Genomic DNA, 112,237 nt, shown 5'->3' with positions numbered 1-112,237 from the left:
GGATTCGGCGACACGGTGGACTTCGACCACATCAAGCGGCACTACTACCAGGTGCACACCGAGGTGAATCCCAAGCGCCTCGTCCCCCTCGGCCCCGACCTCTCCGGCTGGTCGACCCCGCACGGACGGGAGGAGCTGGGCGGGCGCCCGTTCGGCGACGGCACCCCGCCCGGTCCGGTGCCGCCCGGTGAGGCGGTCCCGGAGGCCGGCCGCGCCCGCTGAGGGCTTCCGTAGCGGAAATCAGGGCCGGCGGGCGAGCGCCGCGGCGGTGTCCGCCGCGGTCAGCCCGAAGACGAGCGCGGTGGCGATACCGCCCGCGTAGGCGCGGTGCCACAGGCCGCCGATGTCGGACCCGGCGGCGAGGAGTCCTGCCAGCGGCTCCCCGTTCTCCGCCAGGACCCGGGCCCGGTCGTCGATGCGCACGCCGTGGAACGGGAAGGTGATGGCCGGCGCCGTCTCGATGACGTAGTACGGCGGTTCGTCCAGCGGCAGCGGGTCCAGCTCCCGGCCGGGTGCCGTGGCGAGTCCCGCCGCGACGCGTTCGTTGAACCGCCGGACGCCGTCGCGGATGGAGTCGCCCCGGTACCCCCACTCCTCGGGCAGGCAGGCCAGTTCGTCGAGGTCTTCGGCCAGCCCCGCGCGGCCGCCGCGCTTGCTCGCCAGCGCGAACTTGTCCACGGCGACCGCGCCGTCGACGTAGGAGCCGACGATCCAGTCGCGGAATACCCGGGCATCGGCGACGAGCAGACCACGGCTCTCCGGCTGGTCCAGCAGTGCCATGGCGGTGAGGTGGTCGCCCAGCGTCTCATCCACGAAGCGCTCGTTGCGCAGGTTGAACAGGAGCGCGTGCTCGCTGTAGTACAGCGACAGGTCGACGAAGTCCACCGGATCGGCGAAGGGTGTGCCGCTCGGCACGAGGTGGCCGTAGAAGCCCGCGTCCGCATGGCCGGTGGCCGCGCCGATGCCGGTGGCCAGACGGTAGCCACCGCCCTGGTTGCCGGGGTGGGAACGGAGCTGCATGCGGTCGGCGTGGGGATGCACATGGGCGGTGCGGAGTGCGGGGTCGCCCTGGAATCCCCCGGTCGCCAGGAGCGTGGCGCGGGCGCCGACCTCCCTGCCCGTCCCGTCGGGTGACCTCAGCCGGGCTCCCACGATGGCGTCGTGCTCGGTCAGCAGGTGTTCGGTGTGGGTGGCGAGCAGTATCCGACCACCGCCGTCGAGGATGAGCCGGCGGCAGGTGTCGAGGTAGTGGTTGGTGTCGAACCGGTGTCCGCGGCCGAAGCTGAGGATGCGCTGGGCGTCCCCCACCTCCACCCCCACGGAGCGGATCCAGGAAACACCCTCGGCGAACCGGTCCACGAGGGCGCGCTTCAGCGCGCGGTCTCCTCGTGGATTGTGCCGGTCCATGATCTCGTGACTCGGGGCGGTCCACGCGTAACCGGCGAAACGAGCGGAGCCGCCGACGTCCGCGCTCGTGTCCACGACCATCACGGACAGTCCGCTGCGGACGGCACGGGCACCGGCGGTCAGGCCCGCCATGCCCGCCCCGATGATGAGCAGATCGACGGCTTCCGTGTCCACGCGCCTCTCCTCCGGTCGGGGTCATTCAGTAAAACCGAATCCAGTTCACATCACAAGGGGGTTCGTCAACCCTGCCCGGACCTTGTCGGGGCCGTGACCGGCACGGTAAGAGAGGTGAAGTCAATTCAACAGGTAGGTCAATTCCACAGGCATTGCGGGAGGTTGTCGTGAACCATGAAGGGCCGCACACAGGACGGTTCGAGGGCAAGGTCGCCATGGTGACGGGTGCCGGCTCGGGCATGGGGGCCGCGGTCGCCCGTCGGCTGGCCGCCGAAGGGGCCCGGGCCGTGGTCCTGGCCGACGTCGACGGCGCGAGCGCGGCGGCCGTCGCGAAGGACGTGCAGGCCGGCCGGGCGGTCGCGGTCGACGTGGCGGACGCCGCGGCGGTCGATCGCGCCGTCGAGGAGGTGCTGCGGCGGCACGGCGGGCTCGATCTCCTGGTGCACGCGGCGGGGGTCGACGATCCGTGGGCCAAGCAGCGCATCGCGGACGCCGTCGTGGAGGGGCGCGTGCCCGAGGTGACCGACGCGCTCGACGACGAGGTCTGGCGGCGCGTCATGCGGATCAACCTCGATGGCACCTTCCATGTGCTGCGCGCCTCGGTACGGGCCATGCGGCCGGCGAAGGCGGGCGCCATCGTCGTGATCGGCTCGTCGTCGGCCTTCGACGCCCCGGTCGGCTACCCCCACTACGCCGCGTCCAAGGCAGGGGTGCACGCCCTGTGTCAGGCCGTGGCCAAGGAGGTCATCCCCTCGGGTATCCGGGTGAACGTGGTCGCGCCGGGGCCGACCGAGACGGGGATGGCTGCGCGCACGCCGGAGGTGCTGCGCACGGGGTTCGCCGATCCGCGGGTGCGTCCGTACGCGACCCCCGAGGAGATCGCCGACATCGCCTTGTTCCTGGCCAGCGACGCCGCGGCGAACCTGATCGGCGCGGTGCTGCTCGCCAACGGCGGCAGGTTCACCGTCTGAAACCTGCATCCTGAATCCAGTTCAGGCCGCTGCTCGCCGCGCCCGCTGTCGCCTCCGGATCCATCCGAGAAATCCCCTCCCGAGGCTAGCTGTACTGAGTTCAGTTCTGTAGCGTCCCGGGCGTCGGCAAGGAACGGGATTCGTTTCCGTTCGGAAGGAGAGCCGGATTCATGAGCACCACTGAGCAGCCCGCCCCGCCGGGGGCGGAGTCGTCCTCCTACGCTCCCCGCACGGTGCGCCGTGCGATGCTCGCCGGAAGCATCGGCACCCTCATCGAATACTACGATTTCAGCGTTTACGGATATCTCGCCGTGGTGATCGCCCCGCAGTTCTTCCCGGGCGACGATCCGGCGGCCTCGGTGCTGGCGGCGCTCGCGGTGCTGGCCACGGGCCTGGTGGTGCGGCCGCTCGGCGGTATCTTCTTCGGACGCCTCGGCGACCGGTGGGGCCGCCGCAAGGCCCTGGTTTCCTCCGTGCTGTGCATGGGGGTGGCCAGCAGCGTCACGGGATTGCTGCCGACCTACGACCAGATCGGTGTCCTCGCCGCGGTGCTGCTGTTCATCACCCGGCTGATGCAGGGCATCTCCTCGGGCGGCGAGTCGGTCGGCGCCTACACCTACATCTACGAGTCGGCGCCACCACGGCGCAGGGCGTTCCTCGGCGCCGTCACGCCCATCGGGTCCAATCTCGGCTTCATGTTCGCGGCCGCCACGGCCGGGGCGATCTCCGCGCTCACCACCACCGACCAGATGGCCGCCTGGGGGTGGCGGCTGCCGTTCCTGATGGCCGTCCCCCTCACCCTTATCTGCCTGTGGGCCCGGCTGCGGATCGAGGACACCCCGGAATTCGAGGAGGCGGCGCGCCGCGCCGACATCCCCACCGCGCCGGTCCGGGAGGTGCTGTCCACCCACCGCACCGCGCTGCTGCAGTCCATCGGCCTGGCCATGGCCCAGGGTGGCGCCATCTTCCTCGGGCTGACGTACATCGGCATCTACCTGACCTCGAACCTGGGATACGACCCCACGCTGGTGTTCTGGCTGACCGCCGGGGTCGTGCTCATCACCGTGCTGCTCATGGTGCCGGCCGGGTGGCTCGCCGCCCGGTTCGGCTGCCGTCGCGTCCTGCTGGCCGGACTGCTGGGCTTCCTGGTGACGGCCTACCCCGCGATGATGCTCATGGGGCGGCACAGCCTGGCCATGGCGGGCCTGGCCTATCTGCTGTTCATGCTGAGCAGCGCGTTCGTGCAGGTCCCGGCGGCCAGCCTGTGGCCGCGTCTGTTCGAACGCCGGGTCCGGTACACCGGTATGGCGATCGGGTACAACATCGGCACCGTCCTCGCGGGCGGTACGGCTCCCTACATCGCGGCCTTCCTGGTCCAGCGGACGGGGGACCTGCTCTCCCCGGCGTTCTTCGTGATGGCGGTCTGCCTGATCGGGCTCGCCGCTCTCTTCACCGTCCGCAAGGACGTGTAGACGCGTGGACGGCGGCGGTCGCCGGTCAGGCTTCGTCCCCCGTGTGGGCGTGGCCGACATGGCCGATGGTCTGGCCGCCGTCGACGGGGAACTCCCCGCCCGTGGTGTAGGAGGCGTCGTCGCTCGCGAGGAAGAGCACCATGCGGGTGACCTCGTCGGGCTCACCGATGCGGGGCACGGGCTGCTGGGCGAACAGCTCGGGCGAGGCGCTCTCGCCCATGGGCGTGCGGATGACGCCCGGGTGGACGGAGTTGACGCGTACCCCCGAGCCCGCCATGTCCAGCGCGGCGGCCTTGGTCATCCCTCGTACCCCCCACTTGCTCGCCACATAGCCGATGCCGTCGGCGAAGCCCATGAGACCGGCGGCCGAGGAGATGTTCACGACCGCACCGCGGCCACGGGCGCGCATGCCGGGCAGGACGGTGTGCATGCCGAGGAAGGCGCCCACCAGATTGACGTCGAGGATCCGCCGGAAGTGCTCGGGCGACTGCTCCTCCACGCCGCCGAAGTGGATGATCCCGGCGTTGTTGACGAGGACGTCCACGGGGCCGAGGGTGTCCTCGACCGTGCGGACGACGGATCGCCACCCCACCTCGTCGGTGACGTCGAGGTGGCAGTACCGCGCGTGGGGGAGTTCGCCCGCCAGGGCCTCGCCCTCGTCGTCCAGCAGGTCACAGACGGCGACCCGGGCCCCTTCCGCGGCCAGCCCGCGGACATGTGCGGCGCCCATGCCCCGGGCCCCGCCGGTGACGATCGCGACCTTTCCCTCGAAGCGCATACGGGCTCCCCTTCCGTGTCCATTACGCATCCATGAATTCCCCGGACAAGAGCGATCAGGCGGCCTGGGCACGTGATCAGTCGGGCACCAGTACGGCCCGGCCCCGCACCCGGCCCCGCCGGAGCCGGTCGAGCGCCTCCGGCGCGGCGGACAGTGGGAACCGCTCCGTCTCGACCCGCAGCGCTCCCGAACGCGCCAGCGCGACCACCTCGGCGAGCTGGGGGCGGGGGCCCCAGAAGGGCAGCGAGAGCCTGAACCCGGGCGGGTGCGCGCCCGGCTTGGAGACCGTCAGGCTGCCGCCTCCGCTGCCGACGAGCGCGAGTTCACCACCGGGCCGCAGGATGCCGGTGGCCAGTTCCAGCGTTTCCGCGGTGCCGACGAAGTCGAGCACCGCATCCGCTCCCGCGCCGCCGCCATGCGTCCTCAGTACCCGGGCGGTGTCCGCCCGCATCAGGGTGCCGAAGTCCGCGCCGGAGCGGTCCGCGAGGGCCAGGGCGTCCTCCCGGACATCGACCGCCAGCACCCGGCTCGCCGTGGTCGCGCGGAGGATCCGCACCGCCAGGTGGCCGAGCCCGCCAATGCCGATGACGACGGTGGTGGTGCCCTCTCCGAGCGTGTGCCGGAGTCCGGCCACGGCGTGGTACGAGGTCAGACCGGCGTCGGAGAGCGGGGCCGCCTGTTCGGCCGTCAGATCGCCGACCGGCACCAGATGGCGGGCGGACGGGACGAGTGCGTACGCGGCCATTCCGCCGTCCCGGCCCAGGCCCGCGCCGTGCCAGCGGAGAGTGGCACGCCGGTCGCAGTAGTTGTCCCAGCCCGCGGCGCAACGGCCGCAGGTGCCGCACCCCCATGGCCCGTAGAGCACCACGCGCTCGCCCACCCGCACGCCCTCGGCGCCGGGCCCCAGGGCCGCGACCAGTCCGGCGACCTCATGGCCGAGCGTGAACGGCAGCCGGTAGGGGAGCGCCCCCGCGGCCGCGTCGATGACGTGCAGATCGGAGTGGCACAGCCCGGTGGCCTCGACCCGCAGCAGGACCTCCGCGCCGTGGGGCACGGGCCGCTCGATGTCGACCAATGCCGGGGGCTCGCCCCACGTGGTCAGCCGCAGTGCCCTCATCGTCACCGTCCCAGGTCTTGTCGGGCCGCGGCCGCCACGGTAACAGAGGTGAAGTAAGTTCAATAGGTGGCCCGAGGCCGTTGCCGGGTCGTGCCGAGGTCTTGCCGGGTCGGGGCTCCCTGTCTACGGTCGTGAATTGAGTTCAATTCTCAGATTCGATCCCGTCGTACGAGCACGGTGGAGCCCCCATGAACCCTCACCACCCCGAGATCGCCCCCCAGCTGCTCTCCGAAACGGACGAACAGCGGCAACTGCGTACCGTCCTGCGGGACCTCTGCGCCGAGGCGAGCGGTCCGGAGGACGTCCGTAAACATCTGGCCACACCGCGCGGATACGACGAAGCCCTATGGGCCCGGCTCGCGGGCGAGATCGGCGTCCATGGGCTGGCCGTCCCGGAGGAGTACGGCGGGTCGGGCTTCACGTTCGCCGAGCTGGCCGTCGTCCTGGAGGAAACCGGGCGGGCCCTGTGCTGCGCGCCGCTGCTGCCCACGGTGGTCCTGGCCGCGCACGCCCTGCTGCACAGCGGTGACCGCGCGGCATGCGAGCGCTATCTGCCCCCGATCGCCGACGGCACGCTCACCGCGACCGTGGCCGGGTTCGGCGACGACACGCCCGCGGTCACCGCCGAGCGGGGGAGCGCCGGATGGGTGCTGCGCGGGCGGGCTGACTTCGTGCTCGACGGCGCCGGCGCGGATCTGCTCCTGGTGCGGGCCGGGACCCCCGGCGGACCCCGGCTGTTCGCCTGTGAACCGGACCCTGGCACCTGCCGGCGGACGCCGCGCCGCGTCCTGGACGAGACGCGCCGCCAGGCGCTGCTGGAGTTCCGGGGCGCGCCCGCCACCTCCGTGGGCACGACGGAGGTCACCGAGGCCGCGGTCGCGGCGACTCTGGACACCGGACGGGCCGCGCTTGCGGCCGAACAGGTCGGCGGCAGCGCGCACGCGCTGGGCGCCACGGTCGAATTCGCCGCCCAGCGCCACCAGTTCGGACGGCCCATCGGCTCCTTCCAGGCCGTCAAGCACCGGCTGGCCGATGTGCTGGTCGCGCTGGAGGCGGCGCGCTCGGCATCCGCGTACGCCACGGCCTGCGCCGCCGTCGCCCCGCCGCAGCTGCCGGTGGCCGCGTGTGCCGCCGCCGTGGTCTGCTCCGAGACCTTCCGCCTGGCCACGGCCGAGTACGTCCAGCTGCACGGCGGCATCGGCTTCACCTGGGAGCACCCTGCCCATCTGTATGTGCGCCGCGCCCGCAGCGGCGAGGCGCTGTTCGGTACGGCGGACCGGCACCGGACCCGGCTCGCCGGACTGGCTGTTGAATCACGTTCGAGTTGATCGCCGCTTGCCCGTCTCGATCAAGGGGTTGACAGGGCGGCTTCTTGCTCCCAGAGTTGTAGTGAATTCAGTTCAGTTTAGAGGGGTGAGGGTATGACCGTGGAAGACGAGATCCAGTTCGAGCGTGACGGCCACGTCGCCCGGGTGTGGCTCAACCGCCCGTGGAAGAAGAACTGCGTCACCGTGCCGATCCTGGAACGGCTCGACGAGATCATCACCGAGGTCGACGAGGACCCCGAGCTGCGGGTCCTGGTGGTCCGCGGACGTGGCGGCACCTTCTGCTCGGGCTTCGACCTGGACAGCCTGAAGGCCGAGTACGTCGGCAAGTCCAACGCGATCGACGTGGCGGTGAAGTCCGCGAAGGTGTGCGATCGCCTCTACTCGATGAAGACCCCCTCGGTCGCGGTCCTGGAGGGCCATGTCACCGCCGGCGGCTTCGAGATCATGATCTCCTGCGACTTCGCCATCGCCGCGGACGACGCCAAAATCGGGGACTTCCACATCCGCCGCGCGCTGTTCGGCGGAGCCGGCCCGATCTACCGGGTGCCGCGCATGATCGGCATCCGCAAGACCAAGGAGCTGATGCTCACCGGCAAGCTCCTCTCCGGCGTCGAGGCCACCGAGTTCGGGCTCATCAACAAGTCCGCCCCGGCCGAGGAGCTGGACGCGACGGTCGAGGACTTCATCGGGGACCTCGCCGACAAGAGCCCCTTCATGATGTGGCTCACGAAGATGACGATCGACCGCAGCCTGGACGCCGACACCCAGTCGCTGATGGTGATGGAGCATCTCGCCGTGGGCGTGGCGCTCAACTCCGAGGACGCCAACGAGGGCGTGTCGGCGTTCCTGGAGAAGCGCGAGCCCAAGTGGCAGGGGCGCTGATCCGGATGGCCACGGATCCGCGGAGCCCGGACGCCGGGCTCCAGGGCTCGCGCTGCTCCGGCTGCGCGGTGACGGTCTATCCCGCGGAGGACGCGTGCCCGCGCTGCGGGGGCTCCGCCGACCCGGCGGCCCTCCAGGGCACGGGCACGCTGTGGACCTGGACGGTGCAGCGGTACGCCCCCAAGTCGCCGCCCTATCAGGCCCCGTCCGGTGGCTTCGCGCCGTTCGCGCTCGGCTACGTCGAGCTGGCGGAGGGCGTGCGGGTGGCCGCCGTCCTCGACCTCGACGACGTCGATGACCTCGACGTCCTCCGCATCGGCATGCCCCTCACCCTGACCGCGGGCCCCGGTGTCCCGCGGGCCAGGCCCACCGTCCGTGGCGAGGAGGGAACGTGAGCGGTGACGTTCTGATCTGCGGCGCCGGGCGCACCCCCTTCGGCCGGTCCGAGGCGACCGGCCGGCAGCTGGCCGTCGGCGCCGTGAACGCCGCGCTGGCGGACGCCGGAATCGCGTGGTCGCGTGTGCGGGCCGCGTTCGGCGGCAGCGACAGCGCGGGCCTCGCCGACACCCTGGTGTCCCAGCTCGGCCTGACCGGACTGCCGTTCATCAACGTCAAGAACGGCTGCGCCACCGGCGGCAGCGCGCTGATCTCCGCCGTGAACGCGATCCGCTCCGGCATGGCGGATGTCGTCCTGGCCGTCGGTTTCGACAAGCATCCGCGCGGCGCCTTCGACCCGAGGCCCGAGGACTGGGGCCTGGGAGCGGAATACGGCAGCGACGGGCTGATGGTGACCACCCAGTTCTTCGGTATGAAGATCCAGCGCTATATGCACGACCACGGGATCACCCCGAGGACCCTCGCCCTGGTCGCCGAGAAGGCGTACCGCAACGGTGCCCTGACTCCCGAGGCATGGCGTCGCAAGCCGCTGTCCGCCGAGGAGATCCTCGGCTCCGGCATGGTCAGCGACCCCCTCACCCGCTACATGTTCTGTTCCCCCGGAGCGGGCGCGGCCGCGCTGGTGCTGTGCTCCCCGGAGGCCGCCCGCACCATGGACGGCTCGCCGGTCACCCTGCGCTCGGCGGCCGTGCGCACCCGGCGCTTCGGCTCGTTCGAAGTGTTCAGCCCGTGGATCCCCGCGGGCGAGCTGACCAGCGTCAGCCGCGATGCCTCGGCCGCCGCCTTCGAGGAGGCGGGGCTCGGCCCCCGCGACGTCGACGTCTGCCAGCTCCAGGACACCGAGAGCGGTGCTGAGGTCATGCACATGGCCGAGTGCGGTTTCTGCGCGGACGGCGAGCAGGAGCGGCTGGTCGCCTCCGGTGCCACCGGCATCGGCGGGGCGCTGCCGGTCAACACCGACGGCGGCTGCATCGCCAACGGCGAACCCATCGGAGCCTCGGGACTGCGCCAGGTCTACGAGATCGTCCAGCAGCTGCGCGGACGAGCCGGAGAGCGCCAGGTCCCGGACGACCCCCGCGTCGGCTTCACCCATGTGTACGGCGCCCCCGGCGTCAGCGCCTGCACGGTGCTGTCCCGCTGAACGTCCCGCCGATCGGAGGTGGAGAAGGAAGTGGCACAAGAGATGAGCGGCATCCCGGAACCCGAGGAGTTCCGCACCGGGGCCCGGCAGTGGCTCCGCACGGTCGCCCGGCCCCGCGCCGCCGACGGGGAGTGGGGCAGCGGCTCCGACTCCGTCGCCGTGTTCGAGAACTGGACCGAGGAGCAGGAGCGCGAGCACACCGCCCGCGTCCAGGAGTGGGAGCGCATCCGCTACGACCAGGGGTGGTCCGCGCTCACCTGGGAGGAGTCATACGGGGGCCGGGGCCTGCCCGCGTACTACGAGCAGCTCTACCGCGCCGAGGAAGCCGCCTTCGACGTGCCCCAGCGCCCCGAGATCTTCCCGGTGACGCAGGCGCTCGTCGCCCCCGCGATCGCCATCTGGGGCACCGAGGAGCAGAAGCGGCGCTGGCTGCGACCGATGCTGCGCACCGACGAACTGGCCTGCCAGCTGTTCTCGGAGACCGAGGCCGGATCCGACCTCGCCGCGGTGCGCACCAGGGCGGTGCGCGACGGCGATGATTGGGTGCTGACCGGGCACAAGGTGTGGACCTCCGGAGCCCGCGTCGCCACCTGGGGCGTCGCGGTGTGCCGCACCGATCCGGAGGTGCGTAAACACGCCGGTATCACCGTCTTCCTGGTGCGCATGGACGCGCCCGGCGTCACGGTGCGGCCCATCCGGCAGATGACCGGTGGCTCCAGCTTCAACGAGGTCTACCTCGACGGGGTGACCGTGCCCGACACCGACCGGCTCGGCCCGGTCGGCGAGGGCTGGCGGGTCACGCTCAGCGTGCTGGCCGCCGAGCGGCTCGACTCCGGCAGCCTCGGCCTCGACAACGCCGACCGGGCGCTGGACCTCGCCGCGCACCTGCCCCGCCCCCTCACCGGCGGCGAACAGCAGCGGGCCGCCGACCTCCACATCCGCACCCTGGTCCAGCGGCTCATCGGACTGCGGGTGACCGCCGCCCTCGTCGCCGGCCGCGAACCCGGCGCGGAGGCCTCGGTCGGCAAGCTGTACGCCACGGAGACCATGCGCCGCACCAGCGACCTGGTGTCCGAACTGCTGGGACCGAGCCTCGTGGCGGACACCGGGGAGTGGGGCACGTACGCCTGGACGGAACATCTGCTCGGCGCCCCCGGCTACAGCATCGCGGGCGGCACCGACGAGATCCAGCGCACCATCCTCGCCGAACGCGTCCTCGGCCTGCCCAAGGAGCCCGCCCGATGAGCACAGCCACGAAAGGGCCGGAGCTGGCCGCCCGGGTCCGCGACCGGCTCGCCCGCCACCACCCGGGCGCGGCGATCGGCGAGCTGACCGTACTGCCGGGCGGCCACTCGGGGCTGACCTACTCGGTCACCGCGGGGGAGGCCCGGTACGTCGTCAAGGCGGTGCCGCCCGGGCAGCGGCCCGTCGGACGCAACGACGTCCTGCGCCAGGCCCGGGTGCTGGGCGCGCTGGCCGGGTCGACGGTGCCGGTGCCGGGCGTCGTGGCGGTCGATGACACCGAACCCGCCTGGTTCGCCATGGACTTCGCGGCCGGGGAGGCCGTCGAGCCGGTCCTCGACGAGCACGAGGTGCCCGCCGCGACCGCCCGCGCCCGGATGCTGGAGATCGCCTCCGTCCTGCGGCGGCTGCACACCACCGATATCGAAGCGCCCGGGCTCGGCGCCCCCGCCCCCCTCGACGCCACCGGCGAGCTGGAGCGCTGGAGCCGCACCCTGCACGCCGTCCCCGCCGAACTGCGGCCCGGCGGGAGGGAGCTGCTGGCACGCCTCGCCGACGACGTGCCGCCCTCCCTCCCGCCGGTGCTGCTGCACGGCGACTTCCGGCTCGGCAATGTGCTGTGCGTGGACGAACGCGCCGTGGCCGTCGTGGACTGGGAGATCTGGAGCGTCGGCGACCCGCGGATCGACCTCGGCTGGTTCCTGCTCTTCGCCGACCACCGCAACTTCCCCCGGCTGGGGCGCCCGGTGCCCGGCCTGCCCGGCGAGACCGACCTCCTGGACACCTACCGCGACGGCCGGCCCGCCCTGCCCGCGATGGACTGGTTCCGGGCGCTCGGACGCATGAAAATGGCCGCGATCATGGGCCACAATCTGCGCCGCCACCGCGAGGGCAAGCACCACGACCCGGACCAGGAGCGCTTGCCGCCCACCATCGCCGCGATGATCCGCACGGCTCGCGACATCCTCGGCTGATCCGGCCGGCCACCCGAACAGGAGCAATCGTGGACTTCGGATTCTCGCCCCGCGCGAGTGAACTCCAGGACCGCATAGGCAGGTTCATGGAGCAGCATGTCCTTCCCGCGGAAGCGGTCTACGACCGGCAGCTGGCCGAAGCGGACGACCCGCACGCGCTGCCGCCGGTCATGGCCGAGCTGAAGGAAAAGGCCCGCGCCGAGGGCCTGTGGAATCTCTTCATGGCACACGGCGACTGGGGCGCGGGCCTCAGCAACCTCGACTACGCGCCGCTCGCCGAGCTGGCCGGCCGCTCCATCATCGGCCCCGAGGTGTTCAACTGCTCGGCGCCCGACACCGGCAACATGGAACTCCTCGCCCTCTACGGCACCCCCGAGCAGCAGGACCGCTGGCTGCGCCCGCTGCTCGACGCCGAGATCCGCTCGTGCTTCGCCATGACCGAACCGGAAGTGGCCAGCTCCGACGCCCGCAACATCCGCACCCGCATCACGCGCGACGGCGACAGTTATGTCGTCAACGGCCGCAAGTGGTACACCTCCGGGATCCTCGACCCCGACTGCAAGCTGATCATCCTGATGGGCAAGACGGATCCGCAGGCGCCCACCTACCGGCAGCAGAGCATGCTGCTCATCCCCCGGGACACCCCGGGCGTCACGGTCCTGCGCGACCTGCCGATGTTCGGCTACACCGACCGGCTCGGACACGGCGATGTGCTCTTCGAGGACGTCCGCGTACCGGTGGCGAACATCCTCGGCGGCGAGGGCGAGGGCTTCGCGCTCGCCCAGGGACGGCTCGGCCCGGGGCGGATGCACTACGCGATGCGCGCCGTGGGATTCGCCGAGCGCGCCCTGCAGCTGATGTGCGAGCGCGTCACCGCACGCACCGCCTTCGGCGGGCCCCTCGCCGACCGGGGCGTGGTCCGGGAGTGGATCGCCCGCAGCCGCATCGAAATCGAGCAGCTGCGTCTCCTCGTCCTCAAATCGGCCTGGCTGATGGACACCGTCGGCAACGCCGCCGCCCGTATGGAGGTGGCCGCCATCAAGGTCGCGGCGCTGGAGGTGGCCCACAAGGTGGTCGACCGCGCGGTGCAGGCGCACGGCGCGGCGGGCGTCAGCGACGACACCGTACTGGCCCGGCTGTACGCCATCACCCGGGCGCTGCGCATCGCCGACGGCCCCGATGAAGTGCATCTGCGGACGGTGGCCCGCCAGGAACTCGCGCACTACAAGAAGCAGACCGACCGGACGACGGGGGCAGCGTGAGCGACAACAGGCTCGACGGCAAGGTGGCCGTCATCACCGGCGGATCCCGTGGCATCGGCCTCGGCATCGCCACCGCCTACCGCGCGGCCGGAGCACACGTGGTGATCGCGGCCCGCAAAGCGGCCGGACTCGCCGGGGCACGCGAGGAACTGCTGCGCGTGAAGGGCGACGGCGAGATCCACACCGTGGTCGCCAACGCCGGTGAACCCGAGCAGGCGGAAGGGTGCGTCGAGGAGACCATGTCCCGCTTCGGCCGCCTCGACATCCTGGTCAACAACGCGGCCACCAACCCGTACCACGGCGATCTGCTCGACCTGGACCTGCCGCGCGCGGAGAAGACCGTCCGCGTCAACCAGTACGGCATGATCGCCTGGACCCGGTACGCCTGGCGGGCCTGGATGGCCGAGCACGGGGGAGCGGTGGTCAACATCTCCTCCGTCGGCGGGCTCGTCGTCGATCCCCACATCGGCTACTACAACGCCACCAAGGCCGCCATGCTGCACATGACCCGGCAGCTCGCCTACGAACTCGGGCCGCGCGCCCGCGTCAACGCCATCGCCCCCGGACTGATCAAGACCGAGCTGGCGCGGGCGGTGTGGGAGGTCCGCGAGCCGATCCTCACCGCCAAACTGCCGCTGCGGCGCCTCGGCACGGTGGATGACGTGGCCAACGCGGCACTGTTCCTGGCCTCCGACGCCTCCTCCTGGATGACCGGCCAGACCCTGGTGCTCGACGGCGGCGCGACCGCCCTGCCGATCGGGGTGGACGGATGAACGCGCCGCGACCCGCAGCGGAGCTGTTCTCCCTCCAGGGCAGGACGGCCCTGGTCACCGGCGCCTCCGCCGGACTCGGCGCACGCTTCGCCGCCGTCCTCGCGCAGGCGGGCGCCACCGTGTTCGCCGCCGCCCGGCGCCTGGACCGGCTGAAGGAACTCGCCGACTCCGATCCGCGCATCCACCCCGTCGCCTGCGACGTCTCACAGGAGGCGGACCGTACGCGGCTGGTCGAGACCGCGCGCGCCGCCACCGGACACGTCGACATCCTGGTCAACAACGCCGCCACCTCCGGCGAGACCCGCGCCGAGGACGAATCCCCGAGCGCCTTCGCCGACGTCCTCGGCGTCAACCTCACCGCCCCCTTCCACCTGGCACGTCTCGTGGCCGAGGCCCCCACCGGGGAAGGCGCGCCGGGCCGGACCGTCATCAACGTCTCCTCCATCCTCGGCCTGGTGACCGCCGCCCCGCTCGGCGGCGCGAGCTACTCCGCGTCCAAGGCCGGACTGATCGGGCTGACCCGCGAACTTGCCGGACAGTGGGGCCCGGGCGGAACCCGCGTCAACGCGCTCGCCCCCGGCTGGTTCCGCACCGAGATGACCGCGGACCTCTTCGGCGACGAGCGCTCCAGCCGCTGGGTCGAGCGCAACACCCTGCTGCGGCGCGGCGGCGACAGCCAGGAACTCGACGGCGCGCTGCTGTTCCTCGCCTCGGACGCCTCCTCGTACTGCACCGGGCAGATCCTGACCGTCGACGGCGGATGGACCGCGCGATGACGGTCGCCATCGACATCGACGACGGTCTGGCCCGCATCACCCTGCGCCGCGGCGAGGCGGGCAACGCCATCGACCTGGACACGGCACGCGGACTGCGGGACGCGGCACGGACCTGCGCCGCGGAGGGCGTACGGGCCGTGCTGCTGACCGGTGAGGGGAAGTCCTTCTGCGTCGGCGGCGACCTCAGGGAGTTCTCCCGGCTCTCCGGCGCGGCACTGGAGAAGCACCTCACCGCGGTGACCGACGCGCTCCACGACGCGCTGCGCACGTTCGCGGCGGGCGACGCGCCCGTGGTGGCCGCCGTGCACGGAGCCGTCGCGGGAGCGGGGCTCGGCCTGGCCGCGTCCGCCGATGTGACCCTCGCCGCCGACACCGCCTCCTTCACCGCCGCCTACACCGGCATCGGCTACTCGCCCGACGCCGGGGTCAGCTGGTTCCTGCCCCGCCTCATCGGCCCCAAGCGCGCCCTTGACCTGCTGCTGACCAACCGCCGCGTCACGGCGGCCGAAGCCGCGGACATCGGACTGGTGAGCCGGGTCGTCACCCCCGCCCAGCTGGCCACGGAGGCGGCGCACACGGCCGAGGCGCTGCGCCGCGGGCCCACCGCCGCCTTCGGCGCCACCCGCCGTCTCGTCGCCGGCGGGCTGACCACCGACCTCGGCCCGCACCTGGACCGGGAGGCCCGCACGATCGCCGCCGCGGCCGCCTCCGACACCGGCCGGGAGGGCGTCGCCGCCTTCCTGGGCAAGCGGCCGCCCGACTTCACCCGCGCCGCCCCCAGCACCTGAGCCCCCAACCCATGGAGCCCGCCATGTCCGAAGCGTTCATCGTCGGAGCCGTCCGCACCCCCGTCGGCCGCCGCAAGGGCGCGCTCAGCGGGGTGCATCCCGCCGACCTCGGCGCTCATGTCCTGCGCGCCCTGCTGGAACGCACCGGCGCCGACCCGGGCGCCGTCGACGACGTGTACTTCGGGTGCGTCGGCCAGATCGGCGCCCAGACCGGCAACGTCGCCCGTACCGCCTGGCTGTCCGCGGGACTGCCGCAGCACGTGCCCGGCACCACCATCGACCGCCAGTGCGGTTCCTCCCAGCAGGCCGTGCACTTCGCGGCTCAGGCGGTCGGCTCCGGCGCCGCCGACCTGGTGGTCGCCGGCGGGGTGGAGGTGATGAGCCTGGTTCCCATCGCCAGCCCCATGTACGTCGGGGAGCAGGCCGGCCTCGGCAGCCCGTTCGCGGGCGACGGCTGGCGCGAACGCTTCGGCGACCAGGAGGTCTCACAGTTCCGCGGGGCCGAACTGATCGCCGAGAAGTGGGGCATCTCCCGCACGGACATGGAGGAGTACGCGCTCACGAGCCACCAGCGGGCCGTCGCCGCCCAGGCCGACGGCGTCTTCGACGACGAGATCACCCCGGCCTTCGGCCTCACCGCCGACGAGGGCCCGCGTGCCGACACCACCCTTGCGAAGATGGCGGGGCTGAAGCCACTCGCCGAGGACGGCCGCCTGACCGCCGCTGTTTCCAGCCAGATCTCCGACGGCGCCGCCGCCCTGCTGATCGCCTCGCAGGACGCGGTGCGCCGCCATGGTCTGACCCCGCTCGCCCGCGTGCACACCATGGCCGTCGTCGGCTCCGATCCGATCCACATGCTGACCGGCCCGATCCCCGCCACCGAGAAGGTTCTGGACCGGGCCGGGCTGCCGCTCGGCGCGATCGATCTGGTCGAGATCAACGAGGCCTTCGCCTCCGTCGTCCTGGCCTGGCAGAAGGAGGTCGGCGCCGCCCCGGAGCGGGTCAACGCCTTCGGCGGTGCGATCGCGCTCGGCCATCCGCTCGGCGCCACCGGGGCCCGGCTCATGACGACGCTCGTCCACCAGCTGCGCAGGACCCAGGGACGCTATGGCCTGCAGACGATGTGCGAGGGCGGCGGCATGGCGAACGCGACCGTGCTGGAGCGCCTTTGACGCACGCCGGGCCGAGGAGGGCCGGATCGGCCCGAGTCGATTGGCAACTGAGTTCAGCTTGGGGCTACTCTCGGGTACCGACGGGGTGGACGGCGGCCAGGAGACGGGGTCATGGCGACAAGGGTTGAACCGGAAGCGGGACCGAGGTCCAAGCGCGCCGCCATTCTGGCGGCCGCCGTCGACTGCTTCGGCGAGACGGGCTTCGAGGCCACCAAGTGGTCCACCGTGGCCGAGCGGGTCGGCATCGGGCAGACGGCGCTGTACCACTACTTCGAGTCCAAGACCCACTGTCTGCTCACCATCATGCGGCTGGAGCTCCAGCGGTCCCACGACAAGTTCACGGAGGCGACCGCGGGCGTCACGGACCCGGTCGAGGCCCTCCGGGCGGCCGTACGCGCGGCGTACGAGGTCTCCGACCACGAGGTTCTGCAGATGCGCATCCTGCACAACCACATGGACCTGCTCTCCGGCCCGCGCAAGTCCAAGCGGGAGGAGGCCGAGCGCGTCGAGGCCCGGCAGCTGGTCCAGCTCGTCGAGCGGGACTGGACGAACCTGCTGGTGCGGGGCATGTCCCAGGGCGTGTTCCCGCTGCGGGACGCACAGCTGCTGGGCGCGGGCGTGCTCGGCCTGATCGTCAGCGTCTGGCGCTGGTACCGGCCCTCGGGTCCCACCCCGCTGTCGGAGATCAGCGAGCTGATCGAGGGCGCCTGTGTGCGGATGGTCGCCACGTGACGCGCTGAGCGACCCTGCCGCTCCGGCCCCCGGTGGACCCCCGCCGGGGGCTTTCCCATGCCCGCCGCCGGTGCTCGCCGCCGGCGGCCGCCGCCCATGCCCGCCGTCCGTGCCGTGTCCGCGCCGAAGGCGCAGGATGGTCTCGCACGGACTCTTGTCAGCCGTGTTTCGGCGGGCTTACGATTCAAACTGAATTGAACTTGACTCAATTTGATCAGACCTTCGATGAGCGCCCGCCGACCGAAAGGGCCCCTCATGGTGTTGCGCACGTATCTGGCCGGCATGGACAGCAGGCATCCGGAACAGACGCTCGACCTGCTGGAACCCGATTTCCGGTTCCTCATCGCCCTGCCGGGCAAGGAGATCACCGGCACATCCAAGGAAGACTTCGCCGCGTACATCGCCGGCCGCAACCCCGTGGACCGGACCCATGAGGTCCTGCGCCACAGCCGGGACGGCGACCTGGAGACCGTGTACGGAGTGGTGACCGAGGGCGGCCGGTACACCGGCTCCTTCCACTCGGGCGCGGTGATCACGCCGGGTGGGCTCATAGCCCGTTACCAGGCCTTCTTCACCACCTCCTTCCAGCTGGTCGACTGGGGCCGGGCATGACGGACACCCCGGACGCGGCACCCTTCCTCACCGCGTGGTTCGCCATCCTCGACGGGGACGAACCCTCCAAGATCCTGGACCTGATCAGCGACGACTTCTCCCTGTCCATCCTGTTCTCCACCGGCGGCGGCGACGCCACCGACTTCGCGGGGGGCCGCGCCGCCCTGGTCGGCTACCTCGAACAGCGCGAGAAGGGCACCCGCACCCACCACCGGCTGGCCGCCACCACGCTCGGCCGGGACGAGTTCTTCCTGGGCGAGGTGCGGCGCGCGGGCGTCCCCGAGGCGAGCTTCGTCGCCGCCGGGCGGGTGAACCGCGACGGGCGGCTGCAGCGCCTGCTGATCGGGCGCTCGTCCGAGATCCGCTTCACCTGACCGAATGATCGGGCGCTCGTCCGCGATCCGCTTCACCTGACCGAAGTCCGTCCGACCCACCGACCCCGTGCGGAGGACCCGTCATGTACAACCTCGTCCTGCTGGCAGCCCGTCCCCCGGAGTGGACACACGAGCGGTTCATCACGTGGTGGCGCGGCGACCACGCCGAGCTGACCTGCCGCCTGCCCGGACTGCGCAGCTGGCGGCACACCGAGATCGACGCCGCCCTGGAGCCGCGCTCCGAAGGCTGGGACGGCATCTCCGTCCTCGGCTTCGACTCCCCCGAGGACGTGAAGGCGGCGCTCGCGAGCCCCGAGTGGGCCGCCGCCGTCGCCCAGGTGGGCGACATGAAGGGCCGCCGCATCGCGGTCATGGGGCACGAGGCGGAGATGTTCGCCGCCTGAAGGATCCGGCCCGACCAGACGGAGTTCGGCACAGCGCAGCGAGGGACACAATGCGACAGGTAGTGCGGGAGTTCCAACGGCAGGCCGCCGAGGCCGACTTCACCGCCGTCATCGACGACACGGGCAGCCATACGGCCCGGCAGCTCCTGGAGGAGGCCACACGGCTGGCCCGAGCACTGTCGGCGGGCACAGCCGACGGAGCCGTCGGCACCGTCATGATCCAGGCGGACAACTCATGGCGCACGGTCGCCGCCACCCTCGCCGCGGGCCTCAGCGGCGGGGACGGCGGGGTCATCGCGCTGGTCAACCGGCACACCACCCGGGCCGAATTCGCCACCGCCTGGGAGGACATCCGCCCGGACGCCGTCGTCGCCGAGCCCTCGGCGATCGACGAATGGGAGGTGCCCGAACGGCTGCCGGGCCCGGCGCGAACCGTGCTCGACGGCTGGACGTGCCTGGCCACACCGCACCAGCGCGAGGTGTCCCGGTGGTCGGGCGGCGTCCTGATCGGCCTGACCTCCGGATCGACCGGGCGGCCCAAAGGCGTCGTACAGTCAGAACAGGCCCTGCGCTACGCCGCCACGACCACCATCGCCGTCAACGGCCTGTCGCCGGGCGACGCCGTCGCCGCGATCGTGCCGCTGTCGTCGACGGCCGCGTACTGCTTCGGCGTCTACCTCGCCCTCCTGCTGCGCGGGCCACTCGTCCTGACGGGGAAGTGGGACAGGGCCCTCGCGATGCGGCGGATGGCCGACACCGGCGTCCGCTGGACCATGTGCGTACCGACCATGGCGTTGCAGATGGGCGAAGAGGCGGCCGGCTCCGGCATACTCCGGGGCGTCCGGTCGATCACGGTCGGCGGCGGGCCCATGGACCGCGCGGCCCTGGCCCGGGCCGAACGGTCCCTGGGCACCCGGATCCTGCGCGTCTTCGGCATGTCCGAATGCCTCGGCCACACCTCGCCGAGCCCCGAGGACCCCGAGGAGATCCGGCTCGGCAGAGACGGCCGCCCCTTCCCGGGTACGGACGTGCGCGCGCTCACCCCCGACGGTCAGGCGGCGGGCCCCGGTGTGACCGGCCGGGCGCAGGTGCGCGGCCCCTCCCTCTTCCTCGGCTACGCCGGAGACGGCCGGGCCGTCCCCCCCGCGCTGACGGAGGACGGCTATCTGCCCACCGGCGATCTGCTGATCGTCCACGAGGACGGCACCCTCACCATCATGGGCCGCGAGAAGGACATCATCATCCGGGGCGGCCGCAACATCGACATCACCGAGATCGAGCGCGCGGTCGCCGGACACCCGCGGGTGGCCCGGGCGTGTGTGGTGCCGGTCCCCGACGACATCCTCGGCGAACGCGTGGCGCTGCTCGTCGTCACCACGGACGCCCGGCCCCTCGACCTGGCCGAGGTGACCGGCCACCTGGACAACATCGGACTGTCCAAGACCAAGTGGCCCGAATACGTGTACGGTACCGACGAGTTGCCCCAGACGAAGGTCGGCAAGCTCGACCGGGGTGGGGCCCGGGACCTGGCCGCCAGAATGCGTGCCCGCGAGGCCGACCGGCCCTGACGAGGCCACGTACGCACGCGCGAGCGCGTGTCACCGAGGCGCGCCATCCGGCGTGATCAAGGCAGTACACCGAGGAGGACCATGACAGCGCGGTTCGATCAGGGCCCGTGGGCGGCGGCCGGAGTCCAGACCGTACAGCCCGGGGTGCACCGCGTACCCCTGCCGCTGCCCAACGACGGCCTGCACGCCGTGAACGTCTACCTCCTGGAGGACCTGGACGACGACGGCGGCCTCGTCATGATCGACGGAGGGTGGGCGATCCCCGAGGCGCGCAAGACGCTCGAGGAGGCGCTGGCCGTCATCGGCCGCGACCCCGGCGACATCAGCCACATCCTGGTCACCCACATCCACCGCGACCACTACACCCACGCCGTGGAGCTGCGCAGGCTGCTGGGCTCACGCGTCTACCTCGGCGCGGGGGAGCGCCCGGGGCTGGAGATGCTCGACCGGCTGCGCAGCGACCAGCCCGTCGGCTCGCTGCGCACCCTGCGCGCGGCGGGGGCCGGGGAACTCGCCGACCGCATCGAGGCGATGGACCACGGCGGCTACGACCCGAGCGTGTGGGAGGCCCCCGACCGCTGGCTCGGCGCCGAAACCCTCCGCTTCGGCGACCGCGAGCTGCGGGTCGTCCCCACTCCCGGGCACACCAAGGGCCATGTGGTCTTCCTGGACGAGCAGCGCGGCCTGCTGTTCTCCGGGGACCATGTCCTGCCGCACATCACCCCCTCCATCGGCTTCGAACTGGCCGAACCCGGCGGCCGTCCGCTCGCCGACTACCTGGACTCGCTGCGGCTGATGACCCGCTACGCCGACGCCCGCCTGCTGCCCGCGCACGGGCCGGTCACCGACAGCGCCCACACCCGGGTCGGCGAACTGCTCGGCCACCACGACGACCGGCTGGCCGGGAGCCTGACCGCGCTGGGCGAGGACACGCTCGACGCCCACGCGGTGGCGCGGCGGCTCACCTGGACGCGCCGGGCCGTGCCGTTCGGGAGCCTGAACGCCTTCAACCAGATGCTCGCGATCAATGAGACCGCCGCGCACCTGGATGTCCTCGTGCTCCGCGAACAGGTGGCGGTGGCGTTCGCCGACGGCGTGAACCAGTACACGCGCGTGCGGTGATGAGCCCTGCTCAGTGGGTGCGCAGGCCTTCCTTCACCGTGTCGAAGACGGGACGGTAGGTGTCCCACTTCTCGTCGGGCGCCGAGAGGTAGACGTCGTACTCCTTGTCGCCCTCCCGTCCGAAGCCGAGGTCGATGGCGCGGAACGTGCGCACTCTGCCGGCGAACGTGCACTCCCAGATCGCCGCGGGCTGCCCCCGGAAGGTGGTGCGGTCCAGGCGCAGTCGCTGGTACACGTCGTAGTTCTTCTTCGTGTTCGCCTCGATGTCCCGGAAGTGCGCCACGGGCGTCGGACCGGCGGGGTCCACCATGCCGATGGTGATCTCGACCAGGCCGGAAGGGTCGATGTACTTGGCTCCTTCGCTCGTCCGGTCGCTCAGCTTCCATCCGTTCGGTACGGGGAAGGAGACGCCGAGCTTCTTCTCCTCGACCAGGTGGTAGCCGTGGGGCACGGGCGGGGGAGTGGCGGCGGGGGCCTTCGCCTTGCCGCCGTCCTGCTGCCCGCCGCCGTCCGGCCACACGTGGATGGCGCCGGGCACGGCCACGGTGGCGAGCGCCGCGACCGTGGCGCCCCACATGACTCGACGGCGCTTATGACGGCCGCCGCCGGTCGGCTCGGGCGCGGCCACGGTCCCGGACGGTGGCGGGGTGGCGGCCGCGGTGTGGCTCGCGGCCGCGTCCGGGGCGTCCTGCCGCGTCGCCGTCAGCTCCTCCGCCGCCAGGGCCCGCAGCCGCCGCTCCGTCTCCTCCGCCGACGGCCGCTCGCCGGGCTCCCTGGCCAGCAGCGCCTCGATCAGCGGCGCCAGCGGCCCGGCCTGCCGCAGGGGCGGCAGCGGGTCGACGGCGATGGCGTAGCCCGTCTCGATCGCCGTATCCCGCCGGAAGGGTGTCTGTCCTTCCACCGCCTGGTAGAGCGTCGCGCCCAGCGCCCACAGGTCCGAAACGGGCCCGGGCTTGCGGCCCCTGATCCGCTCCGGCGCCATGTACTCGATGGAGCCGATCATCTCGCCGGTCCGGGTCAGCGTCGACGTTCCGCTGGTCACCGCGATGCCGAAGTCGGTGAGGACGATCCTGTCGTCGGCGTCGCCGAGCAGCACATTGCCGGGCTTGACGTCACGGTGCAGCACCCCGGCCGCGTGCGCGGCCCGGAGCGCGGCGACCATGCCCCGGCCGATCCGCGCCGCCTCCTGGGGCGGGACGGTGCCGCGCTCCTTGAGCAACGCGCCGAGGGTGGTGGACGGCACGTACTCCATGACGATGCACGGCTGCCCCTCCTCGTCGTCCACGACGTCATGGACGACGACCACGTTCGGGTGCGTGATGCGGGCGGCGCTGCGCGCCTCGCGGCGGGCGCGCTCGTACAGCGTGGAGATCTCGTCGTCGCAGAGGTGGTGCGGGGCGTGCAGCCGCTTGAGCGCCACCTGGCGGCCCAGCACATCGTCCTCGGCCCGCCACACCGTGCCCATGCCGCCGCTGCCGATCCGCTCGGTCAGCCGGTACCGCCCCGCGACCAGCCGCCCCTTGTCCGACACCGCATCCCTCTTCGTTCTGCCCCGCCCGTGCCCGATGTGCCCCGACACGATAACCGGCGCGAGTGCGCACGCCCTCCACGGCCCTCCCCGCGTGGCGGGTACTGTCCCGCACATGGCGATGATGACTCCGGCGGACGGCCAGTGGCTTGACCGCGCACTGCAGTTCGCTGGGCTGACCTGGACGTACCCGGCCTACGAGGACCTTTTCGTACGCAATGGCTGGCATCTGTCCGGACGCGACGGCGAGCCCGTCATCCTGGAGATGGAGACATGGCCACCGCCCGGCGAGGAACGGGACGAGGGCTGGCACCTGTGGATCGGCAACCACCCCGGCTGCGAGGAGGAAGGGACGGAGGTGGCGTGTGCCCACCCCGGATGCCGGGAGGACCGTGGGGTGCTGATGCCCCTGGCCTACGGCGCGTTCGAGGTGACCGAACCGAGCGGGGAGCCGCTGCCCCCGGAGGAGGTCTGGGAGTTCGACGCCTTCACCGGCTGGCGGTGGCAGCCGGACGCCACCGAGGATGACTGGGCGTCCGCGTACCGGGCGGCCGAGGAAGCGCTGCGCGCGCGGCTGGGCGAGCCGGTGCCGCGGCCGCCGGACGGGGAGCTGGAGGCCGAGCGGGGTGTCGTGTGGGAGTACGGCGATTCCTCGGTGACCCTCTTCGAAGGCGCCGAGCTGCTGCATGACGGCCAGTACGACTGGATCTGCGTCGAGGTGCGCCCCCGGGACACGCCATGAGCCGGGGGCGCCGAAGGGTTCCGTCTCCGCAGGTGGTGCCTCAGCAGGTGGTGTTGGTCCGGGTCAGCAGTCCAAGGCGCCAGGGAAGCTGGGAGTAGTCGCCGCTCGCCGAGGGGTTCATGCCCTGGTAGAGGAATTGGAGACGGCAGGGGTTGATGGTCATGGTCTGGTCGTTTCCGGTCCGGATGAGTTCGCCGTGGCTGATGTCGCGCGTCCAGGCGCCGGCGGGGAAGGCAACGTTGTTGCTGCGTGCGAAGGGGTTGGACTCGGTGGCGGCCAGCGGCTGCCACTGGCCGGTGAGGCCCTGGGCGGTGAAGGAGCGGTAGTAGCGCCTGCCGTCGCTGCCGATGGCCTCCATCATCAGCAGATAGGTTCCGGTCCCCTGCACCCGGTAGACTGCCCCGCCCTCGAACAGGGCGAACTTGGAATCCTGGAGGACGAGTTGGGTGTTGCGGAAACCGCCCGGGAACTCCCCGACGCTGGTCTCCGAGCGGAACACATGGCCGTTGTCATCCGCTGAGAACAGATAGCACATGGCGCTGTCGCAGATGACCCAGTAGTCCAGCGTGCCCGAGCCCGCCGCGTTGTCGAAGGTCCTGGGCGCCGACCAGCTCCGGGGGTTGCCGGGGTCGGTGCTGGTGGAGTAGGACGGCGGGCCGGTCTGGTACACGAGGTACCACAGGCGCTTGGGCGCGAAGTAGAAGACCTGGGGCGCCGCCGCGTACCGGTTGCCGATGTCGGGGTTGGTGTCCAGATACGTCAGCGGCGCCGAACCCGCCTGCGACCAGTCGGTGAAGCTGGTGTAGGCCATGCTCCAGGCGCCCTGGGTGTTGGCGGTCGTCATGAAGACATGCCACTTACCGCCCGCCTGCACCACGGTCGGGTCCTTGACCGAGACGACGGGATGGGCGGCGTCGGGTTTGGGCGCGATCAGCGGTCCGCTGGAGGACCACTGGAAGCTGCCCGGCAGCTGTCCGGAGGACGTTTCGCCTGCCCGGGCGTTCGTGGCAACGTCGTTCGGGGTCAGCGCGGAGGACGGCTCGGCGGGGATGGCGAACAGCGACATCGCCAGACCCAGCAGGAGCACCGCGGCCGCGTGAAAGGCGCGCGGGCGGTGGTGTCGTCCTGGAAGCATGAGGGGCTCCAAGGGGCGTCGGGGCCCGCCGCACGAACACCTGGTGCGCCCTGACGGATCCGGAACGGTGGCGCGTGGGGAGGGCCTTACCGGAACGGATGGTGCGGGTGCGTGTGCTGTCGTGCCCGGTTCGCGTACGGCTCGGTGTGCGGCACACCAACCGGTCCGGCCCCGCCCGGTTCGGAATGTCGAACGCCGGTCGGGCTCTCGGATGACATGGATGATAGGGGGCTCACGAAGCGCGTCAATACCTCGCGCATCCACCGGCGGCCGGAACCGCGCGCCGGTGGATTGCGCTCTGTCGGGGTGGGGCCGGGTCGGGCAGGCTGGCTCTGCCGGGCCTGTGGGGACCGGCCGGGGACGGACGAAGGGGCGTGGGCGCGTGAGAGGGCAAGCCGTCGAGGACGTGCGCAGATCCGGCGCCGCCGACGAGAACGGCCGCTGATGGCGGGCGGCGAGCGGGGCGGCCTGTGGGGCCGGCTGGTGGACGCGTTACGCGGGCACGAGCACGGACGCCCCATGGAGGAGGGCGAGGTCTGGACGTATACCCCGCCCGGCGCCCCGGCCGGTTGCCGGCAACTGCGGGTGTGCAGAGTGCCGGACGGGGACGACTTCGCCCGGCTCACCTGGCAGGCGTGCGACGAGTGCCGGAGGGGCCTGGTCCGGAAGATCCGGGTCGACGACCGATGGCAGCGCCGGGGCTACGGGAGCCGCATGATGATGCGGGCCCTGCGCGACTGCGAGACATACACCTGGACGACCACCAAGCAGTCGGAGTTCGGCGAGAGCTTCTTCGCGGCGCTCGCGGCCGCCACCGGCGTCGAGTTCAGCCCCGAATCCCGGGCCTGCGATCATATGCGGGCCGCGCGGGGCGCCGCCCGCGGCGAGTCCAGGAGGGAGCCCCCACAGCCGTACGACAGCCCTGGTGAGCCCCGTTGGACTCACCAGGACGGGCTGGGCTGAGCCGCCGGCCGGGCTACCGTCCGCCCGCGCCTTCGACCACCACATCGCTCGCCGGGCGCCGGACGACGACGCGCCGGGGCTTTCGGGGTGCCGCCCCCTCGGCGTCGGGCGGATGAGGTGGGTGAGGTGGGTGAGGCGGATGAGAGGGGACCAGGCTTCTCAGTGCCTGGGAGGGCTCGAGCCCCAGCTCCTCGAGCAGCACCCGGCGGCACTGCTCGAATTGCCGCAGCGCCGCGCCTCGGTTGCCGGCGGCGAGATGCGCGGTGATCAGCACGCGATGCGCGCTCTCCCGCAGGGGTTCCGCGCGGACCGCGGCGAGCCCGGAAGCGACGGCCTCACCGTGGCGGCCCGCCGCCGTCAGCCGCTCGGTCATCGCCTCCAGGGCGTACAGCCGCAGTTCGTGGTACTGCTCCTGCTCGACCAGCACCCACTCGTTCTCCGACCACTCGGGCAACAGATCGGACGAGAGGTCCGCCCGCGTCTGGGCGGTGAGGATGTCGTCGCACGGGCGTTCCATGTCGAGCAGCTGGTGCGCGCGGATGGCCGCCGCGTGGATGTCCACGTCGATGTGCCGGGCGATCGCCAGTTCCTGCGTGGACGCGTCGATGACCTGATGTCCCGGTCGGGTGGCGCGCCACAAAGACGATCTGAGGTTGGCGTTGGCGCGGGACGCCGTAACGTCGGGCCACAGCATTCCGGCCACATACGTTCGGGTGCGCGGCATGTCCTGCAGGGCGAGGAACGCGAGGAGACGCTGGGCGCTGCAAGAAAGGGGAACGCGTTTGTGATCGACCGATAGTGCGAAGCTTTTGAGCAGCCTCAACGTTATGACGTGGCCTTCTGCGCTCATCGGCCCCCCGGGCGATATTGGCTGCAGTGAATGATCCCCTACCGGCAATCGGGATGCCGCCCAGCTATGTTACGAGCAATTCATGATCGTGTGCCCGGCCCTTCGGGTACAGAACGTTATATGGCCGGGCATCACCGGGACGTCGCGGAAACGTCACCCGTCGGGATCGGGTACGGGATCGAGTAACTGATCGAGCCAGGCGCGCACCGCGATCAGCACATCGTCGACCGCGCTCACCGCGGTCGGAGGCGCCTGCTGCCGGCCGCCCGACCGCACAATGCGCGCCCGGAAGCCGTCAGGCCTTCCCTCTTCCACCCACACTCGGAGGATCAGGACGCCGGCCTGCTCTGAGTGGTTTTCCATGGAAGGAAAATATGCCTTATCCGTGTCACCCCGGCGTTGTCGGCGCGTGACCGCCGACGTCATCGCCGTGCGGCGGAAACGGGCCGGTGACGCTCGTGTGATGGGCGAATCGCGATTGGGCCACGCCGGGCCCGGCATCCTCACGGTGCACGCTTTCGGGCGCGGAGCGCGGGGAGGATTCACATGGGCGACTTCGGCGTCATCGCCGACGTCTCGACGGTCATCGTGGAGACCCTGACCCAGTCCTTGCGTGGGCTCAGCCAGGTGGAACCGCCGATCGCGGAACTCAATGACCTCTCCGAGACGGTGCAGACACCACCGCCGAAACTCACCGTGTTCCTTTACGAGATCGCCGAGGACCCGACGTCGCGCAACCGGCCGCCGGTGCGCTCCCAGCCACCCGACCCGCCGTTCACCCGCAAGCCGCCGATGGCTCTGCTGCTGCGGTATCTGGTCACCCCCTGGGGCGGCGACCAGGAGACCCAGCACCGGATGCTCGGCCGCGCGATGCAGACGTTCTACGACGACGCGATCCTGGACGGCGCACAGCTGTCCGGCAGCCTGGCGGCGAGCACCGACTCGCTGCACCTCAGCCTGACCCCGCTCACCCTGGACCAGAAGTCCTGGGTCTGGTATGCGATCCAGAAGCCGTACCGGCTGTCGCTGAACTACGAGGTCCGCGTCGTCAACCTGGACTCCGCCACCGAGACGGCGGCCCGCCCGGTGCACAGCCGGGTCATCAACGGGGCGGCGACATGAGCCGTTTCCTGCCGCTGGAGCGCTCGGCGCTCCACAGCCCCGCCTGGTTCATCCCGTTCGACGACTACGCCCGGCGGGTGCGCGGCGCCGGGGTGACGGTCCAGCTGGACCGGTTCGAGGACGGCGCCTGGCTGCCGCTGGACGACGCGGCGGTGCGCACGCCCAGCGCGGCCTTCGCCTATCCGGGTCTCGGCCGGTGCGGCGAGCCGTGGACGGCCCGGCCGCGGCGCCACCGGGCCCGGTTCGCGGCCGCCGGCTACCAGCCGCTGTACCCGGCCGACGACCAGCCGTTCTCGGCCGGTCTGGTGGGCGTCGAGTTCCTGGTGCACCCGTACGACGACACCCATCCGCCGGCGGTGGTGACCGAACCGCGGCTGGTCCGGCTGCTGCCGGGCGTCTCCTTCCCGTATCCGCCGGGTGTGCGCACGGTGCACGGCGCCGTGGTCGACGCGGTCACCGCCGAGCCGATCGCCAATGTGCTGGTGGAGGCCCAGGGGCGGACCAGCCGGGACCTGACGCCATGGCACGAGCGCACCCTGTCCGACGCCACGGGGGCCTTCCGGCTGGCCCTGCGATGGGAGGGCGAGAAGGCGGGCGAGCGCGCCGTCGAGGAGACCTTCCGCCTGCGGGCCACCGAGCGGCCGGGCAGGACCGGATCGCTGGTCGTGCGGCTGCCGCAGGACGCCGAGCGCCGGCACGTCATAGAGATCCGCGAGAGTTAAGGAGCCGTCCATGGCGGAGTATCTGAGCCCCGGGGTCTACATCGAGGAGGTCGATGCGGGCCCACGGCCGATCGCGGGGGTGAGTACCAGTACGGCCGGAATGGCCGGCGTCACCGTATGCGGCCCGTACACCGGCAAGCCCAAACTGGTCACCAACTTCCTCGAATTCCAGAACACGTTCGGCGGATTCGTCCCCGAACCCGACCCCCTCATCCGGGACACCTGGGCGGGCGATCCCGCCGAGGGCGGCCGCTGGTGGCTGTTCCCGCTGGCGGTCAAGGGCTTCTTCGACAACGGCGGCCAGCGCCTGTACATCAAGCGGGTCGCCAGCAAGCAGGCGACACCGGCCTCGGGCGTCCTGGGCCACGGCCTGGTGAGCCCGGTCGCCGGGGACGCCGCCAAGGGCGCGACCCGCCTGGAACTCGGCCACCTGATCGGGTTCAAAGGCGTCGGACAGCAGATCCAGATCTTCCGCGGCGACGACCAGCAGTCGATCCACACGGCCGGTGTCGCCGCCTACGACGCGACCGCCCACCGGATCGAACTGGACGCCGCCCTGCCCGCAGAGGTCAGGACGGCCCGCGGCGACTACGTGCAGGTCGGCGACCGCAGCGCGGAAGAAACACTGGAGTTCACCGCCGTCAGCCCCGGCTCGTGGGGCAGTGGCATCCAGGTGCGGATCCAGCCGATGTCCGGGGCCGCGCTGCCGGTGCTGCCGGATCCGCAGGAGGGTGCGCTGTTCGTCACCCAGCTGGCCGCGGACGCCGACGCGGACGACGAAACGGTCGAGGTCGTCGCGAGGACCGGGCTCGTCCCCGACGACCTGCCCGCCGACGTCTGGGTGCAGATCGGCTCCGGCCGGTACAAGGTCCAGGTCAGCCAGCCCGCGGACGGCAAGGTGACGCTGACCCTCCCCTCCGGCACGTCACACGAGGCGTGGCGCAAGGGGCTGCTGGTGCGCCGGGTGCGCCGGGGCAACACCTCGGCCGGGGCGACGCTGCGGGTCGGCGGCGCGAGCAGGCTGTACCAGGGCGCCGTCGTCCAGCTCGACGACGGCACCAACCTCACCATCCGCACCGTCCAGTCGGTCGCCGCGGACGTCGTCACCCTCGACGGAAACGTGCCCGGGACGCTGTACGAAACCGATCGGCTGCACCTGGTCGAGGCGCAGCTCGACGCCCGGTTCACCGACCCGTCCGGGGCGGTGGTGACGGAGACGTACCGCAACCTGCGGCTCACCGGCGACTCCCCGTCGAACCTGGTGACCACCCTGGCCGCCCGCTCGCGGCTGGTGGGGGCGACCGCGCTGTCCCACCTGTCCTCCGACCCGGCGATGTTCCCCGTGCCCGCGGTCGGTTCGTGGCTGACCCTGGCGGACGGCGACGACGCCTACGGGAGCCTGAGCGTCGCCGACTTCGTCGGCGAGGACGGCGGCAGCGGCAAGCGCACCGGGATCGCCGCGCTGGAGGACATCGACGAGGTGGCCGTCTGCGCGGTGCCGGGGGTGTGGTCGGGGACGGTCGAATCGGCCCTGGTCACCCACTGCGAACTGCTCAGGGACCGGTTCGCGATCCTCGACCCGCAGGACGGCCTGGACACCGAGGGCATCCTGGCGTTCCGTGAGCCGTTCGACACGAAGTACGCGGCGCTCTACCACCCGTGGCTGGTCACCCGCGACCCGTCCACGGGCCGCGACACCGAGGTACCGCCGTCGGGCCACATGGCCGGGATCTACGCGCGCACGGACGTGGAGCGCGGAGTGCACAAGGCACCGGCGAACGCGGTCATCCGGGGCATCCGGCTGACCGATGGCATCGCCCAGGACGTCACCAAGCGCCATCAGGACCTGCTCAACCCCAAGGGCATCAACGCGCTGCGGTTCTTCCCCGGAATGGGACACCGGGTGTGGGGCGCGCGCACGCTCTCCTCGGACAGCGCCTGGAAGTACATCAATGTCCGGCGGCTGTTCCTCTACCTGGAGGAGTCGATCGACGAGGGCACCCAGTGGGTGGTGTTCGAGCCGAACGACGAGGCGCTGTGGGCCCTGGTCCGCCAGACGGTCACCAACTTCCTCACCACCGTATGGCGCAGCGGCGCGCTCGCGGGCACCACCGTCGACGAGGCGTTCTTCGTCGCCTGCGACCGCACCACGATGACCGAGGACGACCTGGCCAATGGCCGGCTCATCTGCGTCATCGGCGTCGCGCCGGTCTTCCCGGCGGAGTTCGTGATCTTCCGGATCCAGCAGAAGACCCGCGAGACCCAACTCGCCTGAGCGCCCGACCGAGGACCGAGGACTGAAGAGAGGCCACCATGCCGCCCGTTACCAGGGACGATCCGTACGCGTCCTACAACTTCCAGATCATCGTCACCAACGTCAGCGACGACGGGGTCGCGGTGAGCGGGTCCTTCACCGAGGTGAGCGGGCTGGAGCTGGAGGTTCCGCCGATCGAGTACCGCACCGGGAGCGAGGACATCACCGTCCGCAAGATCCCGGGGCTGAAGAAGTTCACCAACCTCACCTTCAAGCGCGGCATCACTGGCCACGTCGGCTTCTGGAACTGGGTGGTCGAAGCCCTCAACGGCAAGGTGCGGCGCACCTCTGGGTCGATCGTGCTGCTGGACGAGAACCGCCAGGAGGCTATGCGCTGGAACTTCGACCGCGGCTGGCCCACCAAGTACACCGGCCCGACGCTCAGCGCCACCAAGAACGAGATCGCCATGGAGACCCTCGTTCTGGCGGTCGAGAAGCTGGAGATCGACGCCTGACATGGCCGGCGAAGCGCTTCCCGGCGTATCTCTGACGTCCGCGACCCGTGGCCCGGCCACGGAGCCGCTGCGCACGGACGTGGCGGCGTTCCTGGGCCGGCTCCGCCGGGGCCCGGTCGGTACTCCCGTGCGCGCGGAGAGCTGGAACGACGTCGTGGCCGCCTTCGGACCGCCGGACGGCGCCTTCGCAACCCCGTACGCGCTGCGCGGCTTCTTCGAGAACGGCGGCCGCACCGCCTGGGTGCTCCGCGTGTCCGGGCCGGCCATCATGGCCCGGACCCGGTGGGCGGCGGGGCCGCTGAGCGGCTTGGCCGCCACGGGCTTCGAGGTGGTCGCCACCAGCCCCGGCGCGTGGGCCAACGGCGCGCGCGTCGCCATCCGTTACCAGGCCAGCACGGTCGCCGGACCGCCCACCGTGGGCGTACGGGTGCTGCTGCCCGGCGAGCCGCCCGAGACGTTCCCCGGACTTCCGCTCGCCGAGGTGGCCGACCGGCTGACGGCGTCCCGCTACATCCGGCTGGTTCCGGACGGACCGCCACCACCGCCGGGACGGCCCGGCCCGATCTCGATGTCCTGGGACCTGACGCTCACGGGCGGCACCGACGCGGCGCCCACCCGCGAGGCGTACGCGGACGCAGTGACCGCGCAGGCCGAACTGCCGGAACCGGCGCTGGTGGCGCTGCCGGACCTCGGCACGGACCTGTCCGAAACCACCCACACCGACCTGGTGCTCGAACTGCTCCGCACCATCGAGCCCTCGCACGACCGCCTCGCCGTCCTGGACGTACCGCCCCGGCTGGCGTCGGTGGACGAGGCGGCCGGGTGGGTGGCCTCCCTGGCGGCCACCGGCGACGCCGGGCTGCTCGGCTGCGCCGCCGTCTACCACCCGCCGCTGCGCGTCCCCGACGGGCACGACCTGCGGACCGTACCGGCGTCCGGGCACGTCCTGGGCGTCATCGCCCGCCTCGACGGCGAGCGTGGCGCCCACCGCACGCCCGCCAACGCCGTGATCCTGGAGGCGGTCGACCTCGCCGCCGAGTACCCCGAGCCACAGCAGGTCCGGCTGTTCGACGCGGGAGTCGACCTGATCCGGTGCACCCGGGGGCGCGGGCTGATGGTGTGGGGCGGGCGCACCCTGTCCGCCGATCCGAGCACCCGCTACATCGCGCACCGGAGGCTGGTGCATCTGCTGGTGCGGGCGATCCGGCGGGTGGCGGGCCCGCTGGTGTTCGACGTCAACTCGCCCGAACTGCGGCTGACCCTGGTGCGGGCGCTGGCCTCCGTCCTCCTGTCGGCCTTCCGGTCCGGGGCGCTCGCCGGTGACCGGCCCGAGCAGGCGTTCCGGGTGGTGTGCGACGACACCAACAACCCGCCCGAGCAGGACCCGGGGCAGCTGGTCTGCGAGATCGAGGTCGCCCCGGCCGTCCCCATGGAGTTCATCCGGCTCCGTCTCGTACTCGGCCAGGACCGAGACCTGGAGGTAATCGAGGCATGACCCTGGACCCCCTGCCCAAATACCGCTTCCTGGTCACCCTCGACCCCGGTGACGCCTATCTGCCGCCCGCGCAGGCGCTGCTGCTGCCGCTGGCCGCGTCGGGCGCGTTCCAGGAGGTCACCGGGCTCGGCGCGCAGCTGGAGGTGACCAGCTACCCGGAGGGCGGCCGCAACGACTCGGTGCACCAGCTGCCGCTGCGCCATTCCTGGAACCGGATCACGCTCAAGCGCGGACTGGTGCGGGATCCGGGGCTGTGGTCCTGGTACCAGACCGGGCTCGCTGACTCCCTCGGCGCCCGCCGCGACGGCGCCGTGATCGTGCTCGGCCCGGACGGAGTGCCCGGCGCGGCTTGGGCCTTCCACGGCGGCCTCGCCGCCAAGTGGAGCGGCCCGGACCTGCACGGCGAGCAGAACGCGATCGCCATCGAATCGCTGGAGATCGCCCACGAGGGGCTGACGAAGGTCCTGCAGGACGCCGCGGCGGACGGCCTGTCGCGCCTGGGCCGAGGGAGGTGACCGGGGTGCCGAAGGTGACCATTCACCAGCTGGAGGTCCGGTTCCAGGTGGACGGCGACGACGGCGCCGTGTTCACGAAGCTGTTCAACAAGCACATCCAGGCCTGGGCGAAGCTGTACGAGGACCAGTGCGCCCGCGCCCAACGCACCGAGAGCGAGCGGAGCTTCGGCGACGGGGAGGTCCACCAGTGAGCGTGACCCCCGTGTCCTTCGCCCGCCAGGGCGCCGCCCGGGCCCGGCTGGAGATCGTCCGCCCGGTGATCGCCGACGAGCGGAAGCGGCGGATCCCGCTGCGGTTCAACCCCACCGACTACAAGCTGAGCAAGAGCAACACCTTCGCCGAGATCACCATCCCCGGCCTGGAGACCCCGCCCCTGCAGTACGTCCGCGGCGGCACGGAAACCCTCACCCTCCAGGCGCTGGTGGACACCTCCGACACCCTGGAGAACGTACGGACCGCCTACGTCGACGCGCTGCGCAACCTGCTGCGGCCCGACAGCCGCGAACACGCGCCGCCGGTCGTCCGCTTCGTCTGGGACGAGGAGGTCTTCACCGGCGTCGTGGAGAAGCTGGACGTCAACTACCAGCTGTTCCAGCCGGACGGGGTGCCACTGCGCGCCATGCTGGACCTCTCGCTCAAGGAGTTCCGTACGGCCGCCGTCCAGGTCGCCCAGACCCCGCGCTCCTCGCCCACGGTGGAGAAGAGCTACGTGGTGCGCCGTGGCGACACGCTCAGCTCCATCTCCGCGGCGCTGTACCGGCGGCCCGACGCCTGGCGGGAGCTGGCGCGCGCCAACGGCATCAGCGACCCGCGCGACCTGCGGCCGGGCCGGGTGCTGACCGTGCCCCGGCTGCCGTGAGGAGCGCGCGATGAGCACCCCCGCACCCGAGGTGGCCCCGCCCGACCGGTACGCGCCCGAGTTCGAGGTGCGCATCGAGGGCCTGGAGATGGACCCGTCCACCAAGAACGACATCATCGACATCAAGGTGAACCGGGACATCGACGAGATGTCCGGCTTCGATCTGACCCTGAACAACTGGGACGATGCCCATCTGCGGTTCAAGCACAGCGACTCGGCGAGCTTCCGGCTCGGCGGCCGGGTCTCGGTCCGCCTCGGCTACGCCGACAAGCTGCTCACCGTCGCCAACGGCACCATCGCCACGCTCAGCCCCAAGTTCACCGACAGCGCATCGCCCACCGTCCAGGTCAGCGGCGTGGACGGGCTGCTGCGGCTCAAGGACCGCAAGCCCACCGAGAACGAGACCAAGCTCTACCGCAATCTGCCGGACTGGCGCATCGCCGAGCAGATCGCCCAGCGCAACCATCTGCGCATCGAGGTCACCAGGGAAGGGCCCACCCACGACCTGGTGGTGCAGAAGAACCAGGACGACGCCACGTTCCTGCTGGAGCGCGCCAAGCGGCTGGACTTCGACTGCTACATCCTGCCGGACCCGAAGACCGGTGAGGACACGCTGTACTTCATCAAGCCGACCGACGGCCGCGACGGCCGCCCGATCCGGGTGTACCGGCTGGCGTACGCGCCCGGGCTGAGCACCGGCCCCACCGACCAGCCCGCGGGACTCATCCCCAACCTGATCGAGTTCACCCCGACGCTGACGGTGTCCCAGCAGGTCAGCAAGGTCACAGTGCGCGGATGGGACCCCCGTACCAAACAGCCCATCGCGTTCACCGCGACCGCCGAGAATCTGCCCGCCGGGCAGAACACGGCCGACGGGCAGAGCGGTCCGCAAGCCGCCGAGTCCACCCTGCAGGGCCGCCAGGAGGTCATGGTCGACGCTCCGGTCGGCAGCGACCAGGAGGCCCGCGAACTGGCGATCAGCCTGCTGCGCGAGCGGGCGTACGAGTTCATCACCGCCACCGGCAAGGTGGCGGGCCTGCCCGAACTGCGCCCCGGCGACAACCTGGAGATCTACGGACTCGGCCGCCGCTTCTCCGGCACCTACTTCGTCAAACGGGTCGAGCACACCCTCAACACCAGCGGTTTCTTCACCCAGTTCACCGCACGGCGGATCCATCAGGGGGACCAGTGACCATGAGGGGCACGCCACGCGCCCGCTCCACCGACAAGCGGTACTACGGCGTCGTCGAAGCGCTCGTCGTGGAGAACGAGGGCGACGACGAGGGCCAGGTCAAGCTGAAGTTCCCCTGGTTCGACGACACCACCGTCACCGACTGGGTCCGGGTCAGCCAGCTGTACGCGGGAAACGGCTACGGTTCGGTGTTCGTGCCCGAGAAGGGCGACGAGGTGCTGGTCGCCTTCGTGCACGGCGACATGCGGTACCCGATCGTCCTGGGCGGCCTCTACAACGGCGAGGACAAACCGCCGACCGCCCGCACCGACGGCCGCGACCAGAAGATCATCCGCACCCGGCACGGCCACGAAGTGCTCCTGGACGACACCGAGTCCAAGGCCGCCGTACGGATCACCTCCGCCGCCGGACACGTGGTGGAGCTGGACGACCAGGGCAAGGCGGTGAAGATCACCGCAGCCGAGGGAGGCAGCGTCACCGTGACCGCGCAGGGCGAGATCACCCTCAAGGCGCCGAAGGTGACGATCGATTCCCCCTCGATCGACCTCGGCGGCGGCGCCACCGAACCCCTCGTCCTCGGCAACGAGCTGCTCCAGGCGTTCAACACCCACACCCACCCCTCCGCCGCCGGGCCGACCGGCCCGCCAGCCCCGCCGCTCACCCCGGCCGTCCTGGCCAAGAAGGCGAGGACGGCATGAGCGAGGAATTCCTCGGGACCGGCTGGCGGTTCCCCATCCTGCCCGACGCCTCCGGGCGGCTCGGCTACGCCGTCGGCGAGGAGAGCATCGAGCACTGTCTGCGGGCGCTGCTGCTCACCGGCACCGGCGAGCGGGTCATGCGGCCCGAACTGGGCACCCGCGCCCATGAGTTGCTGTTCGCCCCTGGCAGCGTGCAGAACCTGCGCGACCTGGAGCAGTCCATCGCCGCCGCCGTCCGCGACCACGAGCCGCGCGTGGAGCTGGAGGAGGTCCGCGCGGAGGCCGACCCGGCCGACGCGTCACGGATCACCGTCTCGGTCGTCTACCGCATCCGGCGCAGCAACACCAAGACGAACCTGGTGTTCCCGTTCTACACCGGACTCACGGGCCTCACCGGATCCACCGGGGGGACGCCATGACCCTGCCCGCGCCCAAGCTGGACGACCTCACCTGGGCCGACATGATGGCGGCCATCCGCCGCCGCATCCCCGCCGAGTCCGACGGCACCTGGACGCTCCACGCGCCCGTCGACCCCGGAGTCACCCTCCTCGAACTCTTCGCCTACCTCCTGGAACAGCGGCTGTACTGGCTCGACCAGGTGCCGGACGCGCTCGTGGTCGCCATACTGCGGCTGCTCGGCCTCGAACCGCCGCGCCCCGCCCGCCCCGCCGCCACCGTGCTGCGCCTCGCCGCCCGGCAGGAGGGCACCGCGGTACCCCTCGTCCCCGCCGGGACGGCGCTGACCCGGGACCCCACGGGCCGGATCGTCTTCACCCTCGACGACGAGGTGGCCGTCCTCCCGCTCGCCGAGGGCGGCGAGATCACCGTGTGGACCGACCGCGACCGCACGGCCGATCTGCGGGCCCGCCGCGGCATCGCGCTGCTGGCGAGCGACGGCGCCCCGGCCGAGGTCCGGTTCACCCTGCCGCTCACCGGAGCGCACCCCGCCCCCGGCCCGATCTGCCTGCTCGTCGAGCTGGAGGCGCCCGCCGCGTGCGTACCGTCGTGGCTGCCCGGGGCGGTGGCCGACGTACCGCCGCCCGCCGAGCTGACCTGGTCCTGGTTCCGGCCGGGCACCGACATCTCCGGCACGTATCAGAAGGTCGAGGACGGCACGGCCGGGCTCAGGCGCTCCGGTGTCGTGCGGCTGTACCCTCCGGCCGACTGGACCACCGAGGACACCGGGCTCCTGGTGTCGACCCCGGCCGCCACCTACGCGGCCCCGCCCCGCCTTCTCCAGCTCGCCGTCAACGTGTCCGCCGCACATCACCGCACCCACCACATCGCGGACGGCACCGACCTCCAGGAGCAGATCGGCGCCTGGCTCCGGCTGCCCGGACAGCATCTCGTCCTGCCGGACGCCGCCGACCGGCTCCTGGAGGCCACCCTGCGCCTGGCGGACGAGGGATGGACACCGGTGCCGGACTTCACCTTCGGCGCACCGGCCGACCGCATCTTCGTCCTCGACCGGACCGAGGGCGCGCTGGTGTTCGGCGACGGACTCACCGGACGCATCCCCCGCCCCGATCCGGACGTGCACGTCGCCTACGCGACCGGCGGCGGCCAGGACGGCAACGGCGGCATGACCGCCAACTGGCTCCCGGCAGCCGACGATCCGGCCGGGCTCGGTGCGGTCTCCGCCGTCAACCTCGTACGGGCCGAAGGCGGCGCGGACCCGGAGACCATTGCCGAGGCGCGCCGGCGCGCGGCCGCGTCCCTGGGCGAGGTGACCCGCGCGGTCACCGCCGACGACTTCGTCACCCTGGCCCGTACGACCCCGGGCGTCGCCATGGCCCGCGCCTACCCGGCCCTCGGCGCGCACCCCGGCTTCCCGTGCGCCGCGATGCCCGGCGCGGTGACCGTGCACATCGTCCCGGCCGCGCCCCGGGACGACCTTGGCCGCGAGGACTTCGTCGCCGCGCCGCTGCCCGACCCGGGCATGCTGTGCGCGGTCGCCACCCGACTGGAACAAGCGCGGCTGCTCACCTCCGAGGTCTTCGTCCGCGCGCCCCGCTACCGCGATGTCGCCCTGCGCGTCGACCTCTCCGGCGACCCGGCCGACCGCACCCGCGTGGCCACCGCGGTCACCGAGGCGCTGCGCCGCTTCCTCGACCCGCTGGTGGGCGGCGACGGCCAGGACGGCTGGCCGTTCGGGCAGCCGCTGCGGCCCTCGGCCCTGCTGCGGGCCGCGCAGCGGGCGCTGGGGGACCTCGCGGACATCGCCGCCGTGGCCATCGGCCTCGACGGGGCCGACCCGGCCGAAGCCTGCGACGAGGTGCCGCTCGCGGCCGGGGAACTGCCCGTCCTGCGCACGGTCCGCACCCGGATCGTGCCCGCCGTCGAACCGGGGGAGGGACTGGTATGACCGGCGACGTGTGGTGGGAGAGGGACGCCCGGGAAGAGGAGCGGACGGACGGGCGGACCGTGCCCGGCCCCGGCCCCAGCGGCGTATCGCCCGAACTCGTCGACGCGACCCGCGAGGCGGTCCGTACCGCCGTACGGGGCCGCATCGCGGGCTACACCCCGGACTGGACCGACCCCGACCGGCAGGACGCCGGTGTCGCGCTCGTCCGCCTCTTCGGCACCCTCGCCGAACCCGTACTCGGCCGCGTCAACCGGCTGCCCGAGAAGGTGCTCGCCGAACACCTGGCGACGGCGGGCGTGCGGCGGCGCCCGGCCGGCGCGGCGACCGCGCTCCTGGAGTTCACCGTCAACCCGCCCGACGGCTCCTCCGTTCTCGTCCCCGCCGGGTTCCAGAGTGCCGCCTCCACCCCGGCCGGGCAGGTCGTCTACGAGACGGACCAGGACCTGTACGCCACACCGGCCACCCTCGGCGCCCTCGCCGTCCAGGAGGCCGGACGGCTGGAGACGCTGCCGCTGGGACCGTCCGGGCCCAGCCGCCCCTTCACGCCCTTCGGCCGCGATCCGGAGCCCGGAAACGGGCTGTGGATCGGACTCGCCGGTCCCGCCGGTCCCTATCCGCGGCTGGCGCTGGGCTTCGTGGTCGTCGCCGCGCCCCCCGCGCCCGCCGCCTCCGGCGGGTCGGCGCCCCTGCCGCTGCCGCCCGCGCCGCTGCTGCGCTGGGACGTGCTGGACGGCACCCGGCTCGTCCCCGCCGAGGTGATGCGGGACTCCACCGCCGGGCTCAGCGCGAACGGGACCGTCGAGCTGAGGGTGCCGCGCTCCTGGCAGCCGGGCACCCCGCCCGGCACCCGCCCCCGGCCGCTGCTGCGCTGGCTGCGTCTGCGGATCGCGCACGGGGCCTTCCCCGACGCGGCGCCGGTCCTGTCCGGACTGCGGCTGAACGTGGTCACCGCCACCGCCGCCCGCACCATCCGCGACGAACCGCTACAGCCCGTCCAGGACGGCGCGGCGACCGGGCGGCGGCGCATGAAGCTCAGCCAGGTGCCCATCCTCGCCGGATCGGTGGGGATCGAGGTCGACGACGACACGGGCGGCGACGTGTTCGGCACCACCGCGGGTACCTCCACCCGCTGGCGCGAAGTGGAGAGCCTGGCCGGGTACGGCGCCGACGACCGGGTGTTCACCGTGGATTACGACAGCGGCGAAGTGACCTTCGGGGACGGCATCAACGGCACGGCCGTCCCGCCCGGCTTCCGCAACGTCCGCGCCGTGCGCTACCGCGTGGGCGGCGGCAGCGCCGGTGCCGTACGGGCGGGAGCCGTGAGCGGGGTGGTGACCGCGCTGCCGTTCGTCACCGGCGTGGGCAACCCCTTCCCGGCCTCCGGCGGTACGGACGCCGAACCCGACGCCGACGCCATGCGCCGCGGCGTCGGCGAACTGCGGGCCCGTGGCCGGGCCGTGGCCCCCGCCGACTACGGACAGCTCGCCCTCCGCGCGCCCGGCGCCTCGGTGGCCCGCGCCCGGGGCGTGCCCGGCCTGCACCCCGACTTCGCCGGGAAGCCCATCCCCGGCGTCGTGGGCGTCCTCGTCGTACCACCCGTACCACCGGGCGACGACACCGGCGAACCGCCCGTCCCCACCGCCGCCACCCTGCGCGCCGTCGCCGACTTCCTGTCGCGCGAAGCCGCGCCCGCCGGGGTCACGGTCGTCGCCGCCCCCGCGCCCTTTCGCCGCGTCGGGGTGGAGTGCTGGGTCACGCTCGACCCGGACCTCGACCGGGCCGCGGTCCTCGCCCGGGCGGGCGACGCGGTGCGCACCTACCTGGACCCGCTGCGCGGCGGGGAGGACGGCGCGGGCTGGCCGTTCGGCGGCGCGCTGCGGCACACGGCGCTGGTCCGGCGGCTGCTGGCGGTCGACGGGGTGCTGGCCGTCGCCCGGCTCGCGCTCACCGTCGACGGCATGCGCCTGCCGCCCTGCACCGATCATGCCCTCCCGCCCCACACCCTGGTCTGGCCGGAGCGCCCGCTGCTGATCCCGGTAGGAGACCAGCCATGACGTGCACACCACACCCCGCGACGTTCCGGCTGCTCGACGCCTATGTCGGCTGGGACGAGGAGGAGACGCACGACATCGTCGGGTTCGACGACCCGTCCGGCCTCCGGCTCGCCTACGGCGGCACCGCGCCCGAAGGCCCCACCAGAGGACAGCTGCTGCCCTGGTTCCCCGACCCCCGCCTCGCACCGGGGTGCGGGCCGTGCGCCTGGTATCTGCTGATCCCCGGCGAGCGGCGGCTGCTGCGCCGCGACGCCTGCGGCGCCTTCACCCCGCTCTGGCCGCCCGGCTGCGACCCCGGCCTGCTGCGCGAACCGGTCTCGGTCGCCGCACGCGGACACCGGCTGGTGGTCGTGGACTCCGGCCGCGTCCTGGTGTGGCACCGTGAGGGCGCGCAACTCACCGGGGTGATCCGCGCCGAGCGGCCCCGCTGGGCCGCCCCGGCTCCCGGCGACGAGATCCTGGTGGCCTGTCAGGGCGGCACGGACCTGCGACGGTACGACCAGGCGGGCCGCTTCCGCGGTGTGCTCCGCACCGGCGCCCGCGGCGAGGTCATCGGCCTGCGCACCGGACCGGAGCGCACCGTGTGGCTGCTCACCGACGACGGCGGGCGGCTCACGATCCACCGGGGCGGCCACCGCCGACCCTTCCGCGCCGTCACCGTGGACGAACTGGCCGCCGCCCTGCCCCCGTCCGCGCTCACCGCGGCCGACGACGACGGGTTCTGCCTGAGCGAGCGAGGTCCGGACGGCCCCCGGACCACCTGTTACACCTGGCAGGGCCAGCCCCGGGACCCCGCGCCGCCCGCCACCGACGTCTACGCGACCAGCGGGTCGTACGTCACCACCCTGATCGACAGCGGCATCTCGCGCTGCCGCTGGCACCGGGTCCGCGTGGACGCCGACGTGCCCGACGGGACGGCGGCCGCCGTCCAGATCGTGGTGAGCGAGGACGACTGGTACGACGACAGCGACTGGCAGGCGTCGGCCCCGGGCGTGACCGACTTCCTCGTGGACCAGCCGCCCGGCCGCTTCCTGCGGCTGCGGCTGCGGCTCTCCGGGGACGGCGGCGCGACCCCGGTCGTCCGCCGGATCCGGCTGGACTTCCCCCGGGTCACCAGCGCCGACCTGCTGCCGCCCGCCTTCCGTGAGGACCCCGCGGCCGACGACTTCACCGAACGCTTCCTGTCGCTGTTCGACGCCACACTCGCCCAGGTCGACCGGGTCATCGAGCGGTATCCGGCGCTCCTCGACCCGGCCGGGGTGCCCGACCGGGTGCTGCCGTGGCTGGCCGGGCTGCTGGGTCTGTCGTACGAGGCGGGCTGGGACGCCCCCACCCGGCGCGCGCTGCTGGCCGCCGCCCCGGAGCTGTACCGGCGCCGGGGCACGCCGTGGGCGCTGCGGGAGGCGATAAGCATCGTGTTCGGGGTGACCCCGGTCGTCGACGAACTGGCGACCGATCGCCGCTGGGCACACCTGCGCCAGGCCATCGGCGGCGCGGGGCCGGGGCAGGACCAAGGGCTGGGCGCTATAAGGCTGTTCGGCCGGTCCGCGAGCCGGTTCCGGGTCGGTGGCTCGGCGCTGGGCGCGGCGCCGCTGCGCGCGTTCGGCGCCCCCGACAGCGACCCGTTCACCGCGCACGCGCACCGGTTCCGGGTGGCCCTGCCCGCCGGATCGGCGGACGGGACGGCGCTCGCGCGGCTGGTGGAGCGGCAGGCGCCCGCGCACACGGTGGGGTCGGTACGGACCGGGGGCGCGGGGTTCGTGGTCGGTTCGCGGTCCACGGTCGGCGTGGACACCGCGTTCGTACCCCTGCCCGCGCCCGTGCTGGGCGGAGCGCAACCCCTGCGGCTGGGCCGCGACGGGGTGCTGAGGCCGGGGCCGAGAGGGTTGCGCCGAGGGGTGGGCGTGGGGGTCGTCTCCGCCGTCGGTGTGCATACACAGGTGTCGTGAGAGGACGGGGCGGATGACGGAGACAGAGACATCACAGTCGGGTGCGGAGGAGTTCGACGCGCCACCGCTGCGCAGGCTGCGGTACTTCCACGGCCAGATGCTGGGCGCGCGGGACTTCCAGCGCGAACAGGACTACCACCGCGAGAAGTTGAAGCTGCGCATGCGCAGCCTGCTCGGCTACGGAGTGGTGTGCGGACTGCATGTGAAACCGGCGCCACGGGACGAGGACGACTGCCCGCCGGACACCGGCGGGGAAACCCCCTCCGCCGAGCAGAGCGGTGACGAAACACCGCGGCACACCCGGCGCAGGGCCAAGGTGACGATCAGCCCTGGCCTCGGCGTGGACTGCGACGGCAATGAGGTCGTGGTGCGCGGCGGCTGCGCGATCGACCTGTGGAAGGCGCTGCCCGCGCACGAACGGGACACCGACACCGTCTGGGTCGGCATCGAATACGCCGAGCGGCCCGTCGAGCCCACCCGCGCCGTCTACAACGACGCCTGCGCGGACACCTCCGACTGCGAGTTCGGCTGGACGGAGGAGTGCTACACGGTACGGGTCACCGGGTGCGAGCCCCCGGAGGACGAGCGCTGCGACACCTGCTGCTCGGCCTGCGAACACTCCGTGCTGTGGCTGGCCAGGATCGACTGCCTGGACTGGTACGAGCCGGTGCGCCGCGACCAGATCCACATGAACGTACGCCGCCCGTTCGGCCGCCACGTCCCCACCGTGATCACCGGCATCAACTGGATCCACGGACACACCTACACCATCGACGAGGCCAAGGCGCTCCTCGGCACCCAGGACGAGGACGGCGGCCTCGTGGTGCGGTTCTCCTCCGGCGTACGGACCGACACCCTGCGGCCCGGCGTGGTGGAGCTGCAGGTGATCGAGGGCGGCAGCGGACGCAACGCCTCCACCTGGTACATGGGCGGCACCTTCGCCGAACCGGACCTCGAAACGGACGGCGGATGCGGCGAGTTCACCGAGCGCTTCCGCTACCGCCAGACCACCCGCGAGACGCTGCAGGACGGCGACCGCCTACTGATCACCGTCCGCGCCGCGTTCCTCCTCGACCGCTGCTGCCGCCCGGTCGACGGCACCCATGTCGGCGGACGCGTACCGACCATCGATCACCACAACACCACCCGGCCGGCCGCGCACGGCGGCTGCGACCTCCCGCCCTCGGGCATCGGCCCCTGGACCTCCGGCACCGGTGCGGGCGCGGACGTCTTCGAGAGCTGGTTCTTCGTGAAGGAGCGCTGATCATGCGAACAGACTGCGGATGCGGCTGCGGTGGCGACGCCACCCGGACCTCCGCCTTCGTACGTCCTCGCTTCTTCGCAGGGCAACTGCTGACCGAGGACGACCTCAGCCTGCTGGTCGAGTACACGACGGCGAAGCGCAGACTCCACAACCGGTCCCTGTACGGGCCGGGTGTCATCTGCGGCCTCGGCGTCACCTGCGACCCGTGCGGCGGCGGAACCGTGGCCGTCCATCCCGGACACGCACTCGACTGCGCCGGAAACGACATCGTCGTGTCCTGCACCGAACGCGTCGACGTCACCGCCCTGGTGCGGGAGCGGCGCGTGCAAGCCCTCGGCGTGGACTGCGGTGAGGACTGTGACGACGAGGACGGCCGCCGCTACGGGCTCTATGTGCGGTACCAGGAGCTTCCCGTCGAGCCGGTGGCACCGTACGCCACGGAGGAGCCCTGCCCGTCACCGGGATGCGTGCCCTCCAGAATCCAGGAAGGGTTCCGCTTCGTCGTCAGGTGCGACGACTCCGAGGACCACCGCCACAACCCCGGCACCCGGCTCCTCGCGAGCATCGGCGACCTCCCCCGGGCGGACCGCGCCCGCACCCGCGACCGGCGGCTCGGCCACTACGCCGACGCCCTGACCCTCGCCGCGACCGGCACCGGCCGCACCTTCCGCTTCGACGCCGCCGACGCACAGCGGTACGCCACCGCCTTCGCGTGGCTGCGCGAGAACGCGGGCGGCGAGGGCCCGCCGCCCCCGTCGACGGCCGGTGAGATGACCGAGCACGTACGGGGACTCGCCGCCGCCATCGCCCGGTTCGACACCTACGACGCGGCAGGGCAGGACCAGCTCAGGCAGAACTACCCGGACCTCGCCACCCTGCGCGAGGCCCGCGGCGCCCTGGGCACGGCGTGCGAACGGCTCCGCGACGCCGACATGAAAGCCGCGTGGCCCGACCCGCTGCGCCGTTCCCTCGCCAACGCCGTCGTCACCGAGACCGCGGCCCGCGTCGTACCGGAGCGCGGCGACCCGGACGCGCCACTGGAAGTGCGCATGCTCGCCCAGGGCCTCCCGCTCGGCCACGCGCTGCGGGTGGAGTTCCGCGCGGACCTCGGCCTGATCCGCGAGTGGCTGCTGTGCCGCCTGGACCAGGCCGCCGACCTCGCCGACTGCGCGCTGCGCAAGGACGTCGCCGACGCCGACGTACCGCCGCTGCTGCCGGCCCCGCAGCCGGACAGCACCGAGAAGGCGACCATCGCCGAGGTGCAGCAGATCGCCGAAGCGGCCACGGCGCTGGCCACCGCGGTGCGCCGGTTCCTGACCGACGCGGCGTGCGCCACGCTGAACCCGCCGTGCGGCGACTGCACCGACACCGACGTCCTGCTCGCACACGTGGAGCTGGACGGCTGCGACGTCGTACGGGTCTGCTCCGCCACCCGGGAACAGGTGCTGCCGGGCGGCTCGGCCTACGGCGAATGGCTGCCCAAGCTCTACCGGCTGCGCGAACTCGCCGAGCGCGTGTGCTGCGAGCCCCTGGCCGCGTACCGGACGCTGCCGCTCCCGACGGAGGGCCCGGTGGCGCGCCCGTACGCCGACGGTCTGCTCGGCGACTGGCCGCGCACCGGGGACCTGGAGGAGATGCTGTCCCTGCTGCTGACCCCCGCACCCGGCGAAACACCGCCCAAGGCGCTGCACGAACAGGTCTACACGACGCCCAGCGAAGTCACCGACAGCATGCAGGAACTCGCCCGGCTCAGGACCCAGGTCGCCGATCTCACCGCCGCCGTGGAGGGCCTGCGCGCCCATATGGGCAGCGCCGAGACGCAGGTCACGCACCTGGAGGAACGCCTCGCAGAACGCGAAGGCACACCGGACCCGGCCCCGGACGCGGACGGGGGAGAGGCCCCGGCACCGGACCGTGCGGACGAGCCGCCCAAGCCCCCGGCCAAACGCACCCGGTCGCCCCGCCCCCGTACCCAGAAGCCCGGTGATACGCCATGACGGGCCCCCTGCGCCCCGCCTTCCACGAGGGCCAGGTGCTCGCCGCCGCCGACCTGTCGGCCACGGTGGAGTACGCGCGCGGACCGGCCGCCCGGCACGCCCGGCACCTGCACGAATGGGGCATCGCCGAAGGGCTCGGCCTCGTCACCCAGCCCCGTACCGACCCGGCCACAGGCGTCCGTTACGTCGAGGTGAGCGTGGCGCCGGGGATCGCCGTCGACGGGACCGGCCGCGAGGTGGTCGTCACCGAACCGGTGGTGCTGCGCGAGAGCGACTTCGACGAGGTCAACGGCGCGGACCAGCTCACCGTCGAGCCCTACCCGGTCTTCCTCACCGCCACCGACCGCGAACCGGACCGGTCCGCCGCTCCGGTCTCGTGCTCCGGCAGCGCCACCAAGACCCGGGTGGAGGAGTCGTACCAGCTCCTCTTCGGGCGCCTCGGCGACGAGCGGCTGGTAGCGGAGCAGCAGCCGCCCGCGATCGGCGCCCCACCGGCCGATCCGCCCGTCCGCTGGCTCATCCTGCTGGGCTACGTCCAGTGGGCGGACGGCCACTTCAGCGGCGTCGTGACCGAGGCGCGCGGCGTCGCGGCGCGGTTCGTGGGCGTACGCGCGGACAGCGTCTCGGCCGCGTCCGGCGCGCTGACCCTGCGCACGGCCCCCGAGGCCCAGGAGGGCAAGCCTGCGCTCGTCCTGTCCGGCGGCGATACGCCGAACCTGGTCTTCGGCCTGTACCAGGGCGGCGGCACGGTCGCCCCGCTGATGACCGTGGCGGCCAACGGCAACCTCACGATCGAGGGCAGCTTCAGCGGCGGGACGCAGACCGGCAGCACGCTCGTCGCGTCCGGGACCGCCACCGACGGGATGCTGCTGCCGCTGCCGTCCGGCGTCACCCCGGAACAGGTCGCCGACGGACGGGTCGTGCTCCACGTCCATCTGACCCCGCGCACACCGCCCTTGGGCACCACGGAGCTGTACAGCCCGGTGGAGACCGCCGTGGACGCCGACCGGCGGCTCCGGTGCCGGGTGCGCCGGTACGACCCCGTCGCCGCCCCGGGGGAGGTCGTCGACCAGCCCGGATCGGCCGACTTCCTGGTGGTGGCGACGGTCGCGGCAACGAACGGCGGTGGCTGACGATGGCTCTTCACGTGGTGTACGCGCTCGGCACCGGACACGTCGTGGGCGCCCTGGCCCACACCGGCGCCGACGCCCCGGCCGACGCGGCCGCACTCGTCGGACGCGCCCTGCCGCTGCGCGTCCCCCTGGGCGACGGCCGCGTCGCGACCCTGCCGCTGAGCGCCGGAAAGCTCGGCGTGGCGGCCGTGGACGACGAACCCGGAGCCCTCGCCGACCCGTTGGCCTACGGCGTCGAGGTGACATCCGAGGACAAACCCAAACCCGAGCTGCTGCGCCTGGCGGGGTGGGACGACGGCATCGCGCTGACCAAGGACGGGATCACCATCACCGTGCAGGTCCCGGCGAACGGCACCACCCCCGTGGTCGCCCTGATCTCCGACGAGCAGGACACCCATGTGCTCACCGGGGAGATCGCCGCCCAGCAGACCCAGGTGAAACTGCCGGTGACCCTCACCGCGGGCAGCGAGCACGGTGTGCTGGTGCTCGCGGCGGGCTGGGCAGGCCACTTGGGAAGGGAGAAGGTGACATGAGCGCCCCCACCGCGTCGGCCACCGGCGGAACGGGCGAGACCGCCGACATCACGGTGCACCGGTGCACCGTGACGGTGGTCCGGCGCGGTGGGTGGAGCTGGGGCCCCGATCCACGGGGCCTGGTCCGCCAGGTGGTGGACTCCCTCCCGGAGCTGCTTGCGGACCACTTCGCCGAGCGGCTCGCAGCCGGCGGCCCGGACGTGGAGATCACCGAACCGCTGACCGTCACCGTCCGGCCGGGCCGGAACGGAACACTCGGCTGGGCCCCGAGCGGCGGTCCGCCCGCCGAGGTCCACTTCGCACCGGTGCCGATGGTGGAGATCCCCGCCGACGCCTCCAACACCTCCGATGCCGACACCGGCGCCGTATCGTTCGAGGCATCCTTCGCGGCGCCTCCCGACCCACGGACCCCCCCGAGCGCCGCCGCGCTCTTTGCCGAACTCGCCGAGCGCGGCGAACTGGACGCGCTGCTCGCCCTGCTGCCGGATAAGTCCGTACGCGCGTATCTGCCCGCCCTCCTCGGCGCCGACGACCCGACGGTGGCCGCCCGGCTGCTCGCCGAACTCGTCGGGCGCGCCCTTACCGCCGGGCCCACCGACGCGCTGCCCGAGCCGCTGCGTACGGCGGTCGAGGGCGCCGACGCCACCGACCTGCCCCGGGTCCTTGCCGCCTACGTGACGTCCGCGGACCCCGAGGCGACGATACGGCTGGCCCGGACCCTGACCGGCCAGCCCGAGCCATCTGCCCAGGAGCCGTCCGCCACCGCCGAGGCGCCGCTCCTCGCCCCGGGCGGCACCGTGATGGCGCCACGCACCACCGACGAGGTACGGGTATGGTCCGCGCTGCCCTTCCTCCTCGCCGGGCCCCTGGCACGCATCGGATACCTCGACGCGATCGGCCCCGCCCTGGCAGGCCTGGAAGTCGCCGAGGACGCACCGCTGTTCGCGGCGGCCCTCGCGTACAAGGTGCTGGGCGCCACGGCACGAGGCTGGCGCCGCACCGAGCGGGACACCGAGGCCGCGGCCGCCTTCGCGGGCCTCCACCCACCCGTCGCCGAGGAGCAGCTGACCGCCTTCGCCCGCCAGGTGCGCCCCGCGCTCCCGGTCCTCGACGGCGTCCTCGCGCTCTCGGTGTGCCGAGGCCACGACCCCGCCGATCCGCTCCTGATCACCGGTGCCGACGATGCGCTGCTCCTCGCCGACGCCCAGGGCATGTTCCCCATCGCCTGGGCGCCGGACGCCGCCGGGCTGCTGCCGCACTGGCAGGCGTGCGGGCGGCCGACCGTATTGCTCTGCGACGGCCCCCTGCCCCCGGGCACCCTGCGCGACCTCGCCTCGGCGGGCGCGCCGTTCCTCACCGGCGTACGCCCGCTGCGCGGCGATCCGGTGGCACGGCTACCCTGGCGCACACCGCTGTGGACCGCCACGGGCACGACCCCGGACCTGCGCCTGGCCGCCGCATTGCCCGCCCACACCCAGCGACTCACGGACCTGGTAACCGCCCTGGTCACCGAGCGCTGCGCCGTACCGCTCGCACCGGACGGCGGCCTGGAACGCACCGTCACCCTGGCCGCGGCGCTCGGGCTGTCCACCATCGCCTGGACCCTGTGGCGCGACCGCGAGACACCGGATCCGCTCCTGGCCCTGCACCGCTTCGCCGACCTGGAGGCCACGGTGCGGTTCGAGCCCGCGGCCGTCCGGGTCCGCGTACCGATGGGACGGCGCCACGCGGACCTCCTGCGCGGCGGCCTGCTCGCCGACGTGCCCGATGTGGTCTGGCTGGGCGGCCGGACCCTGACCTTCTCGGCCGGGTGAGGCACATGGGCGAACCAGCGCTGGAACACCTGCGGCTACGGCTGGCCGAGGCGCACCGCGCGCTGCGCGCGGCCGTCGAACGGCAGGCAGCGCTCGCGGCCCGGCTCACCAGGCCGGACCTCACCCCGTACTGCGTCACCGACGAACAGGTCGACGTCCTGCTCGGCGAGGTGCACGCCTTCACCGACACCATGGCCGAGCCGTACGTCTCCGGCTCGCCGGAGCCGGAAGCCGAACGCGACCTCAGACGCCGCGCCTCCGCCGAAGGCACGACCCTCCCCCTCGACGCCCTCGCCACCCGCTTCGGCCTGACGCGCGCCGAGCAGGACGCGCTGCTGCTGGTCGCCGCGCCGGAACTGGATCGCGGCTACGAGCGGATCTACGCCTACATCGTCGACAACCTCAACCGCCGCCTGCCCAGCATCGAACTGATCGTGACCGTGGGGGCGGACAGCGCACCGGCCCGCCTCGCCCTGCGCCGCTCCCTCGGCCCGGCCGGATCCTTGCGCCGGTACGGCCTGCTGCGCGCGCACGGCGAGGCCGCGGTCGAGCTGGCCCAGGAACTGATCCTCGGCCCCGGGGTGCTGGACTTCCTGCTGGGCTGGGGCGGCGACGTCGGACTGCTCGGCCACGACCCCGGCGAGGTCGCGCCACCCGAACCCCGCGTGCTCTCCCCGTACCTCTCGTCGGACGAACTCACCCGACTCGGCCGGGCCCTCGCCTGCGGCGACATCGACCTGACCGGGCTGTGGGGCTGCCCGCCCGACGGCCAGCTCGACGCCGTACAGGCACTGACCCAGGCCGCAGGAGCACCTCTGCGAACCCTGACCGCCGATCCCGAGGCCGACCTGCGGACGGCCGCCGCGCTGGGCGCGGTGCTGTGGATCCCCACCGACGACCTGCACGGCGAGCAGCAGCGGCCCCACGCCGACGCGATCTCCGCCGCCCTCCTCCGCTCGCGCGTGCCGGTGTGCCTGACCGGCCTGAAGCCCTGGCGCCCCGCGGGCCTGCTCGCCGCCCGCGCCTACGCCGAACTGACCGTCCCCGTGCCCGGTTTCACCGACCGCCGAGCCATGTGGTCGGCCGCGCTCCCGGACCTGAACGGACCCCTCCTCGAAGACCTCGCCGTCCGGTACCGCATGAGCGGCGGCGAACTGCGCGCCGTCGCCTCGGTCGCGGACGCCGGGGCACGCCTGGCGGGCAACGGACACCCGGAGCCGGTCGCCGACCACGTCGAACCCGCCATCGCCACCGTCACCCGCGGACGCAGCGGCAGCGCCGTCCACTCGATCCTGCCCCGCCGCACCGTCGACGACCTGGTCCTGCCCGACGTCCAGTTCCGCCAGATCCTGGAAATCGCCTCGGCCTTCCGCGCCTGGCCACGGATCGCCGAGAGCTGGGGCTTCGCCCGCCGCTCGGGCCACGGCGGAGTCAAGGCGCTCTTCACCGGGGAGCCCGGAACCGGCAAGACCATGTCCGCCGAGATCGTCACCGGCATGCTCGGCCTGGAACTCCTCAAGGTGGACCTCGCCCAGGTCGTCTCCAAGTGGGTGGGGGAGACGGAGAAGAACATGGAGACCGCGTTCCGGCAGGCCGAGGAGAGCCACGCGGTGCTGCTCTTCGACGAGGCCGACGCCCTGTTCGGCAAGCGCGGCGAGGTGAAGCACGGCACCGACCGGTACGCCAACCTGGAGGTCGGCTACCTCCTGCAACGCCTGGAGGCGAGCGACGGCCTGGTGATCCTCACCAGCAACCTCAAGGACAACATCGACCCCGCCTTCACCCGCCGCTTCCACTTCGTCGTCCACTTCCCCCGCCCGTCCGCCCCCGAACGCCGCCGACTGTGGCGCATCGCCTTCCCCGAAGAGGCCCCCCTCGCCCCCGACGTGGACCTGGACGCCCTGGCCCGCCTCGACATGACCGGCGCGGGCATCACCGCGGCGGCCCGCACCGCCGCCCTCTCCGCCGCGGACGCCGACAGCGCTACGATCGGTATGCGCCACATCGTCCGCGGCGTGGCCCGCCAGTTCCAGCGCGAGGCCCGGCTCCTCCGCCCGAGTGAACTCGGCCCGCACGCCCACCTGCTGCTCGACGACGGAACCCCGGGGTGACCCAGATGCTGCCCACCGAACCCCCGCTCTCCCTCCACCGCCTGATAGCCCCGGTCCCCCCGGCCCGCACCCCGGAGACCGCGACGGCCACCCGCCAGGTGTCGGCTCCGGTGCTGGTACCGGTGAGCAACGCAACGGTGGCCCACACCCTGCACCCGCTGGCGAAGACACCACCGACCGTTGCCCAAGACCAGCTCGGCAACGCGGCCACAACCAAAGCGGCCGCACAGGCGGCCCCGGCTGCTGCACGGCTGTTCTTCGTGCCGATGAAGTCGCCTTGGGAGGACGCACAGAATCGGTGACCGCGGTCATGCGCCGTGGCAGATCTCGCCTTCCCGTACCCCTCCTACAAAGGCGGCCCACGCATCAACTGCGATGGAAAGCACAGGTAAGACCCGACGTCTTCTGCGTCGTCCAGATACAGGCCACGACGGCGCATCTCGATGTAGACGACGGCCATGGAATTGAGCGGATTCCGCTCATCGTCCTTGCCCAGGATCACGAAATGTCCTGTACCCGCCGCATGGGCTCCGGCGGTGAACGGCAGAACCTGGATGTCGACGTTCGGAATCTGAGCCATGTCGTGCAGATGGGCCATCTGCTCAGCCATGACAGCCTCTCCAGCGACGTCACGTCGGAGCACGGCTTCGTCGAGGACCACCCAGAGATGCAGAGCCGGGTCCCTGCGCAAGATGTGCTGTCGCTGGATGCGAGCCTCCACCATGCCCTCGATCTCGTCGCTGGAGCTGCGCATCTCCCGCGCCTGGTGGATCGCCAATGCGTAGGCACGTGTCTGGAGCAGACCGGGCACGACCGCGTTGGCGCTCGACGAGGACGACGACCAGCTCAACCCGATGGGCACCAAGGGCAGCGGCGAGATCGGCATGTGCGCCTCATCCGCCGCCATTGCCAACGCGATCTGGCACGCGACCGGCGTCCGCGTTCGAGACCTCCCGGTCCGCCTCGACAGGCTCCCGCCGCGGCTCTAACCGATCAAGCGGCGGCGAGACGAGCCGCTCGGTAGGTGATTGGTTCGGTGTCCAGTGCCCTCAGCGCGTCCCGGAACTGTTCGGTCGGCTCGGCACCGGGGTTTTCGACAGCCCTCACCAGCCAGCCGTCCCCGAGCGCCTGGGAAGCGTACGCAGGCAGGGCCGCGAGTCGAACGCGAACCTGGTCGGTGAGCCCCTTACCGGAGATATAGGTCCACGGTCCGAACTCTTCCGGCAGGTTGGAGCCGGGCCGAAGGCGCTTGGACGGATAGATCTCCCCGTCGCCGTCAAGGTGCCACGCCGTCAGATGCGCCAGGCTTGGGCTGAGGCCTGCCACGAGCTGTGATGTCAGGGCGACAGCCATCTCCCATTCCTGCTTGAGAACGTCTCCCGGCTCGTCCAGGTGGACCGTCAAGAAGATCGTGCCGACGCCATCCGGCTCGAAATCACCGAGACTCACATGAACCCAGGAGTTGAGTGCCGAGTGAGCAGGATGCGTGAGGGCGACCGTCATAGCCTCTCCCTCCCCGTTGAGGAAGCGCGTACTGCGGGCACCTTTCGGCTGAAAGCCCTCGCCGGCGAACTGGCCCAGCGCGGCAACGGCTCTGCGCAGCACGGTGCTCTCGGTCTCGTCGGACGCCTCCATCTGAAGGACCAGCTCGCTGCCCGCCGCGTACGAATCATCCATGGCCATCACCCGTTCCATCTCACGTCGATGCCCATCTTCGCACCCACCTCCCTGGCGTCCTCGATGACCTCACGGAACGCTGCCTGTGAACGTGTATCGAGGCCGCTGAACTCAGGCCAGTCGATGATGTGCGTGGTGTATTTTCCACGGCCACCTTCTATTTGACCGGTGAGCTGGGCCGTCAATTTGGTCACCAACTCGGCCCGGCGTTCGGTGCTGAGCTTACCGGTCACGTGCTTGTACTCGATCATGACGTGTTGCGCCCGGCCGTCGATGCTCATCCGGGCCGCGTAGTCGACGCGCTTCTTCCCGACCTTCACCTCGACGCCGGTGAGATCTCCACCCTTCTGAAGGAAGTTCACGATGGCTTCCATCTGCTTACGGATGCCCATGTTGAATGGCCGTTGCTTGTTGGCGCCCTTCTCGAGCTGGTTCGCGAGACCGTCGGGATTACCCTCGAGATCCGGCGCTTCGTCGAGCTTCAGCTTGTCCTGGTGGGTGGCGATCGCAGCGCGGTACGCCTTGATTACCTCCATGTCGGCCCGCAGGATGCCCGCGCCCTTCTGCACCAGTTCGTGCGGGTCGACGTGCACCATCGGGAAGCTACGCCCGTCGGCCGATCCGAACCCGCCTGCGCGTTGAATCTGCAGGAACGAGTAGCTCTCGCCGAACAGGAACGTTCCGCTGTCCGGCCGCACGTCGTAGCCGAGCAGTCCCTTCGGTACATCGGCGACGGGCTTGCCGAGCCAGGGCTCGATGGAGTTCTTCTGTTCAAAGATTTCCTTGAGTAAGTCGGCAAGCTGTTTTTGTTCGGCGGAGAGCTCCGCCTGTTCCTTGGACATCTTCTGCTTGGCCGCCTTTTCCCCCTTTTCAGGGACGTGCACCGCAAGCTTCGCGATCTCGTTCGCCTGACCACCGGCGGTTGTCGCCAGCTGGAGCGCGGCCTGAGCCTTCTGCTTGACCTCGGGATTGGTCTTCTCGTCGGCGATGACGCGGTTGAGATAGGTCACGACCGGCTGTTCCGTGCTGGCGACCATGAGCGTCGCCTTGCCGCCGGACGCCGCGACGAAGAGCCGATGCGCGTGCCCGTCCGCGGAGAAGCTGACGGTTCCCCAGTCCGGTTTCAGGGTGTGGCCTTCGCCCGGCCGCTTTTGGTCCGGCCCGGCCTTGCCCTTGCCGCCCTTTCGCTTCGGCCTGCGCCGGTCGGGACGGCGGCGCTGGTCCGGACGCTTCCGTCGGCGCGGTCCGCCCGGCCGCTTCCGGTCCGGGCGGCGCTTCGGCTTCGGCTTGGTCGGCTTCTTCTTCTCGAACTTCGACTTGATCTTGGCCCACAGCTTCTTCACCAGGCCGACGATCTTGTCGATCACCCAGTCCACCGCCCGGTTCACCGGCTTGGACATCGCCTGGACGATCTGCTTGACCTTCGCGGCGATGCCGGCCACGCCCAGGACCGCGGCCAGCACGCCCAGCAGGACCGGGATGGAGCGGGCCAGGGCGCGTTCGATCAGGCCCGGGACGCCGCCGCTGCCGCCTCTTGCGATCGCGATGACCGCATCCAGCACGGAGTTCACGAACTCGAAGATCTGGCGCGCCTGGGTGACGATGAAGCGGACGAAGTCGATGATCAGCTTCACCGCCCGCACGAAGGCGGATGCCGGGTTGAGCAGCGAGAGCACCCACATGATCCCGGCCTGGATGATCGTGGGTGTCACATAGGCGATGACCTTGTCGAGCAGGTCCTTCTTCAGGTCGCCCACGCGCGTCTTGAGGTCGTCCCACATCCCCGCGACGCCCCGCTTGCGGACCTCCGAGACCAGCGGCACCGCGGTCTCGGCCGCCGCGACCGCCGGTTCCATCTTCGGCACCTTGCGGACGATCCGGGAGCGGATGTTCTGCCAGGTCAGACCGAGCACGGAGGCGAGCATCTTCAGGACGCCCTGCGCGTCGAACTTCGACGGCAGCTCAATGCCCGCCTCGGCCGTCTTGCCCAGCAGCCAGGACATGATGCCCTGTTGCAGGTGACGGCCGATGTTCGCCAGGAACTGGCGCAGGCCGGCGCCGACGGCCGAGACCAGGTTGCGCAGGAAGCCGATCGGATCCTTGAGGATCAGCATGATCGCGGACGCGGCCTTGGCCAGAACCGACAGCAGCAGCCGCTTCAGCTCCAAGATGGTGTTGATCACGGACTTGACCGCGTCCACGGCCTTCGCCACCAGGCCCTTGTTCTTCTCCTTCTCCGCCGCGATCTCGTCGTCGACCGACTTCAGCGCGTCGGTGTACTTGGTGGCGAGGGTGTCGACGAGCTGGGTGCCCTTGTCGTCCACGGACTGCGTGAGTTCGTCGAACTTGTCGGTGAACTCGGCGGCCGCCTGCTGCCCGATGGACCGCAGGTCCGCCGGGAGCTTGCGCACCGCGGCCTGCATTTCGGTACGGCCCTGGGCGATGCGCCGCTTGGCCCGGTTCAGCTCAGTGCCGATGGTGTCGGCGACATTGGAGATGACCTGCCGCATCCGCCGGACGTAGTTGTCGCGGGCCTCCTCGAAGATCTTGTCGGCTTCGGCGGGCAGCCCGGCGAACAAGTCCCGGAGCCAGCGAGCCTTGCCGGACCAGCCCGAGTACCGCCGGTCCTTGTACTCCTCCATCTTCCGCTTGTGCTCGGCGGTGAACGCGTCCCGCGCCGCCTTCTCTTCTCTCCCGAACTGGTCGTCGACCAGCTTGTCGAGGCCGTCGAGGATCGCCTCGACTTCCTTCTTCATGGTGTCGAAGACGCCCTGCAGGATCGACGTGACCTGGGCCCGCTTCTCCTCGTCCCGCCCCTTGGCGCCGTCCTTGCCCGCGCCGACCTGCTGCCCGGCCCGCACCCGCTGGGCGCCCATCGCGCCCATGGCGGCGGCGCCCAGCCGCTGGGCCCGTGCGGTGGCGGCGCGCAGCTCCTTCTTCTCGTGCCCGCGCATCCGGCCGGGGGCCACGTCGGAGTGCCGCTCGGCGGTCTTCTTCTCGCCCAGGGCGTTCTTGAACGTCGGCTCGTTGGACTTCTTCAGCTGCGTCTCGGTGACCTGCGCGTCCGCCATCTGCCGGTCGACCCGTTCGGGACCGGCGGACAAATCGGTGGCTGACGGCGGCAGTTTGTCCGGTACGGCGTTCGCCGGGTTCGGCGTGCCCGGGGCCCCGGGCGGCCGGTCCGGGGTCATGGGAACGACCTTCTTGGGCACGGCCGCCGAGGTGTCCGGGGGAGCGGCGGTCGTCGTGGCGATCTGCTCGGCCGAGTCCGACTTGCCCTGGCCGACCTGGCCCTGCACCTCCGCCCGTACCTCTTCGGCCTTTCCGGAGTCGGCGAACTTGTCCGCCTCGTCGAGGTTCTTCGGTGCCTTCTCGGCGATTGCCTTCTCGACCGCCCTGATGAACGCGTCCTTGTCGAATTCCTTCGGCTTCGCCTCGTCCATCTTCTCGGCGTTGGCGGTCTTGCCCTGCGCCTCTTCGTCGTCCTTGGGCGGTTGGGCGGCGTCCTGCGCCGATGCCGCCTCGGTCCTCGGAGGTGGGTGCGAGGCCGCCACCGACCGCTTCTTGTGCCGTACGTCCTTCTTCAATGCCCCGAACTTCGGATCCGCGTCCGGGCCGGGACGCGCCTTTGCATCCGGGGCCGTCACCTCCGACGCGCCACCGGACGCAGCGGCAGCCTCCGCCGGTGCCGCTTCGGCCGCGGGCGGCTGCCGGTCGGCGGGCTCGGCGCGGCGGGCCGCCGCGACCGCACCATTGCCGACCGTGTCCTGCCCGGCAGGCGGCACCTTGGCCGACAGCGGAGGGAGCGGCGCCGGTCCGCGTCCACCGGCCAATGCGGCCGATACCGCCGCGTTGGACGGAGGGTACGAGGGCCGCGCGGGGTTCCGTACGTCCGGCCGCTCCTGCGCCGGGGCGGGAGCTTTCTTCGACGTCCGTGGCCGCAGCGAGAGAGCCTTTGGCGGTGGCATAGGACGGAACCCCTCCCACGGCACGTTCTTCCTGGTGAAGGGTGGCACTACGGGCGTGACGAGGCCGTCACCCCGCTGTCCCCGAAGCGTCTCCAGCGGCCCGGGCCGCGTACGAACGTGCGTGCGGGGAACGCGAAGAACCGAGGAAAGGAGTTACCGTGCCCGTCACCTTCCGCAAGAGCTTCCGCATACTTCCCGGCGTCCGGCTCAACATCAACCGCAAGTCCGTCTCCGTCACGCTCGGGAAGGGTGACGCCAAGCGCACCTACTCCTCCACCGGCCGCAGGACGACCTCGATGGACCTGCCCGGCCCCTTTGGCTACCGCAAGACCACCACCAAGAGCACCTCACGCCACTGACGACTCCCGATGTTCAGCGGGGCTCGCCCGCCGGAGCCGGGGTAATCCGCTGGGCGGTCTCGTGGATGCGCTCGTGCCGGGCGAGCGGGCCGACCAGCCCAATCAGGACGGCCGCGGCCGCGAAGGCGCCGTCCACGCCGACCACTTGGGAGACCACGCCCACGGCCACGGCGCCGATCCCGGTGCCCGCGTCGTAGGCCATGTTCCACACCGTGCTGGCCACGCCATGCCCCTGCGGGCCCGCCCGGTGGAACATCGTCACCAGAGTGTCGTTCTGCAGGGCACCGAAACCCAGCCCGTACAGCCCTGCCGCCACCGAGGCCAGCACAGCGGGGGCGGGCAGACCGGCAGCCGCCCCGGCAACCACCGCCGTGCCGAGCGCACAGGCCAGCACCCCGGGCACCAGCAGCTGCCCCGACCCGGCGCGGTCGTTGAACGACCCTGCTGCCCAGCGGCCCACGATCACCGCCGCGGACAGCACGAACAGCGCGGCCGGGGCGGCCGCGTCCCCCTTCAGGGTGAGTGGGAGGAAGGAGGCCATCCCACCCAGAGCACACGCGGAGACGATGATCATGGCCCACGGCCCGGCCAGCGGGCGCAGACCCACGGTGGGACGTCTCGTACCGCCCTGCCCCGAGGACTCTCGTCCAGACGGCGTCTCCTCACCCACCCGCTCGCCCGACATCAGCCCGGCCAGGGGAGCCGCCAGCACGCTCACGGCTCCGGTGACGACGAAGACGGCGGTGAAGCCGAACTGCTGGGCACACCACACCCCCGTCGGCAGACAGACGACCTGCGGCAGACCCACAGCGATGCCGTACCGGCCCACCGCCCGGCCGCGCCGGCCCGGCGGCACCAGCTCGGCCACCAGGGCGCTGCCGGCCACCGTGATCATGCCGAAGCCCACACCCCGCACGGCCGAGACGGCAAGGACCCATTCCAGGCCGGAGGAGACCGGATAGGCGAAGGTGGGCAGTCCCAGCAGCAGGGCCCCGGCGGCCAGGATCCGGCGCAGCCCGTAGCGACGCAGCAGGCGGCCCATCACCAGCTGGATGCCCACCGTGGTGGCCATGGTCACTCCGGTGGCCGCACCCACCCCGCCGAGTCCGGAGCCGCCCTCGGCCGACCACAGGGAGACCACCGACACCAGTGGCGCGTAATTGGAGAAGGTCCCCAGCGTGGCGACGAGCAGCAGGAGGAAGTCCCGCCCCGCCAGCCCGGTGGGGGAGCGCCGTTGCGTCGGGTCGGTCCGGCGCGGAAAGGTGAAGAGGGCCATGACTCAACTTGTAGGCCGCCCCGGCCCATCGGGTCCAACGAACATCTCCGATCCAAACGATCACTGATTGCGATGAGTTAATGGAGCTGAAGCACCTCGCGACGTTCCTTGCCGTCGCCCGCCACATGAGCTTCACCCGAGCCGCCCAGGAGCTGGACTACGTCCAGTCAAGCGTCACCGCACACATCAAAGCCCTCGAGCAGGACCTGGGCGCCGCGCTCTTCGAGCGTCTGGGGCGGCGCATCGCCCTCACCCACGCCGGTCGCGAACTGCTGCCCCACGCACGGCAACTCGCCCATCAGGCGGAACAGGCCCGCCAGGCCGTCCAAGGCGCCAGTGGCGACCCCCGCACCATCCGCGGCACCCTGCGCATCGCCGCCCCCGAAAGCCTGTGCGCCCACCTTCTGCCACCGGTGCTCCGTGCCCTGATGGACCACTTCCCCCACCTTCGTGTGGCCTTCGGTCCCGCCGGCCGAAACACCCTGTTGACCTCCCTGAACGACGGGACCCTGGACGCCGGGTTCCTCCTCGAAGAACACATCCAAGCCCCCATGGCCACCACCGAACTCCTCGCCCGGCAACCCCTGCAGCTCATTGCCCACCCCGGTCACCGGCTCCGCCACCGCGACCACGTCGACACCGCCGACCTCGCCGACGAAACCCTGCTCCTCATCGAGCCCGGCTGCGCCCAACGCGACGTCATGGAAGGCGAGTTGGGTAAGGCGGCCATACACCCCACCACGATGGAATTCGTGAGCGTCGAAGCACTCAAACGCTGCGCTGCGGCAGGCCTGGGCGTCGCCCTGCTCCCCGCGGCCGCCGTCGCCGACGAACTCGCCCGCGGCGAAGTGGCACTCCTGCCCTGGACCAGCAAACCCGTCCTCGGCATCCACTATCTGCGCCACAAGGACCGCCTGCCCAGCACCGTTCTCAGCACCCTGGCCGACCTCGCCCGGCACCACTGGACAGCGCACAGCTGAGACCGCGATCAGAGCCGCAGGTACCTCTCACGGGCCGAGGTCGTCGGCCCGCTGCCAGGTCAGTCTGACCGTGAAGTTTCCCTCGGCCGCCGTCTTGGCGATAACCGCTCCGGCCTCGGCGTTGATCTTCACGCCGAGTTCCACCTCGACCGTGCTCGGTGGGCTGGGAAGCAGCGTCAGCCGGTCCAGAAGTGCCGCGGCCGCCGCCCGCACCTGGTCGAAGCTCTCGCTCAGCGTCCGCGCGGCGGTTCCCGCGACCTCGCCCGGCCGGGCGGCGCGCACGATGCCGGAGGTGACTCGCTCGACCTCCATCATCACCCGACCGTCGCCGTTGGAGCCCTCGGAGTCGTTCAACGGCACCCAGATGAGCTGCGTCTCGGCCATGTGCTTTCTACCCCTTCTCCGGGCACAACGCGCCCCGGTACGTACCGGGAGGCAGTTTCTCGTCGGCGGCCCGGGGCAACGTCTCGTCGCCGAGGATGCCGCACAGGTGCGCCATCCACCGCTTGGCCTCGGCAGCGGACGGGGCGTTGGCAGGTGTCCCGGTGGATCCGGGCAGCCGGTGCAGCGGGCCGCCCTTGCCGCGGCCGACGACGGCGAGCAGGCCGTTCGCGGAAAGGATCGCGGACGGGTCGCCGTCCGGGCCGAGCAGGTCGATCTTCCATGGGCTGTCGACCCTGGTGACGAAGTCATCGTCGGCGGTCTTGTCCGAGTTCTTGAAGGCGAACAATTCCTTCCCGCGCGGTGACGCCCCGCTCAGGTCCCACTGCTTCACTGAGGTGGTCGACTCCAGATACGACCCCTTCACCGCCGCCTCGGACAGCGTGATCAGGCGTTTCCCGCCGCTGTCCAGCCACAGCGTGCTGACCGACTCCGGCAGGCCGGGCATGATCTTCTTGATTCGGCCGGTGGCGGTGTCCCAGAGCACGAGCCGTCCGCCTTCGCCGAGGAGACCGGTCTGGCCCAGCAGCACCGAACCGTCGGGGGAGAAGGCCAGCCGCGCGTACGTCGTCGGCATCGTCAGGCCGGGGATATCGGGGAGTTCCAGGTCGGGTATTTCAAGGCCGGGAAATTCCGGTAACTCCTGCGACTCGTCAGAAAAGGGATCGCCCTTCTCGGGGCGCTCGAGGGTACGGGTCTTGTTGGTCCGTACCTCGTACAGGCGTACCGGAAGGCCTCGCGGGTCCGCCGACGGGGTCGACGGCATGGCGCCGGGAGTGAAGGAGAGCGGTGCCTTGACCATGGCGACCAGGGAGCCGTCCGGGCTGACCGCCGTGGCGTCCACCTCGCGGCCGACCGGCAGCCGGCGCGGCTTCTTCCCGTCGGTACGCTCCAGCACGATCGCCTTGCCGGCGGCGTCCCGTGCGACGATCACCCGCCCCTCGGCGTCGGTGAGGGAAGAGTCCTGCAGGGGCCCATCACCGTCGACTCCGTGAGGAGCGCGTTCGCCGATATGTAACGCGGGGCGAGCAGGTCGGCGAACCCGTACCGTGCGTACATCTCACCGAGGCGCGCCCGGGTTTGCCCGGTGTCCTGGGTGCGGTAGGCGCGCAGGGCCAGCAGCAGTGCCGTGTACGCGGCCCCGGTGTCGCCGGCGGAGTTCTCGGCGTCGCGCGACTGCTGTAGCAGGACCCGGGATGCCTGGGTGGCCGATTTCCTGCCGGCGTCGTACTGCCGGGCCCGGACCGTCAGTCCCACGGCCCCTCCGACGAGGCCGAGCGCGACGACGATGGCGATGACCGTCATGAGGCGGCGGCGCGCGCCGCGGAGGCTCGTGTCGATGTACTCCGTCTCCGCCGGGAGCAGTTCGTCCTGTCGGCGCGCGCGCCACTCCCGGGCGTCCCGCAGATCCGCCCCGCGCAGCAGTCGGCCCCGGGGGGCGCCGGTCGGTGGTCCACTGGGCGATCCGCCGTCGCAGGTCCTCCTGCCATACGCGGAAGTCGCGGTCGGCCTCGAAGAAGGCGCGCAGCCGGCCCCAGTGCGTCAGCAGCGTCTCATGGGCGAGTTCCACCGTCTCCTCGGGCGACCCGTCGCCGGAGCGGTACTCTTCGCCGGGCACGACCAGGCGGGTGGTCATCAGCCGCTGGGCGATCCGCCACTGCTGAGGGGGCCGTTCGGAGCGGGTCAGAGTGCGGCGGCTGGGCGCGACCCGGCCGTCGCCAGGGTGGACGAGCTGAACGAGCAGCGCGCGGGCGGCACGGTGCTCCTCCTCGGTCAGGGCTCCGGTCCAGATCTGTTCCGCGTGGGTGACCAGTGCGTCGTTGACGCGGCCCAGGGACTCGTATGTGGCGTGCCCGATGACGCCCGTGCCGTCTTGTTGCTGGAGTTCCCACAGCTTGGTGAGGGTGAATTCCAGCAGTGGCAGCCGGCCCGGGTCGCTACCGAGGTCACCCAGGATCCGGTCCACCAGCCCCGGTTCATAGCGGACGCCGGTGTGGTGCAGCGGCCGCTCGATGGCCGCGCGCAGCTCCTCGTCGGACATCGCGCCCACCGTGAACAGCCGGTCGCCGGCGAACAGCGGCGCGAGCCCGGGGTGGTTGAGGGCGGGAGTGAGGAAGTCGGCGCGCAAGGTCGTCGCGATCTGAAGCCGCGACCCGGGATGCAGAGCGTGTCCGAGCGCGCCCGCCAGGGCGTCCAGCTCCGTCTGTTCCGTGCCGATGAGCGCTTCTTCGAACTGGTCGGCGACCACCAGCATCCGGTCCCTGCCCTGGCGGGCGAGCAGCCGGTCGACGATCGGGGGCAGGTGGCCCGCGCGCAGCAGGTCCGTCAGTCCGGGCAGCTCGGCCAGGCGCGCGGTCTCGGTCAGGTCTGGTTCGAGGCGCGGGAGCAGGGCCAGGGCCAGGGCGGCGAGCGGGCTGTGGCCCAGTTGTCCGGGCCGGAAGACCACGATTTCCAGGTCCCGGCGGTCGCGCAGCCGGGGCAGCGCTCCGGCGTGCAGCAAGGAGGACTTGCCGCAGCCGGACGGGCCGACCAGGCTGACCGCCGGGGCGTAACCGAGCAGGTCGACGATGCGCCGGGCCGGCTCCTCGCGACCGTGGAACAGCCGGGCGTCACGCTCCTCGAAGGGGTCCAGGGCTCGGAACGGGCAGGCCGGGAGCGCCCTTGCGCCCAGAGTCGACGAGCTCTCGCGCAGCGTCTGCGTCGGGATGAGGTACGCCGTGCGGGCGCCCTTGGCGTCGTAGGCGGCGACGACCATCCCGACCACGCCGCCTTCGGCCACATCCCAGACCGGAGCGCCGGAGAAGCCGCGCTGAACGCGGTGCTCGCTGGACGGGTCGGTCTCGTATTGCAGCCAGCCGGCGCCGGTTCGTCCGCGTAACCAGCCGACGCTCCACACACCGTCGTCGTGGGCCTCGGGGAAGCCGAAGGTGCGTACCCGGCGTTCCGGTTAGGCCACGTCTTTCACGAGCCGGGCGACCGTTGCCCTGACCGGCGGATCGGCGAGCAGGCGGAGGACGGCGACGTCGCCGGATCTGTCGGCCCGGGCCGGGCTCCAGGACTCGATCCGCACCTCCATGTGCCGACCGGGCTCGGCGAGCGGGAAGTCGACCCATAAGCGCCCCCGCGGCGCCTCCGTGAACTCCTCGAACGGCGCGCCCATGGCTCTGGCCACTACATGGGCGCAGGTGATCACTTCACGGTGTCCGGTGAGGAACCCCGCTCCCTGCGGCCACCCGTCGGCGTCGAGGATCCTCACCACCGAGGCGTCACTCGGCGCGGCTCCGTCCTGTGGCATGAGGCCCCCCGAACATCCCCGCACACTGCTTTATCAAGCGATTGGACGGGACAAGTGTGGCTGTCGCCAGCTTGATACGGCAATCGCATTGACGGTGACGGGCGAAGAAGGGGGCGACGAACACGACAGGCAGCGGGCTGAAAAGGGCCGGGAGCGGCCTTTCTCAGCCCGCATTCGGTCAGACGCGGTCGGCCGCGATCAGGAGGTACTGGAAGGAGCCGTCCTTGTAGGAGTTGATGAACGCTTCCTCGATGCCGGTGACCAGCGAGGACGTGGCCCGCAGCTCCCAGTACGGCAGGGTCGCGGCGGTCAGGTCGATGACGGCCTGCGGTACGAGGCGATTGTCGGCCATGGCGCGCAGGTACTCCCGCCGGGAGTGGATGTTGCACTCGAAGTGCGCGTTGATCTGGGACACCCACTTCGAGGGCTGGCCGTAACGCGGGTTCCAGCAGCCGGTGATGGTCACGTAGCGGCCGCCGACCGTGAGGATGCGGGAGTGCTCGGCGAAGAGGTCGTGCAGGTCGACGTACATGGTCGACTCGTTGTTCCACGAGGCCGCGGCCTGCCCGGTCTCGAAGGGCGTACCGAGCATGTTGCACACGTGGGCGCGGACGTGGTCCTGGATCCTGAGTTCGCGTGCCCGCTGGTTGGCGAAGTCGGCCTGCTTGGCCGACAGCGTGACGCCCTCGACCTTGCATCCGAAACGCTGGTGGGCCATGACCATCGAGCCGCCGCGGCCGCATCCGGCGTCCACGAGCGTGTCGCCGCGCTCGATGGGGCCGAGGTGGTCCAGGAGAAGTTCGGCCTGTGCCGACTCCAGGCGGTGCAGCTCGGCGATCAGCTTCTTCTCGTACTCGCTGTCGGCGCTGTCCCCGAGGGCGGTGTGGTCGACATCGCCGATGCCGTAGTGGTGGTGGTACAGGCCGTCCACATCGCCGAGGCGCAGGTTCACGGGCCTGGCCTCACGATCCCAGTAGCGGGCGATGTCCCCCTGGTAGGGCGTCGCCGGGGCGGGGATGAATGGGGAGCCGGCGGAGGTGGCGGAGTCGCCGGTGGCGGTGGTGGCGGCGGTGGTGAATTCGGTGCTGGTCATGGCTGAGTCCATTCTCATTACCAGAAGTCGGGCAGGCTGTAGCGGTAGGTATTGGTCTGGTGCCAGTAGTGGTTGCCGTCGACCCACGCGGCCACGCCCCGCAGAAAGCGCTGCACGGGCGGGACGGGACAGGCGGCGGCCAGGGCCGCGGCTTCGGACTCGAAGTCGTGCATGAGGTCGTTGTGGACCTCGACCGCCTTCAGATAGGCCTCGCGGTCGGAGACGCCCTCACGTTCGGCGATGACCACGGGCAGGTTCAGGTGCCGGCCGGGGCTGGCGAGTTCCTTGGTGTACGAGTACAGGTCGTTCACGATGGTGGTGGCGTTTCCGGCGAGCGCGATGACCCGCTGCATTTCGGGCCGGGCGTGCAGGTCCGCCGGTAGTTCGTAGCCGCCGACGGTGTCGGTGATGGTGGGGCAGGGCCGGAAGTTGTTGAACTGGCGCATCGCCAGGTATTCCCACACCTCGGGGACGTGGTCCGTCTGGGCCCAGGCGGCCTCGGCGAGGTACCCCATGTGCAGACGGGCCATGTCGTGCCGGTACCGGTCGGCCTGGGAGGGGCTGGCCCCTTGGACGAAGTACTCCATGGCCGAGCGGTAGGCGCGCCGGGGCGCGTCCGAGTGGAGCGACTCCGCCCACTGCGGCTGGTACTCCTTCGAGGTGTGCAACGGATCGAGGGCGGTGTGCGCCAGCAGCAGGCGACCGCCGAGGCCGATGGGCGAGCCGCCGTGGTCCTCGCAGTAGCAGTCGTCCACCGCGTTCTCGGCGACCATCAGGCGCGTTGCGAGCATCAGATGGTCGACGGTGGGCGCGTCCGGATGGCAGGCGACCATGTAGCGACCGACGGAGAAGCCGTCGAACTGGTCCTCCCAATCCTCGGGATACAGATCGACCTCGTCCAGCGCCCAGGCCTTGATCCGGCGGCTGACCTCCTCCACGCGCGCGGGGTCGGGCTCCGGCACCGGGTGGTAGTAGAGGCCCGGGACCGGGGCGCCTTCCGCGGGCTCCTCCGGCGGCGTCGGCGGAGCCGGCGGCTGCTCGCGCCTGGCCGGGTGGAGGCTCGCCGTGCCCAGGCCGCTCGGGCCGCGCAGGATCCGTGCCAGGTCGGCGGATGGCGGGGCGGGCAGGGAGGTCGCGGGGGGAATCTCAGGCGCAGGCATCCATGGCTCCTCGGTGGGTGGGGGCTGTCCCGGACGGACCCCGGGCACGCTCGGCCCGCCCGGAGACGGCCGGGCGCCCGGAGAGGGGGCCGGGCCGTCGTCGTCGCCCGGCAGGGGAGGCCCTAGGGGGTGCGGGCGATCTGCACGTTCTCCAGTACGCCGAGGGCGTCCGGCACCAGGATGGCGGCGGAGTAGTAGGCGCTGACGAGGTAGGAGATGATCGCCTTTTCGTCGATGCCCATGAAACGCACCGACAGGCCCGGTTCGTACTCCTCCGGCAGACCGGTCTGCCGCAGACCGATGACCCCCTGGTTGTCCTCGCCGGTGCGCATGACGAGGACGGAGCTGGTGTTCTCCTTGGTGATGGGGATCTTGTTGCAGGGCAGGATCGGAACGCCGCGCCAGGCCGGGACCTGCTGCCCGCCGAGGTCGACGTGGGTCGGATAGAGCCCGCGGGAGTTGAACTCCCGCCCGATCGCCGCGATCGTCCGGGGGTGGGCGAGGAAGAACTTGGAGCCGCGGCGGCGGCAGAGCAACTCGTCGAGGTCGTCCGGGGTGGGCGGGCCGGAATGGGTCTGGATGCGCTGCTTGAAGTCGGCGTTGTGGAGCAGCCCGAACTCCCGGTTGTTGATCAGCTCGTGCTCCTGGCGCTCACGCAGCGCCTCGATGATGAGCCTGAGCTGCTCCTCGGTCTGGTCCATGGGCTCGTTGTAGAGGTCGGCGACCCTGGTGTGGATCCGCAGAACGGTCTGCGCCACGGAGAGTTCGTACTCGCGCGGCTTCAGCTCGTAGTCGACGAACGTGCCGGGCAGCGCGGGCTCGCCGGAGTGTCCGGCCGACAGGGCGATCTCGGCCTCGCCGCGCCGGTTCTGCCGCTGGCCGAGACGTGAGCGGAACTCCTGGACGTGGGCCTGCAGGCTCGGTGCCGTGGACAGCACGGCGTCGAAGTCGGCGCGGGACAGGGTGAGCAGGGTGCCGGAGGTCTCGGCGGTGGCGGTGGAGTCCCACCGGGCGTCCCCGTCCAGCAGGGCGTCCTCACCGAACCGGTCGCCGTCGGCGAGTACGGCTACGGAGACCTCGTCGCCGTACTTGCCGACCGTGGTCCGGCTGACGCGGCCGTGGGCGATCATGTAGAACTGCTCGGCCGGCGCACCGCGCTCGACCAGCGTTTCGCCGGGGCGGAAGTCGTGCTGGACGCACCGGTCGGCGATCGCGGTCAGCACCTCCACGTCCTCGAAGCCGCGCAGCAGGGCCAGTTCGCCGAGCTCGCGGGGGATCACCCGGACCGTGGCGCCGTCCTGTACGAACTCCACGCGGCCGTCGCCGACGGTGTAGGTCAGCCGACGGTTCACCCGGTAGGTGCCGCCCTTGACCTCGACCCAGGGGAGCGTCCGCAGCAGCCAGCGGGAGGTGATGCCCTGCATCTGCGGCGCGGACTTGGTCGTGGTGGCAAGGTTGCGGGCAGCCGCCGTGCTCAGGCTGGACTGCCGAGTCGGCTCCCGAGGTGCTTCCGAGCTGGTTCCAACAGTCATCGGGCGAGCTCTCCTTCGTGACGGCGGTGGCTTCGCGCGCGCAGGCGCGTCACCGGAAAAGAGAAGGGGGCGGGCGTCCGGGAACCCGTCCGGACCCGGGGAACAGTAGTGGCTGGTAGGCCAGTTGGCCCGGGGGAGCCGTCAGCATTAACTCGATAAGATGATCGTGGCCTGCGTGGGGTTTGCCAGCGTGGCCGACGGTACGTCAGACGCGATCGTCGGCAGCACCCGATGTGCTGCGCCGCCCCTCCATGCCTCACCGAGCGAACTCCCGTGTCTCCTGCGCCCATTCCAGAGGCCGTTGACGAAGCGGAACGTTGCTCCGTATATTAATCCGGAACAGCGCTCCGCTTTAGCTGCGTTCATGTGTGGCCATATGTGGTCATGGAAGGGAAACACCCGTCATGAGTGAACCGACGTACACAGCCGATACGTTCAGCTCGTCCGCCCCCGTGCTCTCGGTCAGCCCGGTGGTGCTGTCCGCCCCGGGCCGGGCCGTGGATCTGGAGATGCGCATCTCGGCGCCGGTGACCGGGAGCGACCTGCCGGTCATCCTCCTCTCGCACGGCCAGGGGCCCTCGAACCACCTCTCCTCGCTGAACGGCTACGCCCCGCTCGCCAACTACTGGGCGGCGCACGGCTTCGTCGTCATCCAGCCCACCCATCTGAGCTCCAGGACGCTGAGCCTGGACCCCGCCACCCCCGGGGCGCCCCTGTTCTGGCGATCACGGGCCGAGGACATGAAGCGCATCCTCGACCAGCTCGATGTGATCGAGTCCGCCGTGCCGCAGCTCGCCGGGCGACTGGACCACAGCAGGGTGGCGGTGGCCGGGCACTCGATGGGCGGGCACACCGCGAGCCTGCTGCTGGGCGCCCGGCTCACCGACCCGCACGACGGTACGGAAGTGAACCTGGCCGAGTCCCGCATCAAGGCGGGCGTCCTGCTCGCCGCGCCCGGCAGAGGCGGCGACGCCCTCAGCCCGTTCGCGGCCGAGAACCTTTCCTTCTTCTCGACCATGGACTTCTCCACGATGACGACGCCCGCGCTCGTGGTCGCCGGCGACAAGGACACCTCCGCCCATCTGACGGTCATGGGCCCGGACTGGCATGCCGACCCGTACACCCTCGCCCCGGGCCCCAAGACCCTGCTCACCCTGTTCGACGCGGAGCACGGGCTCGGCGGAGTCTCCGGGTATGACGTCGCCGAAACCACGGACGAGAACCCCGAGCGCGTATCCGCCGTCCAGCGGCTCACCTGGGCCTACCTCCGCACCGAGCTGTATCCCGGGGATTCCACCTGGCAGGCGGCGCGTGACGCGCTGACGGCCGGCCCTCACCCGCTCGGACGAGTGGAATCCAAGTGAGCCCAAATCCAAGTGAGCCCACCCGGTGGGCGTTCGACCACCTCATTGGCGGCAAGCCGTTGGAAGCCCTGCTAGAGGCCACCTTCGGACGGCGCGGAGCCGCTTCGGGAGGATCAGTCCACCGTAGGCAGGCGCCGGGTCAGGCGTGCGCGGCCACGCCATCGGTGGAGGCGCCCGAGGCGATTCCGTAGGCGGGCTCGGGGACCGCCTCCGGGGCGAGCAGCACCGAGCGGCGGCCGTCGACGCCGACCGGTACGTCGCCGTCGATGGTGACGCGGCGCAGGGTGCGCTCGTGGTCGTCGGAGTCGTCGACGCCGTGGTGCTGGGTGGCGCGGTTGTCCCAGATGGCGACGTCACCGGCGAGCCACTGCCAGCGGATGGTGTTCTCGGGGCGTGTGGCGGCGTAGTCGTAGTCGTTGGTGTGCACGCCGCGCAGGCTCTCGGCCAGTACCCGCAGGGGATCGGGGAGTTTGGCGTACGCGGCGGCGGTGTTGGCCCAGAGGGTGTTGCCCCGTAGGGCGGGATGACCTCGGCGCGCAGGATGGAGAACGCCGGGTACGCGGGCACGAACGTGACGTCGGTGTGCCACTGGTTGGCGCGTCCGCCGTGTTCGTTGTCGATGGGGAACGCGTAGCGGCCGTCGGCGGAGGGCACGGTGGGGTGCGCGACGGGCTCGCCGAGGAGCCTGCCGAACGCCTCGTGGCTCTCGGCGTCGAGGTGGTGCTGGTCGCGGAAGAAGACGGCCTTGTGCTCGAGCGCGGCGGCGCGGATCGCGGCCACCGTGGCCTCGTCCAGGTCGCCGCCGAGCCGCACTCCGGAGATCACGGCCCCGATGCGGCCGCCGATCTTCTCGACCGTGAGCGTGGTGGTGGTCGCGGCGGGCGCGGTGATGCGGCCGAGGGTGGTGGTGAGGGCGGTGAGGTAGGGGTGGCGGGCGGCCCGCGTGCGTACGCTTCGTGTGACCCGGCCCTCCCGCACGGCGCTACGGGCCCCGCGCCGCGAAGTGCAGATGGCGTTCCAGGACCCGTACGCCTCCCTCAACCCGCGGATGACGGTGGACGACATCGTCGGCGAACCCCTGTTCGTCCACGGGCTCCACCCGGACCGCGCCGCGCGCCGGAAGCAGGCCGGAACCCGTCTCGGCGCTCGACGTCTCGCTACAGGCCCAGATCGTCAACCTGCTGGCCGACCTGCAGCGCGACCTCGGCCTGGCGCTGCTGTTCATCGCCCACGACCTGGCGGTCGTACGGCAGGTCAGCCACCGCATCGCGGTCATGCGCCGGGGCCGGATCGTCGAGACGGGATCCGCGGACGAGGTGTGCGTCACCCCACAGCACCCTTAGACCAGCGCCCTGCCGGCGGCCGCGCCCGATCCCGCCCCGGTCGCCGCGGGGATACTGGAGACTCCTGCGGTATGACGACACACAAGCAGGTGCCGGTGAGGCCGAAGCCCTTGCGGAAGCTCGGCTTCTTGACGATAGGGCTGTTCGACGAGGCCGACCCCCGCCGGGGCCATGAGTCCACACTGGAGATCATCGAACTGGGTGAACGCCTGGGATTCGACAGCGCCTGGGTGCGCCACCGGCATCTGCAATACGGCATCTCCTCGCCCGTCGCCGTCCTGGCGGCGGCGACGCAGCGCACCAGCCGCATCGAGCTGGGCACGGCCGTGATACCCGTCGGATGGGAGAATCCGCTACGGCTGGCCGAGGATCTGGCGACGGTCGACATCCTGTCCCGGGGCCGCCTCAACCCGGGGGTCAGCGTCGGCCCGCCGAACCACTACGACCAGGTCAAGGGCGCCCTCTACCCGGACACGGCCGACGCCGAGGACTTCAGCCACGAGCGTGTGCGACGGCTGCTGGACTTCGTACGCGGCGAACCGGCCACCGACTTCAGCGGTGTCGAGGGCTTCGAGGTGTTCTCCGACCGTGTCCAGCCGCACGCCCCGGGCCTCGGCCGCCGCATGTGGTACGGCGGCGGCAGCCTGCGGTCGGCCCGGTGGGCCGGTGAGCAGGGAATGAACCTGCTCACCAGCAGCGTCGTGAAGGCGGAGGAGTCCGAGGACTTCGCCGAGATCCAGCTCTCCCACATACGTGCCTTCCGCGCCCACCACCCCGACGGCGACGGCGCCCGGGTCTCCCAGGGACTCGTCGTCATCCCCACCGACACCGCCTCGCCGGAGCAGCGCGCGAAGTACGAGCAGTACGCCCGGAAACGCATGCCGAGGACCGCCACGCCACAGGGCCCGGCGCGCATGATGTTCGCCCCCGACCTCGTCGGCACATCGCAGGAGATCGCCGAACGGCTCGCCTCCCACGCCGCCTTCCGGGAGGTGGAGGAGGTCGCGTTCGCGCTGCCGTTCACCTTCGAGCACGAGGACTACGTCCAGATCCTCACCGACATCGCCACCAGGCTGGGTCCGGCCCTGGGCTGGCAGCCGCCCGGCCGGGCCGCCTGATCACGTGTCCGTGGCCCCGGCCGGCCCCCGGCGGTGGGGCAGCGCCGCCACCGCGAGGGCCGGGACGGCCGCGAGGACCAGCCAGGGCACGGCGGCGGGGAGGCCCAGGTCGAGCAGGGAGCCGGTGGCCGAGCTGCCGATGAGGACGATCAGGCCGGATACGGACGACAGCGCCCCGGTGTAGAGGCCGAGCCGTCCTTCCTCGGCGAGGTCGGGCACCCAGGCGCGGGCGGCCGGGACGACCAGCATCTGCCCCAGGGTGAGCAGGACGACGAACGCCGCCGCGGGCAGCAGCCCCACGGCACCCGACCACCCTGCCGGCCGGGCGGCGGCCACGACCGCGAAACCGGCCGCGACGAGCAGCAGCCCGCCCGCCATCGAGCGGCGCAGGTCGAGCCGGTCGCCCGCCCAGCGGGTCACCGGGAGCTGGGTACACACGACCAGCAGGGAGGACAGGGCGAACAGCCAGGACAGGGGAGCCTGAGACCCCGTCGCGCGCTCCACCTCCTCCGGGAGGGCGAGGTAGAGCTGGTTGTAGGCGAGCAGATAGCTGCCGTACGCGCAGCACAGGGCGAGGAAGCGGCGGTTCGCCACCATCGCGCGCACCCCGCCCCGCTCCCGGGTGCGGGCCCGGCCGGGAATGTGCTGCGGCATCAGCCGTGCGTGCCCGGCGAGGACGAGGACGAAGACCCCCGCTCCGGCCAGGCACGCGGTGCGGAAGTCCACGACCAGCAGCAGGCCGCCGAGCAACGGCCCGACGAAGGCCCCGGCCTGCCCCGCCGCGCTGAACAGGGCCAGCACCCGGGTACGGGGACCACGGCCCTCCCGCTCCCGGATCACCGCCTGCCGGGCCACCTCGGACTCCACCGCCGGGGAGAACAGAGCGGCGGCGAAACCGATCAGCAGCACCGCGCCGACCACCGCCCAGCTCGACTCCGCGTACCCCAGCCAGGCGAACCCCACGATCCGCAACACGCACCCGGCCAGCACGACCGGCCGCACCCCGTGCCGGTCCACCAGCCAGCCGCCGACCACGAACAGGCCCTGCTGGCTGAAGGTCCGCAAGCCCAGGACGAAGCCGACCAGCCAGCCCGCCATGCCGATCGCGGTGCCGAGGTGTTCGGCGAGGAACGGCAGCACGGCGTAGAAACCGATGTTGAAGGCGAGCTGCGTCAGGATCAGCAGCCGCAGCAGCGGTGGCAGGTGCTTCCAGGTCCGCTCGCGCGGCTTGGGATCCCGGGCGGTCCGGCCGGTCCGGGTCAGGACTCGGGGGAGGGGATCGGTCATCGGGGCTCCATCGGTGCGACCCGGCACTCAGCCGACATGGACATGGGGCCGCCGGGCCCGATCCGGCTCGGCCTCGCGCAGTACTTCTCGCGTGACCGGAGCGACCTCTCCCTGGCCGAACAGGAAGAACCGCAGGAACTGGGCGAAGGGGCTGCCCTCGGTCCACTCGAAGTAGATGTGCGGCCTGCACCCGGTCACATCCCGTACGTGCAGCAGCAGCGCGGCCAGCGAGTTGGGGATGCTGGAGCCGTCGAGGGTCAGGACACGGTAGCGGCCGTGCAGCACCTCGCCGTGCACGCGCAGCGCCGATTCGAAGTCGGAGGGGTCGCGGACGGTGACCTCGACGAAGACCAGGTCCTCCTCGTCGGGGATGTCGTTGTCGGCCCGGATCTGCTGGATCTTGTCGCGGTACTCGGCCGCGTCCCGGTGGTCCGGCTCGTTGGCGATGAACCGTATGCGGCGGGTGGCGCAGTCACGGACGAAACGCCGGGCCATGTCGTCCAGATCCATGTCGGTGACCCGTAGCTCGAAGGCACGGGCGAGCCGGGACAGCAGCGACACCGCGATGATGCCCGCGATGAAACACGCGCCGATCTTCACGCCGTCGGGGCGTTCCACGACGTTGACCGCCGTGGTGTAGACGAAGACCGCGGAGATCACGCCGAAGCCGATGGTCCAGCCGCGCTGCCCGGCGCGGCGGGCGGCGATGGTGACGGCGACGGCGGCGGAGGTCATCAGGACCAGCACCCCGGTGGCGTACGCGCCGCCCTGGGCGTCCACATCGGCGTTGAAGATCCAGGTGACCAGGAAGGCGATCAGGGTGAAGACCAGCACCATGGGACGCACCGCGCGGGCCCAGTGCGGGGCCATGCCGTAGCGGGGCAGATAGCGCGGCATGAGGTTGAGCAGTCCGGCCATGGCGGAGGCGCCCGCGAACCACAGGATGCCGATGGTCGCGGCGTCGTAGACGCTGCCGAAGACGGACCCCAGATAGTGGTGCGCGAGATACGCCAGCGCTCGTCCGTTGGCCTTGCCGCCGGCCTTGAACTCGTCCTGCGGGATGAGCACGGTGGTGATGAAACTCGTGGTGATCAGGAAGGCGCTCATGATCACGGCAGCGGTGGTGAGCAGCTTCCTGGTGTCCCGGATCCGCCCGGTGGGCCGCTCCTCGGTGTCGCCCGGGTCGCCCTGGACATGAGGCATGACGGCCACGCCGGTCTCGAAGCCGGACAGGCCCAGTGCGAGTTTGGGGAACACCACCAGCGCCAGACCGACCATGACCAGCGGGTTGCTGTGCTGTTCGGTCAGCGCCCGGGACCAGTCGGTGACCACATGGGACGCGGTGGCCACGTGCCACAGCCCGACGATCACCACCACCACGTTCAGCGCGAGGTAGCCGCCCACGAGCACCACCGCCACCCCGATGGCCTCCATGAAGCCCTTGAGGAAGACGGCGCCGAGCAGGGCGACCAGCCCCAGCGTGATGGCCACCTCGTGACCCCGCAGAGCGCTGGTGAAGTGCGGGTTCTCCACCAGGTGGGTGGAGGCGTCGGCGGCCGAGAGGGTGATGGTGATCAGGAAGTCGGTGGCCGCGAACCCCAGCAGCGTCAGAACGAACAGCTTGCCCTGCCAGAACGACAGCAGCCGCTCCAGCATCGCGATCGACCCCTCGCCATGCGGGCTCTCCTTGGCCACCCGCCGGTACACCGGCAGCGCCCCGGCCAGGGTCACCGCCACCAGCACGATGGTGGCGACGGGAGACAGCAGCCCGGCCGCGAGAGCGGCGATACCGGGCTGGTAACCGAGCGTGGAGAAGTAGTCCACACCGGTCAGGCACATCACCCGCCACCACCGCTGCCCCTTGTGTCCCTCGGGGACCTGGGCGTGGGGTCCGGGCTGCTGCTTGGCCATATCGGACAGGCCCTCCAGCAGCCAGCTCCGGAGCCGACCTTCCTTGCGGGCCTCCTCCGGGCGGGGCTCCACGTCGGTGGAGGTGGCCATCACGTACTCCCGATCACATAGCGTTACAGAGCGCCGTCCAGGAACAAACGACCGAATCAGGGTAAGCGGGACCCGCGCAGAGCGTCACGGCGGCATGCCGGGCCCCGGAGACGATCAGGTCAGGTGGCCGGTCTTGGCCATGCCCGTGTCACGCGGTATCGTCGCTCCGATATCGACGACGGCAAGACGGAAGCCGGTGGGAATCCGGCACGGTCGCGCCACTGTGTGCCATCGCCTCACGGGAGGTGATGGTGAGTCAGACCCGTAGCAGTCGTCTTGTGCACCACCGAGATGGGACGCGAACTCCCAGAGGAGGCCCTGCCATGGCGCAGCCAGTCGCTCAGCCGACACCCACCACCCCCGCTCTGCCCGCCCCGCTGCCGCTCAAGGCGATAGCTCCCTGGGCGGTCTTCTTCGGCATTTTGATGCTGGTCCTGCTGTACTTCGTCGGCGCGGAGCAGGGCGCCACCGCTGTCGTCTCCGGCGAGAGCGTTCACGAGTGGGTGCATGACGCCCGCCACCTGCTTGGTTTCCCCTGCCACTGAGCGAGGGACGCCGCGCACTCATGAACTCCGCAACGGTAAGGAATCTGCTCGTCCGGGGCATGGTCGCGGGCCTGGGCGCCGGCCTGCTCGCGCTGATCGCCGCGTACTTCCTCGGTGAGCCCAACGTCGACAGCGCGATCAGCTTCGAGGAGGCCCACGCGCACGAGCACGAGGTCGAGCTCGTCTCCCGTACCCTGCAGTCCACCGCGGGCCTGGCCACCGGTGTCCTGATCTACGGGGTCGCCTTCGGCGGCATCGCCGCTCTCGCCTACTGCTTCGCCCTCGGCCGCGTCGGCCGTTTCAGCCCCCGGGCCACCGCGTTGCTGCTGTCCGGCTGCGCGCTGCTCGCGGTCTACGTCGTGCCGTTCCTGAAGTACCCGGCCAACCCGCCCGCCGTCGGCAACGCCGACACCATCGGCAAACGAACGACGCTGTACTTCCTGATGATGCTGCTCAGCGTCCTCCTCGCGATCGCCGCCACCATCCTGGGCAAGCGGCTCGCCCCGAAGTTCGGCACCTGGTACGCCACCGTCGCCGCGGTGGCCGCCTTCGCCGTCGCGATCGGGCTGGCGTACGCCTTCCTGCCGGTGATCAACGAGGTGCCGGGGGGCTTTCCCGCCACCGTGCTGTGGCGGTTCCGGCTGTCCGCCCTCGCCATGCAGCTCACCCTGTGGGGCGGATTCGGGCTCATCTTCGGCGAGTTGGCCGAGCGGCTGCTGAACCCGCGGCCCGCGAAGGCCGAGGCGCCCGTCCGGTGGCGGCCGCCCCGAACTGACCCCTGACCGAGGCGTGCGAGGGCCCGCGGAGCCATCCGCGGGCCCTCTCGCGTTCGTCGGGCGAGGCGGACGAGCCGCTGGCCGAGCCCCTGCCTGCGAGACTGCGTTCCATGACCACGCAGCAACGCCGGATCCTCGTCATCGGCATCGGAGCGGGTGACCCCGACTACCTGACTCTCGGGGCGGTGAAGGCGATGGGCCGCGCCGACGTCTTCTTCATCGTCGGCAAGGGGGCCGGCACCTCCGCACTCACCGATCTTCGCCACCGCATGCTGGACGAGCATGCGCGGGCGCCCTACCGCGTGGTGGAGGTGGACGACCCGAGCCGGGACCGGCGTCCGATGGGGCGCGGCGACTACACGACCGCCGTCCACGACTGGCGCGCCCGTCGCGCGGACATCTTCGAAGGCCTGCTACGGGACGAGATGACGGCCGACGAGACCGCGGCGTTCCTCGTCTGGGGCGACCCGTCGCTGTACGACAGCACCCTCGGGATCCTCGCCACCATCGAGGCACGCGGCTCGCTCTCCACAAGCGTCGAGGTCATCCCCGGAATCAGCAGCGTCTCGGCGCTCGCCGCGCGGCACCGCATCCCACTGAACCAGGTGGGCCGGCCGCTGCACATCACCCCGGCCCGCCGGCTCTCCGACGTGGGCCGGAACGACGACGGAGACATCGTCGTGATGCTCGACGCGCACGAGTCGTTCACCGAGGTCGAAGGCGACGTCTGGATCTACTGGGGCGCCTACCTCGGCACGCCGGACGAACTGCTGGTCGCCGGGCCGCTGCGAGAGGTGTCCGACCGCATCCGACAGATGCACGCCGAGGCACGCGACCGGCATGGATGGATCATGGACACGTATCTGCTGCGCATCGTGGAGAGACCGGGACCGGGCCCTGCGGCGGACGTACGCGACGATGGAGGAGCCGGCGGAATTCGCTGACGGCCGGGCGAGGGCCGGGGCGCCGCGAAAACGCCCCGGCCCCGCCGACCGTCCGCGTCGGTCAGGACGCGGACAGCTCTCCGCGGACCGTGCGGGCCGCGGAGACCAGGTTCTCCGGGGAGGAGCGGGTCTCCGGCCGGCCGCGGGTCTTCAGGCCGCAGTCGGGATCGACCCACAGCCGCTCGAAGTAGCCGTCGAGCGGATCGGCGGCGATGGCGTCCCGGTGGCGCTCAGGGGATCGCGCCGACCATGACGGTGGTGTCCAGGACGTGGTCGTACGTCGAGAAGTCACCCGTCGGGACCTCGTCGATACCGGCCCCGGCCAGCTGCTGCCAGGTGGAGCGGCGCAGGCCGGCGGCGGTGACGCGGCCCTTCCAGTAGCCCTCGACCGGCTTCTTCAGTTCCCGGTTCGGGCCCTGGCGGGGGGAAGCCGTACACGGTGGCCCGTGTTGCCGCGGCTGCGGGCTTGGTGGTCACGGAGATCTCCTTGGCGAGACGGATCCCCGCCCGGCATGCGAATGGCACCGGTGGCGGGAAGCGCCGTATCCGCGCTTCCCGCCACCCACGCCGATGCGTTGCCCCGCGGCCGGCTGCTAGGAAGCCTGGGCCTTGTCGTACAGGGCCTTCGCCTCGTCGCCGAAGTACGGGCCGAACATCGTGTTCGGCAGGAAGACGTAGCCGAAGCTGTTCACGGAGACCTGCAGCCCGGTGCCGGTGTCCTCACTGAAGCCGGTGAGCCAGGGGCCGCCGCTGGAGCCGCCCGTCATGTTGCAGGCCAGGCCGTGGTCCTGCGTGAGGAGGAAGTCCTTCGAGCTGTTGCCGCTGCAGTAGATGAGCTTCGTGCCGTCGTACGGCGAGGCGGCGGGGAAGCCGAAGGAGTACATCTGCTTGTTGTAGCCGCCGTTGAACTGGATTCCCTGCGCGCCGACGACCGAGGTGAGTTTCTTGCCGTTCAGCGGGGCGACGACCGCGGCGCCGATGTCGTAGTTCATGTCCTCACTCGCCTCCCACTGCGGGGTGGTGAGTGTCGTGGCCGCGGTCCACTGGCCGTACGGCGCGTTGCCGTTGTTGTAGCCGGGCACGAAGACCCAGTTGGTGTGCCAGCTGCCCTGGTACTTCACACAGTGCCCGGCTGTGATGACGGTGCTGGCGTTCTGGCTGGTCACGGCGTTGCCGGTGCAGGACGCGGTACGCCCCTGGAAGGTGAAGAACACCCGGCCCGAGGTGGTGACGACGGCCCCGCTGCCGGTCCACGGGCCACCGGCCTGCGGGAAGGACGCGGGGGCGGCGGTGGGCAGGACGGTCGTCGACGGCCCGCCGGCCTCGGGGGCCGTCAGGCGCTTGGCGGCCTTCCGGGTCAGCAGCACATCGAGTGGGGTTGCCGCGCGCATCCGCTCGGCGGTCCAGAAGGCGCGCGCCCTGTGCTGTTCGGCGGACGAGGCGGTGCGGGCCGCTACCGACGGCCCGGAGGCTGCGGGGGTTGCCGCGGTGGCCGCGCCGGTACCCAGGAGGCCGCCGCTGAACAGGGCTCCGACGGCCAGCAGAATGCCCGCGGCAGTGCGATGGCGTCTCACGCATGTCTCCTTCTGCCGTGCCCGGACGGATTGCGTCCGGGCAGGGTGGGGGAACGAAGAGCGGTGCGAATAGACGTGCGTGAGGCAGCGTGCCACGGGAATCTTGACTTGTCAGGGGCGCGTTGAGGAAATTTCCGGCCGGACGTCGTCGGCGCGGCCGGGCACGTGCGCGGTTCAGCCCTTGACCGACCCTCCGAGGATGCCGCGGATGAAGTAGCGCTGGAGCAGGAGCAGAACGGCGAGCGGCAGCAGCGCCGAGAGCAGCGCGGCGGCCGCGAGGGTCTCCTGCCCCTGACCGGTGGACTGCAGCAGCCCGACGATCTGAACGGTGAAGGGGGCGTTGGAACTGCCGCCGCCCAGGAACAGCAGCGGGGTGAGGAGGTCGCTCCAGGACCAGATGAACTGCAGCATGGCCAGGGCGGCGAGGACGGGGGTGGCGGTGGGCAGGACCACGCGGCGGAAGATGGCGAATTCGCCCGCCCCGTCGATGGCGGCGGCCTCCAGGAGTTCGCGGGGAACGGAGGCGAAGAAGCCGTAGGGGAAGCCGTCCGCGGAACGGCATCCGGGCGAGCGCGTAGGCGGCGACCGCGGAGACGGTCATGGTGCCGACGGTGGCCGGGACGGCGATGGCCAGGCTGTTGGCGGCGGCGGTGCCGAGGTCGATGAGGGTGGCGGCGTTGCCGTAGTTCTCCGGGGTGAAGGCGGGGCGGGCCAGCGCGGTCCACCAGCCGCTGGTGGCGACGTCACCCGTGGTGCGGAAGAGGTGGCCAGCAGGCCGACGACGGGGACGACCCAGGTGACGGCGATGACGGTGAGGACGAGATGCAGGGGGGAAGCGGCCGAGGGCACGCAGCCGTCCCCTCGGACGTCGGCCGATCGGCGGCGGCGCGGCGGGGTGGTGGTGTTCCCGGGCGGTGGCGGGGGAAGTGGTGGTGGTCATCGGGCGGCCGTCTCCTGCCGGAACTGGCGGGTGTTCAGGAATATGACCGGGGAGGCGATGAGCAGCAGAATCACCGCGAGAGCGCTGGCGTGGCCGAAGTTCCGGGCGACGAACAGCACCGCGTAGGTGCGGTTGGGAGGGCTTCAGTCCGCAGGAAACCTTCTCCACGGTGTGCGAGGTACCCGTCCTGGTGGACAACGACGCCAACCTGATGGCACTGGGCGAATACCGGGCCCGCGCCCAGCCGGTGGACCAGATGGTGTTCGTCAAAGTCGTCTCCGGACTCGGCTGCGGCATCATCAGCAACGGCACCGTCCACCGCGGCGCCAACGGCATCTCCGGCGAGATCGCCCACGTACGGCTGCGCGGCACCGACTACCAGGACCGGCTCTGCGGCGGCTGCGGCAACTCGGGCTGCCTCGGCGCCGTCGTCAACGGCGAAGTCATCGCCGCCCGGCTCGCCGAGGAGGGCCTGCCGGTGCAGACCAAATGGGGCGCCATCCGACTCGCCCAGCAGGGCGAGCCCCGCGCCCTGCGCGCCGTACGAGAAGCCGGTGAATGCCTCGGCGAAGTCCTCGCCGCCATGGTGTGCTTCCACAACCCCGACCTCATCGTGGTCGGCGGCGCCTTCGCCATCCTCCAGGACGACCTGCTCGCCGGCATCCGCAGCGTCGTCTACGAGCGGGCCCTCGCCCAGGCCACCCGCCGCATCAGCATCGAGACCACGACCCGCAACGCCGACCTCGGCCTGCTCGGCGCCGGCCATCTGGCCGTGGAACGCGCCCTGTTACCCATGGGGCTCGCGGCCTGGCTCTGACCCCCGCTCCATGGCACACGGGACGAACGGTGGCGTTCACCCGGCGGCGAGGGAGACCTCCGTCGACTTCACCAGGGCGGTGACGGAGGAACCGGCCTCCAGCCCGAGGTCGGTGGCGGCGTCCTTGGTGATCGCCGCGGTCAGCTCACCGCCCTCGACCGTGACCTTGACCGAGGCCATGGCGCCGCCCATGGCGATGCCGGTGACCTTGCCGGGCAGCCGGTTGCGGATCGACAGTCCCGCCCCCACCGGCTCGGTGGCCAGCGAGACCTCCGTCGATTTGATCAGCGCGCGTACGGCGGAGCCCTCGGCGAGACCGAGGTCCGCGACGGCTTCCACCGTGATCGCCGCGGTCAGCTCCTGGCCGCCGTCGAGACGGACCTTGACCGTCGCCATGGCCTCACCGGGCGTGATGGCGGTGACGGTGCCGGGGATCTGGTTGCGGATGCTCAGGCTCATGGCGGAACGCCTCCCGCGGGAGAGGTGGAGATTGTCTGCTTTTGTTGCGCGTTATGCGTTCACCGTAACCGGGCCGAGCCCCGCCGTCGCGCGACCGAACCCGACCCCGGCAGGCATGCGGATGCCGATGACCCTGCCGCATCTGCGAGGGGAAAACATCCTATGTCATCGCAAGAGCCGGAACTGTGATCGGCAAGGTTGGCATGTGCGTTTGTACGTGACGTGGCCCCGGGTACGGTCATCCGGGAGGTGGTAGCCCGTGAGTCAGTCCCTCGTAGCCGCCAGTACGGCCGCCCGCCCGATGGCGTCCCTTGTCCTCACCGGCGATCTGAACCGTCCGGCCCGGCTCACGGTGCCCGGCCTGCTGGCCTGGCCCCAGCACGAGGCAGACGTCAGCTTCGAATGCGCCACCAGCGGAATCCGGCACCACCGCTTCACCGGACCACTGCTGCACGACGTGCTGGCGGCCGCGGGCCCCGGCTTCGACCCCGCCCGCCGCAAGGACCGCCTGCGCTTCCTGATCGCGGTCTCCGGCACGGACGGCCACCACGCCCTGCTGTCCTGGGGCGAGATCGATCCCGACTTCGGCCAAGCGCCCGTCCTGCTCGCGGTCCGCATCGACGACACCCCACTCGACCGCGCGGGCCCCCAACTCGTCCTGCCCCAGGACCGCTGCGGGGCCCGGCACATCAGCGGCATCACCGCGATCCGCGTGGACGGCGGCTACAGCTCGTGGACCTGACAGCAAGCGACACCCGTGCGTCAACAGTGAAGAGGGACCGGTGAGCTGGGCGAAACCGACGGACGTCCTGGTCGTCCAGCACCTGCCGCACGAGGGCTCGTACGCCATCGGCACCGTGCTGGAGGCGGCCGGGCTGCCGGTGCGGTCGTGCCGGACCTGGGCCGGGGGCCCGGTCCCGGAATCGCCGGACGGACTGGCGGCCCTGGTGGTGATGGGCGGACCGATGGCGGCGTACGACGACTCCCCGGCATTCACGACCCGCACCGCCGAGCTGACGCTGCTGCGGGCCGCACTGGAGGCGGAGGTCCCCGTGCTCGGAGTGTGCCTCGGCGCGCAACTGCTCGCGGTGGCGGCCGGTGGCGTGGCCCGGCCCGGCGGCGGTCAGCAGATCGGCTGGGGAGCGGTACGGACGACCCCGGCCGCGTCCGCCGACCCGATGTTCGTCGCGGCACCCGAACACCTGCGCGTGCTGCACTGGCACGGCGACACCATGGACCTCCCGGCGGATGCCACCCTGCTGGCCTCCTGTGACCGCTACCCGGTCCAGGCGTTCCGGACCGAGCCGCCGCGCCTTCTTCACATCGCGGGCGGCGACCTGGGAGGAGCGCTTCGCCGCCGACGGTTCCCGGTACGCGGCCGCCGTCTCCCGCATGACGCGGTCGCTGGACGGCATCTTCAGCGCGGGCCTGGTCGACCACGTTCCCGACCCTGCCGCCGCCCTGCGTGAATGGGCCCGCGTGACAGCCCCCGGCGGCGTCCTGCTGCTCTTCCACCGCTCGGGCCGCTCCGGCCGCTCCGAACGCGCCGCCCGCCACGGCCGCCCCCTGGACCCCGACGATCTGCTGGCCGAAGAGAACCTGCGCCCCGCACTGCACGCGACGGGCTGGAACCTGGACCGCTACGAGGACGCGCCACACCCACTTCCTGGCCCGGGCGGTGCGCCTCGGCTGAGCCCGGGCGATGCGAGGTGATTTTCCTTCTTTCGGGTGGTCTTCCTCCGATGTTCCGCCATGCGCGAGTCCGCCCCCGCACACTTCTGACGCTGTAGGGCAGGGTCAGCAGGCTGAGGAGGGGATATGGCGGGCAACACCGTTCTGTTCGCGGTCCGGGAGCACCCCGGCGGCGACACGGCCGGGGCCGAGCAGCTACGCAGGATCCATGAGGCGGTCGAGACCGCCGGGTTCGCCGTGCGGTGGGCCGGAACAGGCGCCGAGGCCCGGACGGTGCTGCGCACCGAGGCCGGTCTGGCAGCCGCGTTGGTGGACTGGGAGCTCGACCCGGGAAGCGGTCCGGACGGCGAACCGGGCGGCGCCGCGGTGCTGCGCGACATCGGCCGGCGGTTCCAGGGCCTGCCGGTCTTCCTCAGCGCGGCCGACGAAGGCTTCGAGGACCTGCCGCTGTGGGTGTCGGAGACCGTCGTCGGGTACGTCTGGCCGGAGGAGGACACCGCCGCCTTCATCGCCGGACGGATCTCCAGTGCCGCCCGCGCCTACCGCGAAGCCGTCCTGCCGCCGTTCTTCAAGGCGCTGCGCCACTTCGACGATACGCACGAGTACTCCTGGCACACCCCGGCCCACGCCGGTGGCGTCGCCTTCCTGAAGTCACCGGTGGGCCGCGCCTTCCACGACTACTTCGGGGAGCGCCTGTTCCGCAGCGATCTGTCCATCTCGGTCGAGGCGCTCGGCTCCCTGTTCGAGCACACGGGGCCCATCGGCGAGGCGGAGCGGAACGCGGCCCGGGTCTTCGGCGCCGACCTCACCTACTTCGTCCTCCACGGCGACTCGACCTGCGATCGCCTGGTCGGCCACTTCAGCGTGACCCGCGACGAGATCGCCCTCGTCGACCGGAACTGCCACAAGTCGGTGCTCCACGGTCTGGTCATCTCCGGCTCACGGCCGGTGTATCTGATCCCCACACGCAATGGCTACGGCCTCTCCGGGCCGCTTCCCCCGGGCGAGATCCAGGCGGACACCGTGGTCGCCCGCGTCGGGGGAAACCCGCTGGCGCAGGGCGCGCTCTCCCCCCGGGCCCAGTACGCGGTCTTCACCAACTCCACCTACGACGGCCTGTGTTACGACGCGGTCCAGGTCGCCCGGGCGTTCTCGGCCAGCACACCCCGGGTCCACTTCGACGAGGCGTGGTTCGCCTACGCCCGCTTCCACCCCCTCTACGCCGGGCGCTACGGGATGTCGGTGGGACCCGACACCTTCCCCGGCCCGGACCGGCCCACCGTCTTCGCCACCCAGTCCACCCACAAGCTGCTGGCCGCCCTGTCGCAGAGCGCCATGGTGCACATCAAGCCCGCGCCCCGGGCCCCGGTGGAGCACGACCGGTTCAACGAGGCGCTGATGATGCACGGCACCACCTCTCCGCTGTATCCGATGATCGCCTCCCTGGATGTCGCCACCGCGATGATGGACGGCCCACAAGGCCGCTGGCTGATCGACGAGGCGGTGACCGAGGCGGTCCGCTTCCGCCAGGCGGTGGTGCGGATCGGCCGTCGCATCAAGGCCGCCAGTGACCGTCCCGCCTGGTTCTTCGGGGTCTGGCAGCCGGACACGGTGACCGACCCGTCCAGTGGCGAGCGGCTGCCCTTCGACGAGGCCCCGGCCGAGCTGCTGCGCACGGAACCGTCGTGCTGGGAGCTGGAACCCGACGCGGATTGGCACGGATTCCCCGGGCTCGGCCAGGGCTACTGCATGCTCGACCCCCTCAAGGTCACCGTGACCTGCCCGGGAATCGACGCAAGCGGCCACATGGCCGACTGGGGCATCCCCGCCCGGGTCCTCACGTCCTACCTCGCCACCCGGAACGTGGTGGTGGAGAAGACCGACAGCTACACCACCCTGGTCCTGTTCTCCATGGGCATCACCAAAGGCAAGTGGGGCACGCTCCTGGACGCCCTGATGGACTTCAAGTCCCTCTACGACGAGGATGCGCCACTCGACCGCGTCCTGCCCGGGCTGGTCACCGCCTACCCGAACCGCTACACAGGCGGGACACTGCGCGGTCTGTGCCAGGAGATGCACGACTACCTGCGCGAGGTGAACCTGGTCCAGCTGCTGGACACCGCCTTCCAGGATCTCCCGGAGCCGGTCGCCCCTCCGCAGCTCTGCTACCAGCGACTGATCCGCGGCGGCACGGAGCGGGTGCGGCTGGCCGACGCGGCGGGCCGGGTGGCCGCGGCCATGGTCACCGTCACGCCGCCCGGTATCCCGGTGCTGATGCCCGGCGAGGGCACCGGCACCGTGAACGGTCCGCTGCTGCGCTATCTGACGGCCCTGGAGTCGTTCGACCGCCGCTTCCCCGGATTCCGCAGCGAAACCCACGGGGTGACCATCGACTCCGAGACCGGCGACTATCTGATCGAGTGTCTGACCCGGGACGAGGAAGCCCACCACACCGCTCTGGCCGAGCCCCGCAAGATCGTCGTCCCGGCCCCGGCCCCTGCCGATGACGCCGTGCCCGCGGATACGGAAGGCCGGCCCCAGCCCTGAGAACGCTGTGTCCGCGTGACTGAGTCGGCCGCTCAGCCCAGGTAGAAGTCCCTGCGAGCGGCCACGAACGACTCGATGCTCCGGGCGGGTGTGCCGGTCACGCGCGCCACGTCATCGGTGGCGCGGTCGTAGCGGTTCTCCCGGTGCAGCCGGGCCATGGTGGCGATGTGCTGCTCGGTGTGCGGCGGCAGGCCCTGCTGGGCGAGCACCCCGGCCCGCCACCGGTCCAGCGGCACGTCCGCATAGGACACCGGACGCCCCAGGGCCCGTGAGAATTCCTCGGCCACCTCCGTCATGTCGACCGAGCGTGGCCCGGTCAGCTCGTAGACGTGTCCGATGTGCGGAGCCGGGTCGCGGAGCACCGTGGCGACCACCCGGGCCACGTCGTCCAGGGCGATCGGCGACGTGCGCCCGGTGCCGAACGGCAGCGCGATCGTGCAGTTCTCCCGGATCGATCGCGCCGCCAGCGTGGTGAACAGCGGATTGTCCAGGAACGACGTCGGCCGGATGTGGACCACCGGCAGCCCCGACCAGTTCAGCACCTGCTCCGCCAGCCAGTGCAGCCGCTGCTGGTGGGACTCCCCGGTGCTGGTGGCGGTCATCTGCGACACCGTCATCTGCGACATGTCGACCAGGCCCGCCAGCTGCCCGTACTCGCGCGCCACGGTCGCCACTACCGTCGCGGCCAGCAGATGGTCCGGCGACACGGGCATCGCGAAGTACATCCGCCCGGCACCCTCCAGCGCCGCCGCGACGGTCTCGGGCCGGGTCAGGTCGCCGACGACGACCTCCGCGCCGAGCGCACGCAACTCCGCCGCGCGATCGTCGTCGCGGCGGACCATCGCTCGCACCGGGACATCCCATGCGCGCAGTTGATCGAGGACGCCGCGGCCCACACCACCCACGTGGGCCATGAGGACAAGGTCGCTGGCAACCATCGGTCGATCTCCTGTCGAGTGGTCGGCCCCGGGGCGATCTGCAGGGACGTCGTCCGCGTACGGAGAGTAGCCACCCGGCCCGGGACACTTCGCCGCCGACACGCCCCCGGCCTTGAGCAGCCGCTCGCCTCAGGACTTCATGACACGTACAGCTCCACCGCGCGCCCATCCGGGTCTTCCACTACGTGGCGGCCAGGGGCCAGCGGCGGAGTCACAGCCCGGCCCTCGACGCTGAAGCCCAGCCGCACACGGGAGACGGGCCGCTTGGCGGTGGCGGGATAGAGCTCGATCACCGTGCCGTCCGGCAGGGTGGCGGAGTAGTGGATAGGGCCGCGCCCGTGCTGTTCCCGGACGAAGGACAGTCCCAGACCGGTGTAGAACGCGCGGGACTCCTCCAAGTGGTCGGTGTAGAGGACCAGGAGGGTGATGCGGGTGGCTTTGGCGGACGTGGCAGACATAAAACTCCGTACTGATCGTTCGTGTCAGAACTCCGACTCGCCCCAGGAGGTGACGTGCACTTCGTCGCCCACGGACAGCTTGCCGGGGCGCAGCACGGCGTACTTCGTGCCGAACGCGACGCCGCCCTCGGCGGCCCGGCGGTAGGTGGCCAGGGTGCGCAGTGGCTCGGGGCCCGCCTTGGTGCCGGACCGCTGGTCGACCATGGTGACGGCGCAGCGGATGGCGAGCTTGGCGTAGCCGAGTTCCGTGTCGCCGATGGTGATCCGGTGGGCACGGTCCTCGGTGTGAGGGGTGTTCCAGCCGTCGACGACGATGTTCGGGCGGAAGCGGTCCATGGGGAGGGGCGGGGCGCCGCGCCCGCCCAGCCGCTCGTTCAGCAGACCCAGGGTCGCCCGGGAGAGGACGTGGACGGCGCAGCTGTCGGCGTACCCGGAGGTGCCGGGCGTGCGGCCATCGGTGACCCGCTCGTGGTCGTCCGGAACGCGCACCAGACGGCTCGGCACGCCGAGGACACCGGACACCCACACGGCGGCTTCGTCGCCCTGGTCGACGCCCCTGAACGGCGCCCCGAACAACTCGACCTCACGCGGCGGTCCGGAGGTGTCGACATCGATCCCGACCGGGTCCGCGTCCGGGGCACGCAGCGTGAGCCGTTGCCCGTCGCCGCCGATCCCGGGGCGGATCAAGGCCAGCCGCGGGTGGCGCCGTTGGCTGCGGAAGACACCATCCTCGCTGATGACCATGAAACCGCGGTCATGGGCGAGACCTGCGGACGTCAGCACCGCGGTGTGGGACGACATCCCGGCGCACCCCTTGACGGGATAGGACAACAACTCCACGACCCTGGCCACATGTTTCCCCTCGTCCGCGCGCATGCCATACCGCCGCGATCCTATGGACCTGTGGCCGCGAGACAATCGAAATACACGGGCGGCTCGCCCACGAGACGGCCCATCCCACCGGAAGCCTGAAGCACCGGCTGGTACGGGCCATGCTCTGCCACGCGATCGCCCGTGGCGCCATCAGGGCGACACACCGGTGATCACTGCCACGAGCGGAGCGGTCACCGTCGCGCATACCCGGCATCGGCCGCCCCGTGTCGAGCCCGGTTTCCTCCCGACGCTGATCGACCTGGTGATGCCGGTGCCGGACGCGGCGTCCATCGCCGCTCTGCGTGGCTCGGCACCACTGCCGGCATCGAAGCCGGGCCGGCGACCGGTACCAACTTCTCACGCAGTTCGCTCGCACCGGGCAATGGCCTCTGACGTAGAGGAGTAACCCAGCGGACGACGACCGAGCCGACGGAACAATGACCCGAACGGCATGGCCGCGTCGGCCGGAGGAGCACCGCTGAATCCGGCCCGAACACATGGTCTGCTCATGCCCGTGCCGAGCCTGCTCGCGTTGGCCGAGGCGCTGCGGATCCGCCCCTCTCCAACGAACCCGCCCCCTATGCTGTTTGCATGAACATCCAACCGGACGGGGACGCGCGGAGGATGCCCGCCGGGTTGGTCGCGCTCGCGCTCGGCAGCTTCGGCATCGGCCTGACCGAGTTCGTGATCGCGGGTCTGCTGCCCCAGGTGAGCCGCGACCTGGATGTCTCCGAGGCCGCGGCCGGGTGGCTCATCTCGGGATACGCCCTGAGCGTCGCGCTCGGCGCGATCCTGCTGACCGCCGCCACCACCCGCATCCACCGCAAGGCCGTCCTCGTCGGGTTGGTGGCGCTGTTCGTCCTCGGCAACCTGCTGTCCGCCGTCGCGCCCACCTACGCCGTGGCACTGCTCGGCCGCGTCGTCGCCGCCCTGTGCCACGGCTCCTTCTTCGGCATCGGCTCGCTCGTCGCCCGCCGTATGGTCCCGCCGGAGCGGGCCTCGCGCGCGGTCGCCGTGATGTTCGCCGGGCTGACGGTCGCCAACGTACTGGGCGTACCGTTCGGCGCCCTGGTCGGCGAACGCTTCGGCTGGCGCGCCACGTTCTGGGCGATCACCGCGATCGGCGTGCTGGCCGTGGCCGCCATCGCCGTCTGGGTCCCGGCCTGGGCGGGCGCCGTGGACGAGGCCCACCGGACGGCAGGCCTGCGCCCCCAGCTACGCGCCTTCCGCTCCCGGCAGGTGTGGTTGACCCTGGCCGCCACCGCCCTCGGCTACGGCGGCATGTTCGGGGCGTTCAGCTACCTCGCGTACACCTTCACCGAGGTCACCGGCTTTTCCAGTACCGACGTGGCCTGGCTGCTCGTCGTCTACGGCAGCGGCCTGGTCATCGGGAACGTCGCCGGGGGCCGGGCGGCCGACCGCGACCGCGACCGTACGCTGATCGTGTCCCTGGCCGGGCTCGCCGCCACGCTCGCGGCGTTCGGGCTGCTGGCCGACGGACGGGTCGCGTCGGTGGTCCTGGTCTTCCTGATGGGCGTCTTCGGGTTCGCCGGTGTCCCCGGCATGATCACCCGCGTCACGGACGCCGCCGGCGGCGCGCCGCTCGCCGCCAGCGCCAACGTCTCGGCCTCCAACGTCGGCAACGCCCTGGGCGCCTGGCTCGGCGGCCTCGCGATCAGCGCGGGCCTGGGCTACACCGCGCCGCTGTACGCAGGCGCCGCGGTCGTGACGCTCGGCCTCGCCGTCATGGTGGTCACCGCGCGCACCGGGCCTGCCACCTCACCTCCGCCGACCGGCCCTGACCAGGCAACTGGCCACGCCTGGCCGGACCAGGCACCCCGGCACACCACGAGCCGCCCGGAGCCTCGACGGTGACGGCAACCACCCTCGCGTACCACGCCCAGCGTCAGCCGGCCGTCTTCACCTTGGTGGCCTTGGCCACCTGGCACGTCTTCGGCATCGCGGCGGAGTCGCCCTTCCAAGCGGTGGACGCGAGTGCGCTCCTCATGGCTCCGGCTTGGACGGGCTGGTGGGCGAGGGTGGTGTAGACCGCCTGGTCGGGGTGTGCGGAATTCAGGAAGCGGATCTTGACGGTGTAGGCATAATCCGCCGCGCCGTGGATGTTGTTGAGCTGGACGACGGCGAACAGCTTGGACGCGTCGCGCAACTGGCACGACTTGACGCTGACTTCGGCCTTGGACGTCACGGCCTGGGCGGCGCCGGATCCGCTGCCGGATCCGCCGGCCGGCTCGCCCTTCGCGGCGGACCGCGACGACGTGGACGTCGAGCTCGGTGAGCCGCTGCTGCTGGTGCCCTTCTTCCCGTCCTTACCGGCGGCGGACGGTGCGTCGTCCGATCCGCTGCTGGAGCAGGCCGTGAGGGCGAGGAGGGCGGAGGCAGCGACCGCGCCGAACACGGCGGCGCGAGGAAGGTGGTGCATGGTGAAAGGTCCCCCGTCAGGACACAGGTTCGCCGGACGGACCGGCCCAGTCCGCTTCACGCTAGCACCCGCCACAAGCGCCGCGTACGACGCGGTACGCGCTGACGTTCTGTGCTGCCGTTGCTCGCCCACGACTCGTCGATGGAGCCATTAAGTCGATGGCGAACCAACCGCGCTTGCCACCATGCTGTGTTCATGCCCCAACACCACCGGAAGGACGATGTTCAGCGGCTCCTCTACGAACTCTGTGTCGACCTCGGCTTCTGCCTGCCACCGCAAGAGCGGCAACGCCTGCAGCAGGCGCCGCCCGCCGACGCGCACAGCTTCACCGACGCCGTCTTCGAGGCAGAGGGGATGGACCCTCCTGGCCAAGACGACCAGCTGCGACGGCAAGTGCATGAAAGGGTCGAGCGGCACATGCACAGCTGGGGCACCCCCTGAGCGCGAACGGACTGGATGACGGCCCCAGCACATGACGTGGACGCAGCCGTCGCCTGGCCGCTTCAGCCGCAGTCCCCGCCCTCTTGATCCGTGGTCGTGGACCAGCCGATGAGGGCGCCGCGCAGTGCGGCCACCAGACGGGTGGCGGCCTCGTCCTCCGTGCGCCCGCTCTTGATGAGGTCGAGGATGTCGCGGGGGTCGAACAGGGCGTTCCACAGGTACAGGGCCTCGTCCCCCGGGTCGTCGAGCCCGAGTTCCTCGGCGGTCTGCCGCAAGGGTTCGGCAAGCGCCTCAGCTTGTGGGGCGAGATAGCCGGTGCCCTCGCGCAGTCGTTCGAGGTAGCCGCGGTGGGAGCGCATCTGCGCCATCGCCCCGCCGTGCTCCAGCACCAGCGACACCCAGTAGCGGGAGACCGCCTCCAGCTTGACCATGCCGGTGGTGGTCTGCCGCGCGCTGAACTCGCACAGTTCGGATCCCACCTGTGACCGGAAGGCGTGCAGGATCTCCTCGACGGAGGAGAAGTGCCGGTACGCCGTCGCGGTGGACACCTCGGCGTGCTTGGCGATGTCGGCCAGGCTGACCTGGGTCGGCGAGTTCTCGAACAGCCGCGCGGCGGCCTTGATGAGCTGCCTGCGGTTGCGCTCGGTGTCGCTGCGCATCGGCCGACGCTCCTGTCGCATGTGAACCACCGTTCAGCGGAGGGCCGAGAGGCCGCGAGCCAGTCGGCGGACGCCCTCGGTGATGGATTCCGGGCTGGCAGCGTACGACAACCGCAAGTGGCCCTCGCCCCGCGCGTCGAATTCGCTCCCCGGACGGACGGCGACGCCGTGCTCGCGCAAAGCCGCGACGACCTGCGCCGAGGGGAGATCCACGTCGTACGACGGCAACGCGCAGAAAGCTCCCTCGGGTTCTTCGAAGCGGATGCCGGGGACCCCGGCGAGTGCGCGCTGGTCCGCCGCCACGGCCCGTACGTCCTCGTCCCCGTCCCCGACCGCGGTGAGGGCGGCACGCTGAACGGCGCTGTTCATCACACCGCTCACGGTGTGGTGGATCCGGGAGGCCGCCGAGATGGCCCCGGACCGACGGGTGCCGGATCAGCGGGCAGGCAGCCGGACGCCCAGCTCGGAGGCCGCCGCCTGAAGCAGCGGCACCATGGCGACCAGATCGTCCATGCTGCGGCGGAAGGCGGGCGCGGCGGTGGACAGGGCTGCGAAGACGCTGCCGTCCGGCCGCAGGACGGGGACGGCGACGGCCCGCAGCCCGCGGTGGTGCTCCTCGTCGGCGGTGGCGTAGCCGCGCTCGGCGGCGCGGGCGACGGCTTCGCGCAGGACGCCGCGGTCGGTGATGCTGTTCGGCCCGTGCGGGGTGAGCTCGACGCGCTCCAGGAGGTCGGTGCGTACGTCGTCGGGGGCGAAGGCCATGAGGACCTTGCCCATCGAGGTGCAGTGCAGCGGGCCGTGGCGGCCGGGATCGCTGCGCACGCCGACCGGCTGGGGGCCGTCCACGTAGTGCACGTACAGGTGGCGGGTGCCGTCGAGGACGGACATGAGGGTGGCTTCCTCGGTCTGCCGCGTCACGCGCTGCATCACGGGGAGGGCGGTGCCTGCGAATCCGTACACCTGGCCCGCCTGCTGGCCGAGCTGGAACAGCCGCAGCCCTGGTTTGTAGCGCTTACCGGCGGTCTCGAACTCCACCAGACCTTCCCGGCACAGGGAGTTGACCAGCCGGTGCGAGGTGCTGACGGGGACGCCACTCTCGCGGGCCAGTGCCGACAGCGTGATGCCGTGCGGATGCTCGCCGACCAGGACGAGCAGCCGGATCGCCCGGCCGACGACATCGGCCGGAACGTCGCTGATGCTCACGCTGTGCAAATTACCACTTGGCGGAATCGATTTTCATCCAGTGGTTGACATCGCCCTGCTCCGGTCCTGACGATGCTTTCCGTTGAATAGATAGACTTTCCATTCAGTGGAAAAATCCGAGGGAGTAGTGGCGTATGACGCAGCGAGTGCTCACCACCCGGCCCGCCCTGCCCGGTGGCGGCCTGGACCGGCTGGCGGCCCAGTCGGAGCTGGTGCGCTGGGACGGCGAGGGCAAGCCCGAGCCGGCCGAGCTGCACGCCCTCGCCGCCGGGGTGAGCGGCATCCTCTGCCTGGGCAACGACCGGGTGGACGCCGCCCTCCTCGACGCCGCCGGCCCCTCGCTGAAGGTCGTCGGGCTGGCCAGCATGGGATTCGACGCCGTCGACCGGGACGCCGCGGCCGAGCGTGGAGTCGTGGTCACCCACACCCCCGGCGTCCTCGCCGAGACCACCGCCGACCTCACCTTCGCCCTCATCCTCATGGCCCGCAGGCGGCTCGGCGCCGCCCGCGACTCACTCGCCGCCGGGCAGTGGGACCTGTTCCGCATGGACGACTACCTGGGCCTGGACATCCACGGCGCCACCCTCGGGCTGGTCGGCTTCGGCCAGATCGGACGCGCGGTGGCACGCCGCGCCCAGGGCTTCGGCATGCGCGTGCTGCACCATGACCCCTTCGCGCCCGAGGACACCCAGGACCCGCCCTCCACCGCCGTGGACCTGCCCACCCTGCTCGCCGAGGCCGACGTGGTCTCCCTGCACGTGCCTCTGACCCCGCAGACCCGCCACCTCATCGGCGCCGCCGAGCTGGCGGCCATGAAGTCCACCGCGACCCTGGTCAGCACCTCCCGCGGCGGCGTCATCGACGAGGACGCCCTGCTCCACGCCGTGCGCGGGGGAGTCATCCACTCGGCGGGCCTGGATGTCTACGAACGCGAACCCATGGGCGCCGACCTGTCGCCCCTGGCCTCCGAGCCGCATGTGGTGACGCTTCCGCACATCGGCTCGGCCACCGATGCCACCAGGGCCGCCATGGTCGACCTCGCCGTCGACAACATCCTCGAAGTGCTCGCGGACCGCCCGGCGACCACACCACTGCCGGGCAGCGGCCCTGCCGGGCGCCCTGGCACCCCGCGCCTGACCCCCACCGAACCGTCCGCTTCAACCGGATGAAGCGGGCGGCGGATCCTGTCCGCCGCCCGCAGTCCCTCTTCCCGGCATCGGCCTCCGACAGGGGTGGCAGCCGGGTGGCCATGCCGGCCTGATCAGGAACTGAGGGCGGCGGCCTGGTCCCGGAGTCCGCGCAGCGCGAGCTGCAGCAGCGGATGGCCCTCGCTGCCGCGCCGGACGGCGGTGAACACCCGCCGCGTCGGACGGGAGCCGCTGACCGGACGTACGACGGCCCCACCGAAGGCGATGCCGTGGAGTGCCGAACGGGGTACCAGCGCCACCCCGGACCCAGCGGAGACCAGCGCGCACACCGCCCGGGAGTCGTCGGCCAGGCACTCCACCCGGGGCTGGAAACGCACCGTCTCGCAGGCGCGCAAAACGACGTCATGCACCGGGTTGCCGGGCCACGGCGTGATCCATGGATCTGCGCTCAGCTCGGCCAGGTCCACCTCCGGGGCGGAGGCCAGCGGATGGTCGGACGGCAATACGACATCGAACGGCTCCGCGTACAAGGGCTCGCGGAGCAGCTGCTCGCCGCTCTGGGTGAGAGTGTCCCGGTGCTCCACCGCCAGGGCGATATCGACCACGCCGTCGATGAGGAGCCGTCGGCTCGCAAGCCCCTCGGCGTCCTTCACGCGGATCCGCACCTGCGGAGCGCGTTCCCGTAGCGGCGCCACCGCCGGGGCCACCACTTCGCTGATCGCACTGGCGAACGCGGCGATGGTCACCTCCCCGGCCAGGCCCGCCGAGCTGGCGGCCATATCGGCCTCCGCCTGCTCCAGCTGAGCAGCGATCTTCGCCGCGTGCGTGGCCAGCACGGTGCCCGTAGGAGTCAGCCGGACGGTGCGGCCGCGCCGCTCCAGCAGTACGTGCCCGACCTCCGCTTCGAGCGCGGCGAGCTGCTGGGATGCCGCCGAGGGGGACAGGTAGAGGGCCTGGGCGGCGGCGGTGACGGTGCCGTGCTCGGCCAGCGCCCGCAACACCCGGAGCCTCCGTGGATCGATCACATGAGGGAGTACATCAGAAGGGGCGACGTCTGTGAAGGTGAGCTTCACAGGCAACCTGGGAAATTACCGATGGACTTCACAGGGCCGACTCTCCAGAGTGGTCTTCCGTGAACGCAACGGCAACGACCGCTGCTGGCCCTGGGCCTTTGAGCTGACTGACGTCCCCGCACCGGCGGGGAAGCGGCGATCGCCGGAGGGCCACGACCGTGGTCCCCGCCGCCAGTGCCTGCCCCGGCGCGTCTTGGGTGTGCTCGCGTCATGCCATTCCGTGCCCGAACCCCCGCCACCTGCTCGCGAAGGAATCTGAAGTGTCCATGACTATCGGTCGCCGTGAACACGACCTGCTCGGCGACCGGGACGTGCCCGCCGACGCGTACTGGGGCATCCACACCCTGCGCGCCTCGGAGAACTTCCCCATCACCGGTACGGCGATCTCCACATACCCGCACCTGACCAACGCCCTCGCCGCGGTCAAGGAGGCCGCGGCGAGGGCCAACGAGGACCTCGGGCTACTGGCCCCGGAGAAGGCCGACGCCATCGCCGCCGCGTGCCGGGAGATCCGGGACGGCCGACTGCACGACCAGTTCATCGTCGACGTCATCCAGGGCGGCGCCGGGACCTCGACGAACATGAACGCCAACGAGGTGATCGCCAACCGGGCCCTGGAGATCCTCGGCCACGCCAAGGGCGACTACGGCCACTTGCACCCCAACGAGGACGTCAACCTCAGCCAGTCCACCAACGACGTCTACCCGACCGCCGTCAACGTCGCCACGATCATCGCCGTACGGGAACTCCTCGACGCGATGACCGTCCTGCGCGAGGCCTTCGCCACCAAGGCCGAGGAGTTCGGCGACATCCTGAAGATGGGCCGCACCCAGCTCCAGGACGCGGTGCCGATGACGCTGGGCCAGGAATTCTCCGCGTACGCGGTGATGCTGGAGGAGGACCAGAGCCGGCTGCTGGAGGCCTCCGGCCTCGTACACGAGATCAACCTCGGCGCGACCGCGATCGGCACCGGCCTCAACGCCCCCAAGGGCTACGCCGAGGCCGCCCGCGGCCACCTGGAGAACATCACCGGACTGCCGCTGATCACCGCCGCCAACCTGGTCGAGGCCACCCAGGACTGCGGCGCGTTCGTCCACCTGTCCGGCGTCCTCAAGCGCATCGCCGTCAAGCTCTCCAAGAGCTGCAACGACCTGCGGCTGCTCTCCTCCGGCCCGCGCGCCGGGCTCAACGAGATCAACCTGCCGCCGGTGCAGGCCGGTTCCAGCATCATGCCCGGCAAGGTCAACCCGGTCATCCCCGAGGTCGTCAACCAGGTGGCCTTCGAGGTGATCGGCAACGACGTGGCCATCACCATGGCCGCCGAGGCCGGACAGCTCCAGCTGAACGCCTTCGAACCGATCATCCTGCACTCCCTCTCGGAGAGCATCACCCACCTGCGGGCGGCCTGCCTCACCCTCGCGACGCGCTGCGTGTCCGGTATCACCGCCAACACCGAGAACCTGCGCGCGAGCGTGGCGAATTCGATCGGGCTCGTCACCGCCCTCAACCCGCACATCGGCTACACCGCCGCCACCGGCATCGCCAAGGAGGCCCTGGCCACCGGGCGCGGCGTCGCCGAACTCGTCCTGGAGAAAGGGCTGTTGCCCGCCGACCGGCTCGCGACCCTGCTGCGCCCGGAGCACATCGCCGGGACGACGACCTGATGCCGGCCGCGGACCGGATCCGACGTAATGAACACACATCGCCCCAGTGGAGGAAGACGGTCATGGCAACGGCGCCCAGCGTCTCGTACTCGATGACGGTCCGGCTGGAGGTCCCCGCGAGCGGTACCGCGGTCAGCCAGCTGACCACGGCCGTGGAGTCCTCCGGTGGCTCCGTCACCGGCCTCGATGTGACCGCTTCCGGCCACGAGAAGCTCCGTATCGACGTCACCATCGCGGCGAGCTCGACCGCGCACGCCGATGAGATCGTGGAGAAGCTGCGCGGTATCGAGGGCATCTCGCTGGGCAAGGTCTCCGACCGTACGTTCCTGATGCACCTCGGCGGCAAGATCGAGATGTCGTCCAAGCACCCCATCCGCAACCGTGACGACCTGTCCATGGTCTACACCCCGGGCGTGGCGCGGGTGTGCCAGGCGATCGCGGACAACCCCGAGGACGCCCGGCGGCTGACGATCAAGCGCAACAGCGTCGCGGTCGTCACCGACGGCTCCGCGGTGCTGGGCCTGGGCAATATCGGCCCCAAGGCCGCGCTGCCGGTGATGGAGGGCAAGGCGGCGCTGTTCAAGCGCTTCGCCGGGATCGACGCCTGGCCGATCTGCCTGGACACCCAGGACAGCGACGCCATCGTGGAGATCGTCAAGGCCATCGCCCCGGGCTTCGCGGGCATCAACCTGGAGGACATCTCCGCCCCCCGCTGCTTCGAGATCGAGGCGCGGCTGCGCGAGGCGGTGGACATCCCGGTCTTCCACGACGACCAGCACGGCACCGCGATCGTGGTGCTCGCTGCGCTGACCAACGCGCTGCGGGTGGTGGGCAAGAAGATCGAGGACGTGCGGGTGGTGATGTCCGGCGCGGGCGCGGCGGGCACCGCGATCCTGAAGCTGCTGAGCGCCGCCGGGGTGCGGCACGCGGTCGTCGCCGACATCCACGGCGTGGTCCACTCCGGCAGCGAGGACCTGGTCTCGGCGGACCCGGACTCCCCGCTGCGGTGGATCGCGGACAACACCAACCCCGACGGTGTCACGGGCACGCTGCGTGAGGCTGTGCGGGGCGCGGACGTCTTCATCGGTGTGTCGGCCCCGAACGTGCTCTCCGGCGAGGATGTGGCGGCGATGGCGGACGACGCGATCGTCTTCGCGCTGGCCAACCCGGACCCCGAGGTGGACCCGGCGATCGCCCGCCAGACGGCGGCTGTGGTGGCCACCGGCCGCTCGGACTTCCCGAACCAGATCAACAACGTGCTGGTCTTCCCGGGTGTCTTCCGTGGCCTCCTGGACGCCCAGTCCCGGACCGTCGACACCGACATGATGCTCGCCGCGGCGAGCGCGCTGGCGGACGTGGTCGCCGAGGCCGAGCTCAACCCGAACTACATCATTCCGAGCGTCTTCAACGACAAGGTCGCGGGAGCGGTCGCCGACGCCGTGCGCGACGCCGCCCGGGCCGCGGACATCGGCTGAACTCCCGCCGTCAGACGGCCAGTTCGCGCTGCCTCGACACATTGCCGTGACCGGGGTCGGTGACACCTGCCGACACCCGGAGCACAACACATTGGAGCTCCACACATGCAATCAGGACACATCACGGCGCCCCCCACCGACCAGCCCGAGACCGATCCCGGCGATACCGCACCGGCGGCGCGCGCGGAGCGCTGGTGGCGGCTGCCACTCGGAGTGCAGTCGGTGCTCGCTGTCGGCCTCGGCGCGCTGATCGGAACGTTCGCGCCGTCCGTCGGTGAGCAGTTGAAGCTCCTCGGCGACATCTTCCTGAACCTGGTGCAGATGGTCGTGCTGCCCCTGGTCTTCCCGCTGATCGTGCTGGGCATCGCCCGCATGGAGTCGGTGAAGAAGGTGGGCCGGGTCGCGGGCAAGGCGATCCTCTATTTCGAGGTCGTCACCACGGTGATCCTTCTGATCTCGGTGACGCTGGCCGAGATCACCGGCATCGGCAGGGGCGCCCCGGTCGCCGGCGGTGACACGAAGAGCCTGGAAACCCTGGACAAGGGCGTCGACTTCCACGAGCTCGTCCTGCACTCGATCCCGAAGAACGTCTTCGCCGCGTTCACCGAGGGCAACCTGCTCGCCGCGATCGTCTTCGCGCTCTTCCTCGGCGTAGGGATGGCGGCCGTCGGCGAGAAGTCCGCACCCTTCGCGTCGGTCCTGGAGTCCGTCTCCTCGGCCATGTTCAAGGTCGTCGGCTATGTCATCCGCGTCGCACCCCTGGGCGTCCTCGGCTTCATCAGCTACGACGTGGCGCACTACGGATTCGGCAACCTCAAGAGCCTGGTCGGCTTCATCGCCGTGGTCTACGCGGGCCTGGCCATCATCCTCGGCGTGGTCTTTCCGGTCATCGCGCTGATCTACCGCATCCGGTACGTGGACCTGCTCAAGGAGATCGGCGGACTCGTCGGGCTCGCCTTCGTCACGCGCAGCTCCGAAGCGGTGCTGGCCCCGCTGATGGGCAAGCTCGAAGCCTTCGGCATCAGCCGCTCGACATCCTCCTTCGTCGTGCCTCTCGGCTACTCCTTCAACTCCGACGGCTCCGTGCTCTACCAGGCCACCGCCCTGGTGTATCTCGCCCACGCCTACGGCGCGGACACCTCGATACCGTCCCTGCTGCTCATGGTCGGTGTCCTGGTGGTCCTCTCCAAGGGGATGGCGGGCGTCACCTCGGCCTCCATCGTGGTGCTCCTCGCCGCGGGCAAGACGGTGGGCATCCCGCCCGAGGGGGTCGCGCTCCTGGTCGGCGTCGACTTCATCGTCGACATGGCGCGTACCGCGGTGAACGTCGTCGGGAACGCGCTGGCCGCTGCCGTCGTGGACCGTTCGGAGGCCAAGCGGGACGCCCACGTCGGCGCACCGGAGGGTTCGTCGTAGAGCGGCCTTCACCACGCGACTCGGCAGCCTGCGGGAACTCACCCAGTACGGAGCGTCCGCGGTACGGAGCGTGCTCGCCGGCCGGTTTCCGCAGAGGCGGCCTGACATCTCGGCGTGGTGCCCGGCCCCGACGAGGTACGCGACCGTCCCCGCGGAAGCCGTCGCACGGGCCACCACCGACGCGTGACCCGGAACCGACACCCTGCACACCGTGGTCGATGGGCGCGCGGACGGCCGGTCCGGCGGCGATTGCGTACGTCCCCGCACGGGCGGGCGTGGATGGCATGCCGAGGCGCCTGACGGCGGTTTGGCGACGTGTTCGTTGGAAACACGTCTCGCGAGCCGGAAGGAACCGGAAGTAAGGAGATACTTCACCATGGGCATCATCGCGTGGATAGTTATCGGTCTGCTCGCCGGGGCCATCGCCAAGGCGCTCATGCCCGGCAAGGATCCGGGCGGAATCATCATCACCATGCTCATCGGTATCGCCGGAGGGCTGCTCGGAGGTTTCCTCGGCAAGGTGATCTTCGGAGTCGAATCGATCGACGGCTTCTTCGATCTGTCCACGTGGATCGCGGCCATCATCGGGTCCGTCATTCTCCTCGCGCTGTACCGGCTGATCACCGGTCGTGGACGCGGACACCGGCGTGGACACGTCCACGCGTAAAGCCCCAGGCAGCGACAGTGGCCGGGTGCGGTGACACGCGCCAGGGGAAGTGAGGTACACGCGAGCGGCCTCCCGTCTCCCCACGGGAGGTCGCTCGCAGATCTGGCGGCGGGCCTTCCCCTTTGGAAAGGCCCGCCGCCACAGAGCTGAGACGGTCAGTCGGGCCAGGTGCCGGTCAGCCTGCGCGTGGCGGTGGCACCGGCTCGGTCGACGGCCGCTTTGACCGCGGAGAAGACCGCGCCCTGGAGGCTCGCGGCGAGCAGTACCTCGCTCCAGGTCCGGTCTTCGTCGGTGGCGTCGGGCGCGTCCTGGTCGTTGCCGAGCATCTTCCACGCCTGCCTGAACAGCCTGCTGGCGATCATGCCGCTCACGAACCCCAGCGCCAGCCCGACTGGCTTGTAGGCCACCTTCGATGCCTTCACGTTCCGTCCCATCCTTTCCTGCGGCGACGCTGCGTTGACGGTGCCCTTCCACTTCAGGGCGGGCTCACGAGTACCCACGGCGAACGAGTTCAGAGCACATCGCGAAAGAGCCGCACGCGCCGGCGGCCACAGCGCGTGGCCCGCCCCCAAGGGGGTACTTCGCCCCCATGGTTGGGCTACCGGAACCGGGACACGAAAGTCATCAGCTGCGTTCGGATCAGGCCGCGGAGGCGGATCCGGGGTCTGCCTCGCATGGGCCGCCGGCACACCCGGGGGACTCCTACGGCCCCGACGAGCAGGTGGAGCGGCGCGCGCCGGACACTCCGGCCGATCTGCCAAAACGGTCCTGGGCCGCGGTGTTCAAGGGCAGCCTGAGGGAATTCAAGGACGACGAGCTCACCGACCGGGCGGCCGCGCTGACCCACTACGGGGTGCTGTCGCTGTTCCCGGCGCTTTTGGTGCTGGTCTCCCTGCTGGGCATCGCCGGCAAGTCCGCTACGGACGAGGTGCTGAACAACCTCAGAAAACTCGCCCCCGGCTCGGCGCGCGACGTCATCACCCGGACGGTGGAGCAACTGCAGGGCAACGCCGGCACCGGCTCCGTCATGGCCATCATCGGCCTGGTGCTGGCGGTCTGGTCGGCGTCCGGGTACGTGGCGGCGTTCATCCGCGCGTCCAACGCCGTCTACGACATGCCCGAGGGGCGCCCGGTATGGAAGATCCTCCCCGTGCGGGTCGGGGTGACCGTCGTGCTGATGCTGCTGGCAGTGGCCAGCGCGCTGATCGTGGTCTTCACCGGCGGCTTGGCCCGCCAGGCCGGAGCAGCCCTGGGGATCGGGGACACCGCACTGTCGGTGTGGTCCATCGCCAAGTGGCCCGTCCTGGTCATCCTGGTCACGATCATGATCGCGATCCTCTACTGGGCCGCTCCCAACGCCAAGGTGAAGAAGTTCAAGTGGATTACGCCGGGCAGCCTTCTGGCTCTGGTGATCTGGATGGTCGCTTCCGGCGGGTTCACGTTCTACGTCGCCAACTTCGCGTCGTACAACAAGACCTACGGCGCGATGGCGGGTGTCATCGTGTTCCTGGTCTGGTTGTGGATCAGCAACCTGGCGATTTTGCTGGGCTTGGAGTTCGACGCGGAGACAGCACGTCAGCGCGCGATCGCCGGCGGCCACCCGCCGTATGCCGAGCCCTACGTGGAGCCGCGCGACACCCGGAAGTGGGATGACCAGGACCTGCGCCGCATGGACAAGACCTGACCGCGGCCGGCTCGGAGTGGCGCCCGGCCCCTCAGGCCGCGTCAGCGCTCCGCCGCCGCCCCGGCTCGCGCCCCGCCTCGTTCTCGACCGCCCGGTCGGTGGGACCGGAACGAGGAACGAGGGACAGATGACGCCTATGGACATGGCCCGTCGGCCGTACGGGTGCCGGTTGCTTGAGCAACCACTCCTCATAACGACCCATGGCCAGTGCCAGGCACATCAGTCCGGGCGGAAGCAGGACGGCGATGAAGACCACGACGACTCCTCTGGAAGACCGCTCCTACCCTTCGGGTAACCCGCCTGGGCAGACGGAAAGCCCGATGAGGTGAAGGCAAGGTGACCAATGTGTGCAGACGTTATGCCCGAGGCTGCTCGGTCCCTGGAGGAGAGGCATGCAAGGGGCGCGGTGGTGCAACCGGGAAGGAGGAGGCGTGTCATCTACCGTGAGTCGGCGGGCGAGCTGGAGCAGGTGGACTGCAGGGCCGGAAACTGCCGGGCCGAAGTGCTGGACCGTCTGAACGAAGCCGGCGAGCAGGACTTCTGCTGGGTGCACCTGGACGAGCCGCGTCCCGGTGATCTGGAAGAGCCGGCGGGCCCGTGGGGTCTGCATCCGCTGGCGGTGGATGACGCCGTCCAGGCGCATCAGCGGCCCAAACGCGAGCGGTACGGGGACGTGCTCGCCGTCGCGCTGAAAACGCTGTGGTACGTCGAGGACGGCTGCGACGTGGAAACCGGCGAGGTGATGGTCTTCACCGGCCCGCACTTCGTCCTGACCGTCCGCCACGGCCCGGTCGACCCCACCGTAGAGGAGGCGCATATGCTCCGGCTCGGGCCCGTCGCCGTACAGAACGCCGTTCCTGGACACGGTGGTCGACTCCTACACCGAGGCCGCCCTCCAGGTCCGCACCGACCTGACCGCGCTCGAACGACGCGTGTTCTCCCCGGACCGCGAGGATCTGACCGAGGAGATCTACTCCCTCAAACGCGAGGTCCTCGAATTCCGCGACGCCGTACAGCCGCTGGCCCCCGTGGTGCAGGATTTCGCGGACGGCCGCACCGGATGGCCCGAGGAAGCGCTGCCGTACTTCGCCGACGTCGCCGACCACCTGCACCGCACCGACACCGAGGTGCGCTCGCTCGACGAGCTTCTCAACTCCGCCCCCGCCGCCCACCTCGCACGGGTCGGGACCTGGCAGAACGACGACATGCGCCGCATCTCCGCCTGGGCCGCGATCCTTTCCAGCCCGACCCTCATCGCCGGTATCTACGGCATGAACTTCGCCCACATGCCGGAACTGGACTGGAGGTTCGGCTGCCCACTCACCCTCACCGTGATGGCCACCGTGGCCGGCCTGCTGCACCGAATATTCCGCCGCAACGGCTGGCTGTGACCGCCTTGTGAGTGCCGGAACACGCCTCCACGCCCGCCGGGCACACCGGAGCAGCTGTTGCGGTGAGGAAACGCTGGGCGGGCCGGGCCTTCGGACGGTCGGAGCAGAGAGGGAGACATGATGGGGAGCTTCGAGGCAGGGGAGACGGTCGTACGGCGTGATGGACGTGAACTTCGAGCACCCCGCCCACCGAACGGAAGGCGGGTTCGACACCCTCGACCTGGCCGTGGACCTCGTCATCGACCCGGACCTCAGCCTGCTGCGGTGGAAGGACGAGGACGAGTACGCCCACGTACGGCGCCTCGGCATCGTTTCCGACAACGAGCACCAGGCGGTGGAGCTCGCCCCGGGCCCAAGTGCTGGCCATGCTCGAAGACCGCGCGGGGCCGTTCGCGAACGCTGAGCAGTGGGCGGCCTGGCGCTGGGATGCGTCCTGGTCACCGCCCCGCATGCCCCGGCACCCCCTGGCGTCCTGACACCGCCCGGGAGCTGGCTGCCCAGGCCGGCGCGCGAGAGCCACGGGGCCGCGAGGATCCAACACCGGAAGTCGTCAGCCCGTGCGACCTGTGCCCCGACACGGGCCTGGCCCGCATGCCGTACGGGCAGACTCGCGCGCTGCTCGACGAGCACACCGCCCTGCGCGGTCCGGCAGCGGGCTGGGACCTGCACGAAGATGGCCCAAGGCGCGGAGGCGTTCAGCGCGGAATCACCCAGCCCGGCACCCAGGTCCCGGCGGCGTCGTGGCCGGCCGCCGTGGCGGTGAGGTGGGCACGCAGGGTGGCCAGGGCTGGGTGGGGGTTGTCGCGGTGCCACAGGAGCGAGTGCGGGTAGACGGGAGTGGGGTCGGTGACCGGGATGCGGCGCAGGCCGTGGCCGGCGGGCCAGACGAGGCGGGTCTGCTCGCTCATGAAGGTGGCCAGGGCCGGGGTGTCGGCGACGGTGTCGAGGAGCGCGTCGGAGCCGAAGTTGGGGCCGGTCGCCTCGATGGTGAGGCCGAACTCGGCGACGAGGTCGTCGTAGTAGGCGGCCCACTCGGTTCCGGGGACGATGCCGGGCATCCAGATCCGGTGCCCGGTGAGCTGGGCGAGGGGCACCGACCGGGCGTTTGCCAGCGCGTGGGCGGGGCCGGTGACGAGCCGGAGCGGCTCATCGAACACCCGGACGGACTCGATGTCCTCAGGAAGGGGCCGGCCGGGCGCGGCGACGGCGCGGAAGGACGCATCGATCTCACCGGACCGGATGGCGGCGACGGCCGTCTCGACGTCGAACAGCCACACCACGTCGAGCTCGATCTCGGGGTACGTGCGGTGGAAGCCGCGCATCATGCCCGACGGCGCGCCGCGCGAGGCGATGATGTCGACGCGCAGCGGTCGGCGGCCGGTGCGCACCGATGTGACCGCGCGCTCGGCGACGCGCAGTAGCTCGCGGGCGTGCGGCAGGAACGCCTGCCCGTCGATGGTGAGCTCGGCGCCCCGCGGGGTGCGGGTGAACAGCCGCGCGCCGAGATGGCGCTCCAGCGCGGCGATGCGCTTGGAGACAGCCTGCTGCGTGATCGACCGGTCGGCGGCGGCTTTCTGGAACTGGCCCGCTTCCGCGACGGCGACGAAGGTACGTACTGCTTCGAGGTCCACGCCGATTCACCTTAGTGAACAACGAATGGTTGTGACCGGTTGGCGAGGCAGTTGTTTGACCTGCCACTGGGCTGCTCGCTTAGCTCTCACTGGTCAACGTCGGTTTGTGCAGATGGGGCATCAAGGGGGCGCGCTGAGCATGGTGGGCAGGAGACGGTTGGGCCGGCAGTTCGGCTGGCTGTGGGCGGCATATGCGGTAAGCGCCTATGGGTCCGGACTGGGCTTCGGGGCACTCCCTCTGATCGCCGTGCTGGCGTTGCATGCCAGCCCCGCTGAGGTGTCCGCGCTGTCCGCGGTGGGCCCTGCGGTGGGCGCGCTGATCGCGGTGCCACTCGCGCCGTGGGTGGAATTCCGGCGCAAGCGTCCGGTCATGATCGCGATGGACCTGACCCGGTTCGCAGTCATGGCGACGATCCCGGTCGCCTACGCCTTCGGATGGCTCGGTTTCGTCCAGCTGCTCGTGACCTCGGCCGTGGTCGCCGCAGCCAAGATCGCCTTCAACGCGGCCAGCGGTGCCTACCTCAAGGCCCTCGTCCGGCCGGATGACCTCCTCGTGGCCAACGCGCGATTCGAGTCCACGAACTGGAGCTCCATCGCGGTCGGACCACCGCTGGGCGGAGCGGCGATCGGCCTGTTCGGTCCGGTCACCACCGTGGTGGCCGACGCGCTCAGCTACCTGTTCTCCGCGCTGGGCATCACCGCGATCCACGGACGAGAAGACCAAACAACCACCAAGAGTCCGATCAGCGCAGGCGCAGTGCTTGACGGCTGGCGACACATCATGGGCCATCCCGGCTTGCGCGCGCTCTACCTGAACAACATGCTCGTCGCCGGACTGATCATGGCCACCGAGCCGCTGCTGGCCGTGCTCCTGCTCCGCCGGCTCGGGTTCCCACCCTGGCAGTACGGCCTCGCCTTCGCCGCCCCCTGTGTCGGCGGACTCATCGGCTCCCGGCTGGCCCGCCGTGTCGTGGCACGCTACGGCCAGTACAGGGTCTTCCGGATCGTCGGTACCCTGCGCGCCATCTGGCTGATCGGCCTGGCCTTCGTCCGCCCCGGCGTCATCGGCCTCGTCACCGTGATAGCCGTCGAGCTGGCAATCATCATCAACATGAGCCTGTACACCCCGGTACTCGCCACCTACCGGCTCGAGCACACCCCCAAGCATCTCGTCGCCCGCACCCTGTCCGCCTGGTCGATCGGCCAGCAGGCGTCCATCGCCATCCTCACCGCGCTCGCCGGGCTGCTCGCCGACGTCACCACCCCACGCACCGCTCTCACAGTCGCGGGACTGCTCATCCTGGCCACCCCGCTCCTGCTTCCCCGGCGGGACCACGTCGCGTCCGAGCCGGAACTGGCCAGCAGCCACTCATGACCCACCCCACAGGCCGCAGCCGACCCGCCGACGCGCGCCCCGTCGACCAGGCACACACCAGCGACCCCGAGCAGCAGCCGGATCCCTCACCCGCCACTACGCTCGCGGCGAGAGGCTGGCCACGTCCTCGCCATGGATGTCGAAGCCGCTCCTGCGCTGGTGCATGGACACCCACCGGATGCCTCAGCCGACCACCCCGCACCGCGCGACTGCCAACCCCCACACGCTGCGCCAGCACCACCGCATCGCCGCCCTGCAACAGGTCCTCGCCGACGACACCAGCTCGCAAGGAGTCCGCGTCGCCTCCAAGCACCGGTCCCTGTCGTTGCCCAGGCGCTCGGTTGCCACGACAAGAGCACCGGCCGATCTTGGGCCGCGGTGTCTTGGCCTTGTGGTAGAGCTGCACCTCAGGTGCCAAAAAGGGAATGCCGTCAGCAGTGCTCATCCCCAGCGTGCTGATCGGCTTGCACACTCGACGGTCACGCCGTGACACCCATTCCTGACCGCACGCCTCATCGAGCATGACCTGGAAACGCCAAGGCTCGTCAGGCCCGGGGCGGCACCAGATGTCGTGGACGCCGACAGGAAGGACCTCGTCCGAGGCCCACGGACGCAAGCTTCCCGGCGGGTCGGCGCACCACCATTGCCAGCCCGCCAGAATCCGCCGTGTCGTGAGCCGCGTCAGGCCGCGAAGCCGGAGTCGACCGTGCGGGGAAGGCCGATGGAACGGTTCTCCTCCATGACTCGGTAGCCGGCGCTTGTGTACAGGTTCATCGCCACCTCGTTGCCGCCCCACACGGTGAACATCAGCGCCGAGTCGCCGGCCGCGAGCGTGGCCTGCTCGCCGGCCGCCATCGCCGCCCGCCCGTACCCCTTGCCGCGGTGCTCCTCGTTGATGTGCAGCCCGTAGCCGAAAGTGACGTCTGGGAGGAAGCCGTGCTTCAACCAGCCGGTGCCGATCTGCTCGCCCGCTGCCTCGAGCACCAGAAACGTGTTGTCGGGCGTGGCCAGGCCCTCGGGGATCAGCTTCGCGAAGTCGCGGTCGGACTTGCGTACGGCATCCTCGGGGCTCAGGGCACCTGCCCGGACAATGCCGCCGACATAGCCGACCTTCTCGGAGGCGAGCCACTGGGGATATTCGGCCTCGGTCATCGGCCGTGCCGTGACGCCGTCGAGGGGTTCCGGCGGGGAAGTGATGAGGCGCATCCTGGTCTGGGCCCGGACGGAGTAGCCGTCGAACAGCTCGCCCGCGGGCTCGGTGAGCCGTACGTCCAGTCGGCGTGCGCCGCGCTCCGCGCACCAAGCCTCGGCCCAGGCTCGGGCGGCCTGCTCATGCCACCGGCCGACGCAGGACGCGTCGACCCGGAGGTCGCCGATGCGGCCTGCGAGCGTGCCGTTGTCGTCAGCCACGACCACGGCGACGTATCCCACCCGGGTCCCGGCGTCCGTGATTTCGGCGACGGTCCAGTCGCCGAGGCCATCGCGTACGCCCTCGAGCCTGCGCTCCGCAGCAGCCGTACCGAGCCCGGCGGCGGCGTACGAGGCGCGAAGCCGTTGCTCGAAGTCCTTCTGCCATTCCGTGATGTCACCAAGGGCACTGAATTCCGTCACCTAATAACACTATCCATGTTGTCATGGGCCTTGACCTATGTTTTTGGGCTGATGCGCCCGTATAACTCGCGTACCCGCACAAGACTCGCGCGCAGCGGTGCGAAGGCGGTGCCGGAGAGCATGAGACTGTCTGGCTGTGCCAAAGATGATGAATGGGTTGCAGGCAGCCTTGGCTGAGGCTTCGTCTCCTTCGTGGTCGCAGCGTGGCCGTGCCGGGCGTGACCTTGCTTCCTTCGCTGAGGTTCCTGAGGCTGCGGAAGCGTTGGTGGGGCTGCTGCTGGACCCCGCGGACACGTCGGTGACTCGGAAGACAGCCGAGGCTCTGGCCCGGGTGGGGACGGCGGCCGCCGTGAGGCTCCTCGCTCTGGCGGTTGCCGAGGCCGACGACAACCACGCCGACTGGCTGCAGACGGGGCTGCATGACGCGCTCGCCGGACCGGGCAGTACGCCCGACGTCACGCCCGACGTCTCGACAATCTGCGGGCAGCTCGCCGGGGACCCGGAAGCAGCTGTCCGTCAGGGAGCCGCCGAGATTTTGGCGTGGGCAGAGGGCGTGAGGTGACGGGAGTCGAACTGCCTGTGGGCTGGTTCGGGCACCGTTCACCCCAAGGGGTGCTGGGTTCTTGGGGCCTCGTCGCGGAGCATGGCACGTTTGAGTTGCCGGCTACCGTCCCGGGTGCGTGTGTGCAGTGGTCGAGGCCCGGACGACTTGGCGGACAGATGCGCGGTCGTGCCGAGAAGGCTCTTGGCCGTGGCTGAAGTCGCTGGTGAGGGCCGTTTCCTGGGTGGTGAATCGGGACAGCGCGTGCGTGCCGATGGTGGGGCACCGTCTGCGGCCGAGGTCAGGGTCGGCGGCCCCGGAAGGTGGTGCGGAGGTCGGTGACCCAGGCGTCGGGGTTTTCCCAGGGGATGAAGTGACCGCCGTGGTCATGGGCGTTGACGTTGACGTGGTTGAACCAGGCGGCCTGCGGCCCGTTCAGGAACGCCTGGACGCGCTCTGCGGCGGTGTGGATGCCCGGCGGGTTCTCATGGCCGACAAAGGTGAGCCCGACGGGCGCCTGGACGACGGGGGTGCGGTCGTGGACCGGGGTCCAGGGGTAGCGGTTGGCGTTGGCGTAGTAGCGCATCGAGGTGGCGATGGAGTTGTTCGCCCAGTAGATCGTGGCGTGGGTGAGCAGGTCGTCCTTGGTGAAGACGGACTCGAGGTCGCCGCCGTTGTCGCTCCAGGAGTTCCAGCGTTCCAGGAGCCAGGCGAGGAGCCCGGCGGGTGAGTCGCTGAGGCCGTGGGCGAGCGTGGCGCCGTCGAGCATGTGGACGGCGAGGTGGACGGCTGAGCGGTGATCGAACTCGATGATGCGGGAGCGGACCTCCGGGGGCTGGTCGTCGGTGAGGGGGCGGTTCCGGGCGAAGTCCCAGGCGCGAGGGCCGGTGAAGAAGTCGAGCGGGAGCCCGGAGCCGATGTGGATGCCGTAGAGCTCGTCCGGATACTTGTGGCCGAGCTGGCTGGAGACGATCCCGCCGATGTCGCAGCCGCCGGCCGCGTACTTCTCGTACCCGAGAGTCTCGGTCATCAGGGTGTGCCAGAGGTCGGAGACCTTCCAGAAGTTGACCTCGGGGAAGCCGGTGAGCGGGCCGGGGAAACCAAACCCGGGCAACGAGGGCACGAGGACGTCGAAGGCGTCTGCGGGGTCGCCGCCGAAGGCGGCGGGGTCGGCGAGCGGGTCCATGACCTTGGACCAGTGCCAGAAGGTCCACGGCCACCCGTGGGTGAGGATGAGCGGGACGGGGGCGGGGCCGACACCCGGCTTGCGCATGAAGTGCAGCAGGACTCCGGCCACGGTGACCCGATAGTGCTCGTACGCGTTGATCGCGGCCTCGGCCTTGCGCCAGTCGAACTGGTCCCGCCAGTGGGCGACCAACTCGTCGAGATACGCGCGCGGGACGCCGTAGGACCAGTCCTCGTTGGCCTCGTCCACCGGTGGCCGGGTCAGTGCGAGTCGAGCCCGTAGGTCGTCGAGGACCTCGTCGGGGACGTGGATCGGGACGGGTTCCAGAGGAAAGGGCCGAGGGGTGGTCATAGGGCGGTTCCTTACCATGCAGGGGGCAGCCGTGCAGGTGGCTCGCCGTTACGACGGGGGACCGGGCGCAGCCCGTTCCAGCAGCGCCGGCAGCGCGGCGACGATCGAAAGTGCCGGAGCGGTTCGCGCTGTGGGAGGAAGCGACGGAACAGTCGCACATGCGCAATCGGCTGCGCAGCAATGACCAGGAGGACTTCCGTGCCGAGGCGCGCGTCCTGGACCTGGGGAGTTACGGGTGCCCGCGCTGTCATTCCCGCATCTGGAGATCGCCCGGACAGCGAAGATAATCCGGCAGCCCGACCCCGAGGGGTACATGATGCGTCGTGGTCCCGCCTTGATGCCCATGTCGCGCTGCCTGAGCCGATCACGCCGGCTTGGCGCAGTCATCGCCCATCACAAGATCAGCCCGGCACGTAGGTCGTCTGCGAAGCCGACCGTGTCCGTGAGCCCGAAGGCCACGCGCTGGAGCAGGAATCCGTGCAGCAGCCCCATCACCACGCGGGCACCGCGGTCCGGGTCCACGGTGGCGGGCACCGCGCCTGCGACCCGGCCACGGCGCAGCGCGTCGGCGATACTGGCTCGGACCTTCTCGAAGCCCTCCGCAGCCGGGCCGCGCACCTCGTCATTGCGCAGTACCTCCGACCACGCCTGCACGACGCAACGCAGCAGCTCGTCGACTGCGACCGTGTGCCCCGCCGCGTCCTGCACTGTCTCGCCGCTGATCGTGTCGAGCGCGGCGGCCACCAGTTCCGCGACGGCCGGGGCGTCCGTGCTGTCGGCCAGGCGCTCAACCGGTTCGAAGATCAGCCGGAACGCGTCGCCCGCGATAGCGAGGATGATCTCCTCCTTGCTCGTGAAGTAGCGGTAGGGCGCGCCGGCCGAGACGCCTGCCTCTGCGGCGATGTCCGGCATCGAGCTCTGGTGGAACCCGTCGCGGGAGAAGCAGCGGCGGGCCGCCGCGACGATCTCGGCACGCTTGGCCTCGCGGCGCTCGGCTGTGATGCGCGGCATGGCTACCCCTTTCATCGTGAATGAACATTCACCTTGACGGCTCGGCTGCTCCGGGACCACTATAAAAGTGAACGATCATTTACGGAAGCGGGCTTCCCTCCCCCCCCACGAACTCCCACAGAAGAGATCTACTGATGAGTACGAAGCTGAGCATCGGCGTTTACGCCTACGAACACACCGAGGCACTGTTCGACGGCCGGGTCGAGGTCGACGGGGTGGACGCGGAGTTCGAGACCGCACCCCTCGTATCGGACATCTTCCGTCGCACCGTTGAGGGGCACTACGACCTTGCCGAACTCGGTCTCACCTACTTCCTGCGCACCTTCGACCTCGACGATGCGCCGTTCCTGGCGCTGCCGATCCTGCCCAACCGCAACTTCCGCCACTCGGCGATCTTCGTGAACACCGCCAGCGGGATCGAGAAGCCGCAGGACCTCGTCGGCAAAACCGTCGGCGAGTTCACGCTCTACGGCCACGACGCCGGGGTCTGGCCGAAGGGCATCCTGGCTGACGAGTACGGCGTGACCCCCGACCAGTGCCGCTGGGTCATCGGCGGCACCAACCACCCCGTCCCCGCCTGCGGCTGGATCCCGCAACCCGTCCCGGACGGCGTCGACGTGCGCCATGCGGAGGACGGCCAGACCCTGGGTGCCATGCTCGAATCCGGCGAGATCGACGCACTGATCTCCATCGACGTGCCGCAGGCGGTGCTGGAGGGCTCGCCGAAGGTCGCCCGCCTGTTCCCCGACTACGAGGCCGTCGAGCGCGACTACTACCGCCGCACCGGCATCTTCCCCCCGATGCACATCGTCGCGATCCGAAGGGAACTTGCACAGCGGCGGGGCCTCGCACGGGCCGTCTACGACGCCTTCACGGAAGCCAAGGAACTCGCCGAGCGCAAGTACCTCGCCGGCGCCGCGAAGCAGCACATGAGCGTCATCACGCCGTGGTTCAGCGCGCTGTTCGAGGAGAACCGTCGGCTGCTCGGCGACGACTGGTGGCCCTACGGGATCGGCGCGAATCGCAAGGCCATCGACACCTTCTTGCGCTACCACTACGAGCAGGGGTTGTCGAAGCGCCGGCTGACGTGTGAGGACATCTTCGTGCCGGAACTCCTCGACACCTGAGTCGAGTGGCAACGATGTTTCGGGTTGTGTCGATCCCGGGACTCGCCGTCCGCTACTACGCGACCGCGCCGGCCGCAGCCATCAACGAGTGGCTGTTGCCAGCACTTTCACAACACGCCCTGGTTGGCGAGGAGTCTGCGTAGCCATTGCAGCCTTGCGGTTCGTGCGTCTTGGGAGATGGCGGTATGTGGGGCCATTCCGGTGAAGCCGTGGAAGGCGCCGGGCCAGACGTGGAGTTCGGCCTGTCCGCCGGCTTGCCAGATGCGGTTGGCGTAGTCGACGTCTTCGTCGCGGAAGGTTTCCGCGGATCCTACGTCGATGAACGCGGGTGGCAGCCGGGACAGGTCGGTTGCGCGGGCGGGTGCCGCGTACGGTGAGACGTCATCCGTTGCGCGTGTGGCGCCGAGCAGTGCGGTCCATCCGGCCTCATTGGAGACGCTGTCCCAGACCCCGATTCCGGTCATCTGGCGGGCGGAGGGGGTGTTGTTGCGGTCGTCCAGCATGGGGCACATCAAAAGCTGCCCGAACAGGGCGGGGCCACCGCGGTCGCGCGCCAGCAGGGCGACGGCCGCCGCGAGGCCACCACCGGCGCTGCCGCCGGCGATGACGATGCGCCTGGGGTCGATGCCCAGTTCTTCGGTGTGTTCGGCGGTCCAGCTCAGTCCGGCGTAACAGTCCTCGACCGGCCCCGGATGCGGTGTCCCGGGGGCCAGGCGGTATTCGACGGACACCACGGCCAGTCCCAGCTCCTGGGCGAGGTCGAGCATGTCGGGCATGCCCGTGCGGTTGTCACCGATCATCATGCCGCCCCCGTGGATGTGGTAGAGCGCCGGTGTGGGGGTGGCCGCGTGGACAGGGCGGCAGATCAGCAGCGAGATGTCCGGCGAGTCTGCCGGGCCGGGAACGGATCGCTCCTGGACCCGGAAGACCCCGTCACGCTCCAGGTCGTGGTCCGTCACCGGTTCCATCCCGGGCACGTCCTGAGGGGACGTCGCGCCCGGCTCGGCCGCGGATCCGCCGGGCGGCAGGATCTGGGTGATGTGCGCGAGTACTGCGACCAGTTCCGGATCGAAAGGCGGTGGGGGGCCGAGGGGTGCTGTGACTGCCGGGTCGGGGGAGGTGTTCTGCATGGCCGGCTCCCAGGGTCGCGGAAGAAGGTTTCCCCGTCGTCGGCCGTCCACTGCCCGAAGAGTTAGCCGCCGCGCGGCGGATTCTACCGGCCCCCGGGGTGGCACTGGCGCCTCACTCACACGTGTCGAACAGGATGGCGCTGGGCGCGGCGTGGTTCACGTTGCTTGTCGTGGGAGGAGGGCGCCGCGACCACCCCTACCGGCTGATCTTCGGATTCCACTGGCGGGGCGGCACGGCCAACGACGTCGACTCGGGCGGAACGGACGGGTACAACTGGTCC

At 71.0% G+C, this 112,237-nt stretch carries 104 protein-coding genes, 10 pseudogenes and 1 riboswitch (1 of these 115 cut by a window edge); of the genes and pseudogenes, 73 read left to right on the top strand and 41 right to left on the bottom strand.

Features of this window, described 5'->3' with window-relative positions:
* A protein-coding gene (locus tag ACFZCY_RS36865) for a glutathione S-transferase C-terminal domain-containing protein (RefSeq protein WP_391183543.1) crosses the window boundary here: on the top strand, window positions 1–222 show its 3' end. 798 nt of this gene lie to the left of the window's left edge; 222 of the gene's 1,020 nt are visible here — the last part of the coding sequence; the start codon falls outside the window, past its left edge; the stop codon is at window positions 220–222.
* Between the two features lie 18 nt (window positions 223–240).
* On the opposite strand, the gene ACFZCY_RS36860 is transcribed toward ACFZCY_RS36865, so the two are convergent.
* On the bottom strand, window positions 241–1,581 hold the full coding sequence (locus ACFZCY_RS36860; RefSeq protein WP_391183540.1) for an FAD-binding protein: 1,341 nt from the start codon (window positions 1,579–1,581) through the stop codon (window positions 241–243).
* 167 nt (window positions 1,582–1,748) lie between these two features.
* Between ACFZCY_RS36860 and ACFZCY_RS36855 the strand changes: the two genes are divergently transcribed.
* Both ACFZCY_RS36855 and ACFZCY_RS36850 read left to right on the top strand, forming a co-directional pair.
* Window positions 1,749–2,552: an SDR family oxidoreductase gene (locus ACFZCY_RS36855; RefSeq protein ID WP_391183537.1), complete on the top strand. Its 804-nt coding sequence runs from the start codon at window positions 1,749–1,751 to the stop codon at window positions 2,550–2,552.
* Between the two features lie 170 nt (window positions 2,553–2,722).
* A complete protein-coding gene (locus tag ACFZCY_RS36850) occupies window positions 2,723–4,024 on the top strand; it encodes an MFS transporter (RefSeq protein WP_391183534.1) in 1,302 nt (433 codons plus the stop codon).
* Window positions 4,025–4,049: 25 nt separating this feature from the next.
* On the opposite strand, the gene ACFZCY_RS36845 is transcribed toward ACFZCY_RS36850, so the two are convergent.
* On the bottom strand, window positions 4,050–4,802 hold the full coding sequence (locus tag ACFZCY_RS36845; protein ID WP_391183532.1) for an SDR family oxidoreductase: 753 nt from the start codon (window positions 4,800–4,802) through the stop codon (window positions 4,050–4,052).
* A 76-nt stretch (window positions 4,803–4,878) separates the two neighbouring features.
* Window positions 4,879–5,919 carry an alcohol dehydrogenase catalytic domain-containing protein gene (locus ACFZCY_RS36840; protein ID WP_391183675.1) on the bottom strand — a complete coding sequence of 347 codons (1,041 nt, stop codon included), beginning with the start codon at window positions 5,917–5,919 and terminating at the stop codon, window positions 4,879–4,881.
* 188 nt (window positions 5,920–6,107) lie between these two features.
* On the opposite strand from ACFZCY_RS36840, the gene ACFZCY_RS36835 reads away from it, so the two are divergent.
* The 17 genes from ACFZCY_RS36835 to ACFZCY_RS36755 all read left to right on the top strand — a co-directional run bounded on the left by ACFZCY_RS36835 (window position 6,108) and on the right by ACFZCY_RS36755 (window position 21,465).
* Window positions 6,108–7,247 (top strand): acyl-CoA dehydrogenase family protein, encoded by a 1,140-nt coding sequence (locus ACFZCY_RS36835; RefSeq protein WP_391183528.1) that lies wholly within the window; start codon window positions 6,108–6,110, stop codon window positions 7,245–7,247.
* Between the two features lie 93 nt (window positions 7,248–7,340).
* On the top strand, window positions 7,341–8,129 hold the full coding sequence (locus ACFZCY_RS36830) for an enoyl-CoA hydratase-related protein (protein ID WP_391183525.1): 789 nt from the start codon (window positions 7,341–7,343) through the stop codon (window positions 8,127–8,129).
* A gap of 5 nt (window positions 8,130–8,134) precedes the next feature.
* A complete protein-coding gene (locus ACFZCY_RS36825) occupies window positions 8,135–8,524 on the top strand; it encodes an OB-fold domain-containing protein (RefSeq protein WP_391183523.1) in 390 nt (129 codons plus the stop codon).
* Window positions 8,521–9,666: a beta-ketoacyl synthase N-terminal-like domain-containing protein gene (locus ACFZCY_RS36820; RefSeq protein WP_391183520.1), complete on the top strand. Its 1,146-nt coding sequence runs from the start codon at window positions 8,521–8,523 to the stop codon at window positions 9,664–9,666. Before ACFZCY_RS36825 ends, ACFZCY_RS36820 begins: the two co-directional genes overlap by 4 nt.
* Window positions 9,667–9,708: 42 nt before the next feature.
* Entirely contained in the window at window positions 9,709–10,911 is a 1,203-nt protein-coding gene (locus tag ACFZCY_RS36815) for an acyl-CoA dehydrogenase family protein (RefSeq protein WP_391183518.1), read from the top strand.
* Window positions 10,908–11,882, top strand: coding sequence for a phosphotransferase (locus ACFZCY_RS36810; RefSeq protein WP_391183515.1), 975 nt, complete (start codon window positions 10,908–10,910; stop codon window positions 11,880–11,882). Before ACFZCY_RS36815 ends, ACFZCY_RS36810 begins: the two co-directional genes overlap by 4 nt.
* Window positions 11,883–11,911: 29 nt before the next feature.
* The gene (locus ACFZCY_RS36805; protein WP_391183513.1) at window positions 11,912–13,144 is read left to right on the top strand and encodes an acyl-CoA dehydrogenase family protein; all 1,233 of its coding nucleotides are present in this window, start codon (window positions 11,912–11,914) and stop codon (window positions 13,142–13,144) included.
* Window positions 13,141–13,917: a glucose 1-dehydrogenase gene (locus tag ACFZCY_RS36800; RefSeq protein ID WP_391183510.1), complete on the top strand. Its 777-nt coding sequence runs from the start codon at window positions 13,141–13,143 to the stop codon at window positions 13,915–13,917. The genes ACFZCY_RS36805 and ACFZCY_RS36800 overlap by 4 nt, the downstream gene beginning before the upstream one ends.
* Window positions 13,914–14,693 (top strand): SDR family oxidoreductase, encoded by a 780-nt coding sequence (locus tag ACFZCY_RS36795; RefSeq protein WP_391183507.1) that lies wholly within the window; start codon window positions 13,914–13,916, stop codon window positions 14,691–14,693. The genes ACFZCY_RS36800 and ACFZCY_RS36795 overlap by 4 nt, the downstream gene beginning before the upstream one ends.
* Window positions 14,690–15,481 (top strand): enoyl-CoA hydratase-related protein, encoded by a 792-nt coding sequence (locus ACFZCY_RS36790; protein ID WP_391183505.1) that lies wholly within the window; start codon window positions 14,690–14,692, stop codon window positions 15,479–15,481. Before ACFZCY_RS36795 ends, ACFZCY_RS36790 begins: the two co-directional genes overlap by 4 nt.
* A 23-nt stretch (window positions 15,482–15,504) precedes the next feature.
* Window positions 15,505–16,653, top strand: a complete 1,149-nt coding sequence (locus ACFZCY_RS36785) for an acetyl-CoA C-acetyltransferase (RefSeq protein WP_391183501.1) — start codon at window positions 15,505–15,507, stop codon at window positions 16,651–16,653.
* A gap of 111 nt (window positions 16,654–16,764) precedes the next feature.
* Window positions 16,765–17,385: a TetR family transcriptional regulator gene (locus tag ACFZCY_RS36780; RefSeq protein ID WP_391183498.1), complete on the top strand. Its 621-nt coding sequence runs from the start codon at window positions 16,765–16,767 to the stop codon at window positions 17,383–17,385.
* 255 nt (window positions 17,386–17,640) lie between these two features.
* Window positions 17,641–17,997, top strand: a complete 357-nt coding sequence (locus ACFZCY_RS36775) for a nuclear transport factor 2 family protein (RefSeq protein WP_391183495.1) — start codon at window positions 17,641–17,643, stop codon at window positions 17,995–17,997.
* Entirely contained in the window at window positions 17,994–18,371 is a 378-nt protein-coding gene (locus ACFZCY_RS36770; protein ID WP_391183492.1) for a hypothetical protein, read from the top strand. The genes ACFZCY_RS36775 and ACFZCY_RS36770 overlap by 4 nt, the downstream gene beginning before the upstream one ends.
* Window positions 18,372–18,454: 83 nt before the next feature.
* Window positions 18,455–18,775, top strand: coding sequence for an EthD family reductase (locus ACFZCY_RS36765; RefSeq protein ID WP_391183489.1), 321 nt, complete (start codon window positions 18,455–18,457; stop codon window positions 18,773–18,775).
* A gap of 50 nt (window positions 18,776–18,825) precedes the next feature.
* The gene (locus tag ACFZCY_RS36760) at window positions 18,826–20,343 is read left to right on the top strand and encodes an AMP-binding protein (RefSeq protein ID WP_391183486.1); all 1,518 of its coding nucleotides are present in this window, start codon (window positions 18,826–18,828) and stop codon (window positions 20,341–20,343) included.
* 81 nt (window positions 20,344–20,424) lie between these two features.
* Window positions 20,425–21,465: an MBL fold metallo-hydrolase gene (locus ACFZCY_RS36755; protein WP_391183484.1), complete on the top strand. Its 1,041-nt coding sequence runs from the start codon at window positions 20,425–20,427 to the stop codon at window positions 21,463–21,465.
* Between the two features lie 10 nt (window positions 21,466–21,475).
* Here the strand turns inward: ACFZCY_RS36755 and ACFZCY_RS36750 are convergent, their stop codons facing one another.
* Window positions 21,476–22,996, bottom strand: a complete 1,521-nt coding sequence (locus tag ACFZCY_RS36750) for a protein kinase (protein ID WP_391183480.1) — start codon at window positions 22,994–22,996, stop codon at window positions 21,476–21,478.
* A gap of 112 nt (window positions 22,997–23,108) precedes the next feature.
* On the opposite strand from ACFZCY_RS36750, the gene ACFZCY_RS36745 reads away from it, so the two are divergent.
* Entirely contained in the window at window positions 23,109–23,735 is a 627-nt protein-coding gene (locus tag ACFZCY_RS36745; protein WP_391183479.1) for a hypothetical protein, read from the top strand.
* A 40-nt stretch (window positions 23,736–23,775) separates the two neighbouring features.
* Here the strand turns inward: ACFZCY_RS36745 and ACFZCY_RS36740 are convergent, their stop codons facing one another.
* Window positions 23,776–24,870, bottom strand: coding sequence for a non-reducing end alpha-L-arabinofuranosidase family hydrolase (locus ACFZCY_RS36740; protein ID WP_391183477.1), 1,095 nt, complete (start codon window positions 24,868–24,870; stop codon window positions 23,776–23,778).
* A gap of 444 nt (window positions 24,871–25,314) precedes the next feature.
* Between ACFZCY_RS36740 and ACFZCY_RS36735 the strand changes: the two genes are divergently transcribed.
* Window positions 25,315–25,833, top strand: coding sequence for a hypothetical protein (locus tag ACFZCY_RS36735; RefSeq protein ID WP_391183474.1), 519 nt, complete (start codon window positions 25,315–25,317; stop codon window positions 25,831–25,833).
* A gap of 13 nt (window positions 25,834–25,846) precedes the next feature.
* Here the strand turns inward: ACFZCY_RS36735 and ACFZCY_RS36730 are convergent, their stop codons facing one another.
* Both ACFZCY_RS36730 and ACFZCY_RS36725 read right to left on the bottom strand, forming a co-directional pair.
* The gene (locus ACFZCY_RS36730) at window positions 25,847–26,557 is read right to left on the bottom strand and encodes a BTAD domain-containing putative transcriptional regulator (protein WP_391183471.1); all 711 of its coding nucleotides are present in this window, start codon (window positions 26,555–26,557) and stop codon (window positions 25,847–25,849) included.
* A 279-nt stretch (window positions 26,558–26,836) separates the two neighbouring features.
* A complete protein-coding gene (locus tag ACFZCY_RS36725; protein ID WP_391183468.1) occupies window positions 26,837–27,046 on the bottom strand; it encodes a hypothetical protein in 210 nt (69 codons plus the stop codon).
* A 183-nt stretch (window positions 27,047–27,229) separates the two neighbouring features.
* Here ACFZCY_RS36725 and ACFZCY_RS36720 point away from each other — a divergent pair, with 183 nt between their 5' ends.
* From ACFZCY_RS36720 to ACFZCY_RS36620, 21 genes are read left to right on the top strand one after another with little or no spacing between them, the layout of a single operon-like run.
* A complete protein-coding gene (locus tag ACFZCY_RS36720; RefSeq protein ID WP_391183465.1) occupies window positions 27,230–27,805 on the top strand; it encodes a Pvc16 family protein in 576 nt (191 codons plus the stop codon).
* On the top strand, window positions 27,802–28,527 hold the full coding sequence (locus tag ACFZCY_RS36715; RefSeq protein WP_391183462.1) for a carboxypeptidase regulatory-like domain-containing protein: 726 nt from the start codon (window positions 27,802–27,804) through the stop codon (window positions 28,525–28,527). The genes ACFZCY_RS36720 and ACFZCY_RS36715 overlap by 4 nt, the downstream gene beginning before the upstream one ends.
* 10 nt (window positions 28,528–28,537) lie before the next feature.
* Complete coding sequence (locus ACFZCY_RS36710; protein ID WP_391183459.1) at window positions 28,538–30,802, top strand: phage tail sheath C-terminal domain-containing protein; 2,265 nt, start codon at window positions 28,538–28,540, stop codon at window positions 30,800–30,802.
* Window positions 30,803–30,840: 38 nt separating this feature from the next.
* Entirely contained in the window at window positions 30,841–31,296 is a 456-nt protein-coding gene (locus tag ACFZCY_RS36705; protein ID WP_009720918.1) for a phage tail protein, read from the top strand.
* Between the two features lies 1 nt (window position 31,297).
* A complete protein-coding gene (locus tag ACFZCY_RS36700) occupies window positions 31,298–32,791 on the top strand; it encodes a phage tail sheath subtilisin-like domain-containing protein (RefSeq protein WP_391183454.1) in 1,494 nt (497 codons plus the stop codon).
* The gene (locus ACFZCY_RS36695; protein ID WP_391183451.1) at window positions 32,788–33,306 is read left to right on the top strand and encodes a phage tail protein; all 519 of its coding nucleotides are present in this window, start codon (window positions 32,788–32,790) and stop codon (window positions 33,304–33,306) included. The genes ACFZCY_RS36700 and ACFZCY_RS36695 overlap by 4 nt, the downstream gene beginning before the upstream one ends.
* Before the next feature lie 14 nt (window positions 33,307–33,320).
* A complete protein-coding gene (locus ACFZCY_RS36690; protein ID WP_391183450.1) occupies window positions 33,321–33,497 on the top strand; it encodes a putative phage tail protein in 177 nt (58 codons plus the stop codon).
* Window positions 33,494–34,165, top strand: coding sequence for a LysM peptidoglycan-binding domain-containing protein (locus tag ACFZCY_RS36685; RefSeq protein WP_391183447.1), 672 nt, complete (start codon window positions 33,494–33,496; stop codon window positions 34,163–34,165). The genes ACFZCY_RS36690 and ACFZCY_RS36685 overlap by 4 nt, the downstream gene beginning before the upstream one ends.
* 10 nt (window positions 34,166–34,175) lie before the next feature.
* A complete protein-coding gene (locus ACFZCY_RS36680; RefSeq protein WP_391183444.1) occupies window positions 34,176–35,357 on the top strand; it encodes a phage late control D family protein in 1,182 nt (393 codons plus the stop codon).
* A 2-nt stretch (window positions 35,358–35,359) separates the two neighbouring features.
* Complete coding sequence (locus tag ACFZCY_RS36675) at window positions 35,360–36,055, top strand: phage baseplate assembly protein V (RefSeq protein ID WP_391183442.1); 696 nt, start codon at window positions 35,360–35,362, stop codon at window positions 36,053–36,055.
* Complete coding sequence (locus ACFZCY_RS36670; RefSeq protein ID WP_391183440.1) at window positions 36,052–36,474, top strand: GPW/gp25 family protein; 423 nt, start codon at window positions 36,052–36,054, stop codon at window positions 36,472–36,474. Before ACFZCY_RS36675 ends, ACFZCY_RS36670 begins: the two co-directional genes overlap by 4 nt.
* Window positions 36,471–38,420, top strand: a complete 1,950-nt coding sequence (locus ACFZCY_RS36665) for a baseplate J/gp47 family protein (RefSeq protein ID WP_391183437.1) — start codon at window positions 36,471–36,473, stop codon at window positions 38,418–38,420. Before ACFZCY_RS36670 ends, ACFZCY_RS36665 begins: the two co-directional genes overlap by 4 nt.
* The gene (locus tag ACFZCY_RS36660; RefSeq protein WP_391183435.1) at window positions 38,417–40,474 is read left to right on the top strand and encodes a putative baseplate assembly protein; all 2,058 of its coding nucleotides are present in this window, start codon (window positions 38,417–38,419) and stop codon (window positions 40,472–40,474) included. Before ACFZCY_RS36665 ends, ACFZCY_RS36660 begins: the two co-directional genes overlap by 4 nt.
* On the top strand, window positions 40,471–42,423 hold the full coding sequence (locus ACFZCY_RS36655) for a phage tail protein (RefSeq protein WP_391183432.1): 1,953 nt from the start codon (window positions 40,471–40,473) through the stop codon (window positions 42,421–42,423). The genes ACFZCY_RS36660 and ACFZCY_RS36655 overlap by 4 nt, the downstream gene beginning before the upstream one ends.
* A gap of 13 nt (window positions 42,424–42,436) precedes the next feature.
* Window positions 42,437–43,687: a hypothetical protein gene (locus tag ACFZCY_RS36650; protein WP_391183430.1), complete on the top strand. Its 1,251-nt coding sequence runs from the start codon at window positions 42,437–42,439 to the stop codon at window positions 43,685–43,687.
* 2 nt (window positions 43,688–43,689) lie between these two features.
* Window positions 43,690–45,684: a hypothetical protein gene (locus ACFZCY_RS36645; RefSeq protein WP_391183427.1), complete on the top strand. Its 1,995-nt coding sequence runs from the start codon at window positions 43,690–43,692 to the stop codon at window positions 45,682–45,684.
* Entirely contained in the window at window positions 45,681–46,817 is a 1,137-nt protein-coding gene (locus tag ACFZCY_RS36640) for a hypothetical protein (protein WP_391183425.1), read from the top strand. Before ACFZCY_RS36645 ends, ACFZCY_RS36640 begins: the two co-directional genes overlap by 4 nt.
* A gap of 2 nt (window positions 46,818–46,819) precedes the next feature.
* A complete protein-coding gene (locus ACFZCY_RS36635; RefSeq protein ID WP_391183423.1) occupies window positions 46,820–47,350 on the top strand; it encodes a hypothetical protein in 531 nt (176 codons plus the stop codon).
* Entirely contained in the window at window positions 47,347–49,164 is a 1,818-nt protein-coding gene (locus tag ACFZCY_RS36630) for a hypothetical protein (protein WP_391183420.1), read from the top strand. The genes ACFZCY_RS36635 and ACFZCY_RS36630 overlap by 4 nt, the downstream gene beginning before the upstream one ends.
* Window positions 49,165–49,169: 5 nt before the next feature.
* Window positions 49,170–51,275, top strand: coding sequence for an AAA family ATPase (locus ACFZCY_RS36625; RefSeq protein WP_391183418.1), 2,106 nt, complete (start codon window positions 49,170–49,172; stop codon window positions 51,273–51,275).
* A gap of 5 nt (window positions 51,276–51,280) precedes the next feature.
* A complete protein-coding gene (locus ACFZCY_RS36620; protein ID WP_391183672.1) occupies window positions 51,281–51,577 on the top strand; it encodes a hypothetical protein in 297 nt (98 codons plus the stop codon).
* Window positions 51,578–51,621: 44 nt separating this feature from the next.
* On the opposite strand, the gene ACFZCY_RS36615 is transcribed toward ACFZCY_RS36620, so the two are convergent.
* From ACFZCY_RS36615 to ACFZCY_RS36605, 3 genes are all read right to left on the bottom strand, one after another.
* Window positions 51,622–52,161: a Scr1 family TA system antitoxin-like transcriptional regulator gene (locus ACFZCY_RS36615; protein ID WP_391183415.1), complete on the bottom strand. Its 540-nt coding sequence runs from the start codon at window positions 52,159–52,161 to the stop codon at window positions 51,622–51,624.
* Window positions 52,162–52,268: 107 nt separating this feature from the next.
* Window positions 52,269–52,958, bottom strand: coding sequence for a hypothetical protein (locus tag ACFZCY_RS36610; RefSeq protein WP_391183412.1), 690 nt, complete (start codon window positions 52,956–52,958; stop codon window positions 52,269–52,271).
* A complete protein-coding gene (locus ACFZCY_RS36605; RefSeq protein ID WP_391183409.1) occupies window positions 52,958–56,737 on the bottom strand; it encodes an HPC2 multi-domain protein in 3,780 nt (1,259 codons plus the stop codon). The genes ACFZCY_RS36610 and ACFZCY_RS36605 overlap by 1 nt, the downstream gene beginning before the upstream one ends.
* 341 nt (window positions 56,738–57,078) lie before the next feature.
* On the opposite strand from ACFZCY_RS36605, the gene ACFZCY_RS36600 reads away from it, so the two are divergent.
* Entirely contained in the window at window positions 57,079–57,279 is a 201-nt protein-coding gene (locus ACFZCY_RS36600; RefSeq protein WP_361480016.1) for a DUF4236 domain-containing protein, read from the top strand.
* 13 nt (window positions 57,280–57,292) lie between these two features.
* Here ACFZCY_RS36600 and ACFZCY_RS36595 read toward each other — a convergent pair whose 3' ends face one another.
* Window positions 57,293–58,555, bottom strand: a complete 1,263-nt coding sequence (locus ACFZCY_RS36595; RefSeq protein ID WP_391183404.1) for an MFS transporter — start codon at window positions 58,553–58,555, stop codon at window positions 57,293–57,295.
* Between the two features lie 80 nt (window positions 58,556–58,635).
* Between ACFZCY_RS36595 and ACFZCY_RS36590 the strand changes: the two genes are divergently transcribed.
* Window positions 58,636–59,535 (top strand): LysR substrate-binding domain-containing protein, encoded by a 900-nt coding sequence (locus ACFZCY_RS36590; RefSeq protein WP_391183401.1) that lies wholly within the window; start codon window positions 58,636–58,638, stop codon window positions 59,533–59,535.
* 27 nt (window positions 59,536–59,562) lie between these two features.
* On the opposite strand, the gene ACFZCY_RS36585 is transcribed toward ACFZCY_RS36590, so the two are convergent.
* The 7 genes from ACFZCY_RS36585 to ACFZCY_RS36555 all read right to left on the bottom strand — a co-directional run bounded on the left by ACFZCY_RS36585 (window position 59,563) and on the right by ACFZCY_RS36555 (window position 67,056).
* Complete coding sequence (locus tag ACFZCY_RS36585; protein ID WP_391183399.1) at window positions 59,563–59,919, bottom strand: CU044_2847 family protein; 357 nt, start codon at window positions 59,917–59,919, stop codon at window positions 59,563–59,565.
* 7 nt (window positions 59,920–59,926) lie between these two features.
* The gene (locus ACFZCY_RS36580; protein ID WP_391183396.1) at window positions 59,927–60,910 is read right to left on the bottom strand and encodes a WD40 repeat domain-containing protein; all 984 of its coding nucleotides are present in this window, start codon (window positions 60,908–60,910) and stop codon (window positions 59,927–59,929) included.
* A gap of 126 nt (window positions 60,911–61,036) precedes the next feature.
* On the bottom strand, window positions 61,037–62,872 hold the full coding sequence (locus tag ACFZCY_RS36575) for a hypothetical protein (RefSeq protein ID WP_391183393.1): 1,836 nt from the start codon (window positions 62,870–62,872) through the stop codon (window positions 61,037–61,039).
* Window positions 62,873–62,923: 51 nt separating this feature from the next.
* Window positions 62,924–63,271 (bottom strand): hypothetical protein, encoded by a 348-nt coding sequence (locus ACFZCY_RS36570; RefSeq protein WP_391183391.1) that lies wholly within the window; start codon window positions 63,269–63,271, stop codon window positions 62,924–62,926.
* Between the two features lie 178 nt (window positions 63,272–63,449).
* Window positions 63,450–64,364, bottom strand: a complete 915-nt coding sequence (locus ACFZCY_RS36565; protein ID WP_391183389.1) for a geranyl diphosphate 2-C-methyltransferase — start codon at window positions 64,362–64,364, stop codon at window positions 63,450–63,452.
* Window positions 64,365–64,381: 17 nt separating this feature from the next.
* Entirely contained in the window at window positions 64,382–65,638 is a 1,257-nt protein-coding gene (locus ACFZCY_RS36560; protein WP_391183669.1) for a family 2 encapsulin nanocompartment cargo protein terpene cyclase, read from the bottom strand.
* An 8-nt stretch (window positions 65,639–65,646) separates the two neighbouring features.
* Entirely contained in the window at window positions 65,647–67,056 is a 1,410-nt protein-coding gene (locus tag ACFZCY_RS36555) for a family 2B encapsulin nanocompartment shell protein (RefSeq protein ID WP_391183386.1), read from the bottom strand.
* A gap of 404 nt (window positions 67,057–67,460) precedes the next feature.
* Here ACFZCY_RS36555 and ACFZCY_RS36550 point away from each other — a divergent pair, with 404 nt between their 5' ends.
* A complete protein-coding gene (locus ACFZCY_RS36550; RefSeq protein WP_391183384.1) occupies window positions 67,461–68,420 on the top strand; it encodes an alpha/beta hydrolase family protein in 960 nt (319 codons plus the stop codon).
* Window positions 68,421–68,559: 139 nt separating this feature from the next.
* Here ACFZCY_RS36550 and ACFZCY_RS36545 read toward each other — a convergent pair.
* Window positions 68,560–69,311: pseudogene (locus tag ACFZCY_RS36545) on the bottom strand (TauD/TfdA dioxygenase family protein).
* Window positions 69,312–69,360: 49 nt separating this feature from the next.
* On the opposite strand from ACFZCY_RS36545, the pseudogene ACFZCY_RS36540 reads away from it, so the two are divergent.
* Together ACFZCY_RS36540 and ACFZCY_RS36535 are read left to right on the top strand one after the other, a co-directional pair.
* Window positions 69,361–69,760, top strand: a pseudogene (locus ACFZCY_RS36540) (peptide ABC transporter ATP-binding protein); the annotation flags it as partial.
* A gap of 74 nt (window positions 69,761–69,834) precedes the next feature.
* A complete protein-coding gene (locus tag ACFZCY_RS36535; protein WP_391183381.1) occupies window positions 69,835–70,881 on the top strand; it encodes an LLM class flavin-dependent oxidoreductase in 1,047 nt (348 codons plus the stop codon).
* On the opposite strand, the gene ACFZCY_RS36530 is transcribed toward ACFZCY_RS36535, so the two are convergent.
* Window positions 70,882–72,168 (bottom strand): MFS transporter, encoded by a 1,287-nt coding sequence (locus ACFZCY_RS36530; RefSeq protein WP_391183378.1) that lies wholly within the window; start codon window positions 72,166–72,168, stop codon window positions 70,882–70,884.
* 27 nt (window positions 72,169–72,195) lie between these two features.
* The gene (locus ACFZCY_RS36525; protein ID WP_391183375.1) at window positions 72,196–74,169 is read right to left on the bottom strand and encodes an APC family permease; all 1,974 of its coding nucleotides are present in this window, start codon (window positions 74,167–74,169) and stop codon (window positions 72,196–72,198) included.
* Window positions 74,170–74,314: 145 nt separating this feature from the next.
* A riboswitch (cobalamin riboswitch) is annotated at window positions 74,315–74,456 on the top strand.
* A 36-nt stretch (window positions 74,457–74,492) separates the two neighbouring features.
* On the opposite strand from ACFZCY_RS36525, the gene ACFZCY_RS36520 reads away from it, so the two are divergent.
* The 3 genes from ACFZCY_RS36520 (at window position 74,493) to cobF (ending at window position 76,434) form a co-directional block, all read left to right on the top strand.
* Window positions 74,493–74,714, top strand: a complete 222-nt coding sequence (locus tag ACFZCY_RS36520) for a CbtB-domain containing protein (protein ID WP_391183373.1) — start codon at window positions 74,493–74,495, stop codon at window positions 74,712–74,714.
* Window positions 74,715–74,734: 20 nt separating this feature from the next.
* Window positions 74,735–75,496 carry a CbtA family protein gene (locus ACFZCY_RS36515; protein ID WP_391183370.1) on the top strand — a complete coding sequence of 254 codons (762 nt, stop codon included), beginning with the start codon at window positions 74,735–74,737 and terminating at the stop codon, window positions 75,494–75,496.
* 104 nt (window positions 75,497–75,600) lie between these two features.
* Window positions 75,601–76,434 carry a precorrin-6A synthase (deacetylating) gene (gene cobF / locus ACFZCY_RS36510; protein WP_391183368.1) on the top strand — a complete coding sequence of 278 codons (834 nt, stop codon included), beginning with the start codon at window positions 75,601–75,603 and terminating at the stop codon, window positions 76,432–76,434.
* Window positions 76,435–76,570: 136 nt separating this feature from the next.
* Here cobF and ACFZCY_RS36505 read toward each other — a convergent pair.
* The 3 genes and pseudogenes from ACFZCY_RS36505 to ACFZCY_RS36495 all read right to left on the bottom strand — a co-directional run.
* Window positions 76,571–76,911 (bottom strand): annotated as a pseudogene (locus ACFZCY_RS36505) (hypothetical protein); the annotation flags it as partial.
* A 116-nt stretch (window positions 76,912–77,027) separates the two neighbouring features.
* Window positions 77,028–78,008 carry a trypsin-like serine peptidase gene (locus tag ACFZCY_RS36500; protein WP_391183366.1) on the bottom strand — a complete coding sequence of 327 codons (981 nt, stop codon included), beginning with the start codon at window positions 78,006–78,008 and terminating at the stop codon, window positions 77,028–77,030.
* Between the two features lie 174 nt (window positions 78,009–78,182).
* Window positions 78,183–78,533, bottom strand: a pseudogene (locus ACFZCY_RS36495) (ABC transporter permease subunit); the annotation flags it as partial.
* A gap of 548 nt (window positions 78,534–79,081) precedes the next feature.
* Here ACFZCY_RS36495 and ACFZCY_RS36490 point away from each other — a divergent pair.
* A pseudogene (locus tag ACFZCY_RS36490) lies at window positions 79,082–79,765 on the top strand (ROK family protein); the annotation flags it as partial.
* 36 nt (window positions 79,766–79,801) lie between these two features.
* On the opposite strand, the gene ACFZCY_RS36485 reads toward ACFZCY_RS36490, so the two are convergent.
* Entirely contained in the window at window positions 79,802–80,224 is a 423-nt protein-coding gene (locus tag ACFZCY_RS36485) for a TOBE domain-containing protein (protein ID WP_391183364.1), read from the bottom strand.
* A 259-nt stretch (window positions 80,225–80,483) separates the two neighbouring features.
* Here ACFZCY_RS36485 and ACFZCY_RS36480 point away from each other — a divergent pair, with 259 nt between their 5' ends.
* The 4 genes from ACFZCY_RS36480 (at window position 80,484) to ACFZCY_RS36465 (ending at window position 84,463) form a co-directional block, all read left to right on the top strand.
* On the top strand, window positions 80,484–80,966 hold the full coding sequence (locus ACFZCY_RS36480) for a molybdopterin-dependent oxidoreductase (protein WP_391183362.1): 483 nt from the start codon (window positions 80,484–80,486) through the stop codon (window positions 80,964–80,966).
* Window positions 80,967–81,006: 40 nt separating this feature from the next.
* Window positions 81,007–81,693, top strand: a complete 687-nt coding sequence (locus ACFZCY_RS36475; protein ID WP_391183359.1) for a gamma-glutamyl-gamma-aminobutyrate hydrolase family protein — start codon at window positions 81,007–81,009, stop codon at window positions 81,691–81,693.
* Window positions 81,617–81,937 (top strand): methyltransferase domain-containing protein, encoded by a 321-nt coding sequence (locus tag ACFZCY_RS36470; RefSeq protein WP_391183356.1) that lies wholly within the window; start codon window positions 81,617–81,619, stop codon window positions 81,935–81,937. Before ACFZCY_RS36475 ends, ACFZCY_RS36470 begins: the two co-directional genes overlap by 77 nt.
* 105 nt (window positions 81,938–82,042) lie before the next feature.
* A complete protein-coding gene (locus ACFZCY_RS36465) occupies window positions 82,043–84,463 on the top strand; it encodes an Orn/Lys/Arg decarboxylase N-terminal domain-containing protein (protein ID WP_391183353.1) in 2,421 nt (806 codons plus the stop codon).
* Between the two features lie 32 nt (window positions 84,464–84,495).
* On the opposite strand, the gene ACFZCY_RS36460 is transcribed toward ACFZCY_RS36465, so the two are convergent.
* From ACFZCY_RS36460 to ACFZCY_RS36450, 3 genes are all read right to left on the bottom strand, one after another.
* A complete protein-coding gene (locus ACFZCY_RS36460; protein ID WP_391183350.1) occupies window positions 84,496–85,401 on the bottom strand; it encodes an NAD(P)H-binding protein in 906 nt (301 codons plus the stop codon).
* 137 nt (window positions 85,402–85,538) lie between these two features.
* On the bottom strand, window positions 85,539–85,859 hold the full coding sequence (locus tag ACFZCY_RS36455; protein WP_391183348.1) for a VOC family protein: 321 nt from the start codon (window positions 85,857–85,859) through the stop codon (window positions 85,539–85,541).
* Between the two features lie 24 nt (window positions 85,860–85,883).
* The gene (locus tag ACFZCY_RS36450; protein WP_391183346.1) at window positions 85,884–86,735 is read right to left on the bottom strand and encodes an MOSC N-terminal beta barrel domain-containing protein; all 852 of its coding nucleotides are present in this window, start codon (window positions 86,733–86,735) and stop codon (window positions 85,884–85,886) included.
* 191 nt (window positions 86,736–86,926) lie between these two features.
* Between ACFZCY_RS36450 and ACFZCY_RS36445 the strand changes: the two are divergent.
* Window positions 86,927–87,083, top strand: a pseudogene (locus ACFZCY_RS36445) (PLP-dependent cysteine synthase family protein); the annotation flags it as partial.
* A 273-nt stretch (window positions 87,084–87,356) separates the two neighbouring features.
* Entirely contained in the window at window positions 87,357–88,607 is a 1,251-nt protein-coding gene (locus ACFZCY_RS36440) for an MFS transporter (protein WP_391183667.1), read from the top strand.
* A gap of 31 nt (window positions 88,608–88,638) precedes the next feature.
* Here ACFZCY_RS36440 and ACFZCY_RS36435 read toward each other — a convergent pair whose 3' ends face one another.
* The gene (locus ACFZCY_RS36435; protein WP_391183343.1) at window positions 88,639–89,172 is read right to left on the bottom strand and encodes a hypothetical protein; all 534 of its coding nucleotides are present in this window, start codon (window positions 89,170–89,172) and stop codon (window positions 88,639–88,641) included.
* Between the two features lie 195 nt (window positions 89,173–89,367).
* On the opposite strand from ACFZCY_RS36435, the gene ACFZCY_RS36430 reads away from it, so the two are divergent.
* Window positions 89,368–89,613 carry a hypothetical protein gene (locus tag ACFZCY_RS36430; protein WP_391183340.1) on the top strand — a complete coding sequence of 82 codons (246 nt, stop codon included), beginning with the start codon at window positions 89,368–89,370 and terminating at the stop codon, window positions 89,611–89,613.
* A gap of 62 nt (window positions 89,614–89,675) precedes the next feature.
* On the opposite strand, the gene ACFZCY_RS36425 is transcribed toward ACFZCY_RS36430, so the two are convergent.
* The 3 genes from ACFZCY_RS36425 to ACFZCY_RS36415 form a co-directional block, all read right to left on the bottom strand.
* A complete protein-coding gene (locus ACFZCY_RS36425; RefSeq protein ID WP_391183337.1) occupies window positions 89,676–90,272 on the bottom strand; it encodes a TetR family transcriptional regulator in 597 nt (198 codons plus the stop codon).
* A 33-nt stretch (window positions 90,273–90,305) separates the two neighbouring features.
* A complete protein-coding gene (locus ACFZCY_RS36420; RefSeq protein ID WP_391183334.1) occupies window positions 90,306–90,641 on the bottom strand; it encodes an aminotransferase class I/II-fold pyridoxal phosphate-dependent enzyme in 336 nt (111 codons plus the stop codon).
* A gap of 66 nt (window positions 90,642–90,707) precedes the next feature.
* Window positions 90,708–91,475, bottom strand: coding sequence for an IclR family transcriptional regulator C-terminal domain-containing protein (locus ACFZCY_RS36415; protein WP_391183331.1), 768 nt, complete (start codon window positions 91,473–91,475; stop codon window positions 90,708–90,710).
* Between the two features lie 134 nt (window positions 91,476–91,609).
* On the opposite strand from ACFZCY_RS36415, the gene ACFZCY_RS36410 reads away from it, so the two are divergent.
* Window positions 91,610–92,644, top strand: a complete 1,035-nt coding sequence (locus ACFZCY_RS36410; RefSeq protein ID WP_391183328.1) for an NAD(P)-dependent oxidoreductase — start codon at window positions 91,610–91,612, stop codon at window positions 92,642–92,644.
* A gap of 92 nt (window positions 92,645–92,736) precedes the next feature.
* Here ACFZCY_RS36410 and ACFZCY_RS36405 read toward each other — a convergent pair whose 3' ends face one another.
* Window positions 92,737–93,648 carry a LysR substrate-binding domain-containing protein gene (locus ACFZCY_RS36405; RefSeq protein ID WP_391183325.1) on the bottom strand — a complete coding sequence of 304 codons (912 nt, stop codon included), beginning with the start codon at window positions 93,646–93,648 and terminating at the stop codon, window positions 92,737–92,739.
* Window positions 93,649–93,962: 314 nt separating this feature from the next.
* Between ACFZCY_RS36405 and aspA the strand changes: the two genes are divergently transcribed.
* From aspA to ACFZCY_RS36385, 4 genes are all read left to right on the top strand, one after another.
* Window positions 93,963–95,360, top strand: coding sequence for an aspartate ammonia-lyase (aspA, locus tag ACFZCY_RS36400; protein WP_391183322.1), 1,398 nt, complete (start codon window positions 93,963–93,965; stop codon window positions 95,358–95,360).
* Window positions 95,361–95,422: 62 nt separating this feature from the next.
* On the top strand, window positions 95,423–96,835 hold the full coding sequence (locus tag ACFZCY_RS36395) for a malic enzyme-like NAD(P)-binding protein (RefSeq protein WP_391183319.1): 1,413 nt from the start codon (window positions 95,423–95,425) through the stop codon (window positions 96,833–96,835).
* 105 nt (window positions 96,836–96,940) lie between these two features.
* Window positions 96,941–98,251, top strand: a complete 1,311-nt coding sequence (locus ACFZCY_RS36390) for a cation:dicarboxylate symporter family transporter (protein WP_391183316.1) — start codon at window positions 96,941–96,943, stop codon at window positions 98,249–98,251.
* 376 nt (window positions 98,252–98,627) lie between these two features.
* Window positions 98,628–98,918 (top strand): GlsB/YeaQ/YmgE family stress response membrane protein, encoded by a 291-nt coding sequence (locus ACFZCY_RS36385; RefSeq protein ID WP_391183314.1) that lies wholly within the window; start codon window positions 98,628–98,630, stop codon window positions 98,916–98,918.
* 155 nt (window positions 98,919–99,073) lie between these two features.
* Here ACFZCY_RS36385 and ACFZCY_RS36380 read toward each other — a convergent pair whose 3' ends face one another.
* A complete protein-coding gene (locus tag ACFZCY_RS36380) occupies window positions 99,074–99,340 on the bottom strand; it encodes a DUF4235 domain-containing protein (protein WP_391183311.1) in 267 nt (88 codons plus the stop codon).
* A gap of 167 nt (window positions 99,341–99,507) precedes the next feature.
* Here ACFZCY_RS36380 and ACFZCY_RS36375 point away from each other — a divergent pair, with 167 nt between their 5' ends.
* Window positions 99,508–100,602, top strand: coding sequence for a YhjD/YihY/BrkB family envelope integrity protein (locus ACFZCY_RS36375; protein WP_391183308.1), 1,095 nt, complete (start codon window positions 99,508–99,510; stop codon window positions 100,600–100,602).
* Window positions 100,603–100,633: 31 nt separating this feature from the next.
* On the opposite strand, the gene ACFZCY_RS36370 is transcribed toward ACFZCY_RS36375, so the two are convergent.
* On the bottom strand, window positions 100,634–100,858 hold the full coding sequence (locus ACFZCY_RS36370) for a hypothetical protein (protein ID WP_391183305.1): 225 nt from the start codon (window positions 100,856–100,858) through the stop codon (window positions 100,634–100,636).
* 87 nt (window positions 100,859–100,945) lie between these two features.
* Between ACFZCY_RS36370 and ACFZCY_RS36365 the strand changes: the two are divergent.
* The 4 genes and pseudogenes from ACFZCY_RS36365 to ACFZCY_RS36350 all read left to right on the top strand — a co-directional run.
* A pseudogene (locus tag ACFZCY_RS36365) lies at window positions 100,946–101,365 on the top strand (CorA family divalent cation transporter); the annotation flags it as partial.
* Window positions 101,366–101,468: 103 nt separating this feature from the next.
* Entirely contained in the window at window positions 101,469–101,993 is a 525-nt protein-coding gene (locus ACFZCY_RS36360) for a CorA family divalent cation transporter (protein WP_391183301.1), read from the top strand.
* A 157-nt stretch (window positions 101,994–102,150) separates the two neighbouring features.
* Window positions 102,151–102,396 (top strand): hypothetical protein, encoded by a 246-nt coding sequence (locus ACFZCY_RS36355; protein WP_391183298.1) that lies wholly within the window; start codon window positions 102,151–102,153, stop codon window positions 102,394–102,396.
* A 140-nt stretch (window positions 102,397–102,536) separates the two neighbouring features.
* Window positions 102,537–102,665: pseudogene (locus tag ACFZCY_RS36350) on the top strand (site-specific integrase); the annotation flags it as partial.
* Window positions 102,666–102,688: 23 nt separating this feature from the next.
* Here the strand turns inward: ACFZCY_RS36350 and ACFZCY_RS36345 are convergent.
* Entirely contained in the window at window positions 102,689–103,624 is a 936-nt protein-coding gene (locus tag ACFZCY_RS36345; RefSeq protein WP_391183294.1) for a LysR family transcriptional regulator, read from the bottom strand.
* 139 nt (window positions 103,625–103,763) lie between these two features.
* On the opposite strand from ACFZCY_RS36345, the gene ACFZCY_RS36340 reads away from it, so the two are divergent.
* Window positions 103,764–104,999, top strand: a complete 1,236-nt coding sequence (locus tag ACFZCY_RS36340; protein ID WP_391183290.1) for an MFS transporter — start codon at window positions 103,764–103,766, stop codon at window positions 104,997–104,999.
* 367 nt (window positions 105,000–105,366) lie between these two features.
* Here the strand turns inward: ACFZCY_RS36340 and ACFZCY_RS36335 are convergent.
* Both ACFZCY_RS36335 and ACFZCY_RS36330 read right to left on the bottom strand, forming a co-directional pair.
* Window positions 105,367–105,666: pseudogene (locus tag ACFZCY_RS36335) on the bottom strand (amino acid transporter); the annotation flags it as partial.
* A gap of 14 nt (window positions 105,667–105,680) precedes the next feature.
* The gene (locus ACFZCY_RS36330) at window positions 105,681–106,610 is read right to left on the bottom strand and encodes a GNAT family N-acetyltransferase (RefSeq protein ID WP_391183288.1); all 930 of its coding nucleotides are present in this window, start codon (window positions 106,608–106,610) and stop codon (window positions 105,681–105,683) included.
* Between the two features lie 265 nt (window positions 106,611–106,875).
* On the opposite strand from ACFZCY_RS36330, the gene ACFZCY_RS36325 reads away from it, so the two are divergent.
* Window positions 106,876–107,172: a hypothetical protein gene (locus tag ACFZCY_RS36325; protein ID WP_391183285.1), complete on the top strand. Its 297-nt coding sequence runs from the start codon at window positions 106,876–106,878 to the stop codon at window positions 107,170–107,172.
* 280 nt (window positions 107,173–107,452) lie between these two features.
* Here ACFZCY_RS36325 and ACFZCY_RS36320 read toward each other — a convergent pair whose 3' ends face one another.
* Window positions 107,453–108,688, bottom strand: a complete 1,236-nt coding sequence (locus tag ACFZCY_RS36320) for an alpha/beta fold hydrolase (RefSeq protein ID WP_391183283.1) — start codon at window positions 108,686–108,688, stop codon at window positions 107,453–107,455.
* A 393-nt stretch (window positions 108,689–109,081) separates the two neighbouring features.
* Window positions 109,082–109,699: a TetR family transcriptional regulator gene (locus ACFZCY_RS36315; RefSeq protein WP_391183280.1), complete on the bottom strand. Its 618-nt coding sequence runs from the start codon at window positions 109,697–109,699 to the stop codon at window positions 109,082–109,084.
* 134 nt (window positions 109,700–109,833) lie between these two features.
* Between ACFZCY_RS36315 and ACFZCY_RS36310 the strand changes: the two genes are divergently transcribed.
* Window positions 109,834–110,826: a 4,5-dihydroxyphthalate decarboxylase gene (locus ACFZCY_RS36310; RefSeq protein ID WP_391183278.1), complete on the top strand. Its 993-nt coding sequence runs from the start codon at window positions 109,834–109,836 to the stop codon at window positions 110,824–110,826.
* Window positions 110,827–110,933: 107 nt separating this feature from the next.
* Here the strand turns inward: ACFZCY_RS36310 and ACFZCY_RS36305 are convergent, their stop codons facing one another.
* Window positions 110,934–111,956 carry an alpha/beta hydrolase fold domain-containing protein gene (locus tag ACFZCY_RS36305; RefSeq protein ID WP_391183275.1) on the bottom strand — a complete coding sequence of 341 codons (1,023 nt, stop codon included), beginning with the start codon at window positions 111,954–111,956 and terminating at the stop codon, window positions 110,934–110,936.
* Between the two features lie 188 nt (window positions 111,957–112,144).
* On the opposite strand from ACFZCY_RS36305, the pseudogene ACFZCY_RS36300 reads away from it, so the two are divergent.
* Window positions 112,145–112,237 (top strand): annotated as a pseudogene (locus tag ACFZCY_RS36300) (hydrolase); the annotation flags it as partial.

This window comes from Streptomyces sp. NPDC007983 (assembly GCF_042958345.1).
Lineage (GTDB): Bacteria > Actinomycetota > Actinomycetes > Streptomycetales > Streptomycetaceae > Streptomyces.
This window is presented reverse-complemented; position numbering and strand designations above follow the sequence as displayed.

Excerpts from the sequence above, each read along its gene's own strand:
- ACFZCY_RS36850 (WP_391183534.1), top strand. The coding sequence starts at position 2,723 with ATGAGCACCACTGAGCAGCCCGCCCCGCCGGGGGCGGAGTCGTCCTCC.
- ACFZCY_RS36845 (WP_391183532.1), bottom strand. The coding sequence starts at position 4,802 with ATGCGCTTCGAGGGAAAGGTCGCGATCGTCACCGGCGGGGCCCGGGGC.
- ACFZCY_RS36840 (WP_391183675.1), bottom strand. The coding sequence starts at position 5,919 with ATGAGGGCACTGCGGCTGACCACGTGGGGCGAGCCCCCGGCATTGGTC.
- ACFZCY_RS36835 (WP_391183528.1), top strand. The coding sequence starts at position 6,108 with ATGAACCCTCACCACCCCGAGATCGCCCCCCAGCTGCTCTCCGAAACG.
- ACFZCY_RS36830 (WP_391183525.1), top strand. The coding sequence starts at position 7,341 with ATGACCGTGGAAGACGAGATCCAGTTCGAGCGTGACGGCCACGTCGCC.
- ACFZCY_RS36825 (WP_391183523.1), top strand. The coding sequence starts at position 8,135 with ATGGCCACGGATCCGCGGAGCCCGGACGCCGGGCTCCAGGGCTCGCGC.
- ACFZCY_RS36815 (WP_391183518.1), top strand. The coding sequence starts at position 9,709 with ATGAGCGGCATCCCGGAACCCGAGGAGTTCCGCACCGGGGCCCGGCAG.
- ACFZCY_RS36810 (WP_391183515.1), top strand. The coding sequence starts at position 10,908 with ATGAGCACAGCCACGAAAGGGCCGGAGCTGGCCGCCCGGGTCCGCGAC.
- ACFZCY_RS36795 (WP_391183507.1), top strand. The coding sequence starts at position 13,914 with ATGAACGCGCCGCGACCCGCAGCGGAGCTGTTCTCCCTCCAGGGCAGG.
- ACFZCY_RS36790 (WP_391183505.1), top strand. The coding sequence starts at position 14,690 with ATGACGGTCGCCATCGACATCGACGACGGTCTGGCCCGCATCACCCTG.
- ACFZCY_RS36785 (WP_391183501.1), top strand. The coding sequence starts at position 15,505 with ATGTCCGAAGCGTTCATCGTCGGAGCCGTCCGCACCCCCGTCGGCCGC.
- ACFZCY_RS36780 (WP_391183498.1), top strand. The coding sequence starts at position 16,765 with ATGGCGACAAGGGTTGAACCGGAAGCGGGACCGAGGTCCAAGCGCGCC.
- ACFZCY_RS36775 (WP_391183495.1), top strand. The coding sequence starts at position 17,641 with ATGGTGTTGCGCACGTATCTGGCCGGCATGGACAGCAGGCATCCGGAA.
- ACFZCY_RS36770 (WP_391183492.1), top strand. The coding sequence starts at position 17,994 with ATGACGGACACCCCGGACGCGGCACCCTTCCTCACCGCGTGGTTCGCC.
- ACFZCY_RS36765 (WP_391183489.1), top strand. The coding sequence starts at position 18,455 with ATGTACAACCTCGTCCTGCTGGCAGCCCGTCCCCCGGAGTGGACACAC.
- ACFZCY_RS36760 (WP_391183486.1), top strand. The coding sequence starts at position 18,826 with ATGCGACAGGTAGTGCGGGAGTTCCAACGGCAGGCCGCCGAGGCCGAC.
- ACFZCY_RS36755 (WP_391183484.1), top strand. The coding sequence starts at position 20,425 with ATGACAGCGCGGTTCGATCAGGGCCCGTGGGCGGCGGCCGGAGTCCAG.
- ACFZCY_RS36745 (WP_391183479.1), top strand. The coding sequence starts at position 23,109 with ATGGCGATGATGACTCCGGCGGACGGCCAGTGGCTTGACCGCGCACTG.
- ACFZCY_RS36740 (WP_391183477.1), bottom strand. The coding sequence starts at position 24,870 with ATGCTTCCAGGACGACACCACCGCCCGCGCGCCTTTCACGCGGCCGCG.
- ACFZCY_RS36735 (WP_391183474.1), top strand. The coding sequence starts at position 25,315 with ATGGCGGGCGGCGAGCGGGGCGGCCTGTGGGGCCGGCTGGTGGACGCG.
- ACFZCY_RS36730 (WP_391183471.1), bottom strand. The coding sequence starts at position 26,557 with ATGCCGCGCACCCGAACGTATGTGGCCGGAATGCTGTGGCCCGACGTT.
- ACFZCY_RS36725 (WP_391183468.1), bottom strand. The coding sequence starts at position 27,046 with ATGGAAAACCACTCAGAGCAGGCCGGCGTCCTGATCCTCCGAGTGTGG.
- ACFZCY_RS36720 (WP_391183465.1), top strand. The coding sequence starts at position 27,230 with ATGGGCGACTTCGGCGTCATCGCCGACGTCTCGACGGTCATCGTGGAG.
- ACFZCY_RS36715 (WP_391183462.1), top strand. The coding sequence starts at position 27,802 with ATGAGCCGTTTCCTGCCGCTGGAGCGCTCGGCGCTCCACAGCCCCGCC.
- ACFZCY_RS36710 (WP_391183459.1), top strand. The coding sequence starts at position 28,538 with ATGGCGGAGTATCTGAGCCCCGGGGTCTACATCGAGGAGGTCGATGCG.
- ACFZCY_RS36705 (WP_009720918.1), top strand. The coding sequence starts at position 30,841 with ATGCCGCCCGTTACCAGGGACGATCCGTACGCGTCCTACAACTTCCAG.
- ACFZCY_RS36700 (WP_391183454.1), top strand. The coding sequence starts at position 31,298 with ATGGCCGGCGAAGCGCTTCCCGGCGTATCTCTGACGTCCGCGACCCGT.
- ACFZCY_RS36695 (WP_391183451.1), top strand. The coding sequence starts at position 32,788 with ATGACCCTGGACCCCCTGCCCAAATACCGCTTCCTGGTCACCCTCGAC.
- ACFZCY_RS36680 (WP_391183444.1), top strand. The coding sequence starts at position 34,176 with ATGAGCACCCCCGCACCCGAGGTGGCCCCGCCCGACCGGTACGCGCCC.
- ACFZCY_RS36675 (WP_391183442.1), top strand. The coding sequence starts at position 35,360 with ATGAGGGGCACGCCACGCGCCCGCTCCACCGACAAGCGGTACTACGGC.
- ACFZCY_RS36670 (WP_391183440.1), top strand. The coding sequence starts at position 36,052 with ATGAGCGAGGAATTCCTCGGGACCGGCTGGCGGTTCCCCATCCTGCCC.
- ACFZCY_RS36665 (WP_391183437.1), top strand. The coding sequence starts at position 36,471 with ATGACCCTGCCCGCGCCCAAGCTGGACGACCTCACCTGGGCCGACATG.
- ACFZCY_RS36660 (WP_391183435.1), top strand. The coding sequence starts at position 38,417 with ATGACCGGCGACGTGTGGTGGGAGAGGGACGCCCGGGAAGAGGAGCGG.
- ACFZCY_RS36655 (WP_391183432.1), top strand. The coding sequence starts at position 40,471 with ATGACGTGCACACCACACCCCGCGACGTTCCGGCTGCTCGACGCCTAT.
- ACFZCY_RS36650 (WP_391183430.1), top strand. The coding sequence starts at position 42,437 with ATGACGGAGACAGAGACATCACAGTCGGGTGCGGAGGAGTTCGACGCG.
- ACFZCY_RS36645 (WP_391183427.1), top strand. The coding sequence starts at position 43,690 with ATGCGAACAGACTGCGGATGCGGCTGCGGTGGCGACGCCACCCGGACC.
- ACFZCY_RS36640 (WP_391183425.1), top strand. The coding sequence starts at position 45,681 with ATGACGGGCCCCCTGCGCCCCGCCTTCCACGAGGGCCAGGTGCTCGCC.
- ACFZCY_RS36635 (WP_391183423.1), top strand. The coding sequence starts at position 46,820 with ATGGCTCTTCACGTGGTGTACGCGCTCGGCACCGGACACGTCGTGGGC.
- ACFZCY_RS36630 (WP_391183420.1), top strand. The coding sequence starts at position 47,347 with ATGAGCGCCCCCACCGCGTCGGCCACCGGCGGAACGGGCGAGACCGCC.
- ACFZCY_RS36625 (WP_391183418.1), top strand. The coding sequence starts at position 49,170 with ATGGGCGAACCAGCGCTGGAACACCTGCGGCTACGGCTGGCCGAGGCG.
- ACFZCY_RS36620 (WP_391183672.1), top strand. The coding sequence starts at position 51,281 with ATGCTGCCCACCGAACCCCCGCTCTCCCTCCACCGCCTGATAGCCCCG.
- ACFZCY_RS36615 (WP_391183415.1), bottom strand. The coding sequence starts at position 52,161 with ATGCCGATCTCGCCGCTGCCCTTGGTGCCCATCGGGTTGAGCTGGTCG.
- ACFZCY_RS36610 (WP_391183412.1), bottom strand. The coding sequence starts at position 52,958 with ATGGCCATGGATGATTCGTACGCGGCGGGCAGCGAGCTGGTCCTTCAG.
- ACFZCY_RS36595 (WP_391183404.1), bottom strand. The coding sequence starts at position 58,555 with ATGGCCCTCTTCACCTTTCCGCGCCGGACCGACCCGACGCAACGGCGC.
- ACFZCY_RS36590 (WP_391183401.1), top strand. The coding sequence starts at position 58,636 with ATGGAGCTGAAGCACCTCGCGACGTTCCTTGCCGTCGCCCGCCACATG.
- ACFZCY_RS36585 (WP_391183399.1), bottom strand. The coding sequence starts at position 59,919 with ATGGCCGAGACGCAGCTCATCTGGGTGCCGTTGAACGACTCCGAGGGC.
- ACFZCY_RS36570 (WP_391183391.1), bottom strand. The coding sequence starts at position 63,271 with ATGCCACAGGACGGAGCCGCGCCGAGTGACGCCTCGGTGGTGAGGATC.
- ACFZCY_RS36565 (WP_391183389.1), bottom strand. The coding sequence starts at position 64,364 with ATGACCAGCACCGAATTCACCACCGCCGCCACCACCGCCACCGGCGAC.
- ACFZCY_RS36555 (WP_391183386.1), bottom strand. The coding sequence starts at position 67,056 with ATGACTGTTGGAACCAGCTCGGAAGCACCTCGGGAGCCGACTCGGCAG.
- ACFZCY_RS36550 (WP_391183384.1), top strand. The coding sequence starts at position 67,461 with ATGAGTGAACCGACGTACACAGCCGATACGTTCAGCTCGTCCGCCCCC.
- ACFZCY_RS36535 (WP_391183381.1), top strand. The coding sequence starts at position 69,835 with ATGACGACACACAAGCAGGTGCCGGTGAGGCCGAAGCCCTTGCGGAAG.
- ACFZCY_RS36530 (WP_391183378.1), bottom strand. The coding sequence starts at position 72,168 with ATGACCGATCCCCTCCCCCGAGTCCTGACCCGGACCGGCCGGACCGCC.
- ACFZCY_RS36525 (WP_391183375.1), bottom strand. The coding sequence starts at position 74,169 with ATGGCCACCTCCACCGACGTGGAGCCCCGCCCGGAGGAGGCCCGCAAG.
- ACFZCY_RS36520 (WP_391183373.1), top strand. The coding sequence starts at position 74,493 with ATGGCGCAGCCAGTCGCTCAGCCGACACCCACCACCCCCGCTCTGCCC.
- ACFZCY_RS36515 (WP_391183370.1), top strand. The coding sequence starts at position 74,735 with ATGAACTCCGCAACGGTAAGGAATCTGCTCGTCCGGGGCATGGTCGCG.
- cobF (WP_391183368.1), top strand. The coding sequence starts at position 75,601 with ATGACCACGCAGCAACGCCGGATCCTCGTCATCGGCATCGGAGCGGGT.
- ACFZCY_RS36485 (WP_391183364.1), bottom strand. The coding sequence starts at position 80,224 with ATGAGCCTGAGCATCCGCAACCAGATCCCCGGCACCGTCACCGCCATC.
- ACFZCY_RS36470 (WP_391183356.1), top strand. The coding sequence starts at position 81,617 with ATGACGCGGTCGCTGGACGGCATCTTCAGCGCGGGCCTGGTCGACCAC.
- ACFZCY_RS36465 (WP_391183353.1), top strand. The coding sequence starts at position 82,043 with ATGGCGGGCAACACCGTTCTGTTCGCGGTCCGGGAGCACCCCGGCGGC.
- ACFZCY_RS36460 (WP_391183350.1), bottom strand. The coding sequence starts at position 85,401 with ATGGTTGCCAGCGACCTTGTCCTCATGGCCCACGTGGGTGGTGTGGGC.
- ACFZCY_RS36455 (WP_391183348.1), bottom strand. The coding sequence starts at position 85,859 with ATGTCTGCCACGTCCGCCAAAGCCACCCGCATCACCCTCCTGGTCCTC.
- ACFZCY_RS36450 (WP_391183346.1), bottom strand. The coding sequence starts at position 86,735 with ATGCGCGCGGACGAGGGGAAACATGTGGCCAGGGTCGTGGAGTTGTTG.
- ACFZCY_RS36440 (WP_391183667.1), top strand. The coding sequence starts at position 87,357 with ATGCCCGCCGGGTTGGTCGCGCTCGCGCTCGGCAGCTTCGGCATCGGC.
- ACFZCY_RS36435 (WP_391183343.1), bottom strand. The coding sequence starts at position 89,172 with ATGCACCACCTTCCTCGCGCCGCCGTGTTCGGCGCGGTCGCTGCCTCC.
- ACFZCY_RS36430 (WP_391183340.1), top strand. The coding sequence starts at position 89,368 with ATGCCCCAACACCACCGGAAGGACGATGTTCAGCGGCTCCTCTACGAA.
- ACFZCY_RS36425 (WP_391183337.1), bottom strand. The coding sequence starts at position 90,272 with ATGCGCAGCGACACCGAGCGCAACCGCAGGCAGCTCATCAAGGCCGCC.
- ACFZCY_RS36420 (WP_391183334.1), bottom strand. The coding sequence starts at position 90,641 with ATGAACAGCGCCGTTCAGCGTGCCGCCCTCACCGCGGTCGGGGACGGG.
- ACFZCY_RS36410 (WP_391183328.1), top strand. The coding sequence starts at position 91,610 with ATGACGCAGCGAGTGCTCACCACCCGGCCCGCCCTGCCCGGTGGCGGC.
- aspA (WP_391183322.1), top strand. The coding sequence starts at position 93,963 with ATGACTATCGGTCGCCGTGAACACGACCTGCTCGGCGACCGGGACGTG.
- ACFZCY_RS36395 (WP_391183319.1), top strand. The coding sequence starts at position 95,423 with ATGGCAACGGCGCCCAGCGTCTCGTACTCGATGACGGTCCGGCTGGAG.
- ACFZCY_RS36390 (WP_391183316.1), top strand. The coding sequence starts at position 96,941 with ATGCAATCAGGACACATCACGGCGCCCCCCACCGACCAGCCCGAGACC.
- ACFZCY_RS36385 (WP_391183314.1), top strand. The coding sequence starts at position 98,628 with ATGGGCATCATCGCGTGGATAGTTATCGGTCTGCTCGCCGGGGCCATC.
- ACFZCY_RS36375 (WP_391183308.1), top strand. The coding sequence starts at position 99,508 with ATGGTTGGGCTACCGGAACCGGGACACGAAAGTCATCAGCTGCGTTCG.
- ACFZCY_RS36340 (WP_391183290.1), top strand. The coding sequence starts at position 103,764 with ATGGTGGGCAGGAGACGGTTGGGCCGGCAGTTCGGCTGGCTGTGGGCG.
- ACFZCY_RS36320 (WP_391183283.1), bottom strand. The coding sequence starts at position 108,688 with ATGACCACCCCTCGGCCCTTTCCTCTGGAACCCGTCCCGATCCACGTC.
- ACFZCY_RS36315 (WP_391183280.1), bottom strand. The coding sequence starts at position 109,699 with ATGCCGCGCATCACAGCCGAGCGCCGCGAGGCCAAGCGTGCCGAGATC.
- ACFZCY_RS36310 (WP_391183278.1), top strand. The coding sequence starts at position 109,834 with ATGAGTACGAAGCTGAGCATCGGCGTTTACGCCTACGAACACACCGAG.
- ACFZCY_RS36305 (WP_391183275.1), bottom strand. The coding sequence starts at position 111,956 with ATGCAGAACACCTCCCCCGACCCGGCAGTCACAGCACCCCTCGGCCCC.